Here is a 114,296-nt window from a genome sequence, read left to right on the forward strand (position 1 = left end):
CACGGCGGTCGACCCGATGTGGTCGATCCGCAGGTCGGCGGGGGCGATCGCGTGCCGGATCCGGGCCGCCAGCCGGCCGTACTGCTGGGGCCAGGTGGGGTCGGGCCCGGTCAGCCTCACCCGCTCCGGGCGCACCGCGCGCCGGTCACGCACGTTCGCCTCGTACGGCAGCAGCCGGTCCCGCCACAGCCGGTCCACCGCGGCGTGCAACTCGTCGAGGGTGCCATCGTTGGGCAGCACCACGTCGGCCGCCGCCCGGCGACGGGCATCGTCGGCCTGTGCGGCGATCCGCCGCTCGGCGTCGGCCCGGTCCATGCCCCGGTCGCGCGCGAGCCGGGCCAGTCGGGTCGAGACCTCCGCCTGCACGACGACGACCAGATGGTACGTCGGAGCGAGCCCGACCTCGACCAGCAGCGGCACGTCGTTGACGACGACCGCGTCCGGGGCCGCCGCCGCGACGAGTTCGGCGCTCCGGGCCCGGACCCGGGGATGCGTGATCGCCTCCAGCCGGCGGCGGGCCGACTCGTCGGCGAAGACGACCGCGCCCAGCGCGGCCCGGTCCAGTGCGCCGTCGGGGCCGAGCACCCGGTCGGAGAAGGCGGCGACGATCTCCGCCAGCCCTTCGCTGCCCGGGGCGACCACCTCCCGGGCGATCCGGTCGGAGTCGATCAACACCGCGCCGAGCGCGGCCAGCCGCGCCGCGACAGCACTCTTGCCGGACGCGATTCCGCCGGTCAGTCCCATCATCAACACCGGACCAGTCAACCGGATCCCGTGCCCCGAGCCAAACCGGCCCGACGGTCGGTCCCGACGCCGCGGCCGGGACCGGCACCCCGCGCGGCCGGGGACACGGCGAGGGCCCCGCCCCCGGCGACCCGGTGAAACCGGATCGCGGGGACGGGGCCCGTCGTCGTCAGCGGGTCACTTGCCGCCGGCGAGCTTCTCCCGCAGAGCGGCGAGCGCCTCGTCGGTGGCCAGGGTGCCTGCCGGCTCCTCGGCCTGCCGGCTCGGGGCCGAACTGGTCGAGGTGGTGGTGCCACCAGTGGACACGGCCGGAGCCGGGTTGGCAGCGGCCTCGGCGTCGGCCGCCCGGGAGGTCTGCACCTGCTTGGTGTGGGCCTCCCAGCGGGTACGAGCCTCGGCGTACTGGTTCTCCCAGGTCTCGCGCTGCTTGTCGTACCCCTCGAGCCACTCGCCCGTCTCGGGGTCGAAGCCGTCCGGGTAGATGTAGTTGCCCTCGGTGTCGTACGTCGCGGCCATGCCGTAGAGGGTGGGGTCGAAGTGCTCCTCGCCCTCGACGAAGCCCTCGTTGGCCTGCTTGAGCGACAGCGAGATCCGGCGGCGCTCCAGGTCGATGTCGATGACCTTGACCATGACCTCGGAACCGACCTGGACGACCTGCTCCGGGATCTCCACGTGGCGCTCGGCCAGCTCGGAGATGTGGACCAGGCCCTCGATGCCGTCGTCCACCCGGACGAAGGCGCCGAACGGGACCAGCTTGGTGACCTTACCCGGCACGATCTGCTGGATCGCGTGGGTGCGGGCGAACTGACGCCACGGGTCTTCCTGGGTCGCCTTCAGCGACAGCGAGACGCGTTCGCGGTCCAGGTCGACGTCCAGGACCTCGACCTCGACCTCCTGGCCCACCTCGACGACCTCGGACGGGTGGTCGATGTGCTTCCAGGACAGCTCGGAGACGTGCACCAGGCCGTCCACGCCGCCAAGGTCGACGAACGCGCCGAAGTTGACGATCGAGGACACGACGCCCTTGCGGACCTGGCCCTTCTGCAGCTTGTTGAGGAACTCGGTGCGCACCTCGGACTGCGTCTGCTCCAGCCAGGCCCGGCGGGAGAGGACCACGTTGTTGCGGTTCTTGTCCAGCTCGATGATCTTGGCTTCGAGCTCACGGCCGACGTACGGCTGCAGGTCGCGCACCCGCCGCATCTCGACCAGGGACGCGGGCAGGAAGCCGCGGAGCCCGATGTCGAGGATGAGACCACCCTTGACGACCTCGATGACCGAGCCGCGGACGACACCGTCCTCGTCCTTGATCTTCTCGATCGTGCCCCAGGCCCGCTCGTACTGCGCCCGCTTCTTGGAGAGGATCAGACGACCCTCCTTGTCCTCCTTCTGGAGGACCAGGGCCTCGATGTGGTCACCGACCGAAACGACCTCGGCCGGGTCCACGTCGTGCTTGATCGACAACTCACGAGAGGGGATGACACCCTCGGTCTTGTAGCCGATGTCGAGCAGGACCTCGTCCCGATCGACCTTGACGACGGTGCCTTCGACAATGTCGCCGTCGTTGAAGTACTTGATGGTCTCGTCGATCGCGGCGAGGAAAGCCTCCTCGGAACCGAGATCGTCGTGGGTGACCCGGGTGGCGCTCGAGGGGGCCTCGATGCTGCTCGTCATGTGGGCGGTTGCTCCGGTCGGATGGGTTTTGGGTTGTCACAGCAGGCTGGTGTCGCGGTGACCTGTTCGCGCCAACGGATCCGTCGCCGGGCACACCGAACGATCGCTGAATGAGATCCTGATGTGGCTCCGTCGACCGCGCACCTGCTCCCTGCCGAGGCACACGATCCGCGAGCGCATCATCCAGCCTACCGTGTGCATTACCACAGCGTGCAAGCCCCGGGGATAAGTGATCCAGCCCGCTTTCGCGATGCGCCGTCTCTTACGTCCCGACCGGCGATGCTTTGCCCCATCCGGGGGGGGGCGCCGCGCCGCGAAGCACCGCGCCGGGCGACGCCCTGGCGGCGCGGAACCGGGGAGCCGGCCGGGTGGCCCCATAGACTGCCGCGATGACCGACGACCGGGCGGGTGCCGTGACCCACGCCGACCACGCCGACCCGCCGGGCGTGCTGCGGCGCCCGGTCACCGACGCGGAGAGCCGCCGGGCGAACCGTGGCTGGTGGGACGGCGACGCCGACGACTACCAGGCCGAGCACGGCGCGTTCCTCGGCGACGTGGAGTTCGTCTGGTGCCCCGAGGGGCTGCTGGAGGCCGAGGCCCGGCTGCTCGGCGACGTCGCCGGGCGGCGGGTGCTGGAGGTGGGCGCCGGGGCGGCGGCCGCCGCCCGCTGGCTGGCCACGGCGGGGGCGAGACCGGTCGCGCTGGACCTGTCCATCGGCATGCTGCGGCACGCCGCGGCGGCCGCCGACCGCACGGGTGTACGGGTGCCACTGGTGCAGGCCGACGCGCTCGCGTTGCCCTTCGCGGACGCGGCGTTCGACACCGCGTGCACGGCGTTCGGGGCGATCCCGTTCGTGGCCGACTCGGCGGCGGTGATGCGCGAGGTGTTCCGGGTGCTGCGGCCCGGCGGCCGGTGGGTGTTCTCGGTGACCCACCCGATGCGCTGGGTCTTCCTCGACGACCCGGGCCAGGGCGGCCTGACGGCCGTGCACTCGTACTTCGACCGCTCCCCGTACGTGGAGCAGGACGAGTCGGGCGCGGCCACGTACGTCGAGCAGCACCGCACCCTCGGCGACCGGGTCCGTGAGCTGGTCGACGCCGGGTTCCGGCTGGTCGACCTGGTGGAGCCGGAGTGGCCGGAGGGACACGAGGGGATCTGGGGGCAGTGGAGCCCGCTGCGCGGCCGGCTCTTCCCCGGCACCGCCATCTTCGTCGCGGAGAAGCCCACCGACTGAGCGGTGTCGCACAGCGGGTGCGACGTCCCGGGCGAGGACCGGGGTTACGCTGACCGGGTGAGCGCCGAGCCGATCGCGACACCACCTGGCCCCTGGTGTCCGGACCCGATCCGGCAGCAGCGTGCCGACTACACGCTGGAAGACCTGCCCAACCTGCCGGACGACGCCCCGCGCGTCGAACTCGTCGACGGAGTCATCCAGGTGACACCCTCCCCCACCCTGGGCCATCAGGACACCGCCAGCCTGCTCTGGCTGTGGCTGCGGTCCCACGCGCCCGAACACCTCCGCGCCACGCAGGCCGTCGGGGTGGCGCTCAACGCGAACACCAGCCGACAGCCGGACGTGCTGCTGCGCCGCGCCGAGGTGCGGCCCGACCGTTCCCTGCTCCTGGCGGAGGACGTCGTCCTCGCGGTGGAGGTGGTGTCCCCCGGCACCCGGCGGGTCGACCGCTTCGCCAAGCCGGGCGAGTACGCCGCCGCCGGCATCCCGTTCTACTGGCGCATCGAGCAGGACCCGGTGCACGTGTACGCGTACCGGCTCAGCGGCCAGCTCAGTCTGAGCGGTGAGCGGCAGTACGAGCTGGTCGCCGACAGCGCGGAGCTGATCGAGCTGGCCGAGCCGTTCGAGATCAAGCTGCCGGTCGCCGAGCTCGCCGCGTAGCCGCCGCCCGTTTGGCCGGGGGCGCCCCGGGTAGCCAGCCTCATGGCCGAGAAGAAGTTCCGCAGGGGTGACCACGTCTCCTGGGCCAGCCACAGCGGTCGGGCCCACGGCACGGTGCGGGAGGAACTGACCGAACGGACACACGTACGCGGGCACGCCGTGAACGCGTCGCAGGACGAGCCGCAGTACCGCATCCGCGTCGACGACTCGGGACGGGACGTCGCCCACCGGCCGGAGGTGCTGCGCCGTGAGCAGGGCTGAGCGGGGACGCGACACGTACCGGGAGTTCGCCGAGGCGGTGAACATGAAGCCGGGCGAGCTGTCGACGTGGCTGGAGACCGACGAGTCGAAGCGGGTCGGCTGGCACAAGGGCGGCCGGGCGGGCGGCGGCGAGTCGGTCGGGCACGAGTCCGGCCGGAAGATCGTCAATCTGCTGCGGCGCGGACGGGCCGGGCTCTCCGAGGCCGACCACCAGCACATGCGCAAGGTCGTCGGCTACGTCCGCCGGCATATGGCGCAGCGGCCGTCCGGGAACGTGCGCGACACGAAGTGGCGGTGGTCGCTGATGAACTGGGGCCACGACCCGCTCAAGTGAGCGGGCCGCGGCCCCGGTGCGCGTCGCCGGGCCGGTGACCTGGTCGTCGAGCGGGCGGCCGGAGCCCGGCAACGGGCCGGCACGGCGACCGGGCGGCACGGCGACCGGGCGGAGCGTCAGTGGTCGGCGCTGTTCCAGTCGCGGCCCTCGCCGACGGAGACCTCCAGCGGGACCGACAGCGGGTACGCCCCGCCCATCTCCTTGCGGACCAGCGCCTCCAGGGACTCCCGCTCGCCCGGGGCCACCTCGAAGACCAACTCGTCGTGCACCTGGAGCAGCACCCGCGACCGCAGTTCGGCGGCGCGCAGCGCCGCGTCGACGTGCAGCATGGCGACCTTGATGATGTCCGCCGCCGAGCCCTGGATCGGGGCGTTCAACGCCATCCGCTCGGCCATCTCCCGGCGCTGCCGGTTGTCGCTGACCAGGTCGGGAAGGTATCGCCGGCGGCCCAGGACGGTGGAGGTGTAGCCGTCGTGCCGCGCTCGGGCGACGACCTCGTTGAGGTAGTCACGGACCCCGCCGAAGCCGGCAAAGTAGTTCTCCATCAGCCCGCGCGCCTCCTCGGCGGTGATCCCGAGCTGCTGGGACAGGCCGAACGCGCTCAGCCCGTACGCCAGGCCGTAGTTCATCGCCTTGATCTTGCGGCGCTGGTCGGCCGTGACCGCCTCCACCGGCACCCCGAACACCGACGACGCGGTGGCGGCGTGGAAGTCCCGACCGGAGTTGAACGCCTCGATCAGCGCTTCGTCCGACGACAGGTGCGCCATGATCCGCATCTCGATCTGGCTGTAGTCGGCGGTGAGCAGGCAGTCGTACCCCTGCCCCACCACGAAGGCCCGGCGGATCCGCCGGCCCTCCTCGGTGCGGATCGGGATGTTCTGCAGGTTGGGGTCGGTGGAGGAGAGCCGGCCGGTGGCCGCCACCGTCTGCTTGAACGTGGTGTGGATGCGGCCGTCGTCGGAGACCGACTTGAGCAGGCCGTCGACGGTCGACTTGAGCTTGGCCACGTCCCGGTGGCGCAGCAGGTGTTCCAGCACCGGCAGGGGGTTCTGCGCGTAGAGCCACTGGAGGGCGTCGGCGTCGGTGGTGTAGCCGGTCTTGATCTTCTTGGTCTTGGGCAGCTCCAGCTCGCCGAAGAGCAACTCCTGGAGCTGCTTCGGCGAGCCGAGGTTGAACTCCCGCCCCACCGCGGCGTACGCGCCCTGGGCGGCGGCCTTGACCTCGCCCGCGAAGTGCGCCTCCAACTCCTGGAGGTAGTCCAGGTCTGCGGCGATGCCGACCTGCTGGATCGTGGCGAGCACCTCCGACAGCGGCAGCTCGACCCCCGCCATCAGCCGGGCGGACTGCTCGCCGTCGCGGGACAGCTCGGCGTCGATCGCGTCGGCCAGGTCGAGGGTGGCCCGGGCCTGGAGCATCAGGTTCTGCTCGGCCTCGCCGTCGTCGCCGAGGCCGTCGAGGGTGAGCTGACCGGTCTCCGGGGCGTCGACCCGCAGCTCCCGGTGCAGGTAGCGCAGCGCCAGGTCGGTCAGGTCGTAGGAGCGCTGGTCGGGGCGGGCCAGGTAGGCGGCCAGCTCGGTGTCGCGGGCCACGCCCGCCAGGGCCCAGCCGCGGGCGGCGAACGCCAGCCGGGCGTGCTTGCTGTCGTGCACCACCTTGGGCCGCTGCGGGTCGGCCAGCCAGCCGGCCAGGGCCCGCTCGTCGGCCTCGACCAGCTCCGCCGGGTCGAACCAGGCCGCCGGGCCGGAAGCCAGCGCGAGGGCCACGCCGTCGAGCTGCGGCTCGTACCGCTCCCGGGGGGTCGTCGGCTTCGTCGGCGTCTTCACCGCCACGCCGACCTGGACGCCGGCCGGGGCGTGCGCGTCGAGCCAGCCGGCCAGCGCGCCGGGCTCGGTCAGCTTCTCGCCGGTCAGGTCGAACCCGGCCTCCGCCTCCGGCTCCACGGCCTCCAGGTACTGGTAGAGCCGGTCGCGCAGAATGCGGAACTCCAGGGTGTCGAAGACCTGGTGCACCGCCTCCCGGTCCCAGCCGGCCCAGCGGGCGTCCTCGGGACGGACCGGCAGCTCCAGGTCGGAGACCAGCCGGTTGAGCTCGTAGTTGCGGATCACGTCGGCGAGCCGCTCGCGCAGGCTGTCGCCGGCCTTGCCCTTGATCTCGTCGGCCCGCGCGATGACCCCGTCGACCCCGCCGTACAGGTTGATCCACTTGGCGGCGGTCTTCGGCCCCACCCCGGGCACACCCGGCAGGTTGTCGCTGGTCTCGCCGACCAGGGCGGCCAGGTCGCGGTAGCGCTGCGGGCCGACGCCGTACTTCGCCTCGATCGCGGCGGCGTCCATCCGGGCCAGGTCGGAGACGCCCTTGCGCGGGTAGAGCACCGTGATGTTGTCGTCGATGAGCTGGAAGGCGTCCCGGTCGCCGCTGGAGATCAGCACCGTCATGCCCTGGTCGCGGGCCTGGCAGGCGAGGGTGGCGATGACGTCGTCGGCCTCGTAGCCCTCCATCTCCACCACCGGGATCTGGAGCGCCTCCAGCACCTCCTTGACCAGGCTGACCTGGCCCTTGAAGTCCGCCGGGGTCTCGCTGCGGCCCGCCTTGTACTCCGCGTACTTCTCGGTGCGGAAGGAGCGGCGGGACACGTCGAAGGCAACGACGATGTGGGTCGGCTGCTCGTCGCGCAGCACGTTGATCAGCATCGAGGTGAAGCCGTAGACGGCGTTTGTCGGCTGCCCGGTCGTGGTCGAGAAGTTCTCCACCGGCAGGGCGAAGAATGCCCGGTATGCCAAGGAATGTCCGTCGACGAGGAGCAGGCGCGGCGTCGTAGCTGTCACGCAGGCGACTCTAGTCCGTACGCCCGACATCGCCGCTCGGTGGCACGGCCGGCGGAGGCGGGAATCGCCCCGGCGGCCGGTCGCCCCGACGTCGGGGACGCAGACGTCGGCGGCCGGTCGCCCCCGGGTGGGGACGGCCGGCCGCCGACGGTACGACCTCAGGCCACGCCGAGGTACGCCTCCTTGACCGCCGGGTCGTGCAGCAGGTCCTGGCCGGTGCCCTCCTTGACGATCCGGCCGGTCTCCAGCACGTACCCCCGGTGGGCGCGGGACAGCGCCTGCTGGGCGTTCTGCTCCACCAGCAGGATCGTGGTGCCCTGCTCGTTGATCCGGGTGATGATTTCGAAGATCTGCTGGATCAGCTTCGGCGCCAGGCCCATCGACGGCTCGTCGAGCAGCAGCAGCCGCGGCCGGGCCATCAGCGCCCGACCCACGGCGAGCATCTGCTGCTCACCGCCGGAGAGGGTGCCGCCGGCCTGCTTGCGCCGCTCCGCCAGCCGGGGGAACAGGTCCAGCACCATCGCCATGTCCTTGGCGATCTCCGCTTTGTCCCGGCGGGTGTACGCCCCCATCTCCAGGTTCTCCATCACCGTCATGCCGGGGAACACGCCCCGGCCCTCGGGCGCCTGCCCGATCCCGCGGGTCACCCGCAGGTCGGCCCGCATCCGGGTGACGTCCGTGCCGTCGAAGACGATCGAGCCCTGGGCCACCGGGCGCAGCCCGGAGATCGCCCGCATGGTGGTGGTCTTGCCCGCGCCGTTGGCGCCGATGAGCGCGACCACCTCGCCCTCGTTGACCACCAGGCTGATCCCGTGCAGCGCCTGGATGCGCCCGTACAGCAGGGTCAGGTCCTTGATCTCAAGCAGCATCGGTCGGCACCCCCAGGTACGCGGCGATCACCTTCGGGTCGTCCCGGACCTCGGCCGGCAGCCCCTCGGCGATCTTCTTGCCGAACTCCAACACGACGATCCGGTCGGTCACGCCCATCACCAGCCGCATGTCGTGCTCGATCAACAGCACGGTCGTGCCCTGGTCGCGGATCAACCGGATCAGGCCGAGCAGTTCCTCCTTCTCCGCCGGGGTGAAGCCGGCGGCCGGCTCGTCCAGGCAGAGCAGGGCGGGGTCCGTCGCGAGAGCCCGGGCGATCTCCAGCCGGCGCTGCTCGCCGTACGACAGGTTGCGGGACAGGTCGTTCGCGCGCCGCTCGATGCCGACGAACCGCAGCAGCTCGTACGCCTTCTCCCGGCCCTCCCGCTCCTCCCGCCAGTGCCGCGGCAGGCGCAGCATGGCCGAGATGACGCTGGTCTTGTGGTGGACGTCCGCGCCCACCATCACGTTCTCCAGCGCCGTCATCTCGGGGAACAGCCGGATGTTCTGGAACGTCCGGGCGATGCCGGCCTTGGTGATCCACGACCGCCGCTTGCCGTTGGTGCGCTGCCCCTTGAACCGGATCTCGCCCTCGGTGGGCCGGTAGACGCCGGTCATCGCGTTGAAGCAGGTCGTCTTGCCGGCGCCGTTCGGGCCGATCAGGCCGAGGATCTCCCCCTTGTAGAGGGTGAAGTTGACCTTGTCGAGGGCAACCACGCCGCCGAAGCGCAGCGTGACGTCGTCGACCTCCAGCAGCGGCTCCCGACCCGCGGTGTCCCGCGCCGCCGGGGCGGTGGCCGTGGGCCCGTCGGGGCCCTTCTCCGGCGGAACGCCGACCGTGCTGCGGCCGTCGGCGGTGACGTCGCGGTCGCTGCTGGCGTCGCGCTCACTCTTCATCTGCGGGTCACTCACTGGACACCTTCTCCTGCGGAACCGCCTCCTGGCGCCGGTCGGCGAACTCCGCCGCCCGCCGCCGGTTGGGCACGATACCCTGCGGACGGAAGATCATCATCACGATGACGACCAGGCCGAAGATCAGGATCCGGTACTCCGCCGCGTCGAACTCCACCCCCAGCAGTTCGCCGACGCCACGCAGCCACTCCGGCAGGTACCAGGTGATCGCGCCGCCGACGATGGCGCCCTTGATGTTGCCGACACCGCCCAGGATGACCGCCGCGAGCACCAGGATGGAGCTCTCCAGCACGAACTGGTCCGAGTTGATGAACGTCTGCTTGCCGGCGAAGACCGCACCGGTCAGGCCGGCCACCGCCGCCCCGATCGCGAACGCCCAGAGCTTGTACTTGAACGTCGGCACGCCCATGACCTCGGCGGCGTCCTCGTCCTCGCGGGTGGCGACCCAGGCCCGGCCGACCCGGCTGTTGGCCAGGTTCCGGACCAGCACGATCACCAGGAGGATCAACGTCAGCAGGAGCCAGTAGTACGGCCGGGCGTCCACCACCCCGAACAGCGGCTTGCCGTCCGATCCGGAGCCCGGCGGGTGCGGGATTCCCGGGATGCCCCGCTGACCCTGGGCGATACCCTCGCTGCGGGCGGCGTAGAGCCGGATCATCTCGGCGAAGCCGAGGGTCACGATGGCCAGATAGTCGCCGCGCAGCCGCAGCGTCGGGCCACCGAGGATGACGCCGGAGATCATCGCGACCATGACCGCGATCGGCACCGCCGCCAGCCACGGCCACTCCGTCCCCAGCCGGCTCTCCGGCGAGGTCAGCAACGCGACCGTGTACGCGCCGAGCGCGTAGAAGCCGAAATAGCCCAGGTCGAGCAGGCCGGCGAAGCCGACCACCACGTTGAGCCCCACGGCCAGCAGGACGAAGACCGCGGTGTCGAACAGCACGCCCGCGAAGTCCGACCGGGTGGTGTAGAGGGCGAAGTACTCGCTGCCGATCGGGAAGCCCAGGTACTCGTAGAACCACTTGTTGGGCAGGATGTAGAGCAGGACGATCAGCGCCGCTAGGGCGGCCCAGCGGACCTGCTTGGGCATGGCGGCCCAGCGGGCCTTGAAGCCGGCGGGCCGACCCTTGTCCACGGTGGCGGTCATGCGCGCGCCCTCCCGAGAGATTCGCCGAGCAGGCCGGTGGGCCGGAACATCAGCAGCACGATCAGCAGCACGAAGCCGGTGAAGTCCTTCCACTCCCCGCCGAACAGGCCGGCGGCGTAGTTCTCCACCACGCCGAGCAGCAGGCCGCCGAGCAGCGCGCCGCGCAGGTTGCCGATGCCGCCGAGCACCGCCGCCGCGAACGCCTTCAGCCCGATCAGGAATCCCACGTTGAACTTCGTGAATTCGTAGCGAACGTTCCACAGCAGCGCCGCGACGCCGGCCATCAGGCCGCCGAGCACGAACACCAGCAGGATCACCCGGTTCTTGTTGACGCCCATCAGGGCGGCGGTGTCCGGGTCCTGGGCCACCGCCCGGATGCCGCGGCCGAGCCGGCTGCGGTTCACGAACTGGTCCAGGCCGACCATCATCACCAGCGTCACGCCGAGGATCAGCAGCTGGATGTTGGTGACGGCCGCGCCGAAGACGGTGAACAGCGTCTCGGAGGGGAGCAGCGTCGGCATGCCGAACGGCGCCCGGGAGGTGCCGATCCCGAAGGACTCGGCGAGCACGAACGAAGCGCCGATCGCGGTGATGAGGAAGGCCAGCGGCGGCGCGTTGCGCCGCCGCAGCGGCCGGTAGGCGACCAGCTCCACGGTCACCGCCGTCGCCGCGGAGGCGACCCCCGCCACGATCAGGCCGGCCGCCAGCGCGAGGATCAGCGGGCCGAGGGCCGGCGCGGCGGAGTTCTGGTCGTAGCCGAGGGCCTCCCAGGTCCAGAAGGCGGTGAAGGTACCGACCATGAAGACCTCGGAGTGGGCAAAGTTGATCAGGCGGAGAACGCCGTAGACCAGGGTGTAGCCGAGGGCGACGAGGGCGTAGATCGCGCCCTGTTCCAGCCCGGTGATGGTCAGGGCCGGGAAATTCCCGAGCAACTCATCGAAGTTCAAGTGGGGGCTCCAACTGTGCGGCCAAACGATGCGGCCGGGAGCATGACTCCCGGCCGCATCGTATGGATATCCCTTGGCGGGACCGGAGTACCGGTCAGGCCTTCGGGATCTCGATGTCGGGAACGACCTTGCCCGCGTTGACCTTGAACGCCCAGACCACCACCTGGGCCGGGTCCAGCTCGCCGGAGGCCTCGAACTTGTAGGTCACACCGGTGGCGGTGCCGGCCTTGTTGTAGGCCTTCACGAAGGCGAGGAGGTCGGCGCGGGTGGTCTTGCCGGCCTTGATGCCCTCAAGGTAGATCTTCGCGATGTCGTACGACACGTCGGCATAGGTGCCCGGCTCGGCGTTCTCGAAGGCCGCCTTGTAGTCGGTCACGAAGGTGCCCTTGGCCGCGGTGGCCGGGGCGCAGGGGCAGGTCAGGATGGTGCCCTCGGCGACCGCCTGGCCGGCGACCTTGATGAAGAGGGCGTCGTTGACGCCGTCACCGGCGACCATGGTGCCCTTCCAGCCGGCGCCCTTGAGCTGCTTGAGCAGCAGGCCCGCCTCGGTGTAGTACCCACCGAAGAAGAGGGCGGTCGCGCCACTGCCGACGATCTTGGTGACGACCGCGGAGAAGTTGGTCTGCTTGACCTGGACCTTGTCCTCGCCGGTGACCGAGCCGAGGACCTTCTTGACCTCGGCCACCAGGCCCGTGCCGTACGCCGACTGGTCGTCCACGACGTAGACCTTCTCGGCCTTCAGCACGTTCTTGATGTAGCGACCGGCAGCCGGGCCCTGCGAGGTGTCGTTGCCGACGCCCCGGTGGAAGACCTTCCAGCCCTTGGTGGTCAGAGTCGGGTTGGTCGCCGACGGGGTGATGGCCGGCAGACCGGCCGCGTCGAAGATCGGGCCGCCCACCTCGGACTCGCCGGAGAACGCCGGGCCGACGAGGCCGACGACCTTGGCGTCGCCCACCGCCTGCTGCGCCAGCGGCGGGGCCTTGGCCGGGTCGCCCTGCGAGTCGTACTGCTCGAGGTTGACCTTGCAGTCCGCGTTGTCCTTGTTGTACTGGTCGATCGCCAGCTTGGTGCCGTTGCGCATGTGGATACCAAGACCCGCGGCGTCGCCGGTGAGCGGGCCGAAGAAGCCGATCTTGAGGCCACAGGCGGCGGAGTTGCCGCCCTCCTCGGTGCCACTGTCGGCCTTACACGCGGCCGCGCTACTGAAAACGAGCGCGCTGATGGCCACGCCACCCAGCACCCGTGCGAGCTTCTGCCTCACGGCTCGTACCCCTCCTCCGTCCGAAGGCCCGAATCACCCGCCGCAATGTGGAAATTGGCTCTTGCTGGAGGGGATCGAACCGACCGCGTACCCGGTCTGGGGCGGGACGTTATCCCACCGGCAGGGCACGCCGTAAGACCTAGGAAGCGGGGTTGACCTAACCGTTACGTTGAGTGGCCAGATTCACCGAAGTGCTGTAACACACACCCACGACAAAGGGCGAAAGCGGACATCCGACACTGTCCGGAAACAAACCGCAGGCACGCTCACCCGGGCCCGCCCGGCATTCGCGCCGACCAGACCCCGGCGCCCCCCGCTCCATCCACCAGCAGCAGCACCCGGTCCCCCGCCCCGGCCACCGCGACCGACCGGTCCGCCCCCACCGGCAACGGGGCCGGCGCCAGCACCGGCGACCAGCCGCCACCATCCGTCGAGAACCAGGCCGCCCCGCCCGCCCCGGACAGGACCACCGCGACCAACCCGCCGTCCACCGCGGCCAGGCCCGCCACCTGCGCCGACGCGCCCCCGGCCCGCTCCAGCACCCCGCCCGGCCGCCACCCGGCCCGGGCCGCTCCCGCCGCACCGGGCCCCTCGATCCAGGCCCCCACGCCGTCACCGCGTCTGCCCACCGCGACCAGCCGCTCCCCCGCCCGGACCACCCGCTGGAGATCACCCGGCGCGCCCGCGCCCGACAGCGGCTCCCGCCGCCAGCCCAGGCCGTCCGGCGACGTCCACACCGCCGGGTCACCGTCCAGCCGCCCCGGCGCCCGCGACGAACCCACCAGCACCCAACCCGACGCTCCGGCGGCCACGTCCGCCGCCCAGGTCCGCCCCGCCGCGTCCGACGCGAGCGGTGGCACGCCGCTGACCAGCCGGAACTCCCCCGCGTCCACTGAGGACCAGGCCGCCGCACCGGTGCCCCGGTTACCGGCGATCACCCAGCCCTGCGGGCCGCCCGCGATCCGCCCCACGTTCACCGCGTCCGGGCCGCCGAACACCTCGAACTCCGCCGGCACCTCCACCACCGAGCCGTCGGCGAGCTGCCGCCACGTGCTCACCCGGGGATTGCCGTGCACCCCGCCGCTCTTCGCGCCCACCGCCGCCAGCCGGCCGTCCCGGCAGCCCACCGCCCTCAGCACGTTCTCCGCGCCGTACCCGCTGCGCGCCGACAGCCGCAGCGGGGTCCACGCCGCCGCGTCCGGGCTGGACCACGCCGCCGGCCGGGTCACGCCCGCCGCGTCCGCGACCGCGCCCACCACGAACCAGCGCCCACCACAGGCCGCCGCGTCACGCAGCAGCAGCCGCCCCGGAGCGCCCGGCGGCGTCGGCAGGGTCACCGCCCGCCAGTCGGGGCGCAGCGGGGCCGGCTCCGGCGCGGGACGCGGCGCCGACCAGCACCCGGCCAACAGCACCGCACACGCGGCCACCACGCCGGGCATCGCCCGCAGACGCCGAGAAGGCATGGACGCGATCGTATCGACCAACCGCACCACCGGGGACCCCCCACCCGCGCCGCGCCCCTCCCTCCCCGCGCCCCTCCCTCCCCGCGCACTTTCACGGAATGAGTGGCCATTCCGCGCGGGATGGCCACTCATTCCGTGAAAGTGCGACTCGGGGTTGGGGGGTGGGGGTGGGGGTCAGGGGGTGGGTTGGGGCGGGGCGCCGTCGGCGGTCTCGGCGAGGATCCGCTCGGCGACCTCCTTCATGGTCAGCCGGTGGTCCATCGCCGTGCGCTGGATCCACTTGAACGCCTGCGGCTCCGTCATCCCGTACGTGGTCATCAACGCGCCCTTGGCGCGCTCCACGGTCTTGCGGATCTCCAGCCGGTCGGTCAGGCCGGCGACCTCGGCCTCCAGCGCGGCGACCTCCGAGTACCGGGACAGCGCGATCTCCACCGCCGGCACCAGGTCGCTCTTCTGGAACGGCTTCACCAGGTACGCCATCGCGCCGGCCGCCCGGGCCCGCTCCACCAGGTCACGCTGACTGAACGCGGTCAGGATGATCACCGGGGCGATCCGGGCGCCGGCGATCCGCTCGGCGGCGGCCAACCCGTCCATGATCGGCATTTTGATGTCGAGGATGACCAGGTCGGGCTTCAACTCCTCGGCGAGCCGGACGGCCGTCTCGCCGTCGCCGGCCTCGCCGACGACGTCGTAGCCCTCCTCGACCAGCATCTCGGCCAGGTCCAGCCGGATGAGCGCCTCGTCCTCGGCGATCAACACCCGCCTGCGCTCAGCATCCGTCTGCGTCTCGGCCACGAGCCACTCCCACCAGTCTGTGCCCGACACCGCCGTGCCGGGTGTCGCCGTCCCTAGCGTAGTGGGTAGGCTGTCGGGGCCGAACCGTGGAAGCCCCTGTACTCCAATCGGAAGAGAGACGGAGCTCAAACCTCCGACAGTGTGGGTTCGAGTCCCACCGGGGGCACAGAAGTTGTCATACAGGCGTTCGAAGATGGGTGGGTGCATCCACCCGACGTGCGGGCCCGGGCCCGCGAACTTCGCGCGAAGGGCCACAACATGCGGTCGGTGGCCCGCTCCCTCTCGCTGCCCTACATGACCGTGTGGCACTGGTGCGTCGACCGCCCCGAACGGGCCGTCGTCGGCACGGCGAAGCGCTGCTTCCGCTGCTCACCCGAGGTCAACCAGCTGACGGACCCGACGTCCTACGCCTATCTGCTCGGCCTGTACCTGGGCGACGGGCACCTGGTCACGTCCGCGAAGGCGCCAGTTCTCCGGATCGCCTGCACCACCGTCTATCCCGGTCTGATCGACTCGTGCGAGCAGGCGATGCTCGCCGTGCTCGCCGCGAAGGTGCAGAGGATCCCCAAGCGTGGCTGTGTCTCGGTGGAGAGCAGCGGTGCCCACTGGCCCTGCCTGCTTCCGCAGCACGGGCCGGGAAAGAAGCACGAGCGGCCCATCGTCCTCGCCGACTGGCAGCGCGAGGTCGTCACCGCCCACCCCGGCGACTTCGTTCGCGGCCTCTTCCACTCCGACGGCTGCCGGTTCGCCAACCGGGTGACCGCGCACGGCCGGGCCTACGTCTATCCCCGCTACATGTTCACGAACGAGTCCGCCGACATCATGGGGCTCTGCCAGTGGGCGCTGTGCCTGCTCGGCGTCGCCTTTCGGATGAACCGCCGCAACTCACTGTCGGTGGCCCGGCGCGAGGCGGTCGCCGCGCTGGACCGGCACGTCGGCCCGAAGTCCTGAACGGGCGGGCTCGCCGGTCAGCCGGAACGTGGCACCCGCCGGTCAGGCGAGCGCGGCGAGCGCCTGCTCCAGGTCCGCCCGCAGGTCCTCCGGGTCCTCCAGGCCGACGGAGATCCGCAGCAGGCCGCCGACCGGCTTGGCGTCGCCTTCGACCGGCCGGTGGGTGAGCGAGGCGGGGTGCTGGATCAGGGTGTCCACGCCGCCGAGGGAGACGGCGTGGGTGATCAGCCGGCAGGCCCCGGCGACGGCCGCCGCGGCGGGCGCGCCGCCGAATACCTCGAAGGCGAGCAGGCTGCCGGTGCCGGCCATCTGCCGGCCGACGAGCCCGGCGGGGTCGTCGACGCCGGGGTGGTGCACGCGGGCGACGGCGGGGTGGCGGGCGAGCCAGCCGGCGAGCTTCTCGGCACCGGCGGACTGGGCGCGGACCCGCACGGGCAGCGTCTGGAGGCCGCGGTGCAGCAGGTACGCGCCGAGGGGGTGCAGGATCGCGCCGGTGAGGGCGCGGACCTGGCGCAGCCGGGCGGCCCACTGGTCGTCGCAGGCGACGATCCCGGCGAGGACGTCGCCGTGGCCGCCGATGCTCTTGGTGGCGCTGTGCAGGACGAGCGCGGCGCCGTGCCGGGCGGGTTGCTGGAGGACGGGGGTGGCGACGGTGTTGTCGACGAGCAGGGGCACGTCGCCCGCGGCGGTGGCGAGGGCGGCGATGTCGACGAGGTCGAGCGTGGGGTTGGCGGGGGTCTCGACGATGACGAGGGCGGTGTCGGGGCGGATGGCGGCGGCGACGCCGTCGGGGTGGGCCCAGGTGACCTCGGTGCCGAGCAGGCCGGTGGCGAGGACGTGGTCGGTGCCGCCGTAGAGGGGCCGGACGGCGACGATGTGGCGCTTCCCGTCCCGGGTGGCGGCGAGGAGGGTGGCGGTGAGGGCGGCCATGCCGCTGGCGAAGGCGACGGCGGCGGCGGTGCCTTCGAGCTCGGCGAGGGCGGTCTCGAAGCGGGCCACCGTGGGGTTCCAGAGGCGCTGGTAGACGGCGCTGCCGCCGGGCGGGAGGGTGCCCCCGGTGGCGAGGAGCTCGTACGCGTCACCGCCGTCGGTGACCGACGGCAGGGGGTTCGTGGTGGACAGGTCGATGGGTGGGACGTGGACGCCGAGGGCGGCCAGGTCGGCGCGGCCGGCGTGCACTGCTCGGGTGTCCACGGTCGTCATGCGGGAAGGGTCGAACATCAGGGCGGCAATCGGCAATAGAATCGCAGAAGATTCTGTTTGTCGGTCTTTGACAACGCGATGATTCGGAGCAGGATAGGTGAATGCCCCTCGCACCGAATGATGTGCGGCCCTTCGCCGCCCTGGACGACGTCGACCGCGCGATCCTTTCCGAGCTGGCCGCGGACGGCCGGCTGCCGAACAACGCCCTGGCGGACCGGGTGGGGGTGGCGCCGTCGACCTGCCTGACCCGGACCCGGTCGCTGCGGGAGTGCGGCGCGATCCGGGGGTTCCACGCCGAGGTTGACCCGGCGGCGGTGGGGCTGCCGTTGCAGGCGCTGGTGTCGGTGCGGCTGACGGCGCACGAGCGGGCGGCGGTGGACGCGTTCCGGGCCCGGTCGGTGCGGCTGCCCGGGGTGGTGTCGGTGTTCCACGTGGCGGGCGCGGAGGACTACGTGCTGCACGTGCGGGCGGCCTCGGGGGACGCGTTGCGGGACTTCGTGCTGGATCATCTCGCGGTGGACCCGGCGGTGCAGCACACCCAGACCAGCCTGATCTTCGAGCAGGCGCGCGGGATGGGTTGAGCACACGTACCCGGCGAGGGGAACAATTCCGGCACGGGGCGGGTTGGACGATCGCGTGATCAACGTACCGATGTCTGTTCTTGATCTTGCCCCGGTCGCGGCCGGCGCCACCGCCGGCGCGGCCCTGCGGCACACCACCGAGCTGGCCCGGCGCACGGAGGAACTGGGCTACCGCCGGTTCTGGGTGGCCGAGCACCACAACATGCCGGCGATCGCGAGTTCCGCGCCGGCGGTGCTGCTCGCGCACCTGGCGGCGAACACCTCGACGATCCGACTGGGCTCGGGCGGGGTGATGCTGCCCAACCACGCCCCGCTGGTGGTGGCCGAGCAGTTCGGCACCCTGGAGGCGCTGCACCCGGGCCGGATCGACCTGGGGATCGGCCGGGCCCCCGGGACCGACCAGGTCACCGCGCTGGCGTTGCGCCGGACGATGGAGGGGCTGTCGGCCGAGGGGTTCCCCCGGGAGCTGGCGGACCTGATGAACTACTTCTCCGGGGAGCGGCCGGGGCCGATCACGGCCACGCCGGGGCGGGGCCTGCAACCCGCGATCTGGCTGCTGGGGTCCAGCGGGTTCAGCGCGCAGCTCGCCGGGCTGCTGGGGCTGCCGTTCTCGTTCGCGCACCACTTCAGCGCGCAGAACACGGTGCCGGCGCTGGCGCTGTACCGGCAGCACTTCCGGCCGTCGCGGTTCCTGGACAAGCCGTACGCGATGGTGGCGGTGAACGCGGTCTGCGCGGACACCGACGAGCGGGCCGAGTGGCTGGCGGGACCGAGCGCGCTGTCGTTCCTGAGGCTGCGCTCGGGGCGGCCGGAGCCCCTCGCCACGCCGGACGAGGCGGCGGCGTACCCGTACACGGAGGCGGAGCGGGAGTTCGCGCTCGCCCGGCGGGAGGGGCAGGCGCTCGGGTCGCCGGAGACGGTACGCCGGCAGCTCACCGAACTGCTGGCGCGCACCGGCGCGGACGAGCTGATGCTGACCACGCTGGTGTACGACGTCGCCGACCGGGTGCGCTCGTACGAGCTGATCGCGGACGAGGTGGTGGGCGGGCTGCGCCGGGACGGGTGAACCTGTGGGAAACGCCCGAAACACGGTCTTCATAACAGCGTCACCCCCGCGACGCGGACTCCGCGTAACTTTGGTTCCGGTGGTGGTACGGCACTCCCCGGTCGGGACGGGTCGGGGGTGCCGCGGTGTGGTGCACCGGGCCGGAGCTGTGCGGATTCCGCGGCTGCGGCCCGGTGCCTGCCACCCTGCTGCCGATGAGCGCTCAGCGCAGGTAGATGTTCGGCACGGGCGGGGTTCCCATGCCGTCCCCGATGAAGAATCCCGGGTGCGGCGGCTGGTTGTAGGCCGTGTTCTGCCAGGCGATGGCGGCCCGGTACTGCGGGTCGTGCATCAGCGTGTGGATCCGGGTGCCGGTCGGGGTCGGGGTGCTGTAGATGCGCAGGGCGGTGCTGTCGCTGGTGCGCCAGACGACCTCCTCGCGCCAGTCGCCGAGGAGGTCGCCGGAGAGCGCCGGGGTCGACTTGGTGCCGTTGTTGGACGCGACGCCGCTGCCGGTGAGCAGCCGGGTCTCGCCGCCGGTGCCATACTTTTCGATCTTCGTGCCGTCGAGCAGCTCGCGCACCGGGTCGCCGTCCCACCAGGCGAGGAAGTTCGCCGAGGACGGCTTGCGGCCGACGTTCTGCCCCCGGGTGTTGGCGAGGCCGTCGACGGCGGAGGACCAGGACTCGGCGCCGGGGCTGCCGGCCCAGATGTCGGCGGAGACGCCCCGGCCGTTGTCGCCGGAGGCGGTGGTCGACCAGATGATCTGCCCGGTGCGGGCGTCGGCGAACCAGGAGCTGGGCTTGCTGGCGTCCTCGTCGACCTTGAAGACCTCCAGGCCCGCGCGGGCCGGGTCGAGGTCGCCGACGTGCAGGGCGTCGCCGTGGCCGTTGCCGGTGGAGTAGAGCAGTCGGCCGTTGTCGTCGATGGTGGCGGCGCCGTAGACGATCTCCTGTCGGCCGTCGGCGTCGACGTCGGCGACCGAGAGTTGGTGGTTGCCCTGGCCGGCTGCGGCGGAGTTGCCGGAGGTGTTGGAGTCGAACGTCCACCGCCTGGTGAGGGTGCCGTTGCGGAAGTCCCAGGCGGCGATGACGGCGCGGGTGTAGTAGCCCCGGGCCATGATCAGTGAGGGGCGCTGGCCGTCGAGGTACGCGGTGCCGGCGAGGAACCGGTCGACCCGGTTGCCGTAGCTGTCGCCCCAGGAGGAGACGGTGCCGCGCGGCGGGTCGTAGTCGACGGTGGACAGGATCGCGCCGGTCTGGCCGTTGAACACGGTCAGGTACTCGGGGCCGGACAGGACGTACCCGCTGGAGTTGCGGTGGTCCGCCGAGGAGGAGCCGACGAGCTGGCCGGTGCCGGAGCGGGTGCCGTCGGCGGTCTTCATCGCCACCTCGGCGCGGCCGTCGCCGTCGTAGTCGTACACCTGGAACTGGGTGTAGTGGGCGCCGGCCCGGATGTTGCGCCCGAGGTCGATCCGCCACAGCCGGGTGCCGGTGAGGGTGTACGCGTCGACGAAGACGTTGCCGGTGTAGCCGGACTGGGAGTTGTCCTTGGCGTTGGACGGGTCCCACTTGAGCACGATCTCGTACCGGCCGTCGCCGTCGAGGTCGCCGACGCTGGCGTCGTTGGCGGCGTAGGTGTACGCCTCCCCGGTCGGGGTGGTGCCCCCGGCCGGCGGCTGGATCGGCACGTCGAGGTAGCCGCCCGCGAACTGGAGCGCGGGGGCGGACGCCGCCTGCTCGACGCCGTTCACCACGGCCCGCACCGTGTACGCCGATCCGGCTGCGGCCCCGCTGTCGAGGTGGTTGGTGGCACCGGCGATCGGGCTGCCGTTGACCCTGGTGGAGCCCCGGTAGAGGTTGAACGACACCCCGGAGGTCTCGGTGCCGAGCAGCCGCCAGGAGACGAGGTTCCCGCTGCCGGAACGGACGCTGATCAGGCCCCGGTCAAGGTCCTCCACCTGCTTTGCCCCGGCGGGCGGGGTCGTCGGGGGCGGGGTGGTGGGCGGGGGTGGGGTGGTGGTCGGGGGTGGGGTGGTGGGGGTGGTGCCGCCGGCGCAGGCCGTGCCGTTGAGCGCGAAGCTCGCCGGAACGGGGTTGCTGGCGTCGTTCCACGAGGCGTTGAAGCCGAAGTTCGCGGTGCCGCCGGTGCCGATGACGGCGTTGTAGCCGGCGTCGCGGGCGGTGACCTGGGCGCCGGACTGGGTGACGGTGGCGTTCCACGCCTGGGAGACCTGCTGGCCGGCGGTGTAGGACCAGGTGAGGGTCCACCCGTTGACCGGGTCGCCGAGGTTGGTGACGGTGACGTCGGCGCCGAAGCCGCCGCCCCACTGGTTGGTGATCTTGTAGTCGACGCGGCAGCCGGCGGCGGACGAGGCTGCCACGGCGCCGAGGGTGCCGGCGGTCAGGGTGGTGGCGGTGAGTGCGGTGGCCGCCGCCGCGGCGGCGAGCAGGGCGGCGCGGCGACGGGATCTGCTGGGGTGCACGGGCGTGCCTCCGGGGAGGTCGGACGCGCGGCGACGCAATGCCCGTCGGCCTGCCCTGGGCCGGCGGTGGCGGTGCGCCGCGCTGGGGCGGTGGGGGACGAATTGACGTCCGTAGTTCGACTCCGCGCTGCACGAATGCTAGGACAACGCTTTCCGGCAGGCAACAGCCGCGCCGACCGCGCCCGTCGGAAGCACCCCCGGACGGGACCTTGCCCTCGGCGGCTGGATTTGATCAACTCGGCGGGTGGCTGAGCACATGGACCCCGAGGAGTTCCGCCGGGCCGGGCACGCGGCGGTGGACTGGATCGCCGACTACTGGGCGACGCTCGGGCAGCTCCCGGTCACCTCGCACGCCCCGCCGGGGACGCTGGCAGCCGCGCTGCCGGCCGGCCCGACCACGCACGGCGAGCCGGTCGAGGCCCTGCTCGCCGACCTGGACGACCTGGTCACCCCGCACCTGACCCACTGGCAGCACCCGAGCTTCTTCGGCTACTTTCCGGCGAACACCTCCGGCCCGAGTGTGCTGGGCGACCTGATCAGCTCCGGGCTCGGCGTGCAGGGCATGCTGTGGGCGACCAGCCCGGCCTGCACCGAGCTGGAGACGGTGGTGCTGGACTGGCTGGCCGGGCTGCTCGACCTGCCGCAGCGGTTCCGCTCCACCGGCAGCGGCGGCGGTGTGATCCAGGACTCCGCCTCCTCGGCCGCCCTGGTGGCCACCCTCGCCGCGCTGCACCGGGCTGGCGGAGGCCGGTGGCGGGCCGTCGGGATCGACCGCCGCTACCGCGCCTACACCTCCAGCCAGGGCCACTCGTCCATCGAGAAGGCGGCCCGGATCGCCGGGCTGGGCCTCGACGGGGTACGGGTGGTCGACGTCGACCCGGAAACCCTGGCCATGCGCCCGGACGCGCTGCGCGAGGCGATCCGGGCGGACCTGGCGGCCGGCGACGTGCCCGCGATCGTGGTGGCCACGATCGGCACGACCTCCACCACCGCCATCGACCCACTGCCGGAGATCGGCGCGATCTGCGCGGAGCTCGGCGTCTGGCTGCACGTCGACGCCGCGTACGCCGGGGCGGCGGCGGTCTGCCCGGAGCTGCGCTGGTCGCACGTCGGCCTGGAGTACGCGGACTCGTACTGCTTCGACCCGCACAAGTGGCTGCTCACCGGCTTCGACTGCGACGCGTTCTGGGTGGCCGACCGGAGTGAGCTGATCGAGGCGCTGACGGTGCTGCCGGAATACCTGCACAACGCGGCGACCGAGACCGGCGCGGTGCTCGACTACCGGGACTGGCAGGTGCCGCTGGGGCGTCGGTTCCGCGCCCTGAAGCTGTGGTTCGTGCTGCGCTGGTACGGGGTGGAGGGTCTGCGGGCGCACATCCGCTCCGGGGTGGCCCTCGCCGATCGGTTCGCCGACCAGGTCCGCGCCGACGACCGGTTCGCGCTCGCCGCGCCGCACCCGTTCTCGCTGGTCTGCTTCCGGCTCACCGCCGGCGACGGGGCCAGCGCCGAGCTGCTGTCCCGGGTCAACGCCACGGGCCGGGTGTTCCTCACCCACACCCGGGTCGCCGGCCGCTACACGCTTCGCCTGGCGGTCGGCTCGCCACTCACCACGCAGGCGCACGTGGACGAGGCATGGGAGCTGCTGTCCACCATCGCGGGGGCGGTGCTGGAGGAGCCCGGAGCTGGCGGCTGAAGATCCGCGACAGCCTGACGGCACGCGCGGGGGCGATACGCCTTCCGGCCCCTACGGAGCTGCCCGCAACGCCCTGAGCCCTGAACCCCGTCAGCCCTCGGCGGTGGCAGCCACCGGGACGGGCCGCGACGCGGCGTCGTCCGCCAGCGGGGCAGCCGAGGCAACGGCGGCTGCCTCGACCGTGGCGCGGGCGTGGCGGACGCGGCGCAACGCGCGGACGGCCAGCACGATCGCTACGAGCCAACCGGCGGCGAGGAGCCCGTAGACCAGCCACTGGGCCCCGCCGGGGAGGCCGCCGACGCGGATCAGGGTGCGGGCGTTGGTCAGCACGATCACGCCGCCGATGGTGGCGCCGAGGAGTTGGGCGGGGACGATCCGGACCAGCCAGGCGGCGATCGGGGCGGCGATCAGGCCGCCGATCAGCAGGGCGGCGACGGTCGGCAGCAGGAAACCCTCGGTGCCGAGGCCGATCAGGAAGCCGGCGCTGGCCGCACCCGCCACCACGAACTCGGCGGTGTCGACCGAGCCGATGACCTTGCGGGGCTCCATCCGGCCGGAGACCAGCAGCGCCGGGGTGGCGACCGGACCCCATCCCCCGCCGCCGGTCGCGTCGACGAAGCCGGCGACCAGGCCGAGCGGGCCGAGGAACCGGTTGCGCAGCCCACCGGCGGCGCGGTTGGCGCGCAGCGGCCGGGAGAAGCGCACCAGCAGGTACGCGCCGAGGGTGAACAGGATCGCGGCCATCCACGGCGCGGCTGCCTCGGTGGAGATGGCGCTGAGGAAGCTGGCGCCGGCGAACGCGCCGAGCGCGCCGGGGACGGCGATGCGGGCGACCACCCGCCAGTCGACGTTGCCGAACCGCCAGTGGGCCACCCCGGCGGCGAGCGTGGTGCCGATCTCTGCCAGGTGCACCGAGGCCGACGCGGCGGCCGGGGCGACCCCGGCGACGAGCAGCAGGGTGGACGAGGTCAGCCCGTAGGCCATGCCGAGCGAGCCGTCGATCAGTTGCGCGACGAGCCCGACCAGGGCGAGGACCAGCAGCTTGCGCACGAGCGCCCCTTACTTTTCGGCATCTCCTATCGACTTGGTCGACAATGCGGCACGGGCCGACCCGGGTCAAGTCCCCGATCGGTTGATGGGACGCGCCGGACGGCCGCACCCGTGGCGCGGCCAGCGATCCGTGGCGGGTGGCGGGTGGCGGGTAACGAGTGGCGGGTGGCGGGTGGCGCCGGTCAGCTCCAGGCGCGCGGGTCGGCGGCCAGCTCGTTGACCCGCGCGGGAAGGTTGCCGCTGGCCACGTCCGCGACGGTGACCAGTTCGAGGATCTCCCGCTCGCTCGCCCGCAGGGCGATCCACACGTCCTGCAACGCCCGGGCGGCGCCGAGGTAGCCGAGCTGCTCCGGGCGCTGCCCCCGGACGTGCGCCAGCGGCCCGTCGATCACCCGGATCACCTCCGCCAGGGAGATGTCGGCGGCCGGCCGGGCCAGCCAGTACCCGCCCTCGGGGCCGCGCTGGGCGTGGACGATCCCGCCGCGGCGCAGTTGCAGCAGGATGCTCTCCAGGAACTTCGGCGGGATCTCCTGCGTCTTGGCGATCTGCTCGGCGGTCACCGGGCGGGCCCGGCCGGCGCCGGCACCGTCGGCGACCGCCGCGAGTTCGGCGGCCGCGCGGAGGGCGTAGTCGACCCGAGCGGAGAGACGCATGTCGGCCAGGCTAGTCGGCGATCCGACCGGCCAGGCTGCCACCCCTGGCCGAACGGTCGAACCGCCATCGTCCGCCCGCCCGGCCGGGCAGCTCCCGTCGGTGGCGCGGTCGTGGCACCATACCGGTGTCGTCGCGCGACGGGGATCCGACGACGTATCAGCGCGCAGAGCGGAAGACAGCCAGGCCGATAGGGGCAGCGACAGCGATGCCGGAAATGACACCGCTGGGTCCGCGGGATCCGGACCGGGCGGGCCCCTACGAGCTGCTCGGCCGCCTCGGCGCGGGCGGCCAGGGCGTGGTCTACCTGGGCCGCGAACAGCAGGCCGGGTTCGTCGCCGTCAAGATGATCAACCTTGACCTGCACCACAACCCGCGCGCCAAGGCCCAGTTCGCCAAGGAGATCGCCGCCGCCCGGCGGGTGGCGCCGTTCTGCACCGCGCAGATCCTCTTCGCGGACGTGGACAGCGACCCGCCGTACGTGGTGAGCGAGTACATCGAGGGCCCGACCCTGCAACGACACGTCCGCGAGTACGGCCCGGTCACCGGCAACGCCCTGCACCGGCTGGCCGTGGGCACCGCCACCGCGCTCGCCGCGATCCACCAGTCCGACGTGGTGCACTGCGACCTCAAGCCGGACAACGTCGTCCTCGGCGCGGACGGCGCCCGGGTCATCGACTTCGGCATCGCCCGGGCACTCGACGTCACCGAGACGATGACCAGCAGGATCATGGGCACCGCGCCGTACATGGCCCCGGAACGGTTTCGCGACGACGAGGTCGGCCCGGCCAGCGACGTGTTCGCCTGGGCGGCGACCATCGCGTTCGCCGCGGCGGGCCGGCCGCCGTTCGGCACCGGGACGGTCGTGGCGGTGATGAACCGGGTGCTGCACGACCCGCCGGACCTGGCCGGCCTCTCCGGCCCGCTGAGCGAGCTGGTCGGGCAGTGCCTGGACAAGGACCATCGGGCCCGGCCGCCGGCCGAACAGGTCCTGCTGCGCCTGCTGGGGCACACCCCGCACGCCGGTGCGCCGGTGCCGATCCAGACGGCGCTACGGGCGGGCACCGACGCGGCGGCCACCCAACTGGTTCCCCGCCAGCCGACCGCATACCAGCCGACGACGCACGAGCCGACGGGACAGCCGCCGACGGCGTACCAGGCGACCGGACAGCCGCCGACTGCGTACCAGCCGGCCTCGTACCAGGCGACGGCGCCCTCGCCGACCACGTACCGGCCGGCGGCACAGGGGCCGGCACGGGACACGTGGTCGCGGCGGCTGCGCCGGCAGTACGCCGACGCCTGGGGGATCTCGGCCGCCATCTTCCTGGGCGCGGCCGGCGGGGCCGCCGGGTACGTGGCGACCACCGCCGCGACCACCGCCGCCGCCGTGGGGGCGATGACCTTCGTCGTGGTCTACGGTGTCCGTCTACTCGTCGCCACAGCGCTGCCCGGTGCCGCCGCACCGGCCGCCCCCGCACCGGACGGGTCAGGGGCGGCGCCCACGCCCGACCGGGGCGGCCCCACGGCCCACCCCGGCGCCTGAACCCGCGAACCCCTGGAGGATCCGATGGCCACCGGTCAGACTTCCACCCGGCCATGGTTGCCGTTGACGGTGGCCGTCGTCGCCGGGCTCGCGGTCATCACCGCGGCGTACGTGATCGTCCGACCGGGCGCGGACCGCTCCTCGTGCGTGGCGCTGGAGGTGAACTCGTCGACGGAGAAGGACGAGTTGCTCGGCCAGCTCGCCGCGAAGTACAACGACAGCGACCGGCGCTTCGGCGAGCGCTGCGCCCAGGTGACCGTGCACGGGCTCAACTCGGGCAAGGCGATGGAGGCGCTGGCGGGCGGCTGGGCCAGACAGCAGCCCGCGATCCCGGCACCGCAGGTGTGGCTGCCGACGTCGTCGCTGTGGACCGGTCGGCTGCGGCTGCTTGACGAGAAGGCCGGCCGGCCCGCGCAGACCCCCGACCAGTACCCGTCGATCGCGAACAGCCCGCTGGTCATCGCCATGCCCAAGGAGAAGGGCGAGCTGGTGCAGCAGCGCGGGCCCCTCGGCTGGGCGGACGTCCTCGGGCTGTCCGGGGATCAGGGCTGGGCGGCCTTCGGTCGGCCCGAGTGGGGCCGGTTCACCTTCGGCAAGGACAACCCCAACCTGTCCACCTCGGGGCTGGCGGCCACCATCGCGACCTACTACGCGGCGGTGCAGCGCTCCAGCGACCTGACCGAGCCCGACCTGGTGCAGCCGCAGGTGACCCGGTTCGTCCGCGAGATCGAGGCGAACGTCTCGCACTACAGCGACGACTCGGTGGACCTGCTGCGTGACCTCGCCGAGGCGGACCTGGGCGCGGGCGGCGACGCGCGGACACGGGACATGAGCGCGATCGTGGTGCAGGAGGAACTGGTCTACCAGTACAACCAGGGGCAGCTCAGCCCCACGCCGGGCAAGAAGCCGCGGGTCCCGCTGGTGGCGGTGCACCCGAAGGAGGGCACCTTCAACCTCGACCATCCGTACGTGGTGCTGCCCTCGGCCGACGAGGCACAGCGCGCGGCGGCGCACGACTTCCTGCTCTTCCTCCAGGGCGGTCCGCAGCAGCGCAGCTTCGCCGAGCTCGGCTTCCGCGACCACGAAGGCCGGCCCTCGGACGAGTTGGTCGCCGCCGTGCGGGGCGGGCCCGCCGGGAACCTGAACTACTTCGATCCGCCGGAGCCGGAGGTGGTGGACGCGATCCTGCGCGGGTGGACCACGCTGCGCAAGAAGGCGAACATCCTGTTCGCCGTGGATGTCTCCGGCTCGATGACCAAGAAGGTCGGCGGCCTGTCCCGGCTCCAGGTCGCCACCGGCGCCGCCGGAAAGGCGGTGGGCCTGCTCAACTCGGCCGACCAGGTCGCCCTCTGGTCGTTCTCCTCGGAGACGTCGCAGCGCCCGAAGCCGCACCGCGAGGAGCTTCGGCTCTCGCCGTTCAACGAGGCCGGCTTCACCAGAAAACTCGGCGGCCTGAAGGCCGACGGCGGCACCGCGCTGTACACGACGGTCCGCGCGGCGCACCGCCAGCTCCTCGCGAGTTACGACCCGGACCGGATCAACGCGGTGGTGGTCCTCACCGACGGCAAGAACGAGTACCAGAAGGACAGCGACCTCGCCCGGCTGCTGAAGGACATCGCGCTGGACCCGAGGCGGCCGGTGAAGGTCTTCTGCGTCGCCTTCGACCAGGATTCCGACTTCGTCACCCTCGACAAGATCGCCAAGGCCAGCGCCGGCAAGGCGTTCGACGCCAGAGACCCGGCGACGATCGACGAGGCATTCGTGAAGCTGGTCAGCAGCTTCTGATCAGTCGCCGACCCGGCGCAGCAGGCCCTCCTGCACGGCGCTGGCGACGTGCCGGCCGTCGATGGTGAGGAACCGGCCGGTGGCCAGCCCGCGCGCGCCGGACGCGGACGGGCTCCAGCAGTCGTACAGGAACCACTCGTCGGCCCGGAACGGCCGGTGGAACCACAGGGCGTGGTCGAGGCTGGCGCCGATCACGCCGCCGGGCCCCCACACCTCGCCGTGCACCGACAGGACCGAGTCCAGCAGGGTCAGGTCGGAGGCGTACGTCACGGCGCAGGCGTGCAGCAGCGGGTCGTCGGGCAGCTTGCCGTCGAAGCGCATCCAGACCCGCTGGTGCGGGTCGGCGGGCCGGTCGCCGGGGCGGACCCAGCCGGGCTCGCCGACGTAGCGCACGTCGATGGGGCGCGGGATCTGCCCCCAGATGCCCAGCCGTTCCGGGTAGCGGGACAGCCGGTCGGTCATCGTGGGCACGTCGTCCGGCGCGGGCACGTCCAGCGGGGCGGGGGCCTGGTGGTCCAGGCCCGCCGCGGTCCGCTGGAACGACGCCGACATGAAGAAGATCGGCCGGTCGTGCTGGAGCGCCACCGAGCGGCGCACGGAGAACGACCGGCCGTCGCGGACGTTCTCCACCTGGTACTCGATGGGCTCGGACGGGTCTCCGGGCCGGACGAAGTAGCCGTGCAGCGAGTGCACGAACCGCTCCGGGTCGACGGTGCGGCCGGCGGCGACCAGGGCCTGGCCGGCGACCTGGCCGCCGTACACCCGCTGCGGACCGACCTGAGGGCTCACCCCCCGGAAGGTCATCTCGTCGATCTGCTCCAGGTCGAGGACCATGAGGAGCTGGTCGACGGCAGCCTGGCCGACGGCGGCCGGGTCGGTCACTGCAACGCCCGCGCTGACGCCGCATCGACCAGCGAGCCGAGCTGGTGCACCCGCAGGGTGTTGGTGGAGCCGGGGGTGCCGGGCGGGCTGCCGGCGACGATCACCACGTAGTCGCCGGGGTTCGCCTGGTTGAGCCCGAGCAGCGCCTGGTCGACCTGGCGGAACATCTCGTCGGTGTGCTCGACGAACGGCATCAGGAAGGTCTCCACGCCCCAGCAGAGCGCGAGCTGGCTGCGCACCTCGGGCACCGGGGTGAAGGCCAGCAGCGGCAGGTCGCAGTGCAGCCGGCTGAGCCGCTTGACGGTGTCGCCGGTCTGCGAGAAGGCCACCAGGGCCTTCGCGCCGATGGCCCGGGCGATCGAGGACGCGGCGACGGTGAGCGCCCCGCCGTGGGTGCGCGGGTCGTGCTGGAGCCGGGGCACCGGGATCGAGCCGGCCTCGGTGGTGGTGATGATCTTGGCCATGGTGCTGACCGTGAGCACCGGGTACTTGCCGACGCTGGTCTCGCCGGACAGCATCACCGCGTCGGCGCCGTCGAGGACCGCGTTCGCCACGTCGGAGGCCTCGGCGCGGGTCGGCCGCGAGCTCTCGATCATCGAGTCGAGCATCTGGGTGGCCACGATGACCGGCTTGGCGTTCTCCCGGCAGAGCTGCACGGCGCGCTTCTGCACCAGGGGGACCTGGTCCAGCGGCATCTCGACGCCGAGGTCGCCGCGGGCGACCATGACGCCGTCGAAGGCCAGCACGATCGCCTCGAGGTGGTCGACCGCCTCGGGCTTCTCGACCTTGGCCAGCACCGGCCGGTACACGCCCTCCTCGGCCATGATGTTGTGCACGAGCTTGATGTCCTCCGCCGAGCGGACGAAGGAGAGCGCGATCATGTCGACGCCCAGCCCGAGGGCGAAGCGCAGGTCCTCGGCGTCCTTGTCGGACAGGGCCGGGACGCTGACGGCCACGTTGGGCAGCGAGACGCCCTTGTTGTTCGAAACCGGGCCACCCTCGGTGACCAGGCAGCGGATGTCGTTGTCCACCACGTCGCTGACCTCGACGGCCACCCGGCCGTCGTCGATCAGCAACCGGTCGCCGGCCTTCACCTCCTGCGGGAGCTTGCGGTAGGTGCAGGAGACCCGCTCCTTCGTGCCGAGGATCTCGTCCCCGGTGATCACCACGGAGTCACCGGTGCGCCACTCGTGCGGGCCGTCGGCGAACCGGCCGAGCCGGATCTTCGGGCCCTGGAGGTCGGCGAGCAGGGCCACCGGCCGGCCAGCGGCCTCGGATGCCTCGCGGACGAGTCGGTAGACCGCCTCGTGGTCCGCGTGGCTGCCGTGGCTGAAGTTGAGTCTCGCCACGTTCATGCCCGCCTCGACGAGCCCCCGGATGCGCTCCGGGGACGAGGTGGCGGGGCCAAGAGTGCAGACGATCTTCGCGCGGCGTGTCACGCCCATCAGGCTAGTCTCTCCTCCGGGTCGGTCTACGGGCCGACCCCTTTCGGAATGCGGAACAGTTCTGCGACGACGCGCCACACCCGCGCACCCGGCGGGCGGAACCACACCCGGAGCAATCGTCCGGAATCGTCGTGTCGGCGGGCATCGGCGACCGCGCGCCGGGAATCGTACCGCCCGGCGTCACCTCCCTCGGGCGCGCTCCCCACCACGGGGCGACGGTATCAGCGGACGGGCTGCGACCGCCGTCACGATGCCGACACCCCGTCGGGCGGTCAGCTCTCCGTTTTGGCCAGCGGAAACTCCACCGCGCCGGCCGGGCAGAGGAACGTCATCACGTCCACCCGGTAGAGCCCGGCCTGCACCGCCGGGTCGGCCTCCATGACGCCGCGCACGTCGTCCACGGAGCCGGTGCGGGCCAGCCCGAAGCCGATCGGCGGGTCGGGCTCGCGGGCGGGGCCGTCGATCGAGCCGGCGACCAGCACGATGCCCCGCCGTTGCAGCGCCCGCATGTGCTCGGTGTGCTCGGCCTGCAACCGCTGGACCGTCTCGTCGGGCAGGGCCCGCCCGGAGGGACCCGGGTAGAGCACGATGCACTCGTAGGTGTCGAGCGCGAAGTCGACCTGCGGCATCCCCGTCATGGCGCTCCTCCCCCCGGCCCGGCGTCACACGGGCGGGCCGGCGGCGGGACCGCCCGGCGCGATCCGCCACGTGGGGTTACCCGCCGGACGCGCGGGGCAACCCTCTCTTTCCCCTCGGTGATCGAGCAACTACCTTCTGAGTGGTTCTCGTATCCGTCGAAGCAGGGGGACCACGTGCAGGAGTACGACTACGTCGTGGTGGGCGCGGGGGCCGCCGGGTGCGTGCTGGCGAACCGACTCAGCGAGGACCCGACGACCCGGGTGCTGCTCGTCGAGGCGGGCGGCTGGGACCGCAGCCCCTTCGTGCGGATGCCGAAGGGGTTCAGCAAGCTGATGGACGACCGGCACACCGCCTGGCACTACCCGGCCGAGGCGGCGCCCGCGCGGCGCGAGGTGTGGCAGCGCGGCCGGCTGGTCGGCGGGTCCAGCTCGATCAACGGCATGGTGTACGGCCGGGGCGACCGGGTCGACTGGGACGGGCTGGAGCGGCTGGGCAACCCGGGCTGGGGCTGGGACACCCTGCTGCCGATCTTCAAGCGGCTGGAGGACCACCCGCTGGGCGCCTCCGAGGTGCGCGGCGCGGGCGGGCCGCTGCGGCTGTCCTCGGCGACCGACACCGACGAGCTGTGCGAGGCGACGATCGCCGCCGGGGAGGCGCTGGGCTGGCGGCGGGTGGACGACCTGAACGCCGAGGACGGCGAGCGGATCGGCTACGTCACCGCGACGATCCGCGACGGACGCCGGGTCAGCGCCGCCGACGCGTTCCTGCACCCGGTCCGGGACCGGCCCAACCTGACCGTGGCCGTGGAGACGGAGGTGCTGCGGGTCCTCGTCCACGCCGGCCGGGCCATCGGGGTGCGGGCCCGCCGCGGGGGACGGACGGTCGACTACGCCGCCTCGGCCGAGGTGATCCTCGCCGCCGGGGCGATCGCCAGCCCGCAGCTGTTGCAGGTCTCCGGGGTCGGGCCGGCGGACACGCTGCGCCGGGCCGGGGTGGCCGTGCTGCTGGACCGGCCCCGGGTGGGGCGCGGGCTGCGCGAGCACCGGTCGACGCCGGTGCAGTTCCGGCTGACCGGCAACGGCGGCTACAACCACATGCTGGGCAGCCTGGTCGGGCAGGGGCTGGCCGCGCTGCGGTACGCGCTGACCCGGCGCGGGCCGCTGAGCCTGCCCGTACAGGACATCGGGGCGCACTTCCGCTCCACCCCCGACGTCGATCATCCGGACGCGCAGTTGCTGGTCGCGCCCTTCTCGGCGGCCCCACGCCGCCCCGGTCACGCCCTGGAGCTGGAGACCGAGCCGGGAATGATGGGGCTGTGCACGGTCACCCGGCCGGACAGCGAGGGCAGCCTCGCCATCACCTCGGCCGACCCGTCGACCGCGCCCCGGATCGTCGCCAACTACCTCGCCACCCCGCACGACCGCCGGGTCGCCGTGAACGCCTTCCGGCGGATGCGGGAGCTGTTCGCGACCGACCCGGTCGCCGGGCACATCGCGGTGGAGACCGTGCCCGGCCCGGAGGTGCGCGACGACCGGGAGATCGTCGAGGCGACGCTGGCGCTGGGCTACTGCGGCTACCACGCGGTGGGCACCTGCGCGATGGGGCCGGGCGACGAGCACGTCGTCGACCCCGAGCTGCGGGTGCGCGGGATCGACGGGCTGCGGGTGGTGGACGCCTCCGTGCTGCCGGTGCTGGTGTCGGGCTACCTCAACGCCCCGGTGATGGCGCTGGCCTGGCGGGCGGCCGACCTGATCCTGGGCGCGGTGCCGCAGCCGACGGGCGTCGGACCGGCGTCGTAGCGTCCCTGGGCGTGGGGTGGCGACGGCTGCGGACGTAGACGACGTCGGGTTTGTCGTCGCCGGGTCGGCCCCGTCGGGCGAGCCCGGTCGATATTGGCGTGCGCGGCCGAGGTGCGGGCTGCCGGGTCGGGCCTCGGCGGGAGGCGGGAGGCGGGAGGCGGGAGGCAATCGTCCGGTCGCCACCCGACTGCCCGATGCACGGGAAGGCATGGCCCGAACTCGTTCTACCCTGAGGAGCATCGACCATGAGCGACCTGCCGCCCGTGTGGCTTCTCGACGTGGACGGCGTCATCAACGCCAACAGACCCGGCTGGGGCGGCCCACCCCTCAAAGGCCGCTGCTGGTCGAACGCCGACAACTACGAATACACGCTGCGGTGGGCGCCCTCGCTGATCACCCGCATCCGCGATCTTCACCGGGCCGGCGCCGTGGAGGTCCATTGGTGCAGCACCTGGTGCGCCGACGCCGCCGCACTGGAATACCTGTGGGCGTTTCCGCCCCTGGCCCGCGCCTTCACCGAGCCCTTGCGCGGTGAGGAGGCGTCCGCGGCGAAACTCGCCGCCGCCCGGAAGGTGCTCGCCGACGGCCGCCGGCTGATCTGGACCGACGACACCGAGGTTCCCCTGTACGGCGACGTCTACGACGAGCTGATGTCGACGGGGCGGGCCCTGCTGATCCGGCCGAAGATGTCCACCGGCTTGCAGCCTGAGCACATGGAGGTCATCGAGGCAGTCGCGCGGGGTGAGGCACTCTGAGCACTGACGTCGAGCGTCCGGTGCCCCCTTGCGGGATCACCCGGTGCCGCCGGACACACCCGCGATCGGCTTGCGGGCCGCGATCCGGGGAACTGCCACCGGTACGGCGTCGGGGTCCGGCGGCGACGGCACACAGGGATTGGGGTTCTCATGGGCAACGACGCCGGCAGGCAGCCCGCGAAGGCGTCCGGCACGTACCGGATCGGCGGTGACCTCCAGGTCGACCGGCTCGGCTACGGGGCGATGCAGCTCACCGGCCCGGGCGTCTGGGGCGACCCGAAGGACCCGGCCGAGGCGGTGCGGGTGCTGCGCCGGGCGTACGAGCTGGGCGTGACGTTCATCGACACCGCGGACTCGTACGGCCCGTTCGTCTCGGAAATGCTGATCAGGGAGGCGTTGCACCCGTACGCCGACGACCTGGTCATCGCGACCAAGGCCGGGCTGACCCGCGCCGGCCCGGACGACTGGCGGCCGGTGGGCCGGCCGGAGTATCTGCGCCAGCAGTGCGAGCTGAGCCTGCGCCACCTCGGCCTGGAATCCATCGGGCTGTACCAGCTGCACCGGATCGACGCCCAGGTGCCGCTGGCCGATCAGCTCGGCGAGCTGGCGCTGCTCAGGCAGGAGGGCAAGATCCGGCACATCGGGCTCTCCGAGGTGACCGTGGAGGAGATCGAGGCGGCCCGGGAGATCACCCCGATCGTGTCGGTGCAGAACCTCTACAACCTGGCCGACCGCAGCGCCGAGGGCGTCCTCGACCACTGCGAACGCCACGACCTGGCGTTCGTTCCGTGGTTCCCGATGGCCACCGGCAACCTGGCGAAACCGGGCGGCCCGCTGGACGCGATCTCCACCGGGCACGGGGCGACGCCCGCGCAGCTCGCGCTCGCCTGGCTGCTGCGCCGCTCGCCGGTCGTGCTGCCCATCCCGGGCACGTCGTCGGTGGCGCACCTGGAGGAGAACGTGGCCGCCGCCGAGGTGCGGCTCACCGACGACGAGTACGAGGCCCTGGCGAAGGCCGCCTGAGCCACCGGGCGCGACCGACCCGCCCCCGCCCGTGCGGTACGCGCCGCGCGGGCGGGGCGGGGCGGTCAGGCCGGCGGCTCGGCGTCCGCCGCCGGCAGCGCCCGGTCGGGCCGGTCGGCGTCCTGTGCCGCCTGCCGGAGCGCCCGGGTGGCCTGGTCGATCAGCTTCGTGGCGTCCGTGCGGCCGTTGACCTGGATCTCCACCTCGGACTCCCCCGCCCGCACCCGCACGGTGACCTCGGTGCGCTGCTGGTCGACCCAGCTCTGCAACAGGCCGAACAGCCCCGGCAGCAGCGCCTGGGCCACCACCGCGATGATCACCGCGTCACTGAACCCGGGTCGGCCGCCGGTCCGGCCGCCGTCCCGCACCCCGGCGCGGAACTCGGGGCGCTGGTGCAGCCACTCCAGCAGCGGCACCCGGGGCGGCCGGGCGGTGCGCGGCACGAGCACCAGCCGCACCGGCTGCCGGGCCCCGGTCGGGGTCTCGGTCACGTGGTCCCTCTCCTTCACTCGCCTGGCTGGAACGTCAGCTTGCCGTCCACCACCGACAGGACGCCGGTGACGCCGAACGTGTCGTCCTCGGTGAACGGGCTGGTTCCGTAGAAGCCCTGGGTGGTGCCGGTGGCCCGGGCCGCCCCCTGGGCCTCGTACGGCGTCGAGACCTGGGCCGTGGTGGGGCCGGTCAGGGTCAGCTCCACCTTCGGGTACTCGGTGATCTTCCAGGCGATCTTCTTGACCGTCTCCCCGTTGTAGTAGCGGAACGGGCAGTTCTCCGGCGCCGCCACCTGCTGCGCGGCGCAGGCGTCCAGGTACTTTCGTACCTCCTGATCGGCCGTCGACTGGGCGGTCGAGGTCAGGGTCGGTGTCAGCCGCACGTCGCCGACGTTGCCCTGTCCGGGCACGGCCAGGACGACCTGCGGCGGGGTCTCGGCGAGCGGGTTGGACTGGCCGCCCACCGTGTAGGCGCCGGGCAGCACGGGGATGCTGCTCCCCTCCGGCCCGACCGGCACCGGCACCCCGTTGATCGTCAGGCCCGCCTGCCCGGCCGGCAGGTCGAGCCATGGGGAACTCTCGCTGATCGCCCAGCCGTGGAAGAACCCCAGGGTGGCGGACTCCTCCCGCTCCAGGTGCAGCTTCGCGGTCGTCTTCTGGCCGGCGAGGGTGAAGTCGACCGTGGCGACCGCCTCGTCGCCGTCCCGCTCGATCGACGTCACGTCGACGTCCTCGGGCGGCTGGTAGCCCTTCGCCTCGACCAGCGCGGCGAGCATCTCCAGGTCGCCGCCGGACGGCCGTACGTTGGGGGCCAGCGACTCCAGGGCCGCGCGGGCGTCGTGGTCGGCCAGCCCCGAGAAGTACCCGTCGACCACCGTCGCCGGCCGGAAGAACGCCCACTGCGCCGCCCCGAGCAGGGTGCCGCCGAGGCCGCAGGCCAGCGCCAGCAGGCCGGCCACCAGCACGGTCCGCGGGGACGCGATCGCCCCCGGCCGCCCGAACAGGTCCTCGGCGGTGACCGGGGCACCCACCGTCCGGTCGGCGGCACCGGCCGGCGGGGCGAGCCGCTCCAACCGGTCCAGCCGCAGCTCGGACGGGGGGTGGGTGGCACAGACCGCCTCGTCCCAGCCGCTGCGCCCGCTCTCGAAGGACTTGCGCCGCTCCAGCATGTCCCGCATGCCCCGGGCGTGGCCGGCGAGCACGGCACCGGCGTCGGCGCGGTACTCGGCGGCCCGGACGTCCCGGGAGTGCGGCGGCAGCACCACGTACTTCATGGTGAGCAGCACGGGCCAGAAGAAGACGAACACCACGAGGTTGGTGGCCGGGTGCGGGAAGGTCCGCATCAGCCACGCCGGCACCGCGTGCACCAGCACCAGCGGCAGCGCCACCCCCCGGACGAACGCGCCGGTCACCTCGTCGCCGGTGTGCCAGTGCACCAGCTCGTGGCTGAGCAGCGCCGCGATGTCCTCGTCGGACTCGTCGAGCAGACTGCTGGTGACGACCACGTGCCGGGCGTACGCGCGGGCGTTGGTGAGCACCGGGTCGTCCTCGATGAGCAGCCGGGGCACGTTGGGCAGGCCGAGGGCGCTCGCGCAGTCGTACAGGATGGGTCGGAGCCGTGCGGCCTCGCGGCGGCTGAGCTGACGCGCCCCCGACACGGTCAGCAGCCAGGGTTCCCACAGCACCCGGTAGAGGGTGTAGAGCACGCCGACCAGCGCGGCGGCGGCCACCATCCCGGCCAGGCCGGTGAACAGGTTCGCCGGCTCGTCGAACGCGTCGCGCCACGGCAGCACCAGCACCACGAGGAAGCCGGCCAGGAAGCCGATCGCGAAGCCGGCGAAGCCGCCGAGCACCCCGCCGGACCGGTTGAGGAACGCGTCGAGCAGGGCACCCACCAGGGGCGCGTCGCGCAACACCGACGGCACGGCGTCGGCGACCCCACTGCCCCCGGCGACCAGGCCGTAGACGGCGAGGCCGACTCCGCCCCAGACCGCGAGGAGCAGGGCGACGGGTACGTAGAACCAGGTGGCCAGGAACGCGCCCAGCACGCCGCGCCAGTCGCGCAGGATGCCGGCGCGCAGCCAGACCAGGGCGTTGGGGTAGCCGAGGGGACGGTTGGCGAAGCTCTTGCCGAGCCGGGAGCCGTCGGCCGGCTCGGTGGCCGGCTCGGGGTCGGTGGGTGTCTCTACGGTGGCGGGCCTGACCTGCCGGTCGGTTTCCGGGTCGCGCATGGCGGCTCCTCGACTCGGCCGCCACCCGGGGCGGGCGGCGAACGGGGACGGTTCACGGGCACTGCGTATCGGACGGGCGGCTCGGCCGACCGTCGGAGGAATTGCGCAGGTGCGGAGAATGGCGTCGTCCCGCTGATGGGACTCGACGTCGGCACATTACCCGTCCCGAATGGATCTCGCTACCGGTATTCGAGCATTGCTTCGTGACAGACGTAAGGTTGACAAAGCGCGGCCGTGGTAGTTCCACGAAAGTGAAACCGCCTCGCCATTCCCCAGCGCGAACGCCGATGCCGCTCGATCCTGAAGGAGCTATGAACCGGCGAGCGGTGCGGACCGCCGAGGGGCCGGCTGTCGCGGCCGGCGCGCTCGGCGGTCGCCCGGGGCCGAGGCCAGCGAGGAGGGGGCCAGCACCCGGAGCCCGGCCTTCTGGACGAAGATCGACCGTCGCGCCACCGCGTCGCCCCTGTCGTCGAGTTGGTAGCCGTCGAGCCAGATCCAGGCATCGTAGGTGATCCAGTCCGCGTGCACGCGGATCAATCGGAAGAAGATCGGCTGTACGAACTGAGGGCTCGCCGCCCGAGTCACGTGGAAGAGCATCCCGGCCCGGAGGGCGGTCACCGCACCCAGCCGAGGAAGCGTCGGTGGAGCGTGCCGGCCGGGGCCCAGGTGATGTCCTGGCTGGCAGAGACGTAGTACGAGCCCATCAGGAGCGCGAGGGAGATCGGCGCGGTCGCGTACTCCTGGAGCAGTTCGGTTCGGCGGGTGGCGCAGGGCCAGGGGGCGGAGCAGCCGGCGCAGAGCCAGAGGGGCAGGACGGGGCCGTGTGCGGTCACTGGTCCTCCTCCCCCGGCCAGTTGTTCCGGCTGATGGGGATCCGGTGTCTGTGCCGGCAGGGCAGCTCGTTGCCGCACTTGCAGACGTACCGCCACCTGATCCACGACCAGACCGGCCGGTGCCGGCGGGCCAGGGTCATGGCCGTAGCGAGCAGATACTCCTTGAAGGACACTCGTCGCCGCATACGGCCACGATCCCGGTAGGACAACGAGTCAAATGGCAATAGCCGATCGGACAGTAATCACCTAACTACTTTCGGCCCCCATGGAGCGTGGCCCGGGGAGCCTGATGGGGCCCTACGAGATCGCCGAACGCCTGGGCGTCTCGCGGCAGCGGTTCCAGCAGCTCGCCCGGTACCCCACCTTCCCGAAGCCCTACCAGGAGCTACGCGGCATGAAGGTGTGGTTGGCCGAGGACGTCGAAGAGTGGATCAAGCAGTACCGCCAGCCGAGGCCGACCGAGGACGACACTCCGGGCTGACCGGACAGCCGGGGCAGAACCGACGCGCGACCGGACCGGCCTGGTGGCGTCAATGCCAAGGCGTCACCACAACATGATGTGCTTCGTCTCGGCCGTCACGAATCAAGCCGAAGGAACTTCACGATGCCGACCGAGTTCGAAGCCAAAGTGCTGGACATCGATCCGGTGAAAACCGCCGAGACCATTGTCGCGAGGGGCGGCCGTCAGTCGGCCGAGACCGTGCTCCTGCGCCGCTACGTCTACGACATCGCCCCCGGCGACGAGAGCAGGTGGATTCGGTTGCGCGACACCGGCACCGGTTCGACGTTGACCGTCAAGGAGATCCGCCACGACGGCATCGACGGCACCGACGAGATCGAGGTCGGCGTGGACCGGTTCGAGGCCACGAACGAACTGCTCGGCAAGCTCGGGTTCACGCCACGCGGCTACCAGGAGAATCGCCGCACGAGCTTCGTGCTCGACGACGCCCGCCTGGAGATCGACGAATGGCCGCTGATCCCGCCGTACCTGGAGATCGAGGCCGACTCGCGTGACGAGGTGCTGCGGGTGGCAGCCCTGCTCGGCTACGACGAGACCGACCTGACCGGAGAGAACACCGTCAACGTCTACGCCCGCCACGGGATCGACTTGAAGGCTCTCGACCGGGTGAGTTTCGACGACCGTTGACCACAGCGCGCCACCGGGGCGACGCTGAGGACGAAAGGGCACTACTGGCGCGGCCAGCAGCGACCACACTGGCGAGCAGCTCCTGCTTGCCGGCCTCGACAGGGGCGCTGGAGCGGCCTCAGCGATACGGGAACGGCCCAGCCGGAGTGCGCCTCAGGAGGGAAAGCCGATCACGGGCAGGTCGGCACCGTCTCCGTACACCTTTACCTCGCTGGTCAGCACGCAGGCATCGTGCTCCAGCACCGCCATCACCACGGCTGCGAGGTCGGCCCGGCCCGTGAATCTCCGCCAGTACGCCAATTCCTGCCAGTCCTCCCCCCAGGTCGACAGCACCGCGCAGGCCGAACGCCCCAGCAGCCGGTGCAGCAAAGCTCGCTCCGCCGGATCATCCACAATCGCCACGCCCGGCTCGACCAGCCGGAACGCCTCGCCGTCGCCGATGAGGCCGGTGACGTCACCCTCCCGGAACTCAGTGGGCCGCCACCGCGCGGCGTCCCGCTCGTGATAGCCGGCGAGGAAGTCGCGCAGCTCGTCGAGGGTGCCCAGCCCGCCGCCGCGTAGGACGTGCACCCGCAGGTCGACCCGGTAGCCCTCCTCGACCTGCCGCCGAATCATGGACACCTATCGTCCACAGCAGACGCAAGATGTCCAAGGTCCGCGAATGCCGAGAGCGAATGCGGCAACTCGTGGCCGCGGCGCGGCGCGGCGGCGTGGCATTCGGCATCGCGAGTCGGGCATGGCCGGCCCCCCGGTAGTCGATCGCGGGAACGGGCCTGGGTCGGTCAGGCGTCGTCGAGTAGGGCTAGGAGGTGGTGGACGGCCGGGTTCGTGGTGTCTCGGGGCCAGGCCAGGCGCACGTCCACGGTGGGCGTCGGGGCGGTGAACCGGCGCAGCCGTACCCCCGGCACCTTCAGCGCGCGGGCGCGACCCGCCGGCACCGCCGCGACCACGTCTCCCCCGGCGACCGCGCGGAGCAGTTGCTCGTCGTCCGGCTCCTGCCGGACGAGACGGAAGCCGCCCTGCGGCCACACCTGGGCAATGGTCCGGTCGAACATGCCGGGGCCGTTGTCGCGCGGCCACATCACCGCAGGCAGATCGACCACCTCGGCCCGGCTGATCCGGCGACGGCCGACGGCCAGCGGGTGCCCGGTCGGCAGGGCGAGCAGCAGTTCCTCGGCCTCGACGAACCGGCACCTCAGGCCCGGCTCCTCGACCGGCGTGCGGACGAACGCCGCGTCGAGCCGGCCGGCGAGCAGGCCGGCGACGTTAGGGGCGGTCCAGGCGGTCTCGGCGACCACCTCCACGTCGGGGTGCGCGGCCCGGAACCGGGTCACCAGGGCGTCCACCCGGCCGCCCCGGGCCGAGCGGGTGTACGCCAGCCGGAGCCGACCCTCCCGGCCCTGCACCAGGTCGCGGATGCGGTCGGTGCCGGCGTCGACCTCGGCGAGCAGCCGGCCGGCCTCGGCGGCGACCCGCTGCCCCACCTCGGTCAGGACGCAGCCCCGACTGGTGCGGTGCACGAGCAGGACGCCGAGCTGGCGTTCCAGGGCCCGGATCTGCTGGCTGAGCGCCGGCTGGGCGATGTGCAGGCGGGCGGCGGCCCGAGTGAAGTGCAGCTCCTCGGCGAGCACCGCGAAGTATCGCAGCCGGCGCAGGTCCCACCAGGGGTCCCGGGACGAGGAGTCGGGCATGGCCGCCATTATAAGCGCCGCTTATCGTCAACTGTGGTTTCCGTCTTGGACGGCGCACCGCCCGCCCGGGCACGATCCGAAGCCACGGCAGGACAAGTCGCGGCACGACAGCACTGCGTGACAGCCGCAGCGCGACGGCCGTGGACGAGAGGCAGCGGACGACAGCCACGGCACCGACGCCGTGGACGAGAGGCAGCGGACGACAGCCACGGCACCGACGCCGTGGACGACCGGAGGGAGCGGGCGATGACGGAGAAGACGACGGACGTGGTGGTGGTCGGCGGCGGGGTGATCGGGCTGACGGCCGCCCTGGCGCTTCAGGAGCGGGGCGCGCGGGTGACGGTCTGGTCCGCGGACGATCCGGCCGACATCGTGTCGACGGTGGCCGCCGCGGTCTGGTACCCGACCCACACCGACGAGGACCCCCGGGTGCTGCGCTGGGCCCGGGAGACCCACTCGGAACTGAGCCGCCAGGCGGCCGACGGGGTGCCGGGGGTGGTGGCCCGGGCGACCCGGATGCTGCTGCGCCACCCCTACGCGGGCCCGCCGTGGTGGGCCGAGGCGACCGGGGACCTGACGGCCGAGCCGGCCGCCTCGCCGTACACGACGCTGCTGCGGTTCACCGCGCCCACGGTGGAGATGACGCCGTACCTGGCGTGGCTGACCGAGCGGGTCGAGGCGGGCGGCGGACGGGTGCTGCGCCGCCGGGTGCAGCGGCTGGACGAGGCCTTCGAGGCGGCCCCCGCCGTGGTCAACGCGACCGGGCTGGCGGCCGGCTGGCTCGCCGCCGACCCGGCGGTGCATCCGGTGCGCGGACACATCGTGCTGGTGGCGAACCCGGGCCTGACCACCTCGGTACGCGACGAGGACAACCCGGCCGGGATGACCTACATCCACCCGCGCCGGCACGATGTGGTGCTCGGCGGCACGTTCCAGCCGGGGGTGGGGGACACCGGGCCGGACCCGGAGACGGCGGCGGCGATCCGGCGCCGCTGCGTGGCGCTGGTGCCGGAGCTGGCCGACGCGCCGGTGCTCGGTGAGCGGATCGGGCTCCGCCCGGCCCGGCACGGCGGTCCCCGGGTGGAGGCGCAGCCGGCCGGACCGGGCGGCGGCCGGCTCGTGCACGCGTACGGGCACGGCGGCGCGGGGGTCACCCTGTCCTGGGGCTGCGCCGCCGAGGTCGCCCGCCTGGCCCTCGGAGACTGACTGCCCGGTGGCCGGCGGTCAGCCCACGAGGCGGAACAGCACCAGGTAGCCGCAGTATGCGAGCGGCACGAGCAGCACGCAGGTGACGAAGCCGAGGGGGACGAACCGGGGTGGCTGCTCCGAGCCCAGCGCCGGCCGTCCCCAACGGCCCAGCACCAGGTACCCGGCGACGAAGGAGAGCACCGGCAGCCCGGCGCAGGTGGCGGCGTAGAGGGTGCCGAGGCCCATCACCGCAAGGTCGGCGGCCACCACCATGATCAGCATCAGCACCACCCCGGCCGCCGCGCAGCCGGCGTACACGGCCAGGGCCCGGGCCAGCGGCGACCAGGTCGGCAGCAGCGGCGGTTGCCGGGCGACGGCCTCGGTGACCTGGACCAGCCGGTCGGTCTCGTCGGCGAGCCGCCGGGCCTCGGCCAGCTCCGCGGCCGGGTCGGCGACCCCGGCGCGGGGCGGGGGCACCCCGGCCGCCGCCGGCAGCGCCACCACCGCCCCGCCCGGGGCACCCGACGGGTACGCCCCAGGAACGGCCGGCCCAGGAACGGCCGCCCCGAAGACGCCCGGCCCGGAGACGCCCGGCCCGGGATCGGTCACGCCGGGGGCGCTGCTGCCAGGGGCGGTCGCCCCGGAGCGGTCTCCCCCGGTGGCGGGTGCCGGGTCGGCGGGCAGGCCGACGGCGTGGCCGAGCTGGCCGAGGCGGTGGGACTGGGCGGCGAGGCGCCGGGTGAGCTGGTCGAGCGTGGTGTGCAGGGCGCGGCGGCGGCCGGCCACGGCGGCGGCGTCCTGATCGGTCTCGCGGCGCTGGTCGGCGAGCTGCCGGGCCAGGGCGGCGTACTCGGAGAAGGTGGACACCGTCAGCTCTCCTCGTCCCGCTCGTGCCCGGCCCACGCGAACGGCACGATCAGTCGGTTGCGCTGGTCGTGCCGGTCCACCAGCAGCGCCCGGTCGGCGCGCGGGGTGTGGGCGAGGTCGTGCTCGCCCAGGTGCAGCGCCAGCTCCGCACCCGGGACGTTCAGCGCGACGAGGCAGGCGGCGTCGTCGCGGTGGTGCGACCCGCCGAGGTCGTCGGCGAGCCGGCGCAGCCCGCGCCACCAACCGAGCAGGTGCACCCCGCTGGCCGGGCCCTCGCGCAGCAGGGCGCGCAGGTCGTCGTGGCCGGAGCGGAAGGTGACCGGGTCGGTGCCGGCAAGGGTGGCCGACGCCGCGTCCGCGCCGAACAGCACCAGATAGGTCCGGCCGGCGGGCGGGGTGGCGGCGAGGGCTGCGAGCCGGTCCCGCAGGGTGGCCTGGTCGAGCCGCTCGACCGGGTGGCCGGCGGCGGCGAGCGCGGCGGCGATGTCGTCGGCCGCTGGGCCCCCGGCGGCGACCAGCGGGGCGAGCAGGAACCGGGCCTCGCCGGGCGCGTGCTGCCGGGCGAGGCTGAGGGCGGCGGCCCGCAGCACGTCCGCGCCGGCGGTCGAGGTGCCGACCACGGCCAGGTGCCGGCCCGGGGTCGCGTCCAGGGTGAACGACGCCGTGCTGCCGGCCACGTCGACCGTGCGGCCGATCAGGGCGACCGGGGGCCCGACACCGGGGCGCAGGCCGGCGAAGGTGGGATCGTCCTCCAGCCGCGCGGGCTCGTACCCCCGGAAGACGGCCGGGGGTCCGTCGCCGGCCGGCCGGTCCCGCCACAGCTCGTGGCGCAGCCGGGCCAGGTCGGCGCGGGCGGCGTACGCGTCGGGGAAGCGGACCACGGTGTCGGCGCCGGCCGCCCCGGCGGCGGTGTTCAACACGGCCGCGCCGATCGGCAGCGCGTTGGCTGCGCCGTTGAGCGGGTCGAGCGCCCCCGCGCCGCCAGGCAGCGCCACCCGCAGCGGGAACTGCCCGAAGATCGCCTCGGCACGCCCGTACAGCGACTCGATGCCGGCGGTGGCCTGGCTGGCCAGCACCAGGTGCACCCCGTACGAGCGGCCCTTGCGGGCCAACTCCTCCAGCAGGTCGACGGCCTCCCGGGCCACGGCGTCGGTGCCGGCGAGCAGCACCTGGAACTCGTCGACGACCGCCACGATCCGGGGCACCGTCGCGTCGCCGGGCAGGTCGGCGAGCTTGGTGACGCCGTGCCGCTTCAGCACGCCCGCCCGCCGGTTCAGTTCCCGGCGCAGCTCGCGCAGCACGGCCAGGCCGTACTCCCGGTCGGATTCGATGCCGACGGCGCGGGCGTGCGGCAGCCAGGACGGATCCCGCTCGGTGGGCACGAACTCGGTGAAGCTGACGCCCTCCTTGAAGTCGAGCAGCCAGAGCTGGAGCTGCGCCGGGGAGTAGCGGGCGGCCAGCCCGTAGAGGACGTCGAGCAGGAAGACGGTCTTGCCGGCGCCGGTGCGCCCGGCGACCAGCCAGTGCGGGGTGGCGTCGTCGAAGGCGACGGTGACCGGCTGTCGCCCGGCCCGGCCGACCACGGTGGACAGCCCGGCGGCGCTCGATGCGGCCCACCGTCGGGCGGGCAGCAGGTCGGCGAAGGTGGGCGGGGCGTCGCGGCGCACAGCCGGGCCGAGGTGCCCGGCGAGGGCGGCCACGGTGGCCGGCGGCAGGTCGCCGTCGAGCACGACGGGGGCGGCCAGCCCGGAGCCGTCGCCGCTGAACGGGTGCCCGGGCGGGTCGCCGACGTGGGCGTACCGCTGCATCAGCCGCAGCGCGGTGGCCGCGCCCAGCCGCGGCGGGTCGGCCGCGCCGGCCGGCGGGTGGCCGGCGAGCAGCACGCAGACCGCGGCGGACGGGCCGGCGTGGGTGAGCGCGGCGAGCCGGGCCAGCTCCGGGGGCGAGGGCGCTGCGGCGGCGACCAGCACCAGCAGCTCCCGGGCGGCCGGGGCCGCGTGCTGCGCCGCCCGGGCGTGCCGCTCGGCCTCGTCGAGCAGCGCGGCGACCTCGGCAGCGGTGGTGGCGGGCGGGGCGAGCACCCCGGCGTCGAGCAGCGGGCGCAGCGGCAGGAAGGTGGCCCCGAAGGCCACCGTGTCGATCCCGGCGACCCGGACCGTGCCGGCCGGGGCGGTGGCGAGCAGTCGCAGCACCAGCGCGCGCAGCAGCTCGCCGACGCGGGGATCGCGGGCGTCGGCGTCGACGGTGAGGTGGCAGCCGCCGCCGAGCGGTACGAGCACCGGGAAGCCACCGTCCAGGGTGGTCGCCTCGCCGACCCGGACTCCGGCGGGCGCCTCGGTCAGCGGGGTCGCGCCGGGGGTGGGAGCGGCGAGGCGTCCGCCGAGGCGGGCCAGCCGGGCGACGACCTCGGCGGCGCCGTTCACGGCCGCCGGTGGCGCGCCGAGGGACAGCCGGGCCCGTTCCAACCGGTCACGGGCCTGCCGGTGGGCGGTGACCGCCTGGCCGTACGCCGCCGCGAGCCTGCCCACCCTTGTTCCCCCCACGCGATGGCCGGTCCGATCCAGCGAACCCTAACGGACGCGTGGCGGCGACGGACAGTCCCGCAGTCAGGACGGCGGCGGGCGTTCCGCCCGTGGGGCCGGCCGGGCGACCCCGACGGGCCCGGATCAGCCGATGACGGCGGTCAGCGCCGGCAGGTAGCCGTGGCGGTAGCCGTCGGCGTTCGGGTGGTACGCCTCGATGACGCCGCTGATGTCGCGGATCCACGGCGCGGCGGCGCAGACGCCGTGCCCGGCGAAGTACGGGCGGGTGTCGGCGAAGGTGGCCCCGGCTGCGGCGGCCCGGCCGGCGGTGACCGAGGCGAGCAGGTCGGCGGCCTCGTTGAGGATGGTGCGCTTGTAGGTGCTCATCGCGAGCAGCCCGCACGAGCCGGTCTCGAACAGTCGCGGGTAGCCGAGCACGATCAGCCGGGCGTTCGGGGCCCGGTCGCGGATCGCGGCGTAGGTGCGGTCGAGCCGGCCGGGCAGCTCGCCGGTGGCGAAGGCCTTCGCCTCGTTCACCGCGTCCGTGCATTTGCTGGTGCTGCCGAACCGGCAGCTGGTGATGACGTCGGCGAAGCCGGCGTCGTTGCCGCCGATGGTGATGGTGACCAGGGTGGTGCCGGTGCTCAGCGTGCTCACCTGGCTGTCGATGACGTCGGCGGTGACCGCGCCGCCACAGGCCGGGAACTTGAAGCTGGTCACCTGGTGGGCGGCGGCCCAGAGCGGGGCGTACGACTTCTCGCTGCGCAGGCAGGTGGACAGGTCGTACGGGCCGGCGCCGACGCCGGAGGAGTACGAGTCGCCGAGGGCCACGTAGTTGACGGCTGCGGCAGCGTGGGCGGCGCCGGGGACGGCCGCCGCCCCGACGGCGGCGGTGAGGACGGCGACCAGCGCGGTCAGGGCGCGGGCCAGCGGGCGTTGGGGCATGGAGAACCTCCACGGGACAGGGGTGGTGGATCCTCGGAACCGCGCGCGTGGCCAAGGCTGGTGGTTGTTACTGGACGGTAATGCTATCGAAACATCTGGATAGAAGGAATAGATCGGGGAACTCGCCTGCGGGACACACATGTTCACAACCGTCGATTAAATTGATCGTGCGTACACCCCCGACGGAGGGAGTCCACCTCGTGCGACGAGTTCTCGCGGCGGCCATCGCCGCCCTGACCGTCACCACCGCCGGCACGGCCATGACCGTCGCCCCCGGCCAGGCCGCCGCCCGATCGGGCTGGGGCCGGCCGGCCCTCGCCCCCGCCGCGCCGACCCCCGGCAGCCCAGGCCTGGGCGACAGCTACTTCCCCGACTACGGCAACGGCGGCTACGACGTCGACCACTACGACATCCGGCTGCGCTACGAGCCGGCCACCGACCAGCTCAGCGGCACCACCACGATCCTGGCCCGGGCCACCCAGGACCTGTCCCGGTTCAACCTGGACTTCGTGCTCGGCGTCGAGTCGGTGCGGGTCAACGGCTGGTCGGCCACCTTCGCCCGGGAGGGCGTCCACGAGTTGGCGATCACCGCGCCCCGGCCGATCGTCAAGGGCCAGTCCCTGACCATCGTGGTGAAGTACGCCGGGGTGCCGTCGACGACCCGGGTCAACGGCTACAGCGGCTGGACCCGCACGTCCGACGGCGGGATGGCCGTGAACGAGCCCGAGTCGGCCTGGTGGTGGTACCCGAGCAACGACCACCCCCTCGACAAGGCGAACTGGGACGTCTCGGTGTCGGTGCCGGCCGGCGTCGAGGTCATCAGCAACGGCGTGCAGCCGCGCCCGCCACTGGCCGAGGCGGGCAACCGGATGCGGTGGAGCTGGCGCAGCACCAGCCCCGGCGCGGCGTACGAGTCGTTCCTGGCCGTCGGGCAGTACGACATCGTCACCGACACCGCCCCGAACGGGCAGCCGGTGGTCAACGCGTACAGCACCACGCTGGGGCCGCTCGCGCCCGCGGCGCGGGCCAGCATCGAGCGGACCGCCGAGATCGTCGACTGGGAGAGCACGGTCTTCGGGCCGTACCCGTTCGAGGCGCAGGGCGGCGTGGCCGGGCCGGTCGACGGCATCGGCTTCGCCCTGGAGACGCAGTCCCGCCCGGTGTACGGGCCGGGTTTCTGGCGGCGCGGGTCCAACACCTACGTGGTCGTCCACGAGAACGCCCACCAGTGGTTCGGCGCCTCGGTCTCGGTGGCGGACTGGCGGCACATCTGGCTCAACGAGGGCTTCGCCTCGTACGCCGAGTGGCTGTGGTCGGAGGAGCAGGGCGAGGGAACCGCGCAGGAGCTGTTCGACTTCACCTACGCGACCTACCCGGCCGACGACGGCTTCTGGCAGGTCCGGCCGGGTGACCCGGGCGCGGACAACGTCTTCGACGGCGCGGTCTACGACCGGGGCGCGATGGCCCTGCACCAGATCCGGCTGGCCGTCGGCGACGACGCGTTCTTCCGGATCCTGCCGCAGTGGACCGCCGCCCACCGGCACGGCACCGGCACCGTCGAGCAGTTCCAGGCCCTCGCCGAGCAGGTCTCCGGCCAGGACCTGGACGCGGTGTTCACCACCTGGCTGTTCACCAGGGGACGCCCGGAGCTGTCCGGTGGGGCCGCCGCCCGCACCGCCGCCGCGCCGGCCGAGCCGAAGTCGTGGGCCACGCTCCGCGAGTCCCACCGCCTGCTCGCCCACTGACCCCAGCACCCCGGGCACGGGCGCAGGCACCGGCACCGCAGTGGTTCGAGGGCCTCGGCAACGGGCGTGCCCGGCTACGCGCGCAGTCTTTCGTGGACGGTCTCGACAGCCGTGACGCGTGGCTCGCCAGCGGCATGGGGATCGGGGTCAACGAGGGAGGGGAGGAAGCCAAGCTGCTGGCTTCCTCCCCTCCACTCGACGTATGCGGCAGCGGCTGCTCGACGCGGTTGGCACCGCTTCCGTGGCCCATGGGTGCGGGTGTCGTTAATCGCTTGTCGGCCGTCCCGCGCAGCACCGATGATTGCGGCCATGGCCGCGATCGTGCTGTTCGCGACCCCCAGGTGATCGCGGAGGCGTGGGACGCGTGGGGTGCTGACCGGGGGAACCATGATGGATGTCGCCAACCGCCGTGAGCTTGCCCGCAGGGCGCTCGCTGGCTACGTGAGTGGCCCCGCCGCCCCGACCCAGGCGACGGCCCGCGCCCTGGCGAAGGTCGACAACGCCGTGGCAGTGGTGCTCGTCGAGGGCATCAGCGACCAGATCGCCCTGGAGACGGCCGCCGTGGGGCGCGGCCGGGATCTCGATGCGGAGCGAGTCGTGATCCTGCCGATCGGCGGGGCGCATGCGATCGGCCGCTTCCTGACGAGGCTGGGCCCGCTGGGTGCCCAGGTGCGACTTGCCGGCCTGTGTGACCTGCACGAGGAGGAGATTTTCCGGCGCGGACTGGACGCGGCCCATGCCGGCCCACCCCACACGCGCACCGACATGGAGCACCTCGGGTTCTACGTCTGCGTCGACGATCTGGAGGACGAGCTGATCCGCGCCGTGGGCAGCGCCGACGTCGAGGCGCTCTTCGACTCGCAGGGCGACCTCGGGTCGTTCCGCTCGTTGCAGAGCCAACCCGCCTGGCGCGGCAGGGAACCCGAAGCGCAGATGCGGCGGTTCCTGAGCAGCGGCTCGCGCCGCAAGCTGCGCTACGCCCGGCTGCTCGTCGAGGCGGCGATTGGCCGGGATGCCCTGCCTCGGCCGCTCGACGCGCTGCTCACCGCCGTTCGGCCCATCGACGGTGAGGCCCTCGACCATCGGCCCGAAAGGCAGCCCACTGCGCAGCCCACTCATGCCGGGGCCGCCGGCCGGGAACGCACATGATCTGCCACGGCAGCTGCGGATTCGGCTCAAGACGCGGCCCGTGACCGTAGCGGCTTCCGTTGACCGTTGACCGTTGACCGTCGGCCGACCGTCGATTCCGGCGATTGCGCCTGTGCCGGTCACGCCCGCTGCCGGGGCAGGCCGGCCTGGAGCCGACTCGCCGGGCTCAACCGGCAGGTCGTCGATGATCGACCACTACTGGCCCGGCGGGACAGGCCCGAGACGGACGACCCGACGCGGAGCCCTTTGGAGCTGCCCCGTCCACGCTACCGGTGAGAGGGACGGTTGACGGAGGCCCCACCACGACGGGACCGCCGTCAGGAGGCCCCACCACGACGGGACGGCCGGCGGAGACCCCACCACGGCGGAACGGCCGTCCCTGCGCCAGCCCCGTCCCGGGCCGGATGCCGGTCTGCGGTCTACTCGGCCCGCAGGCCGCATCGGACCGCCACGGCGGCCCTGGGCGCACAAACGGGGCAGCTCCATAGGCACTACGCGGCCAGCAGCCCGTGAAGAGCCAGCACCACACGAACCGCCCCGAGTAGCCGCCAACGGTCGCCCCAGACCGGGCCGGCCGAGGACACGGCCGGCGGGCCCGGAACACAAGGACACGGCCGGCGGGCCCGGAACACGAGGACACGGCCGGCGGGCCCGGGACACGAGGACACGGCCCGCCGGCCGTCAGAGGGCTCCGCAGGTCAGCGGGCGGCCAAGGGCTGCCGCGCGGGGTCGACCGGGGCGGGCAGCTCGCCCACCCCGCCCAGGTACGCGTGGATCGCGGCAGCCGCCGCGCGCCCCTCGGCGATCGCCCAGACGATCAGCGAGGCACCCCGGTGCATGTCCCCGGCGACGAAGACGCCGTCGGCGTCGGTCTGCCAGTCCGGCCGGGCGTCGATCGCGCCCCGGGCGTTGCGGCTGACCCCGAACTGCTCCAGCAGTGGCTGCCGCTCGGTGCCCTCGAAGCCGATCGCCAGCAGCACCAGGTCCGCCGGGAGTTCCCGCTCCGAGCCGGGCAACGGGGTGACGATCCGACGGCCGTCGCGCTTCTCGACGCTCACCTCGGCGATCCGGACGGACTTCACCTGCCCGGTGCCGTCGTCGACGAACTCCTGCACGGCCGCGGCGAACACCCGGTCGCCGCCCTCCTCGTGCGCCGGGTAGTTGCGCAGCAGCCACGGCCAGGTCGGCCACGGGTCCCGGTCGGCGTCGCGGGAGTGCGGCGGCTCCGGGTACAGGTCGAGCTGGTGCACCCCGGCCGTGCCCTGGCGGTGGGCCACGCCGAGGCAGTCCGCGGCGGTGTCGCCGCCGCCGATGATCACCACGTGCTTGCCGGCCGCGTCGATCGGGGTGCCGTCGGGCAGCACGGCGAGCGCCGGCCTGCCCTCGCCGGCCGCAGCGACCACCCGGTTCGCCGCGACCAGGTGCGTCATCGCCTGGTGCACGCCGCGCAGTTCCCGCCCCGGGGTCTCGGGGGTGTCCCGGCCCTGGAGCGCGCCGCAGGCGAGCAGCACCGCGTCGTGCGCCTCGCGCAGCTGCTCGGCGGTCACGTCGACGCCGACGTTCACCCCGGTGCGGAACCGCACGCCCTCGGCCGCCAACTGGGCCAGCCGCCGGTCGATGTGCTGCTTCTCCAGCTTGAAGTCGGGGATGCCGTACCGGAGCAGGCCGCCGATCGCGTCGTCGCGCTCGTACACCGTCACGGCGTGGCCGGCGCGGGCCAGCTGCTGGGCGGCGGCCAGGCCGGCCGGGCCGGAGCCGACCACGGCGACCGAGCGGCCGGTCGGGGCCGCCACCGGGCGGGGTTCCAGCCCGCCCCGGGTCACCGCCGCGTCGGCGATCTCCACCTCGACCTGCTTGATGGTGACCGGGTCGCCGCCACCGATGCCGAGGACGCAGGCGGCCTCGCACGGGGCCGGACAGAGCCGGCCGGTGAACTCGGGGAAGTTGTTGGTGGCGTGCAGCGACTCCACCGCCGCATCCCAGCTACCGGTCCGTACCAGGTCGTTCCAGTCCGGGATGCGGTTGCCCAGCGGGCAGCCGTCGTGGCAGAACGGGATGCCGCAGTCCATGCACCGGGTGGCCTGCTCGCGGACGAGGTCCTCGCCGGCCGGCGGGTACACCTCCCGCCAGTCGCTGATCCGCACCGGCACCGGGCGGCGCGCGGGCAGCCGCCGGTGGTAACGCAGGAAACCGTTCGGGTCAGGCACGAGCCACCTCCTGGACGACTGCCCGCGGGGCGGGCGGCATGGACGCATCGGTTGGCGCCGACGGCGCCGCTGGGGCGGCTGTCGCCGCCAGCGCGCTCATCACCGCGTCGTCGACGTCACGGCCGGCGGCTTCGGCGGCTCGCATGATCTCCAACACCCGGCGGTAGTCCCGGGGCACCACGGCGCTGAACTCCTCCACCGCCTCCGGCCAGCGCTTCAGCAGCGCCTCGGCGACCGCCGAGCCGGTCTCGGCGAAGTGCCGGTGCACCAGCTCGTGCAGCCGGTCCCGCTCCTCGTCGCGCAGCGGCGACAGGTCGACCAGCTCCGTGTTGATCCGGCGCCGGTCGAGGTTCCAGACGAACGCGGTGCCGCCGGACATCCCGGCCGCGAAGTTGCGCCCGGTCTCGCCGAGCACCACCACCGTACCGCCGGTCATGTACTCGCAGCCGTGGTCGCCGACGCCCTCGACGACCGCCACCGCACCGGAGTTGCGCACCGCGAACCGCTCGCCGACCCGGCCGCGCAGGAAGACCTCGCCTGCGGTGGCCCCGTACAGGATGGTGTTGCCGGCGATGATCTGGTCCTCGGCGCGCTCGCCCGGCATGGCCTCGCCCTCGACGAACGGCGCGGCGGCGTCCGGGCGGACGACGATCCGGCCGCCGGACAGGCCCTTGGCGACGTAGTCGTTGGCGTCGCCGTGCAGGCGCAGGGTGACGCCGCTGGGCAGGAACGCGCCGAACGACTGCCCGGCGGTGCCGCGCAGCAGGAACTCGATGGTGTCGGCGGGCAGGCCGGCCCCGCCGAAGCGGCGGGTGACCTCGCCGCCGAGCATCGCGCCGACGCTGCGGTGCTCGTTGCGCACCGCCACCTCGACCCGCACCGGCGTGCCGTCGGTGAGCGCCGGCCCGGCGAGGGCGATCAGCTCGTTGTCCAGCGCCAGCTCCAGCCCGTGGTCCTGGGCCCGCACGCCACGCCGGGCGGCGCCGGCCGGCAGCTCCGGCAGGTGCAGTACGCGGCCGAGGTCGAGGCCCTGGGCCTTCCAGTGGTCGATGGCGCCGACGACGTCGAGCAGCTCGACGCGGCCGATGGCCTCCTCGATGGTGCGGAAACCCAGCTCGGCAAGGTACCCCCGGACCTCCTCGGCGAGGAAGAGGAAGAAGTTCTCCACGAACTCCGGCTTGCCGGTGAACCGCTCGCGCAGCACCGGATTCTGGGTGGCGATGCCGACGGGGCAGGTGTCCAGGTGGCAGACCCGCATCATCACGCAACCCTCGACGATCAGCGGGGCGGTGGCGAAGCCGAACTCCTCGGCGCCGAGCAGCGCCGCGACCAGCACATCCCGGCCGGTCTTGAGCTGACCGTCGACCTGCACGGTGACCCGGTCGCGGAGTTTGTTGAGCAGCAGGGTCTGCTGCGCCTCGGCCAGCCCCAGCTCCCACGGGGTGCCGGCGTGCTTGAGCGAGTTCAGCGGGGACGCGCCGGTGCCGCCGTCGTGGCCGGAGATCAGGATGACGTCGGCCTTGAGCTTCGCCACGCCGGCCGCGACCGTGCCGACGCCGACCTCGCTGACCAGCTTGACGTGCACCCGGGCTGCCGGGTTGACGCACTTGAGGTCGTGGACGAGCTGGGCCAGGTCCTCGATCGAGTAGATGTCGTGGTGCGGCGGCGGGGAGATCAGGCCGACGCCCGGGGTGGCGTGCCGGGTCCGGGCGATCCACGGCCAGACCTTGTTGCCGGGGAGCTGTCCACCCTCGCCGGGCTTCGCGCCCTGGGCCATCTTGATCTGGAGATCGTCGGCGTTGACCAGGTATTCGCTGGTCACACCGAACCGGCCGCTGGCGATCTGCTTCACCGCGGAGCGGCGCTGCGGGTCGTGCAGGCGCTCGGCGTCCTCGCCGCCCTCGCCGGTGTTGGACTTGCCGCCGAGGCGGTTCATCGCGATGGCGAGGGTCTCGTGCGCCTCGGCCGAGATCGACCCGTACGACATGGCGCCGGTGGCGAACCGCTTGACGATCTCGGTGGCCGGCTCGACCTCGTCCAGCGGCACCGGCGGCTGGACCCCGGTGCGCAGGGTGAACAGGCCGCGCAGCGAGCCGGCCTTCGCGGCCAGCTCGTCGACCTTCGCCGTGTACTGGCGGAACACGTCGTACTGGCGGCTGCGGGTGGCGTGCTGGAGCAGGAAGACCGTCTCCGGGTTGAACAGGTGCAGCTCGCCCTCGCGGCGCCACTGGTACTCGCCGCCGACCTCCAGCCGGTCGGACGCCACGGCGCCCGGCGCCGGCCAGGCCAGCGAGTGCCGGGCGGCCACCTCGGCGTGGATGCCGTCCAGCCCGATGCCGCCGATGGTGCTCGGGGTGCCCCGGAAGTACCGCTGGACGAGGCGGGTGTCCAGGCCGACGGCCTCGAACACCTGCGCCCCGCAGTACGACGAGACGGTGGAGATGCCCATCTTCGACATGATCTTCAGGACGCCCTTGCCGAGCCCCTTGACGTAGTTGCGCACCGCCTTGACCGGCTCCACGCCGGCCAGGGCACCGGTGGCGATCATGTCCTCCACCGACTCGAACGCCAGGTAGGGGTTGACGGCCGCGGCGCCGTACCCGATCAGCACGGCCGCGTGGTGCACCTCGCGGCAGTCGCCGGACTCGACGATCAGCGCCACCTGGGTACGGGTCTGCTCGCGCACCAGGTGCTGATGCACGGCGGCGGTGAGCAGCAGCGACGGGATCGGGGCGAGGTCGGCGTTGGAGTCCCGGTCGGAGAGCACCAGGATGCGCACGCCGTCCTCGATCGCCTCGGAGACGTGCCGGCAGATCTCGGTGAGCCGGGCCTTGATCCCGGCCCCGCCGTCGCGGACCCGGTACAGCCCGGAGACCCGCACGGCCTTGAAGCCGGGCAGGTCGCCGTCCTCGTCGATGGAGAGGATCTTGGCCAGCTCGTCGTTGTCGATCACCGGGTACGGCACCACGATCTGCCGGCAGCTCGCCGGGCCCGGGTCGAGCAGGTTGCCCTCCGCGCCGATGGTGTGCTGGAGGCTGGTCACCAGCTCCTCCCGGATGGCGTCCAGCGGCGGGTTCGTGACCTGGGCGAAGAGCTGGTGGAAGTAGTCGTAGAGCAGCCGGGGCCGGGTCGAGAGCGGGGCGATCGGCGTGTCGGTGCCCATCGAGCCGAGCGGCTCGGCGCCGGTGCGGGCCATCGGCCCGAGGAGGATCTTCAGTTCCTCCTCGGAGTACCCGAACGTCTGCTGCCGGCGGCGCACCGAGTCGTGGGTGTAGACGGTGTGCTCGCGCGGCGGCAGGTCGGCCAGGTCGATCAGCCCGGCGTGCAGCCAATCCTGGTACGGCCGCGCGGCGGCCAGCTCCGTCTTGATCTCGTCGTCGGAGACGATCCGGCCGGCGACCGTGTCGACCAGGAACATCTTGCCCGGCTGGAGTCGCCCCTTGGCGACCACGGTGGCCGGGTCGAGGTCGAGCACGCCCGCCTCGCTGCCGAGCACCACCAGCCCGTCGGCGGTGCGCCACCAGCGGCCCGGGCGCAGGCCGTTGCGGTCCAGCACCGCCCCGACAACCTCACCGTCGGTGAACGCGACCGACGCCGGCCCGTCCCACGGCTCCATCAGGCTGGCGTGGAACCGGTAGAAGGCGCGCTTGTCGGCGCGCATGTCCGGGTCGTTCTCCCACGCCTCGGGAATCATCATCAGCACCGCGTGCGGCAGGCTGCGCCCGGCCAGGTGCAGCAGCTCCAGGACCTCGTCGAAGTTCGCCGAGTCGGAGGCGGCGGGGGTGCAGACCGGGAAGACCCGGCGGATGTTGCCGGGCAGGTTGGGGCTGCGCAGCAGCGCCTCGCGGGCCTGCATCCAGTTCCGGTTGCCGCGGATCGTGTTGATCTCGCCGTTGTGGGCGATGAGCCGGTACGGGTGGGCCAGCGGCCAGGACGGGAACGTGTTGGTGGAGAACCGGGAGTGCACCAGCGCGATGGCGCTGTCGACCCGCTCGTCGGTCAGGTCGGGGAAGAACTCGGGAAGCTGGTCGGGGGTGAGCATCCCCTTGAAAACCATGGTCCGCCCGGACAGCGACGGGAAGTACGCGGGCACGCCCCGCTCGACGGTCTCCCGCTCGGACTGCTTGCGCACGCAGAACGCCACCCGGTCCAGGTCGAGGCCGGACAGCGGGGAGCCGGCCGGGCCGGCCGGGGTGTCGGTGAGCCGGCGCGCGGCGAGGAAGACCTGCCGGACCCGGGGCAGCGCCGCGAGCGCGGTCTCACCGAGGCCGCTCGGGTCGGTCGGCACGTCCCGCCAGCCCAGGATCTCCGCGCCCTCGACCAGGGCGTACTTCTCCAGCACCCGGCGGGCGCGGGCCTCGCCGGCGTCGTCGGTCGGCAGGAAGACCAGGCCGGTGGCGTACTCGCCGGCGGGCGGCAGCGGGAAGTCGACCACCGCGCGCAGGTACGCGTCCGGCACCTGGATCATGATGCCGGCGCCGTCGCCGGTGTTGTGCTCCGCGCCTCGGGCGCCCCGATGATCCAACCGGAGCAGGGCGCCGAGACCGTTGGCCACGACCGCGTGGGAGCGCCGGCCGTAGAGGTCCGCCACGAAGGCCACCCCGCACGCGTCGTGCTCGTGCGCGGGGTCGTAGAGCCCGGTCGCGCGCGGGGCCGACTGCTGGCTGGGAGGGTACGGAAAGGCCACCGGGCCTCCTGTCGTCACTCAGGTTGGATCATGGTCGGGACGACGTCGGCCCTTATGGGTCTATTGAGTCTACGTTAGGGGTTGCGACGCAAGGCCAGTTCAGATTGATCACACTTCCAGATGCTGGGAACGGTAGTCTCGCGCGGTGGATCACGTACGCGCTGAGACGACTGCGACGTTCGACCGGCTGGAGCACTTCTACGACGGGGTGCCCCGGGACTCCGCCCGGGCGGAGGAATTCGGCCCCCTGGTGCTGTTCGTCCGCGAAGGGGCGGGCTGGCCGTTCTACGCCCGGCCCCGCCTGGACGCCACCGAGCCGCCCTCGCTGGCCGACGTGACCGCCGTACGGGAGCGGCAGCGTGAGCTGGGCCTGCCGGAGGCGTTCGAGTGGGTGCACGAGCGCAGCCCGGACCTGCTGGCGGTGGCCCGCTCGGCGGGGCTGGCCGTGCTGGAGGCCCCGCTGATGGTGCTCGACCCGGCCGCGCTGGCCGTCCCCGAGGAGTTCACCGACGTACCGGTGTGGCTGCTGGACCCCGACACGCCCGGCTTCGCCGCCGACGTGGCCGCCCGCCGGGCGGTCGCCGCGGTCGGGTTCTCCGCCGCCGGCACCGCCCGGGGCGAGGCCGGCCCGGCGCACCGGGACGCCGCGGTCACCGAGCTGGACATGGCGGCGCTGGAGGAGGAGCGGGCCCACGTCGCCGACGGCCGCCGGCTGTCCGCGCTCGCCGGGACGCCCGCCGAGGGTCCGCTGGCCAGCGGGATGGCGATGCGGGTCGGGGAGGTGGCCGAGATCGCCGGGGTCGCCACCCTGCCGGCGGCCCGCCGCCGGGGCCTCGGCGCGGCGGTCACCGCCGCCCTCGCCCAGGCGTTGCGCGCCGCCGGCACCGACCTGGTGTTCCTCTCCGCCGGCAGCGAGGAGATCGCCCGGGTCTACGTCCGGGTCGGCTTCCGCCGGGTCGGCACCGCCTGCATCGCGGAGCCCGCCGCCCTCATCTGAGCACACCGCGTCGCCCGGTTCCCCGGTGCCCGCAGCCTGACCGGAACGGGCCGGCCCGCCCGGTCAGGCGGGCCGGACGGTCAGGCGGGCCGGCGGGCCCGGTCAGGTGAGCCGGTCAGGACGGGGGGCGCCACTGGGCGGCGACGGAGGCCGCGGTGGAGAGCAGGCGGGGGCTGATGGTGCCCAGGGCGGCGTCCCGGGCCCGCAGGGCGAGCCGGCCACGGGCCTGGAGCACCGCCGACATCCGTCGGGTCTGCCGGACCACGGTCGCCGCCCGGGGCCGGCGCAGCCGGTCGTACGTGGCCACCGCGTCCGGGAGGCGGGCCTCGCGCAGCAGCGAGGCGAGCGTGGCGGCGTCCTCGAAGGCCAGGCAGGCGCCCTGCCCCAGGTGCGGGGGCATGGCGTGGGCGGCGTCGCCCAGCAGCACCACCCCGCCCGGCCCGGCCGGGAAGCCGTAGGCGCGGGGCAGCGGGCGCAGCTCGCGGATCTCCTGCTGGACCACGTCGGCCGGGTCGGTGGCGTCGAGCAGCTCGCCGATCGGGGCGGGCCAGCCGGCGTACCAGCGGCGGAGCAGCGCGAGCTGGGTCTCCGGGGACTCCGGCCGGGGCGCTCCGGCCGCGGTGGCCACCCAGTAGATGCCGCCCCGGCTCGACCCGCCGGACGAGCCGCGTTCGCCCAGCGAGGCGGCCACGAACCGGTACCCGGCGCCCAGGGTCTCCCCGCCGACCGGCTGGTCCGCCGGGAGCCGGGGCGCCCGGTACCAGGGAATGACCGCCCGCCACGCGGCGCAGCCGGAGCTGACCACCCCGGCCTCGGGGGCCAACTGCCGGCGGATCTCGCTGTCGGTGCCGTCCGCCCCGATCACCAGGTCGGCCTCGAAGCGCTGCCGGCCGTCGCCGACCGACGGCCGTTCACCGGGCTCGGCCCGGACCGTGCGCACCGTCACGCCGGTGCGCAGCTCCACCCGCTCGCCGAGGCCGGCGATCAGCGCGTCGTGCAGGTCCTCCTGGTGCACCACCACCGGCATCCGGTCGGCCGGGGTGGGGCGGGGCTGCACCAGCCAGTGCCCGTCCGGCCGGCGTATCCCGCCGTCGGGCAGCGGGGTGGCGATCGCGTCCAGGCCCGCGCCGAGGCCGAGGGCGCGCAGCGCGCGTACCCCGTTGGGCCAGAGCACGACGGCCGTCGGGTCCGGGCGGACCCGGTCGGCGCGCTCCAGGAGGGTGACCTGCCACCCGGACCTGGCGAGCGCGCCGGCGACCGCGAGGCCGCCGATCCCAGCCCCGACCACCACCGCGGTACGCATGCCGCCCCTCCCCCGCTCAGCTCTCCCGGTCGGTGGCGCGCGGGCCGGTCGTGCCGGCCCGCTCGTCGCCCGCCGGCACATCGCCCGCCGGCACTTCGCCCGCCGGCACTTCGCCCGCCTCGCGGTCGTCCGGCGCGTCGTCCCCGGTCGCCCCAGGGCCCGGAGTGTCGTCGTCCACGGCCGGGGCGGGCCCGCCGGGGCCCGGCATGTCGTCGTCGACGACGGCCGCGTCGGGGGCCACGCCCGTGTCCCGGTACGCGCGGAACTGCTCCTCGCTGACCACCCGGTACCCCTCCGGGGCGGTCGCCTGCGCGCCGGCCCCCCGCTGGGACAGGTCGACCTGGGAGACGTCGCCGCCGGTGGCGGCCGGGGCGGAGGCGGGCCCGCCGATCGGGACCAGGTATTCCCGGGGACCACGGACCCGCAGGAAGTAGATCAGCGCGCCGACGAAGACCAGGGCGGCCGTGAAGACGTTGAGCCGGACGCCCAGGATGTGGGTGGCCTCGTCGGTACGCATCAGCTCGATCCAGAACCGGCCGGCGGTGTAGCCCATCACGTAGAGCGCGAACGCCCGCCCCTTGCCGAGGCGCAGCTTCCGGTCGAGGAAGAGGACCAGGGCGGCGACGCCGACGTTCCACAGCGCCTCGTAGAGGAACGTCGGGTGGTACAGCCCGGGCAGCAGCACCGGCTCGCCGTCGATGGTCTTCGCGTGGCCGGGGTTGCTCGGGTCCATGTCGTGCACCCGCAGCCCCCAGGGCAGGGTCGTCAGGCCGCCGTAGAGCTCGTTGTTGAACCAGTTGCCGAGCCGACCGACGGCCTGGGCCAGCGGCAACCCCGGGGCGAGCGCGTCGGCCACCACGGTGAACGGGATGCCGAGCTGACGGGCGGCGAACCAGGCGCCGAGCGCCCCGCCGGCCACCGCGCCCCAGATGCCCAGGCCGCCCTCCCAGATGGCGAACGCCTTGAGCGGCTCGCCGCCGGCGCCGAAGTATTTCTCCGGGGAGGTGATCACGTGGTAGATCCGGGCGCCGATGATGCCGGTGGGCACCGCCCAGACGGCGATGTCGAGGACCGCACCGGGGGCGACGCCGCGCTGGCGCAGCCGGCGCTCGGTGACCACGCAGGCCACCACGATGCCGGCGATGATGCAGAGCGCGTACGCCCGCAGCGGCAGCGGGCCGAGCTGCCAGACGGCCGTGCTGGGGCTCGGCAGGGCCGCCTGGGGAATCGTCGAGGCGAGGGTCACGGGTGCACACGCTACCGCTGTGCACCGCCGCAGCGGCACCCCGGTCGGGTGACCGGGGCGTCAGCGACGCGGGTTTCGCACCCCGTCGGCGAGTTCGGCGCTCAGGGCGCGCAGGGCGGCCAGGCCGGCGGCCGGGTCGGGCGCGTCGAGCAGGCAACGGACCAGCGCGCTGCCGACGATCACCCCGTCGGCGTAACCGGCGACCGTGCCGGCCTGCGCACCGGTGCCGACGCCGAGCCCCACGCCGACCGGCAGTTCGGTGACCTCACGCAGCCGGGAGACCAGGACGGGGGCCGCGTCGGAGGTCTGCGCCCGGGCGCCGGTGACGCCCATGATCGCGGTGGCGTAGACGAAGCCGCGGCAGTGCTCCACGGTCATCTTGAGCCGCGCGTCGGTGGACGACGGGGAGACCAGGAAGGTGCGGTCCAGCCCGTGCGCGTCCGAGGCGGCCAGCCACTCGTCGGCCTCGTCGGGGATCAGGTCGGGGGTGATCAGGCCGGTGCCGCCGGCCGCGGCCATGTCCCGGGCGAACGCGTCGACGCCGTACTGCTCGATCGGGTTCCAGTAGGTCATGGTGACCACCGGGGCGCCGGTGGCCGCGACCGCCTCGACGATGCGCAGCGCGTCGGCGACCCGGACGCCGCCGGCCAGGGCGATGTCGCTGGCCTTCTGGATCACCGGGCCGTCCATCACCGGGTCGGAGTACGGGATCTCCACCTCGATGACGTCCACCCCGGCGTCGACCATCGCGGTCATCGCGGCGATGCTGCCCTCGACCGTCGGGAACCCGGCCGGCATGCAGCCCACCAGCACGGCCCGCCCGTCGGCCCGGGCCTTGTCGAACGCCACCCCGATCCGGCTCACGCTCTCACTGCTCCTTGTCGAGGATGCCGAAGTACTCGCCAGCGGTGTGCACGTCCTTGTCGCCCCGGCCGGAGAGGTTGACCACGATGAGCGGCTCCCGGCCCAGCTCGGCGGCGAGCCCCGGGGCGATCTTCAACGCGCCGGCGAGCGCGTGCGCGCTCTCGATCGCCGGGATGATCCCCTCGGTGCGGCAGAGCAGCTCGAACGCGGCCATCGCCTCGCGGTCGGTCACCGGCGTGTACGTCGCCCGGCCGCTGTCGTGCAGCCACGCGTGCTCCGGGCCGACGCCCGGGTAGTCCAGGCCGGCCGAGATCGAGTGCGACTCGATGGTCTGCCCGTCGGAGTCCTGGAGCACGTACGTGCGGGTGCCGTGCAGCACCCCCGAGGAGCCGCCGGTGATGCTGGCCGCGTGCCGCCCGGTCTCCATGCCCTCGCCGCCGGCCTCGAAGCCGTACAGCCGCACGCCGGGGTCGCCGACGAAGGCGTGGAAGATGCCCAGCGCGTTGGAGCCGCCGCCGACGCAGGCCGCGACCGCGTCCGGCAGCGCGCCGGTCAGGTCGAGACACTGCTGGCGGGCCTCCTCGCCGATGCCCCGGACGAAGTCCCGGACCATCTCGGGGAACGGGTGCGGGCCGGCGGCGGTGCCGATCAGGTAGTGGGTGTCGTCGACGTTGGCGACCCAGTCCCGCATCGCCTCGTTCATCGCGTCCTTGAGGGTGCGCGAGCCGGCGGTGACCGGGACGACGGTGGCGCCGAGCATCCGCATCCGGGCCACGTTGAGCGCCTGCCGCCGCGTGTCGACCTCGCCCATGTAGACCACGCAGTCGAGGTCGAACAGGGCGGCGGCGGTCGCGGTGGCCACGCCGTGCTGGCCGGCGCCGGTCTCGGCGATCACCCGCCGCTTGCCCATCCGCTTGGTCAGCAGCGCCTGGCCGAGCACGTTGCGCACCTTGTGCGCCCCGGTGTGGTTGAGGTCCTCCCGCTTGAGCAGCACCCGCGCGCCGATCTTCGCGGAGAACCGCTCGGCCGGGTAGAGCAGCGAGGGGGTGCCGGCGTAGCCGCGCAGCAGCCCGTCGAACTCGGCGAGGAACGACTCGTCGCCCATCGCCTTGCGGTACGCCGCGTCCAGCTCGTCGAGCGCCGCGACGAGCGCCTCCGGGACGAACCGGCCGCCGAACCGGCCGAAGTGACCGGCGGCGTCGGGGAGCTGGCCGGTCGGGGCCGGGGCGTTGGCGCTCATCGCGGTGTCCTCTCGCTGCTGCTTGTCGCCCCGACGCGGGTCAGCGCGCCGGGCGGGGCGTGGCCGGGTGGTTGCCGGCGTTGACCAGTCCGGCCACCGCGTCGCGGGGGCTGGACTGGGTGACCAGGCCCTCGCCGACCAGCACGGCGTCGGCGCCGGCCGAGGCGTACCGGATCAGGTCGTGCGGGCCGCGCACGCCGGACTCGGCGATCTTGACGACGCTGCTGGGCAGGCCGGGGGCGATCCGCTCGAACACCGAGCGATCGACCTCCAGCGTACGCAGGTCACGGGCGTTGACCCCGATCACCTGGGCGCCGGCCTCCATGGCCCGGTCGGCCTCCTCCTCGGTGTGCACCTCGACCAGCGCGGTCATCCCGAGGGACTCGATCCGCTCCAGCAACCCGACCAGGGCGTTCTGCTCCAGCGCGGCGACGATCAGCAGGACCAGGTCGGCGCCGTGCGCGCGGGCCTCGTGCACCTGGTAGCTGGAGACCACGAAGTCCTTACGCAGCACGGGGACCTTCACCGCGGCCCGGACGGCGGCCAGGTCGTCCAGCGACCCGCCGAACCAGCGCCCCTCGGTGAGCACACTGATCGCCCGGGCGCCACCGGCCGCGTACTCCGCGGCCAGCTCGGCCGGGTTGGCGATCTCGGCCAGCTGCCCCCTGGACGGCGACGAGCGCTTCACCTCGGCGATCACGGCCACGCCGGGCCGACGCAGGGCCGCGTACGCGTCCAGCGGCGGGGGCGCGGCGGCGGCCAGCTCGCGGATCCGCTCCAGCGGAATCTGCTCCTGCCGCCGGGCGACGTCCTCGCGGACACCGGCCAGGATCTCGTCGAGCACGCTTCCGGACGCCGCCTGACCGGCCCCGTCCCCCTCCGCGTGCGCATGGTCAGCAGTCACCAACGGACTCCCCTCTCCGGGTGTCATGGGCCGATGCTAGGTGGCGCCACCTGGGACCGGATGCCGGGGGTATGGCGCTCCTCACGAAATGGGCTGCGGCATAATGCCCGACTTCCGGTGAACACCGCATCACGCAGCGCCACCGCGCCCGTCGATCGCGGTGACCCCGCAGCCGGCGCGTGCGCCGGTCGGCCCATCGACGGACACCCATTCCCATTCGACCATTGTCGGCCCGCGCCCACCCCCCGCGCATCTCGGTGGGTGCTGTGACGAAGGTCAAGGCGGAACGGCCCTGTCCAGGTCGCCGGCTCCGGGGGAGAGTTGACGTGCCGGTGACCGGGGCGAAACGTGAGCCGGGCATCGTCCTTCTCGGGCAGACTCGATTACGCGCCTGCTCGGGGCGTCGGGTGGCGCGGCGACGCGCAGCCCGGAACCGTCGGAACGATCTTCGTGCGGGGTGACCATGAGCAACACCGAGCCCAACCCGGCCATCGGGCTGACCACCATCTCCCGTACCGTCGCGTCGCTCGCCGCCGGGGTGGTGCACACCCTGGAGCGCGCCGTGGTGGGGGACGGCCGGATCCGTACCGCGCGCGGCAACGCCTGGGAGGCGGTCTGCGCCGACCGGGCCCGCGCCGACCAGCGCGCCGAGCTGGACCGGCTGGTGGCCGAGCTGGTCGCCACCCGGGCCGCCGCCCGCGAGCGCCAACAGGTCGGCTGACCGCCCGTCAGCCGGCCGTCGGGTCCTCGCCGCGATCCAGCGCGTCCCACGCCTCGGTGGTGCGCCGCCCGGTCACCGGCCCGGCCGCCGCCGGCCCCGGCTCGGTGGCGGCCCGCCGGGCCGGCCGCTCGTAGCGGGCCCCCATCGCCGGCCAGCCCGCGCCGCGCAGTGCGGTGAGCGCCCCGCCCGCACCGACGAGCAGCCCGCCGACCAGGCACAGCGCCGGCCACTGCCGGCTGACCTCACCGTCGAACGCGGCGACCAGGCCGTACCCGCCGCCGGCCGCCACGACCGCGCCGAGCGCCAGCAGCAGCGCGCCGATCAGCCGGCGCAACGACCCCCGGGTGGCCAGCACCGCGCCGCCGCCGGCCAGCCCGACCACGGCCAGCGCCGACAGCCAGGGCAGCAGCCCCGCCCCGGTGCGCGCCTCGCGCACCGGCGGCAGCGGCGTGGGCCGGACGGTCAGCTCGACCGACCAGGTCCGGGTCGACGCCCACAGCGCCAGGCCCGCCCCGGCCAGGCAGAGCAGCACCGCGTACGTCATCTCGCGCCGCCGCCGCGCGGCCGGGACGCCCGCCCCGCCGGCCCCCGCCGCAGTCTCCGGGCCGTTCGCCGGGCCGTTCGCCGGGCCGGTCACCGGGCCGGCCGGAGGGTCTCGGCGGCGGCGATGGCGGCCAGCACGGCGGCGGCCTTGTTCCGGGTCTCCTGGTCCTCGGCGGCCGGGTCGGAGTCGGCCACCACCCCGGCGCCTGCCTGCACGTACGCCCGGCCGTCGCGGATCAGCGCGGTGCGGATGGCGATCGCCATGTCCAGGTCCCCGCCGAAGTCGAAGTACCCGACGGTGCCGCCGTACAGGCCGCGCCGGACCGGCTCCAGCTCCTCGATGATCTCCATGGCCCGGACCTTCGGCGCACCGGACAGGGTGCCGGCGGGGAAGGTCGCCGCGAGCGCGTCGAAGGCCGTCCGGTCCTCCCGCAGGGTGCCGACCACGGTCGAGACGATGTGCATGACGTGGCTGTACCGCTCGATGGTGGCGAACTCGGACACCTCGACGGTGCCCGGCCGGCAGACCCGGCCCAGGTCGTTGCGGCCCAGGTCGACCAGCATCACGTGCTCGGAGCGTTCCTTCGGGTCGGCGAGCAGCTCGGCGGCGAGCCGGGCGTCCTCCTCCGGATCGTCGCCGCGCGGGCGGGTGCCGGCGATCGGGTGCAGCAGCGCCCGGCGCTGCCCGTCCGGGCCGGCGCTCACCTTCAGGTGCGCCTCCGGCGACGAGCCGACGACGTCGAAGCCGTCGAAGCGCAGCAGGTACATGTAGGGGCTGGGGTTGGTGGTGCGCAGCACCCGGTACACGTCCAGCGGGTCGGCGTGGGTCTGCCGCTCGAAGCGCTGGGCGAGCACGATCTGGAAGCACTCGCCGGCCCGGATCGCCTCCTTGGCCGCGTCGACGGCCTTCGGGTAGCCGCCCTCCTCGGTGCGGCTGACCACCTCGCCGACCGCCGGCCTGTCGACCGTGGAGATCATCGGCGGGATGGGCCGGGACAGCGCGGTGGTCATCGCGTCCAGCCGCCCCACCGCGTGGTGGTACGCGGCGGAGACCAGGGCGTCGCGGTCCGGCTCGTCCGGCGGCGGGAGCACCGCGTTGGCGATCAGGATCGCCGAGCCGTCGTAGTGGTCGAGGACAACCATGTCGGTGGCGAGCATCATGCCCAGCTCGGGCACGCCGAGGTCGTCCTCGGTCAGCTCGGGCAGCCGCTCGAAGCGGCGGATCAGGTCGTACCCCAGGTAGCCGACCATGCCGCCGGTGAGCGGCGGCATGCCGCTGGCCGGGTCCCAGGCCGGGCCGGCCAGGGCGTCGACCGTCTCGCGCAGCACCCGGACCGGGTCGCCCCCGGTGGGCAGCCCGGCGGGCGGCTGGCCGGTCCAGTACGCGGCCCCGTCCCGCTCGGTGAGCGTCGCGCCGCTGCGCACCCCGATGAACGAGTACCGCGACCAGGCCGACCCGGCCGGGCCGGCGCCCTGCTCGGCGGACTCCAGCAGGAACGTGCCCGGCCCGCCGGCCAGCTTCCGGTACACCCCGACCGGGGTCTCCGCGTCGGCGAGCAGCCGGCGGGTGACCGGGACGACCCGCCAGCGGGCCGCCAGGTCGGCGAAGGTGACCCGGTCCGGGCTGACGGAGCCGTCGGTCATGAGGGGTCTCCCGGGGTGGAGGTGACCGGAAGCTCCGTGAAGAAGCAGGTCCGCTCGCCGGTGTGGCAGGCCGCGCCCACCTGCTCGACGCTTACCAGCAGCGCGTCGCCGTCACAGTCGAGGGCGACCGAGCGGACGTGCTGGTGGTGGCCGGAGGTGGCGCCCTTGACCCAGTACTCCTGCCGGCTGCGCGACCAGTAGGTGGCCCGGCCGGTGGTGAGGGTGCGGTGCAGCGCCTCGTCGTCCATCCAGGCGACCATCAGCACCTCGCCCGTGTCGTGCTGGCGGACCACGGCGGCCACGAGGCCGTCGGGGTTGCGGCGCAGCCGGGCGGCGACGGCCGGGTCGAGCCGGGACGGGCCGGTCGGCGCACCGGCCGCCGACGGGTTCGCAGGGGCGTTGGCGCCGGTCGACGGCGCGTCAGGTACGGGCACAGTGACCCATTGTCCCGCACGCGGCGCGGGCACCGGCGACGGCTCCCGCCGTGGCCGTGGTACGGCCGTCGCGACGCCGGTGAGCTGGGCGAGGTAGCGGTCCAGCCGCCCGTCGACGAGGGCGTCGGCCAGGTCCGCGCCGGCCACCGCGGCGATCTCGTCGGCGTACGGGCGGACCAGCGGGACGGTGCCGGTGACCAGCCGCCCGGCGGCGGCCCAGAGCTGCCCGGTGGAGCCGGGCCGCGCGCCGAGGCAGAGCAGCATGTCGTCGCGGTACCCGGGCGGGGCGACCGGCAGGTCGAGGGCGGCGGTGAACGCGGCCCGCCGGGACACCACCCGCACCGACGGGTTGGCCAGCCGGAGCACGGACGGGCAGAGCCGGGCCAGGTCGGCGGCGGCGAGCCGGACGCCGAGGTGGTCCTCCCGGGCCCGGGCCCCGGCGACCTTACCGAGAGTGGCGATCAGTTCCTCCAGCCGCGGCTCGTCGGCGGGCTGGCAGAGCACCGTCAGGTCGATCCGGTCGCGCCAGTGCTCGTCGGCCCACAGCAGCCGGGTGGGCGTGGTGACCGGCAACCCGAACGCCCAGTCGGCCGGCTCGGCCAGCCGGACCAGCCAGGAGCGGACGTCCCGGACCGCCACCGAGACGTGGGTCAGCCGACCGCCGGATTCGGCGAGATAGGCGCGGCGGGCGGCGTACGGGGCGTTGATCGGTGGGCCGGCCGACCGGGATGGCCGCCCGTCGGTGACGAGCACGTCGAGGTCGACGTCGCTGTGCGTCGTGGCGGCCCGCCGGGCGTGGCTGCCGCGCAGCAGGATGCCGACGACGGGCCGCTCGGCCGCCTGCCGCAGCCGCGCGGCCCAGTCGTCGAGGAACCCACCTTCAGGTGACGCAGCGTGACCCACCGCGCCATCGTGCCGTACGCCCGTTCGGGGCGCAATGCCCGATGCCGGACCGGCTGTCCGGGTCCGGAGGCTAGTGCCCGGTCCGGAGGCTAGTGCCCGGTCGTTCTCATTCCTGCCTCGGGGTACCTTTCGCCGGCCACGGCACCCTGCGGCACCGCCTCGCCCAGCCGGGTCAGTTGCTCGGCGCTGAGTCGCAGGTCGGCCGCGGCGGCGTTCTCCTCCAGGTAGCGAACCCGCTTGGTGCCGGGAATGGGCAGGACGTCATCGCCCTGGGCCAGCAACCAGGCCAGCGCGGCCTGGGCCGGGGTGCGGCCGACCTCGGCGGCCACCGCCCTGACCTCGTCGACGAGCTTCAGGTTGGCGTCGAGGTTACCCTCGGCGAACCGGGGTGCCCCGGCTCGCCAGTCGCCGGCGGCGAGCTGGTCGCGGTGGGTGATCGCCCCGGTGAGCAGGCCCCGACCCACCGGCGAGTACGCCACCAGCGCCACCCCCAGTTCCCGGCAGGTGGCCAGCATCTCGCCCTCGACGTCCCGGGTGAACAGCGAGTACTCCATCTGCACGGCGGCCACCGGGTGCACGGCGTACGCCGCCCGCAGGGTCGCCGGGCTCACCTCGGACAGCCCGAGCAACCGGACCTTGCCGGCCGCCACCAGCTCGGCCAGCGCCCCGACGGTCTCCTCGATCGGGGTGGCCGGGTCGCGCCGGTGCAGGTAGTACAGGTCGATGGTGTCCACCCCGAGCCGGGCCAGCGACGCGTCGCAGGCCTGGCGGGCCCAGGCGGCGCTGCTGTCGACGTACGCCCCGGGGGTGCCGGTGCCGCCGAAGGACCCGCCGCTGGTGCGGTTGCCGAACTTGGTGGCCAGGAAGACCTCGTCGCGGCGCTGCCGGACCACGGGGGCGAGCAGCCGCTCGTTGGCGCCCTGGCCGTACATGTCGGCGGTGTCGAGGTGGTTGACCCCGAGGTCCAGGGCCCGGTGCAGGGTCCGGGTCGACTCGGCGTCGTCGGCGCCGCCGTACGCGAAGCTCATCCCCATGCAGCCGAGGCCGAGCGCCGAGACCTCCGGCCCGTGCGCCCCCATCCGTCGACGCCTCATCCGCAGCCCTCCGCCCGCTGATACATGTCGATTTTGCGGTTGAGCACCTTGAGGTCCTCCTCCAGTTCGCCGATCTGCCTGCGCACCCGGTCCCGGTGCGCCTCGAACAGCGCCCGACGGGCGGCCAGCGTCCGGTCGCCCTGCCGGGCCAGTTCCGCGTAGCGGCGCATGTCCCGCACCGGCATCCCGGTGCGCCTCAGCCGGGTGAGCAGGCGCAGCCACTCCACGTCGGCGGCGGTGTACCGACGGCGGCCCGCCGAGTCCCGGCCGACGGGGGCGACGAGGCCCTCCTGCTCGTACCAGCGCAGCGTGTAGGTGGTGAGGCCGACCATCTCGGCCGCCCCGCCGACGGAGAGGCTGGTCTCCGGCGGGCCGATCTCGTGCGTGCTGACGTCCACGCGACCCAGGCTGCCAGTTGGAGCGCACTCGAAGTCAACCCCGTTGTGCACGGGGAGAAATTCATCTAGCGTTGATTTCATTGGGTGATGAAATCCGGAGGTGACGATGGACCACGCGATTGCGGTCCGCGACCTGGTCGTGGAGCGGGGCCGGCGGCGGGTGCTGCACGGCGTGAGCTGCGCGGTGCCGCGCGGCTCGGTGACCGGGCTGCTCGGGCCGAGCGGCAGCGGCAAGACCACCCTGATGCGGGCCGTCGTCGGCGTGCAGACCGTCCGCTCCGGCTCGGTGACCGTGCTCGCCCACCCGGCCGGCTCGGCACCGCTGCGCAGCCGGGTCGGCTACCTGACCCAGGCGCCCAGCGTGTACGCCGACCTCACCGTCCGGGAGAACGCCCGCTACTTCGCCGTCCTGCAGGGCCGGGGCCGGGCCGAGGCGGACCGGGCGGTGGCCGACGTCGGGCTGGCGGAGGCGGCCGGCCAGCTCGTCGGCACCCTCTCCGGCGGCCAGCGCAGCCGGGCGTCGCTGGCCTGCGCCCTGGTCGGCGAGCCGGAGCTGATCGTCCTCGACGAGCCGACCGTCGGGCAGGACCCGGTGCTGCGCGCCGACCTGTGGGCCCGGTTCCACGCCCTCGCCGCGACCGGGACGACCCTGCTGGTGTCCAGCCACGTGATGGACGAGGCGGCCCGCTGCGACCGGCTGCTGCTGATCCGCGAGGGCCGGCTGATCGCCGACGACACCCCGGACGCGGTCCGCGCCGCCGCCGGGGTCGACGACCTCGACGAGGCGTTCCTGCGCCTGATCCGGGCCGGCGGCACGACCGGGGTCACGGCCGAGGCCACGGCCGACGACACGGGCCGCTCGACCGGCCCGGACGGGGGCGTGTCGTGAGCCCGCGCATCCTGGCCGCCACCACCGGGCGCATCCTGCGCCAGCTCCGGCACGACCGGCGCACCGTCGCCCTGCTCGTGGTGGTGCCGGCGCTGCTGCTCACCCTCGTCTACTTCATGTACGCCGACCAGCCCACCCCACCCGGGCGGCCGAGCATGTTCGACCGGGTGGCGCTGGTGCTGCTCGGCGTCTTCCCGTTCGTGATCATGTTCCTGGTGACCAGCATCGCGATGCTGCGCGAGCGCACCTCCGGCACCCTGGAGCGGCTGCTCACCACCCCGCTCGGCCGGCTCGACCTGCTGTTCGGCTACGGCATCGCGTTCGGCGTCGCCGCCGCCGGGCAGGCCGCGATCGCCGCGGCCCTGGCGTACGGGGTGTTCGGGCTGACCACCGCCGGCAGCAGCGCCCTGGTGATCGGGATCGCGGTGGTCAACGCGGTGCTCGGGGTGGCCCTCGGGCTGTTCTGCAGCGCGTTCGCCCGCACCGAGTTCCAGGCCGTACAGTTCATGCCGGTCGTGGTGATCCCCCAGTTGCTGCTCTGCGGGCTCTTCGTCGCCCGCGACGAGATGGCCGGCTGGCTCCAGGCGATCAGCTACGCCCTTCCGCTGTCGTACGCGGTCGAGGCGTTGCAGGAGGTCGGCGCGCACGCCGACCCGACCGGCACGATGTGGCGGGACCTCGGGGTGGTGGCCGGCGCGGTGGTGCTGGCGCTGGTGCTCGCCGCGGCCACCCTGCGCCGGCGCAGCGGCTGAGCCGCCGGCACGACGACGGACGAGCGAAGGGCGGCGATGGCGCGGCGGACCGGTCGACGACCCGGCAACCCCGACACCCGGGAGGCGATCCTCGACGCGGCCCGCACGGCGTTCGCGGAGCGGGGCTTCGACGCGACCTCGATCCGGTCGATCGCCGGGACGGCGGGGGTGGACCCGGCGCTGGTGCACCACTACTTCGGCGGCAAGGACCGGCTCTTCCTGGCCGCGATGGACGCCCCGCTCGACCCCGGCGAGCTGCTCCCCCGGATGCTCGGCGGGGAGGCCGACGGCGTCGGCGAGCGGCTCGTCCGCACGTTCCTGGAGGTCTGGGACTCCCCTGCGGGCGCCGGCGCCGTGGCCCTGCTCCGATCCGGGGTGAGCAACGAGTGGACCGCCCGGCTGCTGCGCGAGTTCCTGGTCACCCAGGTGCTGCGCCGAGTCCTGGACCACCTCGACGTCGACCCGGCCGAACGGCCGCTGCGGGGGTCGCTGGTCGCCGCCCAGATGATCGGGCTGGCCATGATGCGGCACGTGATCCGGTTGGAGCCGGTCGCCTCCGCACCGGCGGAGACCCTGGTCGCCGCGATCGCCCCCACGGTCCAGCGGTACCTGCGCGGCGACCTCTCGTAGGGCCCCGGTCAACGCCTCCGGCGGAGCCGGCGGGCGGGGACGCCTGCGGCGAGCGCAGTCCGGGCAGAGCGGGCCGGCAAGGCGGGCCGGTCAGAGCGGGCCGGGCAGGCGGGGTGACTCGGCGTGCCGGCAGTACACGGGGTGCAGGAGTCGGGTCAGTTCGCCGTGGTCGGCCACCGGGCTCGGGAAGGCCAGCCGGGCCCGCCGCCGCGCGCCGCCGGAACCGAAGGAGACCACGAGGCCGTACCGGTCGACCCGCACCACCCGGGGCGGGTCGGCCCGGGCCGCGTCGACCAGGCCGAGCTGCCGCCGGACGTACGCCGTCATCTCCCGGCCGTGGTGCACGGCGAACTCGGCCAGCAGCTCCGCCTCCACCGGGTGCAGCGGATCCGGCTCGGCCTCCGCGTACGCCAGCGGGTCGATCCGGAGCAGCCCGTCGGGGCGCTCCAGGCGGGCCTCGGCCACCTCGAAGCGGTACAGCCGGAACCGGGTGCCGACGTCGAGCAGGTCGCCCGTCGGGTCCACCTCGGCGTAGTCCAGCGTGGCGTGGCGGGCGGCGTCGCCGTGCAGCGCTGCCGCCCAGCCGGAGACCCAGGCCCGGCCCAGCGACGGGGCGCCGGCCGCCGGCGGCAGGTCCAGCACGTCGAGCGCCACGGCGACGTCGTCGCCCGGCGGCAACGCCGCCGCGAGGTCGCTGTGCACCGGCACGAGCAGCAGCACCCGGCCCTCGGCGTCGGTGACGTGCCGGACGTGGAACGGGCCGGGCCGCTGGGCGAGGTAGGCCAGGCCCGGCAGCCGGCCGGCGGCCAGGGTCCGGACGATCTCGGCGGGACTGGGCCGCAGGGCGGTGCTGGGGCGCATGACCCACCTCCGAAGGTTAGGCTTACCTAAGTGGCACCGTAGACCACCCGCGCCCCCCACGTCCACCGCCCTGCCGATTCCGGCGGTCCGCCCGGTCAGCGGGTCTGCTCCAGCCAGGAGGCGTAGAGCAGCCCGTAGACCGAGTCCGGCTCGCGGACCAGCTCGTCGTGCGGGCCGCGCTGCACGATCCGGCCCCGATCCACCACGATCACCTCGTCCGCGGCCTGCGCCGTGGAGAGCCGGTGCGCGATCGCGAGGGTGGTCCGGCCCCGGGTCACCGCGTCCAGGGCGCGCTGCAGGCGGACCTCGGTGGCCGGGTCGACCGCGCTGGTCGCCTCGTCCAGCACCAGCAGGTCCGGGTCGGCGACGTACGCCCGCGCCAGCGCCACGAGCTGCCGCTCACCCACGCTCAACGCCTCGCCGCGCTCGCCGACCGGGGTGTCCAGCCCGGCGGGCAGCCCGTCCAGCCAGTCCGCCAGCCCCAGCTCGGTGAAGGCCGCCGTCAGCTCGCCGTCGGTCAGCTCCGGACGGGCGAACCGGACGTTCTCCCCGACGGTGGCGTCGAAGAGGAAGCCGTCCTGCGGGACCATCACCACCCGCGTGCGCAACGAGGCGAACCGGACCTGTGACAGCGGCACCCCGGACAGCAGCACCTCCCCGCCGGTCGGGTCCATCAGGCGGGTGAGCAGCTTGGCGAAGGTGGTCTTGCCGCTGCCCGTCTCGCCCACCACGGCCACCCGGCTCTTGGCCGGGATCTCCAGGCTGACGTCGTGCAGCACCGGCGGGCCACCCGGGTAGGCGAAACCCACCCCGGCGAAGCGGATGTCCAGCGGGCCGGACGGCAGCTCCCGCCCCCGCTCGGCCGGATCGGCCACGTCCGGAACGGCGTCCAGCACGTCGAGCACCCGCCGCCAGCCGGCGATCGCGTTCTGCGCCTCGTTGAGCACCTCGGTGGCGATCTGCACCGGCTGGATGAACAACGTCACCAGGAACAGGAACGCGGTGAGCTGGCCGACCGACAGGGTGCCGTCCACCCCGAGGGTGACCCCGAGGACGACGACGCCGGCCAGCGCCAGCCCGGCCGCCAGCTCTCCCACCGAGCTGCCCAGGATGCTGATCCGGATCGCCCGCTGCTGGGCCTGCCGCTGCCCCTCGATCGCCACGTCCAGCCGGCGGGCCGTCCGCCCCGCGATCCCGTACGCCCGGATGACCGGCGCCCCCACCACGCTCTCGGCGATCGTCCCGAGCAGCGTCCCCATCCGCTGCCGGACCACCCCGTACGCCCCGGCGAGGCGGCGCTGGAGCAGCCGGATCACCAGCACCGCCGGCGCGAACGCGGCGAGCACCACCAGGGTGAGCTGCCACGAGTACGCCAGCATCACCACCGTGGTCACCGCGAGCTGACCGAGGTTGACGATCAGGATCACCCCGCCCCACTGGAGGAACTGGGTGATCTGGTCGACGTCGCTGGTCACCCGGGAGACCAGGGAGCCGCGCCGCTCGGACTGCTGGTGCAGCATCGACAGGTCGTGCACGTGCCGGAACGCCCGGGTGCGCACGTTGGCCAGGGCGGTCTCGCTGACCGTGAACAGCCGCCGCATCATCAGGTACCCGCAGGTGGTGGTCACCACCAGCACGGCGACGGCGACGGCGACCACCGTCCACACCACGTCCAGGTCGAGCCCACCGACGATGCCCTTGTCGATGCCCTGCTGCACGGCCACCGGCACGGCCACCCGGCCGACCATGTAGATCAACGCCAGGGCGAGCGTGCCGGCCAGGCCGGCGCGCAGCTCCGGGGAGAGGGCCAGCCCCCGCCGCAGGGTCTGCCAGGTGCTCTCGGCCGGCTCCGTCGCCTGCCGCTCCGCCTCCTCCACGCTCACCGGTCCCACCCTCCGTTCACGACTGCGGGGCTCGCAGGCTCACTCCTCGCGCTCACCGGTCCACCTCGATCTCCAGGCCCGAGGCCAACGGCGTGGCCTCGTCGGGCGTGCGCTGCTGCTTGGGGTCGGTCTCGGCCTGCTCGTAGGCGGTGACCAGGTCGGCATAGCCGGCAACGGTGGCGAGCAGCTCGGTGTGGGTGCCCCGGGCGAGCACCCGGCCGTGCTCCAGGTAGATCACCTCGTCGGCGAGCGCGATGGTGGCCCGCCGGTACGCCACCACCAGGATCGAGGCGGCCGGCCCCCCGGCGGTCGGGGCGCGCAGCCCGGCCAGGATGGCCGCCTCCACCCGGGGGTCCACCGCGCTGGTGGCATCGTCGAGGACCAGCAGCCGGGGTCGCCCGGCCAGCGCCCGGGCCAGGGTGAGCCGCTGCCGCTGCCCGCCGGAGAGCGAGGTGCCCCGCTCGCCGACCATCGTGTCCAGCCCGTCGGGCAGCGCGGCGACGAAGCCGTCCGCCTCGGCCAGCCGCAGCGCCACCCAGACGTCCTCGTCGGCGATGCCGGGCCGGTCCAGGGTGACGTTGGCCCGGACCGTGTCGTCGAAGACGAACGGCACCTGGGCCACCAGCGCGGCGGCGCCCGCCAGCGACCCGGCGGTGAGCCGGCGGACGTCCACCCCGTCGAGGCGGACCACGCCCGTGTGCGGGTCGACCAGCCGCACCGCCAGCGCGGCGATCGTCGACTTCCCGGAGCCGGTCGGCCCGACCAGGGCCACGGTCTTCCCGGCCGGCACGGTGAAGGAGACCTCGCCGAGCACCTCGACGCCGGGCAGGTGCGCCTCGGCCGGCTCGTACGCGAAGCCGACGTCGGCGAAGGTCAGGGTGGCCGGGGCGGGATCGGCCGGGTCGAGCGCGACGTCCCCGTACCGCATCTCGCCGGTGGCGTCGAGCACCCGGCGCACCCGGTCCCAGCCGGCGACGCTGCGCGGCAGCTCGGCCAGGACCCAGCCGATGGCCCGCACCGGGAACGCCAGGACGGTGAACAGGAAGGCCACGCTGACCAGCTCGGTGACCGTGATGGCGCCCTGCCGGAGCCGGAACGCGCCGACCACGAGCACGGCGAGGGTGCCGAGACTGGGCAGGGTCTCCAGCATCGGGTCGAACACGCCGCGCAGCCGGCCGACGGCGATCAGCGCGTCGCGCAGCTCGCCGGCCCGGGCGGAGAACCGGGCGGTCTCCTGGGCCTCGCGGCCCATCGTCTTGACCACCAGGGCGCCGTCGAAGCTCTCGTGGGCGATGCCGCTGACCTCGGCGCGCAGCCGCTGGGCGCGGGCCTGGCGGGGGGCCATCCAGCGGGAGTAGAGCACGTTGAGGGCGAACAGCGCCGGGAACACGGCCAGCCCGACCAGGGCCAGCGCCCAGTCGGTGGCGAAGAGCGAGGCGACCGCGCCGACGAGCATCACCAGCGTGCCCACCGCGAACGGCAGCGGGGCGATCGGGTACCAGGCCGCCTCGACGTCGGAGTTGGCGTTGGACAGCAGGGTGCCGGTGGCGTTGCGCTGGTGCCAGGACAGCGGCAGGTCCAGGTAGCGGCGGGTGACCCGGCGACGGTACGCGGCCTGGAGCCGGAACTGCATGTAGCCGGCGCCGAGCCGGCGGCCGAAGATGCCGACCACCCGCAGCACGCTGATGCCGAACAGGGCCCCGGCGGCGAGGGCGACGGCCGCCACGCCCACCGACCCGCGCTCGACCGCCGGCACCACCACGTCGCCGACCACCGCGCCGACAATGTACGCGCTGGCGATGACCAGCCCGCCGAACAGCACGCTGCCGGTCACCGCGACCGCGAAGATCCGGGGCTGTTCCCGGATCGCCCGGCCGAGCACGGACAGCCCTCTGCCGAGCACATCCCGACTTGTCCTGCTGGTCACGCTCTCCCCCGCCGTAAGCCGCAATTATCCCCCCTCATCCTTACCGGTCCGGTCCACCGCACCGTCCCGCATCGGTATGTCGGTGATCACGTCCCGACCGTCGACGCCGCCGCCGCGCCGACTTCGCCGGCCCGGCCTACGATCGAGCGATGACGCGGTACGCCCGGTCGGAGCGCGACGCGCTCGCCGACCTCATGCTGAGCCTGGGTCCGGACGCACCGACGATCAACGAGGGCTGGTCGGTCCGCGACCTCGCCGCCCACCTGGTCGTCCGGGAACGCCGGCCGGACGCCGCCGGCGGGATCATGCTGCCGCCGCTGCGCAGGTACGCCGAGGGGGTGCGGGCCCGGATCGCGGCCCGGCCGTTCGCCGAGCTGGTCGATCAGGTCCGCCGCCCGCCGGTGTGGAGCCCGGTGAGCAACCCGCTCACCGACGAGCTGGTCAACACCATGGAGTTCTTCATCCACCACGAGGACGTCCGCCGGGCCCGGCCCGGGTGGCAGCCGAGGGACCTGCCGGCCGGGCTGCACGCCGTGCTGTGGCGCCGGGCCACGCTGCTGGGCCGGCTGGCGCTGCGCCGCTTCCCGGCCGACCTGCTGGTGCAGGCGCCCGGGCACGGCGAGCAGTCGGCGGGGCGGGGCGGGCAGCGGGCCCGGCTCGTCGGCCCGCCGGGCGAGCTGGTGCTGTTCCTCAGCGGCCGGCAGCGGGTGGCCCGGGTGCAGGTGGACGGGCCCGCGGAGCTGGCCGAGCGGCTGAGGTCCGCCAAGCTGGGCATCTGATCTGCGTTCACACCCGGCGGCGCAGCCGGTGCCCTCTGGGAGTCATCAGGGCTAGCCGACGCGCGGTACAGGCAATACCCTTCGGTAACCGCAGAACGACGTGACCCCCATCACGCCTCCAGCCCCGAAGGCGGCTACAGCGATGACTCTCGATGTACCGTACCGTTCCATCCCCGACATGTTCCTCAAGCGCGTCGCGGCGTCCCCCGAGCGGCACGCCTTCGCCCACCCCGCCCCCGACGACTCCGGGCCGATCTGGCTGACCTGGGAGCAGGTCGGCCACCGGGCCAAGGCGGTCGCGGCCGGGCTGCACGGGCTCGGTGTCGGCCAGGAGGACCCGGTGGCGATCCTGGCGAACACCCGGCTCGACTGGGTCATCGCCGACTTCGGCATCATGTGCGCCGGTGGCGCCACCACCACCGTGTACCCGACCACCGAGCCCGAGGAGGCGGCGTACATCATCGCCGACTCCGGCTCCCGGGTGCTGTTCGCCGAGAACCCGGCCCAGGCCGCGAAGCTCGCCGGCGCGGAGCTGCCGGCGCTGACCCACGTGGTGCTCTTCGACGGCGCGGCCGATCCCGCCGCCGCCGTGCCCCAGCTCACCCTGGCCGAGCTGGAGGAGCAGGGCACCCGGGCGCTCGCCGCCGAGCCTGGGCTGATCGAGCGGCTGGTGGCCGGGATCGGGCCGGAGCACCTGGCCACCCTGATCTACACCTCGGGCACCACCGGGCGGCCCAAGGGCGTCGAACTGCTGCACGGCGGCTGGTGCTGGGAGGGGGTGGCGCAGGACGCTGTCGGGCTGCTGCGCGACGACGACCTGCAATACCTGTGGCTCCCGCTGTCCCACTCGTTCGGCAAGACCCTGCTCTGCGGGTCCACCCACGTCGGCCTGCCGACCTACGTCGACGGCCGGGTGGAGAAGCTGGTCGACCTGCTCGGGGTCATCCGGCCGACGCTGATGTGCGGGGCGCCCCGGGTGTTCGAGAAGATCTACAACAAGGTGGTCACCACCGCCCGGGACGGCGGCGGCGCCAAGGCGAAGATCTTCGCCTGGGGGGTCGGGGTCGGCCAGGCGAAGGTGGCCATCGAGCAGGCCGGCCGGCCGGTGCCGGCCGGGCTGAGGCTGAAGTACGCGCTGGCCGAGAAGCTGGTGTTCAGCAAGCTTCAGGCCCGCCTCGGCGGGCGGATCCGGGTGCTGGTCTCCGGCGCCGCGCCGCTGAGCAAGGAGATCGCCAGCTTCTTCGCCGCCGCCAACCTGCCCATCTCGGAGGGGTACGGCCTCACCGAGACCAGCGCCGGCAACTTCGTCAACCCGCCGGACGGGCTGCGGATCGGCACCGTGGGCCGGGCGATGGGCGACCTGGAGTGCCGGATCGACACCGACGGGGAGATCCTGGTCCGGGGCCGCCCGGTGATGCGCGGCTACCACAACCTGCCCGACGAGACCGCCGCCGCGTTCACCGACGACGGGTTCTTCCGCACCGGGGACATCGGCAGCCTCGACGAGGACGGCTACCTGCGCATCACCGACCGGAAGAAGGACCTGGTCAAGACCTCCGGCGGGAAGTACATCGCGCCGTCGCACATCGAGGGCATGTTCAAGGCGCTCTGCCCGTACACCTCGCAGGCGATCGTGATCGGCCAGGCCCGCAACTTCTGCACCATGCTGGTCAGCCTCGACCCGGACGCGATCACCGGCTGGGCGGCCGGCGGTCCCCTGGAGGGCCGCGGGTACGCCGAGATCGTCGCCTCCGACGAGGCCCGGCTCATGGTCGAGGAGTACGTCGCCCAGCTCAACGCCAAGCTGAACCGCTGGGAGACGATCAAGAAGGTCGCCGTCCTCCCCCGGGACCTGACCATCGAGCACGGCGAGATGACCCCGTCCCTGAAGATCAAGCGTCGGGGCGTGGAGGGCAACTTCGCGGCCGAGATCGAGAAGATGTACGCCGGCACGCTCGCCGAGCTCTGACCGCGGTCCCGCCGGCGGCCGTGTCCCCCCGTCCCGGGGCACGGCCGCCGCCGTCATCTCACAGGTGCTCGCCCCGCCACCGACTCTCCTCGATCTCGGCCGCCCGCTGCTCCTCCAGCGCGAGCTGCCGGACCCGATTCCGGCGGCGCCGCCCGCCCAGCGCCTCCCCGGTGGTGAGCGTGACGCAGACCAGGCCCAGCACCACCAGCGCCTTCAGCTCCGGCAACCGGGCGGCCGGCGGGGCCAACAGGGCCAGCAGCACCACCTCGACCAGCAGCGGCCAGCGGAGCACCCGCAGCGCCACCATCCCGCACGCGACGAGGCTGAGCAGGTAGAGGGCGACCCCGCCGTAGAGGACGAGGGCCCAGAACGCACCCAGCGGATCCCCCCAGGGCGGGGTCTCGGGGTCCGCCGCCTCGGCGAGCACGTCCTTGATCCCGAGGGCGAAGAAGATCACCCCGGCGATGATCGGCAGGTGCAGGTAGGTGTACGCGTCGCGGGCCAGCCGGGCCCGGGCCGCCGGGTCGCGGGCCCGGTGCAGCGCCTGCTCGACGGCGAGGGCCAGGGTGTCGAAGTACGCCCACCACAGCGCCGACGCCACCGCGATGCCGGTCACGGCGGCGACCACCGCCGGCCAGGTCAGCGGCAGCCCGTTGACGAACTTTGAGCCGATCCCCAGCGCGAGGACCGACTCGCCGAGCGCGATCAGGACCATGAGGGCGTGCCGCTCCGCCCAGTGCCCGGCGGACACCACCGCCCAGTACGTGCCGCCGAGCGCCACCCCCGCGCCGTACTCGACGAGGAGCGCGACGGTCCACAGCACCAGTTGCACGGTCGCGCCGTGCTCGACGGTCCGCCGCACGAAGGCGGAGCCGACGAGCAGGGCGGTCGCGACCAGCGGCAGCAGGACGAGCAGCCGCCACCGCCGCAGCCGGTCCCGGTCCCCCCGGGCCATCCAGCCGAAGACGGCGAGCTGCGACGCGCGGACGAGGAAGTAGCAGACGGCGAAGAGCAGCGGGCCGTTCAGCCCACCCGGCTGATTCACGAACGCCCCCGGCAGGCTCAGCACGAGCAGGAAGGTGGCGGCGACGGTGACGAACCCGACCAGCGGCAGGACGCCCTGGTCGGCGCGGGTGTAGTTGGCCAGCCCGGCGAACCCGCTCCAGCACCACCAGAGCAGCCCCAGCACCAGCAGGCAGCGGTACAGGTTGGTGGCGGAGGGTGGGTTCGAGGCCAGCGCGGTCACGTTGAGGAAGGCGAAGACGAAGACGAGGTCGTAGAAGAGTTCCAGCCGGGTGGTCCGGGAGCCGGGCGCACCGGGGCGGATCCACGGCGACCAGCCCTCGTTGCCCACTCCGGCAGTCTGCCAAGGCACGGCCCCGCCCCGCCCCGCGATCACCGACATCGCCGCGTCGGGCCCGGCCCGGCCGGGGCGACGTTTGGGCCCGGCCCGGCCGGGGCGACGTTTGGGCCCGGCCCGGCCGGGGCGACGTTTGGGCGGCGGCGCGCCGCTCAGGCGATGACGGCCGGCTCCCGCCACCGCGGCCGGCCGCCGCGGTCCAGGTCGTACCGGACCGCGGCGAGCCGCCCCACGGCCTCGACGAGGTCCGCGGCGGGCAGGGTGAACGGCAGCCGCAGGAACCGCTCCAGCGTCCCGTCCAGGCCGAACCGTGGGCCGGGGGCCAGCCGTACGCCGACCTCCTCGGCGGCCCGGGCGAGCGCGCTGGAGATCGGCCCGTCCAGCTCGGCCCAGAGCGTCACCCCGCCGCGCGGGACGGTGACCCGCCAGTCGGGCAGCCGCTGCGCGAGCGCGGCGGTCAGCGCGTCGCGCTGGGCGGCGAGCTGCACCCGCCGGGCGGCCACGATGGTCGACGCGTCGGCCAGCAGGTGGACCGCGACCAGTTGGTCCAGCACCGGGCCGGCCATGTCCACCCCGACCCGGGCGGCGGCCAGCCGCTGCACCTGGGGGGCGGAGGCGCGCACCCAGCCGATGCGCAGGCCGCCCCAGTACGGCTTGCTCATCCCGCCGATGGAGATCACCCGGGAGTGCCGGTCGAAGGTGGCGACCGGCGGCGGCAGCTCGGTGCCGTCCAGCGGCAGGTCCACGAACGACTCGTCGATGACCAGGTCGGTGCCGGCGGCGTGGGCCGCGCCGACCACCCGCTCGCGCAGGTCGGTGGGCATCAGGTGCCCGGTCGGGTTCTGGAACTCCGGGATCAGGTACGCCAGCTTCGGCCGCCCCTGGCGCAGGCTGCCCAGCAGCAGGTCGGCGTCCCACCCGGCGCCGTCGGTGGCCAGCCCGTGGGTGGTGATCCGGGCCCGCCGGGCGGCCAGCGCGGCGAGGGCGTTCGGGTAGGTCGGCGACTCGACCAGCACGCTGCCGCCCGGGGCCAGGGCCAGCCGCAGCACCAGGTCCAGCGCGTGCTGGGTGCCGCTGGTGACCATGATCTGGTCGGGCGAGGTGGGCAGGCCCCGGTCGGTGTACCCGGCGGCCACGGCCTCGCGCAGCTCGATGATGCCGGTCGGGTGGTAGCCGGCGCCGCCCAGGTAGCGGGGCAGATCCTCGGCGGCGGCGCGGGCGGCTGGCATCAGCTGCGCCGGGGCGGCCAGCGCGGCCACCCCGAGGTCGATCATGTCCCGGTCGTCCTGCGGGGTCCATAGCCCGGTGCTGGCGACCCGGTGGGTGCCCGGGAGCATGGTCCAGCTCCCCGCGCCCCGCCGGCTGGCCAGGTGGCCGGTCTCCCGCAGCAGCCGGTACGCGGCGGTGACCGTGGTCCGGCTGATCCGCAGCGCCTCGGCCAGCTCCCGCTCTGCGGGCAGGCGCACCCCCAGGGGCAGGCGGCCGTCGGCGAGCAGTCCCCGGACGGCGGCGGCGAGCGCCGCGTAGTCCGGGCTGCGGCGGCGACCCGGCAGGGCGTGCCACTGCCCGAGCAGTCGGGCCAATTGGGTGCCACGCACCTGACTCGTCATGGCCACCCTCCCGATATTGGCTCCTTATGCCGCGCCAATTGGACCCTAGGGTGGCATGCATGGCACCGATTGGCAATCTCCGGCAGCGGCCGGCCCGGCGGCTGACCCAGCTCTACGCGGGCCTGGTCCTCTACGGCGTCAGCATGGCGCTGATGATCCGCTCCGGGCTCGGCCTCGATCCCTGGGACGTGTTCCACCAGGGGCTCTCCCGGCACACCGGGCTGTCGTTCGGCACCGTCACCATCGCGGTCGGTGCGCTGGTGCTGCTGCTGTGGATCCCGCTGCGGCAGCGTCCCGGCCTGGGCACGGTGAGCAACGTGCTGGTGATCGGGCTGGTGGTGGACGCCACCCTGGCCCTGCTGCCCGGCGGCGGCCCGCTCGCGGCGCGGGCGGCGCTGCTGGTCGCCGGGATCGTCGCCAACGGCGCCGCCACCGCCCTCTACCTCGGTGCGCGGCTCGGCCCCGGCCCCCGCGACGGCCTGATGACCGGGTACGTGGCCCGCCGGCCCGGGCGGTCCGTCCGGCTGGTGCGCACCGTCATCGAGATCACCGTGCTGATCCTGGGCTGGCTGCTCGGCGGCACCGTCGGCGTCGGCACGGTCGCCTACGCGCTCACCATCGGGCCGCTGGCCCAGTTCTTCCTGCCCGTGTTCATGGTCGACCTGCCGCCCCGGGAGCCCGCCGGCCCGGAGCCGGGCGGCCATAATGTGGTCGAAGCACCGGCGACGGACTGTGGTCAACCGCGCTGAGCTGCGGAAATGTCACACCGGGAAAAGTGGGTGTTTCCTTGCTCGGCGGCACACGGCATCATTCCTGCATGGGGGAGACCGGATGGCACTGGGCCGACGCGTGGATCTTCGTTTCACTGGTGATCGCGAACGGCGCGGGACGACACCGCCGGGCGGCATCCACCCGACGGCCGGAAGGCGTCCGGCTCGCTGACGTGCTCTCCACAGCCGACCACCTCAACCACGCCATCCCCGAACGGGACGAGGTGGAGACGGCGGTCCGACGGCTCGTCGGCGCCGGCCTGGTCAGCGTCTCGGACGGCTGGTTCCGGCTCACCGCCGACGGGGAGCGGCTCTGGCGCACCCGGCCGAGCGCCGGCCTGTCCACCGCCGTGGACACCGTGCAGGGCGTGCTGAGCCGGCGACACGCCCCCGGCAGCGCCGACTGGACGCTGGAGAAGGAGGAGCACGCCGCCGCCGTGCAGGAGTACGTGGTCGGCTCGATCCCGGCCCCCCGCCGCTCCCCCGAGGGCCGCTCCGGGCGGGGCTGAGCCCCGGCCCCGGCACGGGCCCCGGGAGGGCGGCGTCAGCGGACGGGGTGACCCGAGCCGCGCAGCACGCCCTTGACCTCGCCGACGGTCAGCTCGCCGAAGTGGAAGACGCTGGCCGCGAGCACCGCGTCCGCCCCGGCGGCGATCGCCGGCGGGAAGTGGGCGATCTCCCCCGCGCCGCCGCTGGCCACCACGGGCACGTCGACGACCCGGCGGACCTCGCCGATCAGCTCCAGGTCGAAGCCGGCCTTCGTGCCGTCGGCGTCCATCGAGTTGAGCAGGATCTCCCCCGCGCCCAGCTCGGCCCCGCGCCGCGCCCACTGGACGGCGTCGATCCCGGTGCCCCGGCGACCACCGTGGGTGGTCACCTCGAAGCCGCTCGGGGTGACCCCGGCCTGCGCCCGGCGCACATCGAGGGAGAGCACCAGCACCTGCCGGCCGAACCGTTCGGCGATCTCCGCGATCAGCTCCGGGCGGGCGATGGCGGCGGTGTTCACCCCGACCTTGTCGGCGCCGGCACGCAGCAGGGTGTCGACGTCGGCGACCTGCCGGACGCCGCCGCCCACGGTGAGCGGGATGAAGACCGACTCGGCGGTGCGCCGCACCACGTCGAGCATGGTGCCCCGCTCGCCGGAGGAGGCGGTCACGTCCAGGAAGGTCAGCTCGTCCGCGCCCGCCCGGTCGTACGCCGCCGCCAGCTCCACCGGATCGCCGGCGTCGCGCAGGTCGAGGAAGTTGACCCCCTTGACCACCCGCCCGGCGTCCACGTCCAGACACGGGATGACCCGCACCGCCACCGTCATGCGGCAAAGCCTATCCTCCCCCACCCGGCCCACCCGTGACCGCCCGCGCCCCCGCCTCACCTGCGCGCACTTTCACGGAATCCGTGGCCATGGCGCGCGCCGGTGCCACTCTTTCCGTGAAAGTGCGCACACCGGGGCGTGGGGCGGGGCGGCGGGGGGCGGGGAGGGGGCGGGGTTACAGGCGGACGAGCATCTTGCCGAGGTTCTTGCCGCGGAGCAGGCCGAGGAAGGCCTCCGGGGCGTGGGCGATGCCGTCGACGACCGTCTCGTCGTACGAGAGCTTCCCCTCGCGCAGCCAGCCGGCGACCTCCTGGACGAACTGGTCGCGCAGGTGGCCGTGGTCGCCGACCAGGAAGCCGCGCAGGGTGAGCCGCTTGCCGATGACCAGCGCCAGGTTGCGCGGGGCCGCCGGCGGCTCGCTGTCGTTGTACTGGGCGATCATCCCGCAGATCGCGGCCCGGCCGTGCAGCCGCATCGCACCGATGGCCGCCTCCAGGTGGTCCCCGCCGACGTTGTCGAAGTAGACGTCGATCCCGTCCGGCGCGGCGGCCCTGAGCGAGTCGCGCACCGGGCCGTCGTGGTAGTCGAACGCGGCGTCGAAGCCCAGTTCCTCCAGCCGTTCGACCTTGGCCGCCGAGCCGGCGCTGCCGACCACCCGGCCGGCGCCCTTGAGCTTGGCGATCTGGCCGACCATGCTGCCCACCGCGCCGGCCGCGCCGGAGACGAAGACGGTCTCGCCCGGCTTCATCGCGGCCACGTCGAGCAGCCCCGCGTACGCGGTCAGCCCGGTCATGCCGAGCACGCTGAGGTACGCGCTCACCGGGGCCAGGTCCGGGTCCACCTTGCGGGCGCCCCGGGCGTCGACCAGGGCGTACTCCCGCCAGCCGAGGCCGTGCAGGACCGTGTCGCCCGGGGCGATCCCGTCGGCCTCACCGGCCACCACCTCGCCGAGCGCGCCGCCCTCGAGCGGGGCGTCGAGGGCGAACGGCGGCACGTACGACTTGACGTCGTCCATCCGCCCCCGCATGTACGGGTCGACGGACATGAGCTGGTTGCGCACCACGAGCTGGCCGGGGCCAGGGGTGGGCACCTCGGTCTCCACGAGGCGGAAGTTGTCTGCGGTCGGCCAGCCCTGCGGGCGGGAGGCCAGGTGGATCTCACGGTTGACGGTCACGGCGTCGTCCCTTCGGTCGCTGGTCGGGCTGCGCTGCGCGAGGTGTCAGGCGGCCAGGGCCTCGCGGACGGTGAGCGCGACCTCGACGTTGCCACGGGTCGCGTTCGAGTAGGGGCAGACCTGGTGAGCCTGGGCGACGAGCTGCTCGGCGGCCTCCCGGTGCACGGCCGGCAGGTCCACCACGAGGGCCACGGTCAGCCCGAAGCCGCCGTTGCCGTTCGGGCCGATGCCCACCTCGGCGTCGACCACGGAGCCGGTGACGTCGGCCTTCGCCCCGCGGGCGACCAGGCGCAGCGCCGAGTGGAAGCAGGCGGCGTACCCGGCGGCGAAGAGCTGCTCCGGGTTCGCGGCGCCGCCGGCCCCGCCCATCTCCTTCGGGACCGCCAGGTCCAGCTCGAACGTGCCGTCGGAGGTGCCGACGCGGCCGTCACGGCCGTCGCCGGTGGCGCGGGCGCTGGCGGTGTAGAGGACCTTCATGTCACTGCTCCTTCTGTCGGTGGATCGTCTCGGTGACCCGGGTCAGGGTGTCGCGCAGCGCGACCAGCTCGGCCTCGCTGAGACCGGTGGCGAGGGCCACCCGCAGCGGGACGTCGCACATCCGCCCGCGCAGCGCCGCGCCGTCGCCGGTCAGGCGCACCTGGACCCGGCGCTCGTCGCGCGCCGAGCGGGACCGGACCAGCAGGCCCGCCGCCTCCAGCCGCTTGAGCAGCGGGGAGAGGGTGCCGGAGTCCAGCCGCAACGCGGCGCCCAGCTCGGAGACCGTGGGGGCGTCGTCGTCGCGCTCCCAGAGCACCAGCAGCACCAGGTACTGCGGGTAGGTCAGCCCGAACTCGTCGAGGATCGGCCGGTAGACGTCGGTCAGGGCGCGCGACGCCGCGTACAGCGCGAAGCACACCTGCCGGCGCAACACCAGATCATCGGTCACCCCAGAAAGGTAGCGGACAATTGAGTTGCGCACAACCGATCTGGCCGGACGGCGGCCCGCCTCACCCCGACCTCGCCGGGGCGGGGCGGTCAGCGGTCGCCGAGGTACGCCTCCAGCTCCACCTCGACCAGGTGGTCCGGGTCCAGCAGGGCCGCCACCACGACCAGGGTCGCCGCCGGGCGGACCGCGCCGAACACCGCGCCGTGGGCCCGGCCCACCTCGTCGGCGTACGCGCGGTCGGTCACGTACATCCGGGTGCGCACCACGTCACCGGGCCCCGCGCCGACCTCGGCGAGGGCCGCCAGGCCGATCCGCAGCGCCTGGGCGGTCTGCGCCGCGGCATCCCCCACGTGCACGACACGCCCGTCGACCGTGGCGGTGCAGCCGGCCGTGACGGCCCGGTCGCCGGCCCGGACCACCCGGGAGTAGCCGTAGAGCTGCTCCCAGGGGCCGCCCGAGCCGAGCCGGGTGACGGTCATGCGGCGGCCAGCACGTCGAGCGCCTGCCGCACGGTGAACGCGCCCGCGTACAGCGCCTTGCCGGCGATCACGCCCTCCACGCCCACCGGCTCCAGGGCGGCCAGGGCCCGCAGGTCGTCCAGCGTCGAGACGCCCCCGGAGGCGACCACCGGGGCGGCGGTGCGGGAGCACACCTCGCGCAGCAGGTCCAGGTTCGGCCCGCGCATCGTGCCGTCCTTGGTGATGTCGGTCACCACGTATCGGGCGGCGCCTGCCTTGTCGAGCCGCTCCAGCACCTCGAACAGGTCGCCGCCGTCGCGGGTCCAGCCGCGCGCCGAGAGGGTACGACCCCGCACGTCCAGCCCGATGGCGACCCGGTCGCCGTACTCGCCGCAGATCCGGTCGCACCACTGCGGGTCCTCCAGCGCGGCCGTGCCGATGTTGACCCGGGCCGCGCCGGTGCCCAGGGCGGCCCGCAGCGACTCGTCGTCCCGGATGCCGCCCGACAGTTCCACCTTGACGTCGAGCCGGCGGACCACCTCGGCCAGCAGGGGCGCGTTGGATCCCCGGCCGAAAGCGGCGTCCAGGTCCACCAGGTGGATCCAGTCCGCGCCGTCGTGCTGCCAGGCCAGCGCCGCCTCCAACGGGTCGCCGTAGGTGGTCTCGCTGCCGGCGGCGCCCTGCACGAGCCGGACGGCCTGGCCGTCGGCGACGTCCACGGCGGGCAACAGGGTGAGGCTCAACGCTCTTCTCCTCGGATCGGAAACACGATGGATCAGGACCGGCGGCCCAGGGCGATCACCACGAACGCCGGCAGGACCAGCAGCAACAACACGACCAGCACCAACCGCAGCGCCAGGTCGTCGACGAAACTCCAGATGCTGAACAGTGCCACCCCGGTCAGCCCCACGATCGCGGCCCGCTCGCCCCGGGTGTGCCGGGCCAGCCGGCCCGAACTGCGGCGCGACCGGCGGGGCAGCAACCGGCGTACCACCGCGCGGCGGCGCTCCCGGCGGCCCACCCGGCGCCGGCGGACGGCCCGCTCCCGCTCCAACTGGGCCTCGCGGGCCTCCCGGCGGCGGGCCCGCTCCTTGCTCAACGGACGCCCCGGCCCGGCGTCGCCGGGCCGACGGGCGGCCGGCCCGCGGCGGCGCGGCCCGGCCCGGTGGCCCGCTCAGCCACCGACGGTCACCGCGGCCAGCCAGTTGCGCAGCAGCGCAGCGCCGGTGTCGGCCGACTTCTCCGGATGGAACTGGGCGGCCGACAGCGCCCCGCGCTCGACCGCGGCCACGAAGTCCGTCTCGTGGTGCGCGGTGGTCACCGTCGCCCCGGCCGCGGCCAGCGCCGCCGGGTCGGTCACCCCGTAGGAGTGGACGAAGTAGAAGCGGCTGTCCGCCGGCAGGCCGGCGAAGAGGGTCGACGACGCCGGGGCGTGCACGGTGTTCCAGCCCATGTGCGGCAGCCGGGCGGCGGCCAGCCGCGTCACCGCGCCGGGCAGCAGCCCGAGCCCCTTGGTGACCACCCCGTGCTCGTCCCCGTGCTCGAAGAGCACCTGCATGCCGACGCAGATGCCCAGCACCGGACGGCCGGCGGCGACCCGTTCGGCGATCACCGGACCCGCGCCGATCGCCTCGATCCCGGCCATGCAGGCGGCGAACGCGCCGACGCCCGGGACGACCAGGCCCTCGGCCTCGGCGGCGGCGGTCAGGTCGTCGGTCACCGTGACGTGCGCGCCGGCCCGTTCCAGGGCCCGCTCGGCCGAGCGCAGGTTGCCCGAGCCGTAGTCGAGCACCACGATCCGCTCGCTCATGCCGGCACTCCGCTGCGCTCCGTGCCGCCATGAGGCACCACGGCACTGAGCCTGACGATTCGCTCGCTACGCTCGCTCATGCCGGCACTCCGCTGCGCTCCGTGCCGCCATGAGGCACCACAGCACTGAGCCTGACGATTCGCTCGCTACGCTCGCTCATGAGCCCTCCCCGGGCAGCAGCCAGAGCACCCCGCCGATGGTGGCCAGCACCGCGAGCAGCGCGGTGATCACCACCGCGCTACGCGGCGCGCCCTGGCGGTGCAGCGACCACACGCCGCCGACCAGCACCCCGGCGAGGATCAACAGCAGCGACGGCAACACGGACCCCATCAGGATCGTCCCTTCCGCGCGCCCGGCCTCACAGCGCGCCCTTCGTGCTGGGGATCGCGCCGGCCGAGCGCGGATCGATGGCGGTGGCCTCGCGCAGGGCGCGGGAGACCGCCTTGAACTGGGCCTCCACCACGTGGTGGGCGTCCGGGTGGCCGCCGGGGCGGGCCGCCCGCAACACGTCCACGTGCAGGGTGATCCGGGCCGCCTGGCCGAAGGACTCCCAGATGTGCCGGGTCATGCTCGTCGGGTAGACCGGCCCGATGTACGGCGCGAGCGGCGGCTCGTCGTGCACCACGTACGGGCGGCCGGACAGGTCGACGGCGGCCCGGACCAGGACCTCGTCCATCGGGACCGTGGCCGAGCCGTACCGCCGGATGCCGGCCTTGTCCCCCAGCGCCTCGTCGAACGCGGCGCCCAGGGCCAGCGCCGTGTCCTCCATCGTGTGGTGGGCGTCGATCTCCAGGTCGCCGACGGTGCGCACGGTCAGGTCGAAGCCGCCGTGCCGGGCGATCTGGTGCAGCATGTGGTCGTAGAAGCCGACCCCGGTGCCGATCTCGGCCGCTCCGGTGCCGTCGAGGTCGATCTCGACGAACACCTTGGTCTCCTTGGTGATCCGCTCCACCCGGGCGGTCCGGCTCATTGAAGTCTCTCCATCGCGGTGAGGAAGGCGTCGGTCTCGGCGGGGGTGCCGGCGGTGACCCGCAGCCAGCCGGGCAGCCCGACGTCGCGGACCAGCACGCCGGCGTCGAGCAGGGTGCGCCAGGCCACCGCCTGGTCGCCACCCACGGCGAACAGCACGAAGTTGGCGTCGCTGTCGGCCACCCGGTGACCCCGGGCGCGCAGCTCGGCGACGATCCGGTCCCGCTGCCCCATGATCGCCTCGACCGTGCCGAGCAGGGCGTCGCGGTGCGCCAGCGCCGCGCGGGCGGCGGCCTGGGTGAGCGCGGAGAGGTGGTATGGCAGCCGGACGAGCTGCACCGCGGCCACCACGGCCGGGTCGGCCGCCAGGTAGCCCAGCCGGCCGCCCGCGAAGCCGAACGCCTTGCTCATCGTCCGGGTCACCACCAGCCTCGGGTGGCCGGGCAGCACCGCGAGGGCGCTGACCGTGCCGGGGCGGGCGAACTCGGCGTACGCCTCGTCGACCACCACCATGCCGGGGGCCTCCGCCAGCACCGCGGCGACCACCGCCGGGTCCAGCGCGGTGCCGGTGGGGTTGTTCGGCGAGCAGAGGAAGACCACGTCGGGGCGGTGCTCGCGGACCTGGGCCACCGCCTCGTCGGCGGTCAGCCCGAAGTCCGCCCCACGCCGGGCCGGCACCCAGCGGGTGCCGGTGCCCAGGGCCAGCAGCGGATGCATCGAGTACGCCGGGGCGAAGCCGAGCGCACTGCGCCCCGGGCCGCCGAACGCCTGGAGCAGCTGCTGCTGGATCTCGTTGGAGCCGTTGGCCGCCCACACCTGCTCGACGGTGAGCCCGTGACCCAGGTACGCCGCCAGGTCGGCGCGCAGCGCCACGGCGTCGCGGTCCGGGTACCGGTTGAGGTCGCGCAGCTCCGCCGCGAGGGCCTGGCCGATCGCGTCGACCACCGGCTCGGGCACCGGGTAGGAGTTCTCGTTGGTGTTCAGCCGCACGGGCACGTCGAGCTGCGGCGCCCCGTACGGGGACAGCCCGCGCAGGTCGGCGCGGATCGGCAGATCGTCGATGGCACTCGCGCCGTCACCCCCGCCTCGCCCGCTCACGGGGCGTCCCCGGGGAAGCGCACGCTGACCGCCTGGCCGTGGGCCGGCAGGTTCTCCACCCCGGCCAGGGTGACCACGTGCGGGGCCACCTCCCGCAGCGCCTGCTCGGTGTACTCGATGAGATGGACGCCGCGCAGGAAGGACTGCACCGACAGGCCCGAGGAGTGCCGGGCGCAGCCGCCGGTGGGCAGCACGTGGTTGGAGCCGGCGCAGTAGTCGCCCAGCGACACCGGCGACCAGGCGCCGACGAAGATCGCCCCGGCGTTGCGCACCCGCAGCGCCCACTCGCGGGCGTTCTCGGTCTGGATCTCCAGGTGCTCGGCGGCGTACGCGTCGACCACCCGCAGGCCGGCCTCCAGGTCGTCGACGAGGACCACGCCGCTCTGCTCACCGGTGAGCGCGGTGGTGACCCGCTCGGCGTGCTTGGTCGCGGGCACCTGTCGGGCCAGCTCCCGCTCGACCGCCTCGACCAGCGCGGGCGACGGGGTGACCAGCACGCTGGCCGCGAGGGGGTCGTGCTCGGCCTGGCTGACCAGGTCGGCGGCGACGTGCGCCGGGTCGGCCGTGTCGTCGGCGAGGATGGCGATCTCAGTCGGGCCGGCCTCGGCGTCGATGCCGACCACCCCGCGCAGCAGCCGCTTCGCGGCGGTCACCCAGATGTTGCCCGGGCCGGTGATCATGTCGACCGGGTCGCAGCGCTCCGCGCCGGCCGGGTCGACAGCCGAGCCGTACGCGAGCATGGCCACCGCCTGGGCGCCGCCTACGGCGTACACCTCGTCGACGCCGAGCAGCGCGCAGGCCGCGAGGACCCGGGCGTCGGGCAGGCCGCCGTTGTCCCGCTGCGGAGGGCTGGCCACCACCAGGGAACGGACCCCGGCGGCCTGGGCAGGGACCACGTTCATCACCACGGTCGACGGGTACATCGCCAGGCCGCCGGGAACGTACAGGCCGACCCGGTCCACCGGCACCCAGCGTTCGGTGACCGTGCCGCCGGGCACCACCTGCGTGGTGTGGTCGGTGCGCCGCTGGTCGGCGTGCACCTTCCGGGCGCGGCTGATCGACTCCGACAGCGCCGCACGGACCTGCGGGTCGAGCGTTCCCTCGGCCTCGGCGATCGCCTCGGCGGGGACGCGCAGCCGCTCCGGCGAGACGCCGTCGAACCGCTCGCTCGCCTCCCGGATCGCCGGGTACCCATGCTCCCGGACCGCCTCCACGAGCGGGCGGATCCGTTCGACGGCCACGGACACGTCGAGCTGGGCACGGGGCAGGAGGCGGCGGGGGTCCCGGACGCCGCCGCGCAGGTCGATCCGATTCAACACCCCTGCGAGTCTAGGCGGACCGCCCGGCGCCGGCCCGCGCCGCCCGCAGGCCGGGACGGTGAGCCGAGCCACGCCGGCGCGACGGGGCGCGGCGCGGGCGGGCTAGGCTCGACCCCGTGACTGCACGGTTGCCGATCTTCCCCCTCGGGACGGTGCTCTTCCCCGGCCTGGTGCTGCCGCTGCACATCTTCGAGGAACGCTACCGGGCCCTGGTGCGCCACCTGGTGAGCCTGCCCGAGGGCGCCCCCCGCGAGTTCGGGGTGGTGGCGATCCGGGCCGGCTGGGAGGTGGCCCCCGGCGCCACGGAGCGGCCCGTCCCCGGCGTCGGGGACGTCACGCTGCACGAGGTGGGCTGCACCGCCGAGCTGCGTCAGGTGACCGAGCTGGCCGACGGCGGGTTCGACATCGTCACGGTGGGACGGCGGCGGTTCCGCATCACCGACGTCGACGAGCGTGCCGAGCCGTACCTGACCGCCGAGGTGGAGTGGCTGCCGGAGCCGGGCGGCCCGGACGAGGACGCCGACCTGCTGGCGGCCCGGGTGATCTCGGTGTTCCGGCAGTATCTCGGGCTGATCCGACCCGCCCCGGAGGAGATCTCCGAGCAGCTCCCGGAGGACCCCACCGTCCTGTCCCACCTGGTCGCCGCGACGGCCATGCTGACCGTGGACGACCGGCAGCGACTGCTCGCCATCGACGACACGACCGCCCGGCTCCGCGCCGAGCTGCGGCTGCTCAACCGCGAGGCGGCTCTGCTGCGCCAGGTGCGGGCGGTTCCGGTGCCGCTGTCGGAGCTGGCGATCCCTCCGGCCCCGAACTGACCCCCGGCGCCCCGAAGTGCGGGCCAGCCGGATAGCCGCCGGGCGGGCCAGCCGGGTAGCCGCCGGGCGGGCCAGCCGGATAGCCGCCGGGCGGGCCGTCCAGCGGCCAGGTCGGGTCGGGCGTCGGCTCCGGGCGCAGCGACGGCCAGCGGGACCAGCCGGCCAGCAGGGTGTACGTCACGGCAGCGGCGAACGCCGGCAGCAGCAGGTTGCCGTACGGCACCGGAAGCACGTCGAGGAACCAGTGCACGCCCCCGGCGCGCAGGTCGGCGGGCTTGGTGAACGCCTGCCCCACCGGGGCATCGGCCAGCAGGCGGTCGTACGTCGACAGGCCGACCCGGCGGCCGACCTGCCAGGCCACCGGCGCCGCCGCGAGCCCGCCGAGCACGCCGGCGAGCAGCTCGACGGGGCCGCGGCGGCGACGCAGCAGCACCCACAGGGCCAGCGCGGCGAGCACGCCGAACCCGAGCCCGAGCATGCTGAACCAGCCGTCCGCGGCGATCGGCTGCTCCGGCTGCGGCTGGGCGTAGACGGCGCCGGCGGCGGTCTTGACCACCGGGGTGTCGGGCGCGACGGCCGCCCAGAGCAGCCCCAGCGGAACGCCCAGCGCGGCCAGCGCCGCCGTCGCGCCGAGCGCCACCGCGATCGCCCGGCCCGGCCGACGCACGGGCCGGGCGGCGGCGGGGAGCGGGACGCTGCCGGCGTCGGGAGCCGCCGGACCGGACGCCCCGGGGTCGGGGGCCGGCCAGGCGCGCGGGTCCGCGCCGGGCGCGGCGGCGGGGGTGCCCGCCGGCACCGGCAGGCCGGCGGACCAGCCGGGGGCCTCCGCGCCCGCCACCGGCCAGGGCTGCGCCCCGGGCTCGGGCCCGCCCGGCGCAGCGGGTGGGGGCACGGGTCGGTCGGAATCGGAGGTGTCCGGGCTCACCGGTTGATCCTTCCAGACCGGACCCGCCCCCGGGGCGTCGGTGCCGCCGGACGGTCCTCAGCCGGCGAAGGGTTCGAGCATGGTCGACGCGGCGCGCAGCCAGGCCTGGCGGGTCTCCGGCTGGAGCTGCTCGTACTCGATCGAGGACCCGGTCTCCAGCGCCGGGTCGTACGGCACCACGGCCACGGCCCTCGTCCGGGTGGCGAAGTGCCGCTCCAGGTCGTCCTGCAGGGGCGAGCGGCCGGGCGTCGGGCAGGAGATCAGGGTGATTGCGTTGTCGGCCAGCTCACCCATGCCCACCTCGTGCAGCAGGTCGAGCATCCAGTCCGCGCTGAACGCGGCATCCTCCCGGGGCACGGTGGTGACCACCAGTTGGTCGGCGGCCTGCATCACCGTGCGCCAGTTCGGGCTCTCCACGTTGTTGCCGGTGTCCACGCAGACCACGTCGTGCGTACGGCGCAGCAGCTCCAGCACCCGCTTGACGGTGAACTGGTCCAGCCGCTGGGCGAACCGGGGACTCTCCTCCCCGGCCAGCACGTCGTACGAGCCGTCGGAGGCGTGCCGCAGGTAGTCGTCCAGGCTCGCCAACAGTTCGGCGCCCTCGCGGATCTCGATCTGGGCGAGGTCGCCGATCAGGTGCCGGATGGTCCGGGCGTGCCGGGCGCTGCCGGCGCGCAGCCCGAGGGTGCCCCGCAGCTCGTTGTCGTCCCATGCGAGCACGCCCCGGCCCCGCACGCTGCCGACGGTGGCGGCGGCCAGCACCGTGGCGGTGGTCTTGTGCACCCCGCCCTTGGGGTTGGCGAAGGCGAGCACCCGGGAGGTGCCCAGCTCGCGGCGGAGCACCCCGGCGGACCGCTCCAACTCGATCTCCGGGCTCTGCGGTCGCCACTCGATCCGGGCCGGGTAGCCCCGGTCCACCACGGCCGGCGGCCCGGGCTGGTAGACCGGCTCGACCGGCGACTGGTAGACCGGCTCGACCGGGGACTGGTACGTCGGCTCGACCGAGGGCTGATAGACCGGCTCACCCGGCGACTGGTAGACCGGCTCGACCGGCGACTGGTAGACCGGCGACTGGTGGACCGGCTCGACCGGGGACTGGTACGTCGGCTCGGGCCGATACCCGCCGCTGTCCAGCAGGGCGTACCGCGACTCGACCGGTGGCGGCTCGCGTCGGTAGCCGGTGTCCAGCATCGCGTACCGGGACTGGCCGGGCGGGGCGAGGTCGGCGCGGCGCACCGGCTCCGGCTCGGGGCGGGCCGGCTCGGCCCGCCACGCCGGCTCGACCGGGTACGCCGACTCGGCCGGATAGGCCGACTCGGGCTGGTACGCGGGCCCTGGCTGGTAGGCCGACTCGGGCTGGTACGCAGGCCCTGGCTGATACGTCGGCTCGGGCTGGTAGGACGGCTCGATCCGGTAGGCCGGGTCCACCCGGTAACTCGCCCCGGCCCGGTAGCCCCCGTGGGGCGGCTCGGCCGGGTGACCGGGCTCCGCGCCGTACGACGGCTCGGCGGAATGGCCGATCGCCTGCGCCCGCCCGGCATAGCCGTTGCCCGACGTACGCCGGGGCAACGGCTCGGGGGCCGCCCGGGACGCCTCCTCGGCACGATGGTCGGCCTCGGCCTGCTCCGCGGTGCGACCGCCGTGGCGGGCCCGGTCGAGCAGCGCCCGCCACCGCGGTGCTGGCTCGGCCGGTCGACCCCAGCCGGTCTCCGTGCCGTCCAAGCCTCGCCCTCCCAGCGCCATCGATCTCCGCCTGACAGGCTACGAACGAAACCCTATTCGGACCACACCGGTCTGCGCACATTCTGATCCGTCTTTGTCACCGGGGCACCGCCTCCGGGTCGCCGCCGGCCGCGTACGGCGAGGTCGCGGCGCTCGGCGCGATCTCCCGGACCGACGCCGGGCCGACGGGCGGTGACGACACCACGACCTTCGGTGCCGCTTCCGACGTTTCGCCCACCCCCGGCGCCGGCCCGGTGTCGGCCGGTGGGCGGGCCACGTCGCGTTGTTCGGGAAGCGGCGGGGTGACCACCGTACGGTCCAACCGGCGCAGCTCCGGGGCCGGTTCGACGGCCCGGACCCGCGGCCGACCGGCCAGCGCGCGCAGTTCCTCCGGCACGCCGCGCACCACCGCCGCGTACACGCAGGCGCACCCAGCCCGGTACGCCGCAGCCTCGCCCGCCGCGACCTGCGCCCCGGTCTCGTACCCCCGGCGCAGTTGGGGGTCGACGGCGCTGGCGGCCCGGGCCCGCTGGTCGGCGGCCTCGCGGTCCTTGCGGTCGGCCACCCCGGCCATCCCGGCGGTCACGTCCTGCGGCAGCCATCCGACCGGCAGCCGGACGATCTCGGTCTGCCGGCCGGGCAGCGGCGCCCGGGCCACCACCTCCGCGACGGACACGCCGTCGAGCAGCGCCGGCAGCCCGCCCGGGGCGACGTACGCCGAGAACGACACCAGCGCGTACGTTCCGGCCGACGACCCGGCGGCCGGCAGGGCCGCCAGCTCGGCCGCGGCGGCGCTCAGGTACCCGGGGATCGGGTCGCCGGAGGCGATTCCGACCCGGGTCACCTCGCCCACCGTGCGGTCCCCCGCCGGCCGGTCCCGGCGGCTCGCCCACCCGGCGGTGAGCAGCACCGCCGCCACCGCCAGCAGCGCGGCCCAGGTGATCAGGCCTGGCCGGCGGGCCACTCCGGCCGGGGCGCGACCGGCGGCGGGGCCGGTCGCGGCGGCCGGCCCGGGATCCGGGCCCGACGGCGGCCGGTCGGACCACGGTGGTTCGGTAGCGCGCACCGCGCGGCCCCCTCGTCGGAAGAGTCTCGGTGGGACGTCGGGTCAGTCGCGGAGGATCTCCAGCGCCCGTTCCAGGTCGGCCGGGTAGTCGCTGACGAAGGTCACCTCGTCGCCCGTGCGCGGGTGCTGGAAGCTCAGCGACCGGGCGTGCAGCCACTGCCGGTCCAGGCCCAACCGGGCGGACAGCGTCGGGTCCGCGCCGTAGGTGAGGTCGCCCACACAGGGGTGGCGCAGGGCGGAGAAGTGCACCCGGATCTGGTGGGTCCGGCCGGTCTCCAGCCGAACGTCCAGCAGGCTCGCCGCCGGGAACGCCTCCAGCGTGTCGTAGTGGGTGACGCTGGGCTTGCCGTCGGAGACCACGGCCCACCGGTAGTCGTGGGTCGGATGCCGGTCGATCGGGGCGTCGATGGTGCCGCGCAGCGGGTCCGGGTGGCCCTGCACCACGGCGTGGTAACGCTTCTCCACCTCGCGGTACTTGAAGGCCCGCTTCAGCGCGGTGTACGCCTGCTCGCTCTTGGCCACCGCCATGATCCCGGTGGTCCCGACATCGAGGCGGTGCACCACGCCCTGCCGCTCGGCGGCGCCGCTGGTGGAGATCCGGTGCCCGACGCCGGCCAGCCCGCCGATCACGGTCGGGCCGGTCCAGCCGGGGCTGGGGTGGGCCGCCACGCCCACCGGCTTGTCCACGACCACGATGTCGTCGTCGGCGTACACCACCCGCAGGCCGGGAACCGTCTGCGGCACCACGGCCGGCGGGGCGGGCGGGGCCGGCAGCGTCACCTCCAGCCACGAGCCGGCCTTGACCTTGTGCGAGTTGGGCCGGGCCGCGCCGTCGACCAGCGCGTCACCGGCGTCGACCAGGGCTGCGGCGGCGGTGCGGGAGAGCCCGAAGAGCCGGGACACGGCCTGGTCGAGCCGCATACCGTCCAGGCCGTCCGGCACCGGCAGGGAACGCTGGTCGCCGCCCGCGGCGAACGCCGCGGTCACGCCCGCTCCCGCTGTCCGGCCGGGACCGCGTCGGCGGCCTTGTTTTTGCCGAGCCGGGAGCCGTCACGCTGGCGCCCGGTGAGTTCCAGCACCACGGCCAGCACCACCCCACATAGCAACGAACTATCGGCCAGATTGAACACCGGCCACACCTGGCCGTACGGGTCGAAGAGGCTGATCATGTCGACCACGTGGCCGACGAAGTGACCGGGGGCCCGGAAGATCCGGTCGCCCAGGTTACCCAGCGCCCCGCCGAGCACCAGGCCGAGCGAGACCGCCCAGGGCAGCGAACGCAGCCGCACGGCCATCCACCCGATCCAGCCGATCACCCCGATGGTGATCAGCGGGAAGACCCAGGTGTGGTCGCCGCCGATGCCCCACGCCGCGCCGCTGTTGCGGGTGAGGCTGAGGTAGATCGCGCCGCCGAGCAGCTTCACCGGCCCCCCGTCGCTGAGCTCGAGCAGGGCGAAGTGCTTGGTGAGCAGGTCGGCCAGGAACGCCGCCAAAGCGACCGCGGCGAGGACCATGATCGCCCGGCGCCGAGCCGGGGGCGGGGCCCCGCCCGGCTCGGCGGTGCCGGTCTCGGACCCGGCGGGCGGTGTAGCCGTCATCTGCTCCCCATCGACGCTCTCGGCGGTGATCGCTCACCGTCCTGATCGGCCGGGGAGCGAGTTTCAGCGCCGCTCCTCCAGCTGCTTGCACTTCACGCACAGGGTCGCCGACGGGAAGGCGGCGAGCCGCTCCACCGGGATCGGGTCGCCGCACCGCTCGCACCAGCCGTAGCCGCCCTCGTCGAGCCGCTCCAGCGCCCGCTCGACCTGCGTGATCCGTTCGCGGATGCTGTTGGCGAGTGAGATCTCCTGCTCCCGCTCGAGCGTCTTGGTGCCGGTGTCGGCCTGGTCGTCCCCGGCCGAGTCCGTCAGCCGATCGCGCTGCAGCTCGGTGATCTCGCTCAGGGTCTGATCGTACTCGGCACGCAACTCGTCCCGCCGCGCCGCCAGGGCCGCCCGGATCTTCTCGGTTTCCGCAGCGCTGCGGGTGGCCTTGGCCACCGGCTTGCGGCCGGCGGTCCTGGTCTCGGCTGGCTTCGCCATCGTCGCTCCCTAGCGCCGCGGCGCCGCGGCGCTGCCGCGACCCCTGGACAGGGGTCGCCGGCCTGGCGCCCCCAGGTAAAAAACGGGCGCACGGCAACGATCGCCGCGCACTCCGGAGGTTGGCAAGAATACGGAACGTACAGGCGTCCGACAACGTGCCGCACCGCCGCCCCGCCATTCCGCCTCGAAAAGGCCTCAAATGGGCAAAAGGAACGCTAGCAGATCAACCATCGCGATCCTCGCCGTACTCGCCAAACCACCGGGCCAGGCGTCCCCGGCGGCTGACCGCGCGCAACCGCCGCTCGGTGGCGTCCCGCACCCCCGCCGTCGCCACGATCAGCAGGCTGTCGCCGGCCTTCAGCCGGGTGTCCAGGCCGGGCACGAAGCCCGCCCCGTCGCGCAGCACCAGGGTCACCGAGGCGCCCACCGGCAGCCGCAACTCGTCCACGTGGACCCCGGCCAGGCGCGACTGCGGGGGCACCTCCAGCTGGAGCAGGTCCGCCCGCATCCGCTCCAGCGGGGCGATCTCCACCCGGATCTCCGCCAGCTCGGCCGGCGCGGTCACCCCCAGCCAGCGGGCGGCCGGGGCGAGGGTGCCCGCCTGGAGCAGGGTGAAGATGACCACCAGCACGAAGACCGCGTCGAAGAGCCGTTCCGCGCCCGGCACCCGCTCCGACAGCGGGATGGTCGCCAGCACGATCGGCACCGCCCCACGCAGCCCGGCCCAGGACAGGAACGCCTGGTCGCGCAGGCCGAACCGGAAGGGCCAGGCGGACACCGCCACCGACAGCGGCCGGGCGGCCAGCACCAGCGCCAACCCGGCGACGATCGCCGGCAGCAGCGCCGCGTCCAGCCGACCCGGCGAGGCCAGCAGCCCGAGCAGGACGAACAGGCCGATCTGGGCCAGCCAGGCCAACCCGTCGGCGAAGCCGAGGATGGCCTGCCGATGCGGCAGCCGGGCATTGCCCAGCAGCACCCCCGCGACGTACACGGCCAGGAAGCCGGAGGCGTGCAGCACCGCGCCCGCCGCGTACGCGAGCACGGTGAAGCCGACCGCCGCGATCGGGTAGAGCCCCGCCGAGGGCAGCGCCGCCTTGCGCAACGCCGCCCGGCCGGCGAGCCCGACGCCCAGCCCGACCGCGACGCCCACGCCCAGCTCGTAGCCGAGCAGCAGGCCCTCGTACCACCAGGGGTGGGCGGCCTCGGTTGCGGCCCGGGACAGCAGCACCACCAGCAGCACCACCGGGGCGTCGTTCATCCCCGACTCGGCCTCCAGGGTGGCGACCAGCCGGGGCGGCAGGCGCAGCCGGCGCAGGGTGGCGAAGACGGCGGCGGCGTCGGTCGAGGAGAGCACCGCGCCGTAGAGCATGGCCAGCCGCCAGTCCAGCCCGAGCAGCAGGTGCACCGCCAGGCCGACCACCAGGATGCTCACCACCACCCCGACGGTGGACAGCACCGCGGCCAGCCCGAGCACCGGTCGCAGGGTGCTCCACCGGGCGGTCAACCCGCCCTCGGCGATGATCACGATCAGGGCGCAGAAGCCGAGGGTGCGGGTCAGCTCGACATCGTCGAACCGGATGCCCAACCCGGACTCGCCGATCGCGATGCCGAGCGCGAGGTAGACCAGGAGGCTCGGCACGCCCAGCCGGGTGGAGAACCGGACCGCGCCGACGGCCACCAGCAGCACCGCGGCGCCGAGCAGCAGCGTGAGGTCGAACCCGGGCGTCATGCCGGCCCGGGACGGGCCGCCGTCACCGGTCGGCCCCGTCGCGCAGCCGGCGCAGCGCCTGCGCCAGCTCCGGCGGCGGGCGCTCGACGAGGAAGAGCTTGTCCCGGCTGGCCGAGCCGGCCCGCAGCGACACGGCCGCCGGCCGGACGCCGAGCGCCTCGGCCAGCGCCCGACGGGCCGCCTCGGTGGCCCGGCCGTCGACCGGCGGGGCGTTCACGGCGATCACCAGGGCCGGCCCGTGCGGGCCGTCGTGCCGGCCGCCGACCCTGGCCCTGGCCGCCCCCGGCTTCACCCGTACGGCGACGGTGAGCGTGTCGTCCATGGGGCCTCAGAGTGGCCTGGCGTCGGCGAGCAGGACGGTGTCCGGCGCGCAGCCGGCACACGGGGTGAAGCCCAGCCGGACGGCCTCGGCCGCCGGCAGCGGCTCGGCGACGCGGCCGAACAGGTGCGGGCAGTCGGCCAGGTGGTAGCGGGGCCGCCCGTCGACGACCTGGACCTCGGTGTCGAGCTGGGCGACCAGCGCGGCGTCCGACGGGGACACCAGCAGCGCGGGCGGCTCGTCCGGCGGCACCGCGGCCAGGTCCGGGTCGACCGGACCGACGTACGGGTCTCCGTCGGCGTACGGCTGCCCGTCGTGCGGGTCCTCGGCCGGGTACGGCTGCCCGTCGGCGTACGGGTCGTGCGGGTCCTCAACGACGACGGCCGGCGACCCGGGTGGTTGCCGCCACCCGGTGTCGTCGGCACCGATCGTCGGGGGAACATGTTGGGCCGGGATGTCCGGCCCGGCCGGGGAGTGGGCCCCAGCCTCCGGGTCGGACCGCTCGGCTGCCGCCCGGGTGGCGGCCGCCTGACGGGCACCGACCACCAACGCGACGGCGGCCAGCAGGCTGGCCGCCATGGAGGTGGTCAGTAGCAGGCTGGAACCACCGGTGAGGCCGACCACCAGGAGCACGACGGCGACGAGGATGAGCAACAGGCTTACGACTAGCACGGCTCACCCCCGCCGCGTCGGATTCAGGTGGGCGTGGTCGGCGGTCGTCCCCACGACGACCGCCGTACCGAAATCAGCGACCCGACTCCAGAGTGCCGGAGCGACCGCCGCCGTACGAGCCGGCGAGGCCGGCCGCCGCGAGGCCGTTGCTGCCGCCCACGGCCCGGCTGCCCTCGCGAGTCATCTCGACCTCCAGGCCCTGGCCGCGACCGTCGAGGTCGCGCAGCTGGCTCTCCAGGTACGCCTTGAGCCGGGTGCGGTACTCCCGCTCGAACTGCTTGAGCTCCTCGATGTGCTTCTGCAGCGCGGTGCGCTTGGTCTCCAGGCCACCCATGGCCTCCTGGTGCCGCTGGCGGGCATCGCGCTCCAGGGCGTCAGCCTTGGAGCGAGCCTCGTGGGTGACCTCCTCGGCCTTCGAACGGGCCTCGGAGAGCAGTTGGTCGGCCTCCCGACGGGCGTCGGAGACGTGGTCGTCGGCGGTGCGCTGGGCCATCATCAGCACCCGCAGCGCCTGCTGCTCGCCGTCGCCGGCCGCGGCCGGGCCGCCCTGAATGCGGACCTGCTCCAGCTCGGCCTGCATCGCGCGGGCGGCCTGCTCGGCCGCCGCCTTGTCGCGCTGCACCCGGTCGAGCTGGGCCTTGACGTCGTTCAACTCGGCGGCGAGCCGGGCGTCACCGCCGGGGCCGGCGGGGGCACCGCCACGGCCACCGCGCTCCACCTGGGCGCGCAGCTCGTTGTTCTCCTCGATCAGACGGGCAAGCTCACGCTCGACCTCGTCCAGGAAGGCGTCGACCTCCTCCTCGTCGTACCCCCGCTTGCCGATCGGCGGCTTTTTGAAGGCGACGTTGTGGACGTCGGCCGGGGTCAGCGGCATCGAAACTCCTCGGGTCAGTTGCGGCCGCGTAGCGGGCTGGGCCTGCGGGTGTTCACCACCCGCGGATCAGCCGCTTCAACACGAACTCCATCAGCACGAACAGGATAACCAGGAGCACAAGGGAGGCCAGGTCGATGCTCACGGTACCAATTCGCAGCGGAGGGATCACACGCCTCAACGCCTTGAGAGGCGGATCAGTGACGCTCCACACGGATTCAAGTCCCGCCGTCGCCCCCCGCCCCGGCTGCCAGCGGCGGCCGTAGGCAAGGACTGCGCTGAGGACAAACCGGGCCAGAAGAATGATCAGGAAGACATACAGAATCAGGTACAGGACTTGCAGCAGGATCGACAACACAGCAGGCGACGTCCCTCGGTCGGCCGGGGCTAACTCAGGCTGAAGAACCCGCCCTCGGCAATCTTGGCCTTGTCCTCTGCGGTGACCTGGACGTTGGCCGGTGAGAGCAGGAACACCCGATTGGTCACGCGCTCGATCGTACCGCGCAGGCCGAACGCCAGCCCGGCGGCGAAGTCGACCAGTCGGCGGGCATCCGCCTCGTCCATCTCGGTGAGGTTGATGATCACCGGGACGCCGTCGCGGAAGTGCTCCCCGATCGTGCGGGCCTCACGGTACGTGGTCGGGTGCAGCGTGGTGATCTGGTACCGCTGCTCCTCCTCGGCCGGCGCCACCCGCTCCCGGGCCTGCCCCTGCGGGGCCAGGGCCAGGTTGTCCCGGGTGTGGTAGCTCAACGCACCCGAGCCGTCGCCGCCCGAGTTGCGGGTGATCGACCGGACGCTGGACCGGTCGGCGCGCTCGCGCTCGACCCGCTCCGGCCGGTCGGACTCGGCCCGGTCGGTGTCCAGCGGGCGGCTCGCGGAGCGCTCGGTCAGCCGGCCCCGCTCCCCGGCCCGTGGTCGGGGAGCCGGCGGCTCGTCGGCCTCGTCGTCATCGTCGTCGGCGAACTCCTCCGCGTACCGGCCCTGCCGGTAACGCGACTCGCGGTAGCCACTCTTCTCGTAGCCACCGTCGTCGTAGGCCCGCTCGTCGTCCTCCTCGACCAGACCGAGCCAGACCCCCGCCTTGCGCAGTGCACCCATCCCGCGCCCTTCCGTCCGCCGTGCGGCACGCGCCCCCGTGCCGTGTCGCTTCTCGCGGGTGGACAACTGCCCACCGGACCGGAGCGGCAATCCCCGGCCCGCGATTCGCGGTCACGGGCCTGCCCCCTGACAACGGGACGCCGCTCCTGAAACAACACTGATGTAATTTGCTTCTCTCGCGGTCAGGCTACCGCAGCGTGGAACGCATTCCGAGCAACGCGCTGCCGACGCGGACATGTGTCGCGCCGTACCCGATCGCGGTCTCCAGGTCCCCGCTCATTCCGGCGGAGAGCGCGACCGCCTCCGGATGGGCGGCCCGGAACTCCCGCGCCACCTCGGCCAGCCGGGCGAACGCCCGCTCCGGCTCCCAGCCGAGCGGGGCCACCGCCATCAATCCGGCCAGCCGCAGCCCGTCCGCGCGGGCCACCGTCTCGGCCACCGGGTCCAGGCCGGTGTCCGGGTCGGCGGAACCCGGCAGCGCGCCGCCGCGGGCCGGGTCGCCGTCGATGCTGACCTGGATCAGCACGTCGAGGGGCCGATCCCGGACGGCCACCGCCGCGGCGGCCAGCGCCCGGGCCAGCCGGGCGCTGCCGACCGACTGGACGACGTCGGCGTACCCGACCACCGAGCGGCACTTGTTGCGCTGCAGCTGCCCGATGAAGTGCCACCGCGGGGCCGCCCCGGCGGCCGCCACCTCGGCGGCCTTGCCGGCCGCCTCCTGGTCCCGGTTCTCCCCCACCTCGGTCACCCCGAGCCCGGCCAGGGCCAGCACGTCGGAGGCCGGGTACGTCTTGGTGACCGCGACCATGGTCACCTCGGACCGGGCCCGTCCGGCGACCGCGCAGGCGTCGGCGATCCGGGCCTGGACCTGAGCCAGCCCGGCCGCCAGCTCGGCCTGGCGGTCCGGGAGCACGGTCGGCTTCGCATCGGTCATGGCCGCTGGTCAGGATCCGTTCTTGAGGAAGTCCGGCACGTCCACGTCGTCGAAGAGCACGCGACGCGGTGACTGGGTCGGCGCCGGCATGGTGGTCTGCGGCGTGACCGGCGGGGTGGGCTGGTTCGGCTGGTTCTGGTTGGTCTTGCGGCCCGGCTCGACCGCCTTGTACGCCGGGGTGCCGCCGTCGAAGCCTGCGGCGATCACGGTGACCCGCACCTCGTCGCCGAGCGCGTCGTCGATGACCGCGCCGAAGATGATGTTGGCGTCCGGGTGGGCCGCGTCGGTGACCAGCTGGGCCGCGTCGTTGATCTCGAACAGGCCCAGGTCGGAGCCGCCGGCGATGGAGAGCAGCACGCCGCGCGCGCCGTCCATGCTCTGCTCCAGCAGCGGGCTGGAGATGGCCGCCTCGGCCGCCTCGACCGCGCGGTTCTCCCCACGCGCGCTGCCGATGCCCATCAGGGCGCTGCCCGCGCCGCTCATCACGCTCTTGACGTCGGCGAAGTCCAGGTTGATCAGACCCGGGGTGGTGATCAGGTCGGTGATGCCCTGGACGCCGGAGAGGAGCACCTGGTCGGCGGTGCGGAACGCGTCCATCATGCTGATGTTGCGGTCGCCGAGCGCCAGCAGCCGGTCGTTCGGGATGACGATCAGCGTGTCGCACTGGTTGCGAAGTTCGTCTATCCCCGCCTCGGCCTGCACCTGGCGGCGCTTGCCCTCGAACGAGAAGGGCCGGGTGACCACGCCGATGGTCAGCGCGCCGAGCTTGCGGGCGATGTTCGCCACCACCGGCGCTCCGCCGGTGCCGGTGCCGCCGCCCTCGCCGCAGGTCACGAAGACCATGTCGGCACCCTTGAGCACCTCCTCGATCTCGTCGCGGTGGTCCTCGGCGGCGTTCTTGCCCACGTCCGGGTTGGCGCCCGCGCCGAGCCCGCGGGTCAGCTCGCGGCCGACGTCAAGCTTGACGTCGGCGTCGCTCATCAGCAGCGCCTGCGCGTCGGTGTTGATCGCGATGAACTCGACGCCCTTGAGCCCAACCTCGATCATCCGGTTGACGGCGTTGACGCCGCCGCCCCCGATGCCGACGACCTTGATGACCGCCAGGTAGTTGTGCGGAGGTGTCATCTCCGGTCCTTTCCCTTCGAGATTGGCATGGGCCGACCCCACACGGCTTGGCCAGACCAGCGTCGACGTCAGCTCGTCCCCTGCGAGGCCGAGCTGAACACTCACCCTCTACTAGAGGCTTACAGTTATGTCAACTACTGATCCTCTTCGGGGCAACGTAAGCGGCCCCACGCCCGGAGCCAAGGACCCGCCCGGCGTGTCGCCGCCCGGAGAGGGCCACGCCTCACTTCCACCGCCCATCGGCCGCCCCGGACGGACCGCTGACCGGCGGGTCACTTGAAGGTGACCACGTCCGGGGCGCTGACGTCGATGGTGTCGGCCTCACGACCGAGCAGGGACGTGGCCACCCGGGCCTTGTCCGGGCCCCGGGTGGCGTCCCCCCAGACCACGGTTCGGTCGTTGCGCAGTCGCAGGCTGATCCGGGCCAGCCCTTCCACGGTCACCTCCACCAGTTGCCCGCGAAGCTGGGGAGTGAGCACGGCCAGCACCTCCAACCCGGCCCGGGTGCCGGGGTCCTCCGGGCCCGGCCGGCCGACCCGCACCACCGGCAGGCCGTCCGGCTGCCGCGGCAGGGACCGGAAGACCACCCCGGAGCGGTCGACCACCGCGAACGCTCCGTCCTGCGGCACCGCCGCCACGGGCGTCCGCTCCACCACCCGCACCACCAGCGTGCCCGGCCAGTCCCGGGTGACCGTCGCCCGCTCCACCGGGGCCAGCGTGCCGATCCGCCGGGCGGTGCCGGCCAGGTCCACCCGGGCCAGCGGGAAGTCGTCCGGCACCGCCGCGGCCTCGCGGACCTGCACGGTGCTGACCAGCTCCGCGCCCTCCACCTGGACCTCGCGCACCCCGAACAGGCCGGTGCCGAAGACCGTCCAGCCCACCAGCGCGGCCAGGGCGAGCACCCCGGCGGCCACCGCCCAGGGCAGCGCCGCGCGCATCCGGCGCTGCCGGGCCCGGGCCATGAACCGCCGGGTGGACGGCGGCACCGCGTCGGTGCCGGCCCGGACCAGCTGCCAGCGGCGCACCGGCCCACGCCGGCCGCCGCCCGGGTCCACGCCGGCGGTACGGCCGCGCGCCGGACCGGGGCTCATCCGCCGGTGGCCGCCGAGCCGCCCGGGTCGACGACGGGGGCGGCGGGAGCGGAGACGTCACCGGCGCGGGCCGACAGGGCGTCCAGGAGTTGGTCGCCCATCAGCGAGATGGGCGGCGCACCCATGGTCACCACCACGTCGCCGGGGCGCGCCCGGCGGGCCACCTCCACCGGCGCGTCGTCCCAGGAGTCCACGAAGACCTTCCGGTCGGCCGGCAGCGGCACTGCCTCGACCAGCGCGGCCGAGCCCTCGCCGGGCTGGCGCAGCTCGCCCGGCCCGAAGACCTCCAGCAACACCAGCTCGTCCGCGATGCCCAGCGCCGCGGCGATCTCCGCCTGGAGGTCCCGGGTGCGGTAGAGCCGGTACGGCTGGAACACCACGATCAGCCGCCCGTCGCCGGCCACCTCACGCAGCGTCTGCGACGCCAGGGTCATCGACGTCGGGTGGTAGGCGTACTCGTCGTAGACCAGCACACCGTCGGCCACACCCTTGCGCTCGAAGCGCCGCCGCACCCCCGGGAACGCGCCGAGCGCGACCTCCGCCGCCTCGACCGGCAACCCCAGCAGGTACGCGGTCAGCACCGCCGAGGCGCTGTTGAGCCCCATGTGCCGCCCCGGCACCGGCAGCCGGATCTCGCCCAGCGAGCGGCCGTCCACCTCGGCCAGGTAGCGCACCCCGCGGGCGGACGAGACGATCCCGCTCAGCCGCAGGTCGGCGTCGGGCGCCTCGCCGTACGTGTGCACCCGGCGGCCCTCGGCCCGCAGCGTCTCGGCCAGCCGCCGCCCGCCCGGGTCGTCGGCGCAGGTGATGATGAACCCGTCGGGGTCGGTGAGCCGGGCGAACTCGGCGAACGCCGCCTCCAGGGTGGCCAGGTCGCCGTAGGTGTTGAGGTGGTCCGCCTCGATGTTCGTGATGACCGAGACGTACGGGCGGTAGATCAGGAACGAGCGGTCGCTCTCGTCCGCCTCGACCACGAAGTGCTCGCCGGTGCCGTGGTGCGCCCCGGAGCCGACCTCGGAGATCTCCCCGCCGATGACGAAGGACGGGTCGACGCCGGCCTGCTGGAGCACCATCGTCACCATCGAGGTGGTGGTGGTCTTGCCGTGGGTGCCGGCCACCGCCACGGTCCGCCGGCCGGTCATCGCCGCGGCCAGGGCCTCGGAGCGGTGCAGCACCCGCAGCCCGCGCCGACGCGCCTCCACCATCTCCAGGTGGTCCTGCGGGATCGCCGAGGAGTAGACCACGGTGTCGACGCCGTCGAGGTTGGACGCCTCGTGGCGGGAGTGGATGGTCCCGCCGAGGGCGCGCATCCCGGCCAGCGACGGCCAGTCCCGCAGCTCGCTGCCGGAGACCGGCAGGCCCCGGGTGAGGAAGAGCCGGGCCAGGCCGCTCATCCCGACCCCGCCGACCCCGATCAGGTGGATCCGGCCCAGGTCCTCGGCGGTCAGTGTGCCGGCCGGGGTGAACTGCGCGGTGTTCATGACGGGTGCCTTCCGGTCTCGACGGTCGGCCCGGTCACGGCGCCTCCCCTGTTCTCGACGGTCGTCCCGGTCAACGGGCCACCGCCTCGTAGACGAAGTTCAGCAGCGCCTCGTCGCCGTCGCGCCGCCCGTAGCCCGACGCGGCGGCGCCCATCGCGGCGAGCCGGTGCGGGTCGCGGATCAGCGGGATGATGGTGCGCTCCACCCAGGCCGGGGTCAGCTCGGCGTCGTCGACGAGCAGCCCGCCGCCGGCGTCCACCACGGGCAGCGCGTTGCGCTTCTGCTCCTGGTTGCTGTGCGGGTACGGCACGTAGACGGTGGGCAGGCCGATCGCGGCGACCTCGGCGCAGGTCATCGCCCCGCCCCGGCCGAGCATCAGGTCGGCGGCGGCGTAGCCGATCTCCATCTGGGACAGGTACGGCAGGGTCACGTACGGCACCGGCAGGTCGGTGGGGATCGGCACGGGCTCGTTGCGGGCGCCCATCACGTGCAGCACCTGCACCCCGTGCCGGGCCAGTTCCTTGGCCGCCCCGGCCACCGCGAGGTTGATGGAACGGGCGCCCTGCGAGCCGCCGGCGACGAAGAGCACCGGCAGGTCGGGGCGGAGCCCGAAGTGGGCGCGGGCGGCGGCGGCGTTGGCGGCCCGGTCCAGCCCGGCGATGCCCCGGCGCAGTGGCACGCCGACGACCCGGGCGTCGCGCAGCGCCTCGGCCTGCGCCGGCTGGTGCGGGAAGCCCACGGCCACGTTGTCGGTGAACTTCATGCCGAGCCGGTTGGCCACCCCTGGCGGCACGTTGACCTCGTGGATGACGATCGGCAGCTCGCGCCGCCAGGCGGCGAGGTAGCCGGGCACCGAGACGTACCCGCCGAAGCCCACGACCACGTCGGCCCGGACCTCGTCGATCACCTTGCCCGCCGCGCGGGCCGCCTTCCACATCCGGTCCGGGGTACGGACCAGGCTCATGTTGACCGACCGGGGGAGTTGGTACGCCGGGATCTGCCGCAGGTCGTAGCCGGCCGGCGGGATCAGCTCGTTCTCCAGGCCCTTCGGCGTGCCGAGGCAGGTGATCCGGACGCCCGGGTCGTGTCGGCGCAGGCAGTCGGCGAAGGCGAGCAGCGGGTAGATGTGGCCACCCGTGCCCCCTCCGCAGAGCACCACCGAACGCAGCGGACCCATCAGCGTCTCCTCTCGCTCGCCGTCCCGCCCCGGGCCCGGTCGGGCCGGGCGCCGCGGGATGCGGCCTGGTCGTCCTCGCGCCGCGCCCGGGACCGGGGTACGGACCCACGGTCCGGCGGTGGCGGCGCCGGTCGGCGGCGCCGGCCAGGAAGCGGCGGCAACGGGGCCCAGAGTAGTCGGACCCATCGGGCGGGCGGACGGGCATGCAGGGCTCGGGCCGCGTCGGGTTCCGCGCGGGCGAACGAGGCCAGCATCCCGATCGCCGCCAGGGTCACCACCAGGGCGCTTCCGCCGTCGGAGATGAACGGCAGCGGCACGCCGGTCATCGGCATCAGGCCGATGACCCCGCCGATGTTGATGATCGCCTGGCCGATCAGCCAGGTGGTCGCCCCGGCCGCGGCGAGCCGGCGGAACGGGTCCTCCACCCGCCGGGCGATCCGCAGACCGGTGTAGCCGAGCACCGCGAACAGGGTGATCAGCACCACGCAGCCGACCACGCCCAACTCCTCGGCGAGCACGGCGAAGATGAAGTCGTTGTGCGCCTCGGGCAGCCAGCCGAACTTGAGGCTGCTCTTGCCCAGCCCGACGCCGAACCAGCCTCCGTGCTCGATGGCGTTGCGGGCCTGAATCGGCTGGTAGCACCAGCCCTCGAAGCACTTCGCCGGGTCGGGCGGGTTGATGAAGACGGTCAGCCGGGCCAACCGGTAGTTCTCCTGTCCCTTCGCCCCCGATCCGGCGCCGAGCGAGGCTGCGGCGATCAGCAGGCCGATGCCGGCCAGCCCGATCACCGACAGGACCGCGAAGACCTTCGCCCGCACCCCGGCCGCCCAGAGCAGCCCGACGACCAGGGCGAGCAGGCAGAGCATGGTGCCGACGTCGTTGTAGCCGACCAGCACGAACAGCAGCCCGACCACCGGGAACAGCGGGGTGGCCAGCTCCTTCCACCAGCCGAGCCGGACGCCCTTGCGGGCCAGCACGTCGGCCCCCCAGAGCACCAGCGCGAACTTCGCCAGCTCGGACGGCTGGAGCTGGATGCCGCCGACGAACAGCCACAGCAGGTCGGCCTTCAGCGGCCCGACCTGCTCTACCCCGAAGAACGACTGCAGGGCGAGCAGCAGGTTGAGCACCAGCAGCAACCCCACCGCGGTCCCGAGCGCGACCCGGGCGACCGAGCGGTAGGTGCTCGCCGGCAGCCGCTGGCAGACCCAGAACGCCACCACGCCGATCACCGCGAAGATGGCCTGCTGGGTCAGGTCGGCGAAGGCGTTGCCCTGCTCGGCGTAGTTCATCACGCTGGTGGCCGAGAAGACCATGGTCAGGCCGATCACCAGCAGCAGGCTGGCGCTGGAGATCAGCAGGTAGTACGAGGCCAGCGGCCGGGCCAGCAGGCCGCGCAGCGCCGCCAGCCCGCCTGCGGCGCCCAGGCCGAACCCCGGTGCCGGGGCCGGCGGGTCGGCGGTGCGCCCACCCCCCGCCGCCCGCCTCGGAGACGTGTCGGTTGTCGTCGTGCCGGTACCTCGGTCCTCCCCCACCCGCCCATCATGGCGAATGCGACCGGCCCGTTCCCGCCGAACGCCGTGGTCGGCGTGTCGGACCGGCGAAAAGGAGGGCCCCCTGCTATCGCAGGGGGCCCTCCGGACGCCGTGGAGCCACGGTCCGCCGCGCGCGACGGCGGGGCGGCTGCGGGGCTCGCTCAGCCCATCGCGGCCAGGAAGTCGCTGTAGAACAGCCCCAGCGCGATGGCCACGCCGATCCCGGCGATGATCCAGAACCGGACCACGATGTTGACCTCGCTCCAGCCGGCGAGCTCGAAGTGGTGCTGCAGGGGCGACATCCGGAACACCCGCTTGCCGGTGGTGCGGAACGAGATGATCTGGATGACCACCGACATCGTGATGATCACGAACAGCCCGCCGATGATCGGCAGCAGCATGATGGTCCGGGTGGACATCGCCATGCCGGCGATCAGGCCGCCCAGCCCGAGCGCACCGGTGTCACCCATGAAGATCCGGGCCGGCGAGGTGTTCCACCACAGGAAGCCGACGCAGGCCCCGGCCGCCGCCCCGGCGATCAGCGCGATCTCCAGCGGATCCCGGACGGTGTAGCAGTAGTTGTTCGGGTTCGCCGTGTACGCCGGGTCGGCGCACCAGTGCCGGTACTGCCAGAACGCGATCAGCGCGTACGCCGCGAGGACCATCACCGACGCGCCGGTGGCCAGGCCGTCGAGGCCGTCGGTGAGGTTCACGCCGTTGGTCGCCGCCATCACCACGAAGATGAAGATGACCACCGCGCCGATCTTGCTGACCTCCAGGACAGGGATGTCCCGGATGAAGCTCAGCGTGCTGGCGCCCACCGTCTCGGTGTTGGTGGCCGCGCCGGTGGCGTCGGTCATGCTGCTCGGGAAGTACAGCGCGACGACGCCGAAGATCGCGCCGACGACGATCTGCCCGGCCAGCTTGCCCCGCTTGTTGAGCCCGCCGCTGTGCCGCTTGCGGACCTTGAGGAAGTCGTCGATGAAGCCGACCGCGCCGGAGAAGACCATGAGGCCCAGCAGGAACAGGGCGGTGATCGTCGGCTCGACCTGGGCGATCTGCACGTCCGGCAGGGTGGTCAGGGCCAGGTGCCCCGCGACGTACGCGATGACCGTGGCCAGGATGAAGACCACGCCGCCCATCGTCGGCGTGCCCTTCTTGGTCTGGTGCATGGCCGGGCCCTCGGCCCGGATGGGCTGGCCGGCCTTGAGCCGGGTGAACACCTTGATCGCGATCGGGGTGCAGAACAGCGAGACGAGGAACGCCACGCCCATGGCGATGATCACCGCCCTCATGCGGCGGCCCCCTCGCCCGTGGCGTCGACGCGCAGCGCGTCGGCCACCTCCCAGGTGCGGTACCGGGAGCCCTTCACCAGGACGACGTCACCCGGTCGTAGTTCGCCCCGCAGCACCTCGACGGCCGCCGCCTGATCGGTGAGCAGCACCGACTCTCCTCCCCAGTCCTCTACCGCTGTCGCGCCCTCATGGATCGGCGCCGCCGGCTCGCCCACCACGAGCAGCCGGTCCACCCCCAGCCCGGCCGTGAGCCGGCCGACCTCCAGATGCCCGTCCCGTTCGTACGGCCCCAGCTCGGCCATGTAGCCGAGCACCGCGAGCGTGCGCCCCCCGCCGCGCATGCCGGCCAGCGCCCGCAGCGCCACCGCCATCGACGCCGGGTTCGCGTTGTACGAATCGTCAATCACCGTCACACCGTCGGGGCGCTCGAAGACGTCCATCCGACGGGTGGAGACCAGACCCAGCTCACCCAGCGCGGCGGCCAGCTCGGTCAACGACATGCCCAGCTCCCGGGCCACCGCGGCGGCGGCCAGCGAGTTGGAGACCTGGTGCCGGCCGGTCAGCCCGAGCCGCACCGGCGCGCTCCCCTCCGGCGTCACCAGGGTGTACGACGCCCGGCCCCGCCCGTCCAGGGTCACGTCCTCGGCGCGCACGTCGGCGTGCGCGGCCTCGCCGTAGCGGACCACCCGGGCCCGGGTGCGCCCGGCCATCGCCTCGACGAGCGGGTCGTCGGCGTTGAGCACGGCCAGCCCGTCGGCGGGCAGCGCCTCGACCAGCTCCCCCTTGGCCAGCGCGATGTTCTCCACCGAGCCGAACTCGCCGAGGTGCGCCACGCCGACGTTGAGCACCACGGAGATCCGGGGCGGCACCACCTCGCACAGGTAGCGCACATGTCCCACCCCCCGGGCACCCTTCTCCAGCACCAGGAACCGGGTGTCCGGGTCGGCCCGCAACGCCGTCCACGGGTGCCCCAGCTCGTTGTTGAACGACCCGGGCGGGGCCACCGTGGGGCCGAGCCGGACGGTCAGCTGGGCGATCAGGTCCTTCGTGGTGGTCTTGCCGGACGAGCCGGTCAACCCGATCACGGTCAGCTCGGGCAGCCGGTCCACCACCGCCCGGGCCAGCCGGCCCATCGCGTCCAGGGCGTCGGCGACCAGCACCATCGGCACCCCGGGCACCTCCCGGGTGCCGAGCACCGCGACCGCGCCGGCCTCGACGGCCGCGGCGGCGTAGTCGTGGCCGTCCACCTGCTCCCCGGGGAACGCCACGAACAGCGTCCCGGCGGACACCTTGCGCGAGTCGAACTCGACCGGGCCGGTCACCCGGGCGGCCGGGTCGGCGGCGAGCAGTCGGCCGTCGACCGCTCCGGCCACCTCGGCCAGCGTCAGCGGGATCACCGCTGACCCGCCAGGTCGCCGAAGCGGGCGCGCAGCGCGTCGGCCAGCTCGGTCCGGTCGTCGAACGGCAGCACCTCGCCGCCGATCTCCTGTCCGCGCTCGTGGCCCTTGCCGAGCACGGCCACCACGTCGCCCGGGGCGGCCAGCCGGACCGCCTCGTCGATCGCCGCCCGGCGGCCGGCCACCTCGACGATCCGGGTCGGTGCGCCGGCACCGTACGCCCCGGCCAGCACCTCCGCCCGGATCGCGCCCGGGTCCTCGGTGCGCGGGTTGTCGTCGGTCACCAGCACCACGTCGGCCCCCCGCGCGGCGGCGGCGCCCATCGCCGGCCGCTTGCCCCGGTCCCGGTCGCCGCCTGCGCCGATGACGCAGATCAGCCGCCCGGCGCTCAGCTCGCGCAGCGCGGCCAGGGCGGCCACGATCGCGTCGGTCTTGTGCGCGTAGTCGACCACGCCGCGCACCGGGCCGGCCGTGGAGACCAGCTCCAGCCGGCCGGGGACCCCGCCGCAGGCGGCCACCCCGGCGGCGGCGGTCTCCGCGTCCACCCCGGCGGCGACCAGCGCGGCGATGGCCAGCAGGGCGTTGGCCACGTTGTGCCGGCCGGGCAGCGCCACCCCGGCCGGCACGGTCAGCCCGTCGGGGCCGTGCGCGGTGAACCGCTGGGCGTAGCCCTCGCCGTCGACGTCGCCGGCGTACCAGGTGGCGGTCGGGTCGCCGGCGGCCGAGTAGCTGACCGTGGCGGGCTTGAACAGCGGGCGCAGGGCCGGGTCGTCGTGGTTGAGCACCTCGACCGCGCAGCGCCCGTCGAACAGCTGGGCCTTCGCGGCGAAGTAGTCCGCCGAGTCGGCGTGGAAGTCCAGGTGGTCGGAGCCGAAGTTGGTGTACCCGCCGACGGTGAACCGCACCCCGCCGACCCGGCCCATCGCCAGGGCGTGGCTGGAGACCTCCATGACCAGCGCGGTCACCCCGCGCTCCCGGGCGGCGGCGAGCATCGCGTGCAGGTCGGTGGCCTCCGGGGTGGTCCGCACGCTGTCGACCACCAGGTCGCCCAGCCGGGTCTCCACCGTGCCGATCAGCCCGGTCACGTGGCCGGCGGCGCGCAGCCCCGACTCGACGAGGTAGGCGGTGGAGGTCTTGCCGGCCGTGCCGGTGATCCCGATGACGGTCAGCCCGGCGGTGGGGTCGCCGTAGACGGCGGAGGCGAGGGCGCCGAGCACCGCGCGGGGGTCGGGCACGATCAGCGCGGGCAGGCCCGCCGCGGCCACCGCCGGGGCGCCGGCCGGGTCGGTCAGGGCGGCCACCGCGCCCGCCGCCGCCGCGCCTTCGGCGAACTCCGCGCCGTGGCGGCGGGCGCCGGGCAGCGCGGCGTACAGGTCGCCGGGGCGGACCTCCTGGCTGGCGTGGGTCACCCCGGTCACGGCGGCGTCGGCGGCGGCTGACGGCGGCTCGACGGCGAGCCGGTCGGCGAGATCGCCGAGCCGGAGTCCGGTCACGGTACGGGGGCGTGGATTGCCGGGCACGGCGTCAGACCCTACCCGGTCGTCCGGTCCCGACCGCACAGCCGCCCCGGCGGTTCGTCCCCACTCACCGATGATGTCCCCCCGCGCCTGGTCAGCGCGGAAAGACCTCGAACTTGGGCGGCTTGGCCGCCGACGGGGGAACCCGGTACCGGCTGAGCGTGAAGCCCATGATCTCGCGGAAGGCCGGCGCGGCGACCGCCCCGCCGCCGCCCTCCGGGCTCCACACGAAGACCGCCACCACGAACCGCGGATTGTCCGCCGGGGCCATCCCGATGAACGAGCCGACCTCGCCGGGCTGCTGC

Annotated in this window: 105 protein-coding genes, 1 tRNA gene and 2 pseudogenes (2 of these 108 running past the window's edge); 29 read left to right on the top strand and 79 right to left on the bottom strand. The window is 73.9% G+C overall.

Annotated elements, in window-relative coordinates:
• Positions 1–753 carry the 5' portion of a dephospho-CoA kinase gene (gene coaE / locus GVV04_RS22365; RefSeq protein ID WP_161690068.1) on the bottom strand. The gene continues 429 nt to the left of window position 1, outside the view, so the window shows 753 of its 1,182 coding nt (coding positions 1–753); the start codon lies at positions 751–753; the stop codon falls past the left edge of the window.
• A gap of 168 nt (positions 754–921) precedes the next feature.
• Entirely contained in the window at positions 922–2,415 is a 1,494-nt protein-coding gene (rpsA, locus tag GVV04_RS22370) for a 30S ribosomal protein S1 (RefSeq protein ID WP_161690069.1), read from the bottom strand.
• Positions 2,416–2,804: 389 nt separating this feature from the next.
• Between rpsA and GVV04_RS22375 the strand changes: the two genes are divergently transcribed.
• The 4 genes and pseudogenes from GVV04_RS22375 to GVV04_RS22390 all read left to right on the top strand — a co-directional run.
• Complete coding sequence (locus tag GVV04_RS22375; protein ID WP_161690070.1) at positions 2,805–3,650, top strand: class I SAM-dependent methyltransferase; 846 nt, start codon at positions 2,805–2,807, stop codon at positions 3,648–3,650.
• Positions 3,651–3,707: 57 nt separating this feature from the next.
• The gene (locus GVV04_RS22380; protein WP_328822517.1) at positions 3,708–4,310 is read left to right on the top strand and encodes a Uma2 family endonuclease; all 603 of its coding nucleotides are present in this window, start codon (positions 3,708–3,710) and stop codon (positions 4,308–4,310) included.
• Positions 4,311–4,352: 42 nt separating this feature from the next.
• On the top strand, positions 4,353–4,571 hold the full coding sequence (locus tag GVV04_RS22385; protein ID WP_161690071.1) for a hypervirulence associated TUDOR domain-containing protein: 219 nt from the start codon (positions 4,353–4,355) through the stop codon (positions 4,569–4,571).
• Positions 4,558–4,902, top strand: a pseudogene (locus tag GVV04_RS22390) (DUF3140 domain-containing protein); the annotation flags it as partial. The gene GVV04_RS22385 and the pseudogene GVV04_RS22390, both read left to right, overlap by 14 nt.
• 119 nt (positions 4,903–5,021) lie before the next feature.
• On the opposite strand, the gene polA reads toward GVV04_RS22390, so the two are convergent.
• The 8 genes from polA to GVV04_RS22430 all read right to left on the bottom strand — a co-directional run bounded on the left by polA (position 5,022) and on the right by GVV04_RS22430 (position 15,122).
• Positions 5,022–7,730, bottom strand: a complete 2,709-nt coding sequence (polA, locus tag GVV04_RS22395) for a DNA polymerase I (protein WP_161690073.1) — start codon at positions 7,728–7,730, stop codon at positions 5,022–5,024.
• A gap of 158 nt (positions 7,731–7,888) precedes the next feature.
• The gene (locus GVV04_RS22400; protein WP_161690074.1) at positions 7,889–8,599 is read right to left on the bottom strand and encodes an ABC transporter ATP-binding protein; all 711 of its coding nucleotides are present in this window, start codon (positions 8,597–8,599) and stop codon (positions 7,889–7,891) included.
• Positions 8,589–9,494, bottom strand: a complete 906-nt coding sequence (locus GVV04_RS22405; RefSeq protein ID WP_235966738.1) for an ABC transporter ATP-binding protein — start codon at positions 9,492–9,494, stop codon at positions 8,589–8,591. Before GVV04_RS22405 ends, GVV04_RS22400 begins: the two co-directional genes overlap by 11 nt.
• A gap of 7 nt (positions 9,495–9,501) precedes the next feature.
• On the bottom strand, positions 9,502–10,656 hold the full coding sequence (locus GVV04_RS22410) for a branched-chain amino acid ABC transporter permease (RefSeq protein WP_161690075.1): 1,155 nt from the start codon (positions 10,654–10,656) through the stop codon (positions 9,502–9,504).
• Positions 10,653–11,603 (bottom strand): branched-chain amino acid ABC transporter permease, encoded by a 951-nt coding sequence (locus GVV04_RS22415; RefSeq protein ID WP_161690076.1) that lies wholly within the window; start codon positions 11,601–11,603, stop codon positions 10,653–10,655. Before GVV04_RS22415 ends, GVV04_RS22410 begins: the two co-directional genes overlap by 4 nt.
• 94 nt (positions 11,604–11,697) lie before the next feature.
• Entirely contained in the window at positions 11,698–12,864 is a 1,167-nt protein-coding gene (locus GVV04_RS22420) for a branched-chain amino acid ABC transporter substrate-binding protein (protein ID WP_161690077.1), read from the bottom strand.
• Positions 12,865–13,130: 266 nt separating this feature from the next.
• On the bottom strand, positions 13,131–14,327 hold the full coding sequence (locus GVV04_RS22425; protein WP_161690078.1) for a hypothetical protein: 1,197 nt from the start codon (positions 14,325–14,327) through the stop codon (positions 13,131–13,133).
• A 174-nt stretch (positions 14,328–14,501) separates the two neighbouring features.
• Positions 14,502–15,122, bottom strand: coding sequence for an ANTAR domain-containing response regulator (locus GVV04_RS22430; RefSeq protein WP_161690079.1), 621 nt, complete (start codon positions 15,120–15,122; stop codon positions 14,502–14,504).
• Positions 15,123–15,214: 92 nt separating this feature from the next.
• Here GVV04_RS22430 and GVV04_RS22435 point away from each other — a divergent pair.
• Both GVV04_RS22435 and GVV04_RS22440 read left to right on the top strand, forming a co-directional pair.
• Positions 15,215–15,288: transfer RNA gene (locus GVV04_RS22435), tRNA-Leu, on the top strand.
• 35 nt (positions 15,289–15,323) lie between these two features.
• Entirely contained in the window at positions 15,324–16,073 is a 750-nt protein-coding gene (locus GVV04_RS22440) for a transcriptional regulator (RefSeq protein ID WP_161690080.1), read from the top strand.
• Positions 16,074–16,115: 42 nt separating this feature from the next.
• On the opposite strand, the gene GVV04_RS22445 is transcribed toward GVV04_RS22440, so the two are convergent.
• Positions 16,116–17,294: a trans-sulfuration enzyme family protein gene (locus GVV04_RS22445; RefSeq protein WP_161690081.1), complete on the bottom strand. Its 1,179-nt coding sequence runs from the start codon at positions 17,292–17,294 to the stop codon at positions 16,116–16,118.
• An 83-nt stretch (positions 17,295–17,377) separates the two neighbouring features.
• Between GVV04_RS22445 and GVV04_RS22450 the strand changes: the two genes are divergently transcribed.
• Together GVV04_RS22450 and GVV04_RS22455 are read left to right on the top strand one after the other, a co-directional pair.
• On the top strand, positions 17,378–17,857 hold the full coding sequence (locus GVV04_RS22450) for an Lrp/AsnC family transcriptional regulator (protein ID WP_161690082.1): 480 nt from the start codon (positions 17,378–17,380) through the stop codon (positions 17,855–17,857).
• Positions 17,858–17,927: 70 nt separating this feature from the next.
• Complete coding sequence (locus GVV04_RS22455) at positions 17,928–18,923, top strand: LLM class flavin-dependent oxidoreductase (RefSeq protein WP_201753944.1); 996 nt, start codon at positions 17,928–17,930, stop codon at positions 18,921–18,923.
• A gap of 202 nt (positions 18,924–19,125) precedes the next feature.
• Here the strand turns inward: GVV04_RS22455 and GVV04_RS22460 are convergent, their stop codons facing one another.
• Positions 19,126–21,387, bottom strand: coding sequence for a rhamnogalacturonan lyase family protein (locus GVV04_RS22460; protein WP_161690084.1), 2,262 nt, complete (start codon positions 21,385–21,387; stop codon positions 19,126–19,128).
• Between the two features lie 244 nt (positions 21,388–21,631).
• On the opposite strand from GVV04_RS22460, the gene GVV04_RS22465 reads away from it, so the two are divergent.
• Entirely contained in the window at positions 21,632–23,080 is a 1,449-nt protein-coding gene (locus tag GVV04_RS22465) for a pyridoxal-dependent decarboxylase (protein ID WP_328822519.1), read from the top strand.
• Positions 23,081–23,170: 90 nt separating this feature from the next.
• Here GVV04_RS22465 and GVV04_RS22470 read toward each other — a convergent pair whose 3' ends face one another.
• Together GVV04_RS22470 and GVV04_RS22475 are read right to left on the bottom strand one after the other, a co-directional pair.
• A complete protein-coding gene (locus GVV04_RS22470; RefSeq protein WP_161690085.1) occupies positions 23,171–24,130 on the bottom strand; it encodes a sulfite exporter TauE/SafE family protein in 960 nt (319 codons plus the stop codon).
• A 182-nt stretch (positions 24,131–24,312) separates the two neighbouring features.
• Entirely contained in the window at positions 24,313–24,783 is a 471-nt protein-coding gene (locus tag GVV04_RS22475; protein WP_161690086.1) for an RrF2 family transcriptional regulator, read from the bottom strand.
• A gap of 215 nt (positions 24,784–24,998) precedes the next feature.
• Here GVV04_RS22475 and GVV04_RS22480 point away from each other — a divergent pair, with 215 nt between their 5' ends.
• Entirely contained in the window at positions 24,999–26,324 is a 1,326-nt protein-coding gene (locus GVV04_RS22480) for a serine/threonine-protein kinase (protein ID WP_161690087.1), read from the top strand.
• 24 nt (positions 26,325–26,348) lie between these two features.
• Positions 26,349–28,109, top strand: a complete 1,761-nt coding sequence (locus GVV04_RS22485; RefSeq protein ID WP_161690088.1) for a vWA domain-containing protein — start codon at positions 26,349–26,351, stop codon at positions 28,107–28,109.
• Here the strand turns inward: GVV04_RS22485 and GVV04_RS22490 are convergent, their stop codons facing one another.
• From GVV04_RS22490 to GVV04_RS22500, 3 genes are all read right to left on the bottom strand, one after another.
• Entirely contained in the window at positions 28,110–28,943 is an 834-nt protein-coding gene (locus GVV04_RS22490) for an acyl-CoA thioesterase (protein WP_161690567.1), read from the bottom strand.
• Positions 28,944–28,987: 44 nt separating this feature from the next.
• The gene (pyk, locus tag GVV04_RS22495; protein WP_161690090.1) at positions 28,988–30,436 is read right to left on the bottom strand and encodes a pyruvate kinase; all 1,449 of its coding nucleotides are present in this window, start codon (positions 30,434–30,436) and stop codon (positions 28,988–28,990) included.
• Positions 30,437–30,708: 272 nt separating this feature from the next.
• On the bottom strand, positions 30,709–31,074 hold the full coding sequence (locus GVV04_RS22500; RefSeq protein WP_161690092.1) for a YciI family protein: 366 nt from the start codon (positions 31,072–31,074) through the stop codon (positions 30,709–30,711).
• Between the two features lie 174 nt (positions 31,075–31,248).
• Here GVV04_RS22500 and GVV04_RS22505 point away from each other — a divergent pair, with 174 nt between their 5' ends.
• The 3 genes from GVV04_RS22505 to GVV04_RS22515 all read left to right on the top strand — a co-directional run bounded on the left by GVV04_RS22505 (position 31,249) and on the right by GVV04_RS22515 (position 34,652).
• Positions 31,249–32,874: a GMC family oxidoreductase gene (locus GVV04_RS22505; RefSeq protein WP_161690094.1), complete on the top strand. Its 1,626-nt coding sequence runs from the start codon at positions 31,249–31,251 to the stop codon at positions 32,872–32,874.
• Between the two features lie 245 nt (positions 32,875–33,119).
• Positions 33,120–33,629, top strand: a complete 510-nt coding sequence (locus GVV04_RS22510; RefSeq protein WP_161690096.1) for a hypothetical protein — start codon at positions 33,120–33,122, stop codon at positions 33,627–33,629.
• A gap of 150 nt (positions 33,630–33,779) precedes the next feature.
• On the top strand, positions 33,780–34,652 hold the full coding sequence (locus GVV04_RS22515) for an aldo/keto reductase (protein WP_161690098.1): 873 nt from the start codon (positions 33,780–33,782) through the stop codon (positions 34,650–34,652).
• A gap of 65 nt (positions 34,653–34,717) precedes the next feature.
• Here the strand turns inward: GVV04_RS22515 and GVV04_RS22520 are convergent, their stop codons facing one another.
• The 5 genes from GVV04_RS22520 to GVV04_RS22540 form a co-directional block, all read right to left on the bottom strand.
• Positions 34,718–35,143, bottom strand: coding sequence for an effector-associated constant component EACC1 (locus tag GVV04_RS22520; RefSeq protein WP_161690100.1), 426 nt, complete (start codon positions 35,141–35,143; stop codon positions 34,718–34,720).
• Between the two features lie 14 nt (positions 35,144–35,157).
• Positions 35,158–37,374, bottom strand: coding sequence for a M48 family metalloprotease (locus GVV04_RS22525; RefSeq protein ID WP_161690102.1), 2,217 nt, complete (start codon positions 37,372–37,374; stop codon positions 35,158–35,160).
• A gap of 309 nt (positions 37,375–37,683) precedes the next feature.
• Positions 37,684–37,971 (bottom strand): hypothetical protein, encoded by a 288-nt coding sequence (locus GVV04_RS22530; RefSeq protein ID WP_161690569.1) that lies wholly within the window; start codon positions 37,969–37,971, stop codon positions 37,684–37,686.
• A 17-nt stretch (positions 37,972–37,988) separates the two neighbouring features.
• Complete coding sequence (locus GVV04_RS22535; RefSeq protein WP_161690104.1) at positions 37,989–38,207, bottom strand: hypothetical protein; 219 nt, start codon at positions 38,205–38,207, stop codon at positions 37,989–37,991.
• A complete protein-coding gene (locus GVV04_RS22540; RefSeq protein WP_161690106.1) occupies positions 38,204–38,392 on the bottom strand; it encodes a hypothetical protein in 189 nt (62 codons plus the stop codon). The genes GVV04_RS22535 and GVV04_RS22540 overlap by 4 nt, the downstream gene beginning before the upstream one ends.
• 104 nt (positions 38,393–38,496) lie before the next feature.
• Between GVV04_RS22540 and GVV04_RS22545 the strand changes: the two genes are divergently transcribed.
• Both GVV04_RS22545 and GVV04_RS22550 read left to right on the top strand, forming a co-directional pair.
• Positions 38,497–38,688 (top strand): helix-turn-helix transcriptional regulator, encoded by a 192-nt coding sequence (locus GVV04_RS22545; RefSeq protein ID WP_161690108.1) that lies wholly within the window; start codon positions 38,497–38,499, stop codon positions 38,686–38,688.
• A 123-nt stretch (positions 38,689–38,811) separates the two neighbouring features.
• A complete protein-coding gene (locus tag GVV04_RS22550) occupies positions 38,812–39,354 on the top strand; it encodes a class IV adenylate cyclase (protein WP_161690110.1) in 543 nt (180 codons plus the stop codon).
• A gap of 153 nt (positions 39,355–39,507) precedes the next feature.
• On the opposite strand, the gene GVV04_RS32295 is transcribed toward GVV04_RS22550, so the two are convergent.
• The gene (locus GVV04_RS32295) at positions 39,508–39,969 is read right to left on the bottom strand and encodes a hypothetical protein (RefSeq protein ID WP_201753947.1); all 462 of its coding nucleotides are present in this window, start codon (positions 39,967–39,969) and stop codon (positions 39,508–39,510) included.
• Positions 39,970–40,136: 167 nt separating this feature from the next.
• Positions 40,137–41,045 (bottom strand): LysR family transcriptional regulator, encoded by a 909-nt coding sequence (locus GVV04_RS22560; protein WP_201753948.1) that lies wholly within the window; start codon positions 41,043–41,045, stop codon positions 40,137–40,139.
• A 246-nt stretch (positions 41,046–41,291) separates the two neighbouring features.
• On the opposite strand from GVV04_RS22560, the gene GVV04_RS22565 reads away from it, so the two are divergent.
• Positions 41,292–42,251: an FAD-dependent oxidoreductase gene (locus tag GVV04_RS22565; protein ID WP_161690112.1), complete on the top strand. Its 960-nt coding sequence runs from the start codon at positions 41,292–41,294 to the stop codon at positions 42,249–42,251.
• 18 nt (positions 42,252–42,269) lie between these two features.
• Here the strand turns inward: GVV04_RS22565 and GVV04_RS22570 are convergent, their stop codons facing one another.
• The 3 genes from GVV04_RS22570 to GVV04_RS22580 form a co-directional block, all read right to left on the bottom strand.
• Complete coding sequence (locus GVV04_RS22570) at positions 42,270–43,100, bottom strand: hypothetical protein (RefSeq protein WP_161690114.1); 831 nt, start codon at positions 43,098–43,100, stop codon at positions 42,270–42,272.
• A 2-nt stretch (positions 43,101–43,102) separates the two neighbouring features.
• Positions 43,103–45,628 (bottom strand): FtsK/SpoIIIE domain-containing protein, encoded by a 2,526-nt coding sequence (locus GVV04_RS22575; RefSeq protein ID WP_161690115.1) that lies wholly within the window; start codon positions 45,626–45,628, stop codon positions 43,103–43,105.
• A 138-nt stretch (positions 45,629–45,766) separates the two neighbouring features.
• Complete coding sequence (locus GVV04_RS22580; RefSeq protein ID WP_161690117.1) at positions 45,767–46,567, bottom strand: SGNH/GDSL hydrolase family protein; 801 nt, start codon at positions 46,565–46,567, stop codon at positions 45,767–45,769.
• Between the two features lie 200 nt (positions 46,568–46,767).
• Between GVV04_RS22580 and GVV04_RS22585 the strand changes: the two genes are divergently transcribed.
• On the top strand, positions 46,768–48,312 hold the full coding sequence (locus GVV04_RS22585; RefSeq protein WP_161690119.1) for a M1 family metallopeptidase: 1,545 nt from the start codon (positions 46,768–46,770) through the stop codon (positions 48,310–48,312).
• Between the two features lie 387 nt (positions 48,313–48,699).
• Positions 48,700–49,461, top strand: coding sequence for a TOPRIM nucleotidyl transferase/hydrolase domain-containing protein (locus tag GVV04_RS22590; RefSeq protein WP_201753949.1), 762 nt, complete (start codon positions 48,700–48,702; stop codon positions 49,459–49,461).
• A gap of 698 nt (positions 49,462–50,159) precedes the next feature.
• Here the strand turns inward: GVV04_RS22590 and GVV04_RS22595 are convergent.
• Both GVV04_RS22595 and gltB read right to left on the bottom strand, forming a co-directional pair.
• Complete coding sequence (locus GVV04_RS22595) at positions 50,160–51,668, bottom strand: glutamate synthase subunit beta (RefSeq protein WP_161690121.1); 1,509 nt, start codon at positions 51,666–51,668, stop codon at positions 50,160–50,162.
• Positions 51,661–56,355 carry a glutamate synthase large subunit gene (gene gltB / locus GVV04_RS22600; RefSeq protein ID WP_161690123.1) on the bottom strand — a complete coding sequence of 1,565 codons (4,695 nt, stop codon included), beginning with the start codon at positions 56,353–56,355 and terminating at the stop codon, positions 51,661–51,663. The genes GVV04_RS22595 and gltB overlap by 8 nt, the downstream gene beginning before the upstream one ends.
• A 145-nt stretch (positions 56,356–56,500) precedes the next feature.
• Between gltB and GVV04_RS22605 the strand changes: the two genes are divergently transcribed.
• Positions 56,501–57,352: a GNAT family N-acetyltransferase gene (locus GVV04_RS22605; protein ID WP_161690125.1), complete on the top strand. Its 852-nt coding sequence runs from the start codon at positions 56,501–56,503 to the stop codon at positions 57,350–57,352.
• A gap of 115 nt (positions 57,353–57,467) precedes the next feature.
• Here GVV04_RS22605 and GVV04_RS22610 read toward each other — a convergent pair whose 3' ends face one another.
• The 5 genes from GVV04_RS22610 to trpC are packed head-to-tail and all read right to left on the bottom strand — an operon-like array spanning position 57,468 to position 62,849.
• Complete coding sequence (locus tag GVV04_RS22610) at positions 57,468–58,655, bottom strand: FAD-dependent oxidoreductase (protein ID WP_161690127.1); 1,188 nt, start codon at positions 58,653–58,655, stop codon at positions 57,468–57,470.
• 16 nt (positions 58,656–58,671) lie between these two features.
• The gene (gene lgt, locus GVV04_RS22615; protein ID WP_161690129.1) at positions 58,672–59,901 is read right to left on the bottom strand and encodes a prolipoprotein diacylglyceryl transferase; all 1,230 of its coding nucleotides are present in this window, start codon (positions 59,899–59,901) and stop codon (positions 58,672–58,674) included.
• A gap of 60 nt (positions 59,902–59,961) precedes the next feature.
• Positions 59,962–60,765, bottom strand: coding sequence for a tryptophan synthase subunit alpha (trpA, locus tag GVV04_RS22620; RefSeq protein ID WP_161690131.1), 804 nt, complete (start codon positions 60,763–60,765; stop codon positions 59,962–59,964).
• A gap of 4 nt (positions 60,766–60,769) precedes the next feature.
• Entirely contained in the window at positions 60,770–62,005 is a 1,236-nt protein-coding gene (trpB, locus tag GVV04_RS22625) for a tryptophan synthase subunit beta (RefSeq protein WP_161690133.1), read from the bottom strand.
• Between the two features lie 40 nt (positions 62,006–62,045).
• Positions 62,046–62,849: an indole-3-glycerol phosphate synthase TrpC gene (trpC, locus tag GVV04_RS22630; RefSeq protein ID WP_328822538.1), complete on the bottom strand. Its 804-nt coding sequence runs from the start codon at positions 62,847–62,849 to the stop codon at positions 62,046–62,048.
• 523 nt (positions 62,850–63,372) lie between these two features.
• Here trpC and GVV04_RS22635 point away from each other — a divergent pair.
• On the top strand, positions 63,373–63,630 hold the full coding sequence (locus GVV04_RS22635; RefSeq protein WP_161690137.1) for a hypothetical protein: 258 nt from the start codon (positions 63,373–63,375) through the stop codon (positions 63,628–63,630).
• A 7-nt stretch (positions 63,631–63,637) separates the two neighbouring features.
• Here GVV04_RS22635 and GVV04_RS22640 read toward each other — a convergent pair whose 3' ends face one another.
• From GVV04_RS22640 to GVV04_RS22660, 6 genes and pseudogenes are all read right to left on the bottom strand, one after another.
• Positions 63,638–64,174 (bottom strand): Trp biosynthesis-associated membrane protein, encoded by a 537-nt coding sequence (locus GVV04_RS22640; RefSeq protein ID WP_161690573.1) that lies wholly within the window; start codon positions 64,172–64,174, stop codon positions 63,638–63,640.
• Between the two features lie 89 nt (positions 64,175–64,263).
• Positions 64,264–65,817, bottom strand: a complete 1,554-nt coding sequence (locus tag GVV04_RS22645) for an anthranilate synthase component I (protein WP_161690139.1) — start codon at positions 65,815–65,817, stop codon at positions 64,264–64,266.
• Positions 65,814–66,251 carry a phosphoribosyl-AMP cyclohydrolase gene (hisI, locus tag GVV04_RS33340; RefSeq protein WP_328822539.1) on the bottom strand — a complete coding sequence of 146 codons (438 nt, stop codon included), beginning with the start codon at positions 66,249–66,251 and terminating at the stop codon, positions 65,814–65,816. Before hisI ends, GVV04_RS22645 begins: the two co-directional genes overlap by 4 nt.
• 180 nt (positions 66,252–66,431) lie before the next feature.
• Positions 66,432–67,154: pseudogene (locus tag GVV04_RS34475) on the bottom strand (phosphoribosyl-AMP cyclohydrolase); the annotation flags it as partial.
• A gap of 89 nt (positions 67,155–67,243) precedes the next feature.
• Positions 67,244–68,248, bottom strand: a complete 1,005-nt coding sequence (locus tag GVV04_RS22655; RefSeq protein ID WP_161690143.1) for an aldo/keto reductase — start codon at positions 68,246–68,248, stop codon at positions 67,244–67,246.
• Positions 68,245–68,646 (bottom strand): MerR family transcriptional regulator, encoded by a 402-nt coding sequence (locus GVV04_RS22660; RefSeq protein ID WP_161690145.1) that lies wholly within the window; start codon positions 68,644–68,646, stop codon positions 68,245–68,247. The genes GVV04_RS22655 and GVV04_RS22660 overlap by 4 nt, the downstream gene beginning before the upstream one ends.
• Before the next feature lie 106 nt (positions 68,647–68,752).
• Between GVV04_RS22660 and GVV04_RS22665 the strand changes: the two genes are divergently transcribed.
• Genes GVV04_RS22665 through GVV04_RS22675 form a run of 3 tightly spaced genes read left to right on the top strand, consistent with a single transcriptional unit; the run spans position 68,753 to position 70,917 of the window.
• On the top strand, positions 68,753–69,535 hold the full coding sequence (locus tag GVV04_RS22665) for an ABC transporter ATP-binding protein (protein WP_235966713.1): 783 nt from the start codon (positions 68,753–68,755) through the stop codon (positions 69,533–69,535).
• Positions 69,532–70,287 (top strand): ABC transporter permease, encoded by a 756-nt coding sequence (locus GVV04_RS22670; protein ID WP_161690147.1) that lies wholly within the window; start codon positions 69,532–69,534, stop codon positions 70,285–70,287. The genes GVV04_RS22665 and GVV04_RS22670 overlap by 4 nt, the downstream gene beginning before the upstream one ends.
• A 36-nt stretch (positions 70,288–70,323) precedes the next feature.
• Positions 70,324–70,917: a TetR/AcrR family transcriptional regulator gene (locus GVV04_RS22675; protein WP_161690149.1), complete on the top strand. Its 594-nt coding sequence runs from the start codon at positions 70,324–70,326 to the stop codon at positions 70,915–70,917.
• Positions 70,918–71,007: 90 nt separating this feature from the next.
• Here GVV04_RS22675 and GVV04_RS22680 read toward each other — a convergent pair whose 3' ends face one another.
• The 3 genes from GVV04_RS22680 to GVV04_RS22690 all read right to left on the bottom strand — a co-directional run bounded on the left by GVV04_RS22680 (position 71,008) and on the right by GVV04_RS22690 (position 75,588).
• Entirely contained in the window at positions 71,008–71,760 is a 753-nt protein-coding gene (locus tag GVV04_RS22680; RefSeq protein WP_161690575.1) for a DUF2470 domain-containing protein, read from the bottom strand.
• A gap of 113 nt (positions 71,761–71,873) precedes the next feature.
• Positions 71,874–73,655: an ABC transporter ATP-binding protein gene (locus GVV04_RS22685; RefSeq protein ID WP_161690576.1), complete on the bottom strand. Its 1,782-nt coding sequence runs from the start codon at positions 73,653–73,655 to the stop codon at positions 71,874–71,876.
• Positions 73,656–73,713: 58 nt separating this feature from the next.
• Complete coding sequence (locus GVV04_RS22690; RefSeq protein WP_328822520.1) at positions 73,714–75,588, bottom strand: ABC transporter ATP-binding protein; 1,875 nt, start codon at positions 75,586–75,588, stop codon at positions 73,714–73,716.
• Positions 75,589–75,737: 149 nt separating this feature from the next.
• Between GVV04_RS22690 and GVV04_RS22695 the strand changes: the two genes are divergently transcribed.
• Both GVV04_RS22695 and GVV04_RS22700 read left to right on the top strand, forming a co-directional pair.
• Complete coding sequence (locus tag GVV04_RS22695) at positions 75,738–76,367, top strand: TIGR03085 family metal-binding protein (protein WP_161690151.1); 630 nt, start codon at positions 75,738–75,740, stop codon at positions 76,365–76,367.
• Positions 76,368–76,509: 142 nt separating this feature from the next.
• Positions 76,510–78,336, top strand: coding sequence for an AMP-dependent synthetase/ligase (locus GVV04_RS22700; RefSeq protein WP_161690153.1), 1,827 nt, complete (start codon positions 76,510–76,512; stop codon positions 78,334–78,336).
• Between the two features lie 58 nt (positions 78,337–78,394).
• Here GVV04_RS22700 and GVV04_RS22705 read toward each other — a convergent pair whose 3' ends face one another.
• Positions 78,395–79,741 (bottom strand): low temperature requirement protein A, encoded by a 1,347-nt coding sequence (locus GVV04_RS22705; RefSeq protein WP_201753954.1) that lies wholly within the window; start codon positions 79,739–79,741, stop codon positions 78,395–78,397.
• Between the two features lie 107 nt (positions 79,742–79,848).
• The gene (gene yczR / locus GVV04_RS22710; RefSeq protein ID WP_161690155.1) at positions 79,849–81,306 is read right to left on the bottom strand and encodes a MocR-like transcription factor YczR; all 1,458 of its coding nucleotides are present in this window, start codon (positions 81,304–81,306) and stop codon (positions 79,849–79,851) included.
• A 59-nt stretch (positions 81,307–81,365) separates the two neighbouring features.
• Between yczR and yczE the strand changes: the two genes are divergently transcribed.
• Both yczE and GVV04_RS22720 read left to right on the top strand, forming a co-directional pair.
• The gene (yczE, locus tag GVV04_RS22715) at positions 81,366–82,055 is read left to right on the top strand and encodes a membrane protein YczE (RefSeq protein WP_235966714.1); all 690 of its coding nucleotides are present in this window, start codon (positions 81,366–81,368) and stop codon (positions 82,053–82,055) included.
• A gap of 68 nt (positions 82,056–82,123) precedes the next feature.
• Positions 82,124–82,585, top strand: coding sequence for a hypothetical protein (locus GVV04_RS22720; protein ID WP_161690157.1), 462 nt, complete (start codon positions 82,124–82,126; stop codon positions 82,583–82,585).
• Positions 82,586–82,620: 35 nt separating this feature from the next.
• Here the strand turns inward: GVV04_RS22720 and hisF are convergent, their stop codons facing one another.
• From hisF to hisD, 12 genes are all read right to left on the bottom strand, one after another.
• Positions 82,621–83,388 carry an imidazole glycerol phosphate synthase subunit HisF gene (gene hisF, locus GVV04_RS22725; protein ID WP_161690159.1) on the bottom strand — a complete coding sequence of 256 codons (768 nt, stop codon included), beginning with the start codon at positions 83,386–83,388 and terminating at the stop codon, positions 82,621–82,623.
• Between the two features lie 175 nt (positions 83,389–83,563).
• Complete coding sequence (locus tag GVV04_RS22730; protein WP_161690161.1) at positions 83,564–84,562, bottom strand: NADP-dependent oxidoreductase; 999 nt, start codon at positions 84,560–84,562, stop codon at positions 83,564–83,566.
• Between the two features lie 45 nt (positions 84,563–84,607).
• Positions 84,608–85,039, bottom strand: a complete 432-nt coding sequence (locus tag GVV04_RS22735; RefSeq protein WP_161690163.1) for an organic hydroperoxide resistance protein — start codon at positions 85,037–85,039, stop codon at positions 84,608–84,610.
• Between the two features lies 1 nt (position 85,040).
• Entirely contained in the window at positions 85,041–85,487 is a 447-nt protein-coding gene (locus tag GVV04_RS22740; RefSeq protein ID WP_161690165.1) for a MarR family winged helix-turn-helix transcriptional regulator, read from the bottom strand.
• Between the two features lie 89 nt (positions 85,488–85,576).
• Complete coding sequence (locus tag GVV04_RS22745; protein ID WP_161690166.1) at positions 85,577–85,966, bottom strand: RidA family protein; 390 nt, start codon at positions 85,964–85,966, stop codon at positions 85,577–85,579.
• A complete protein-coding gene (gene priA / locus GVV04_RS22750; RefSeq protein WP_161690168.1) occupies positions 85,963–86,688 on the bottom strand; it encodes a bifunctional 1-(5-phosphoribosyl)-5-((5-phosphoribosylamino)methylideneamino)imidazole-4-carboxamide isomerase/phosphoribosylanthranilate isomerase PriA in 726 nt (241 codons plus the stop codon). Before priA ends, GVV04_RS22745 begins: the two co-directional genes overlap by 4 nt.
• Before the next feature lie 32 nt (positions 86,689–86,720).
• Complete coding sequence (locus GVV04_RS22755) at positions 86,721–87,044, bottom strand: hypothetical protein (protein WP_161690170.1); 324 nt, start codon at positions 87,042–87,044, stop codon at positions 86,721–86,723.
• A 75-nt stretch (positions 87,045–87,119) separates the two neighbouring features.
• On the bottom strand, positions 87,120–87,755 hold the full coding sequence (gene hisH, locus GVV04_RS22760) for an imidazole glycerol phosphate synthase subunit HisH (RefSeq protein ID WP_161690172.1): 636 nt from the start codon (positions 87,753–87,755) through the stop codon (positions 87,120–87,122).
• Between the two features lie 156 nt (positions 87,756–87,911).
• Positions 87,912–88,085: a hypothetical protein gene (locus GVV04_RS32300; protein ID WP_201753955.1), complete on the bottom strand. Its 174-nt coding sequence runs from the start codon at positions 88,083–88,085 to the stop codon at positions 87,912–87,914.
• A 28-nt stretch (positions 88,086–88,113) separates the two neighbouring features.
• Positions 88,114–88,725: an imidazoleglycerol-phosphate dehydratase HisB gene (gene hisB / locus GVV04_RS22765; RefSeq protein WP_161690174.1), complete on the bottom strand. Its 612-nt coding sequence runs from the start codon at positions 88,723–88,725 to the stop codon at positions 88,114–88,116.
• The gene (locus GVV04_RS22770; protein ID WP_161690176.1) at positions 88,722–89,822 is read right to left on the bottom strand and encodes a histidinol-phosphate transaminase; all 1,101 of its coding nucleotides are present in this window, start codon (positions 89,820–89,822) and stop codon (positions 88,722–88,724) included. The genes hisB and GVV04_RS22770 overlap by 4 nt, the downstream gene beginning before the upstream one ends.
• Entirely contained in the window at positions 89,819–91,141 is a 1,323-nt protein-coding gene (hisD, locus tag GVV04_RS22775; RefSeq protein ID WP_161690178.1) for a histidinol dehydrogenase, read from the bottom strand. The genes GVV04_RS22770 and hisD overlap by 4 nt, the downstream gene beginning before the upstream one ends.
• Positions 91,142–91,257: 116 nt before the next feature.
• Here hisD and GVV04_RS22780 point away from each other — a divergent pair, with 116 nt between their 5' ends.
• Positions 91,258–91,959 carry an LON peptidase substrate-binding domain-containing protein gene (locus GVV04_RS22780; RefSeq protein WP_161690180.1) on the top strand — a complete coding sequence of 234 codons (702 nt, stop codon included), beginning with the start codon at positions 91,258–91,260 and terminating at the stop codon, positions 91,957–91,959.
• Here the strand turns inward: GVV04_RS22780 and GVV04_RS22785 are convergent.
• The 22 genes from GVV04_RS22785 to GVV04_RS22890 form a co-directional block, all read right to left on the bottom strand.
• Positions 91,874–92,884, bottom strand: coding sequence for a DUF2567 domain-containing protein (locus GVV04_RS22785; protein WP_328822521.1), 1,011 nt, complete (start codon positions 92,882–92,884; stop codon positions 91,874–91,876). The two genes, GVV04_RS22780 and GVV04_RS22785, sit on opposite strands and share 86 nt — an antisense overlap.
• 57 nt (positions 92,885–92,941) lie before the next feature.
• A complete protein-coding gene (locus GVV04_RS22790) occupies positions 92,942–94,606 on the bottom strand; it encodes a MinD/ParA family ATP-binding protein (protein ID WP_407938827.1) in 1,665 nt (554 codons plus the stop codon).
• Positions 94,607–94,703: 97 nt separating this feature from the next.
• Positions 94,704–95,672: a hypothetical protein gene (locus tag GVV04_RS22795; RefSeq protein WP_201753956.1), complete on the bottom strand. Its 969-nt coding sequence runs from the start codon at positions 95,670–95,672 to the stop codon at positions 94,704–94,706.
• 42 nt (positions 95,673–95,714) lie between these two features.
• Positions 95,715–96,659 carry an RluA family pseudouridine synthase gene (locus tag GVV04_RS22800; protein ID WP_161690184.1) on the bottom strand — a complete coding sequence of 315 codons (945 nt, stop codon included), beginning with the start codon at positions 96,657–96,659 and terminating at the stop codon, positions 95,715–95,717.
• Positions 96,656–97,270 (bottom strand): signal peptidase II, encoded by a 615-nt coding sequence (lspA, locus tag GVV04_RS22805; protein ID WP_161690186.1) that lies wholly within the window; start codon positions 97,268–97,270, stop codon positions 96,656–96,658. Before lspA ends, GVV04_RS22800 begins: the two co-directional genes overlap by 4 nt.
• A gap of 63 nt (positions 97,271–97,333) precedes the next feature.
• Entirely contained in the window at positions 97,334–97,753 is a 420-nt protein-coding gene (locus GVV04_RS22810; RefSeq protein WP_161690188.1) for a TraR/DksA family transcriptional regulator, read from the bottom strand.
• Positions 97,754–97,976: 223 nt separating this feature from the next.
• Positions 97,977–99,482, bottom strand: coding sequence for a potassium/proton antiporter (locus tag GVV04_RS22815; RefSeq protein WP_161690190.1), 1,506 nt, complete (start codon positions 99,480–99,482; stop codon positions 97,977–97,979).
• Between the two features lie 22 nt (positions 99,483–99,504).
• Positions 99,505–99,804, bottom strand: a complete 300-nt coding sequence (locus tag GVV04_RS22820) for a DUF167 domain-containing protein (protein ID WP_161690192.1) — start codon at positions 99,802–99,804, stop codon at positions 99,505–99,507.
• 6 nt (positions 99,805–99,810) lie between these two features.
• On the bottom strand, positions 99,811–100,473 hold the full coding sequence (locus GVV04_RS22825) for a hypothetical protein (protein ID WP_161690194.1): 663 nt from the start codon (positions 100,471–100,473) through the stop codon (positions 99,811–99,813).
• A 73-nt stretch (positions 100,474–100,546) separates the two neighbouring features.
• Positions 100,547–101,347, bottom strand: a complete 801-nt coding sequence (locus GVV04_RS22830) for a DivIVA domain-containing protein (protein ID WP_161690196.1) — start codon at positions 101,345–101,347, stop codon at positions 100,547–100,549.
• A 52-nt stretch (positions 101,348–101,399) separates the two neighbouring features.
• Entirely contained in the window at positions 101,400–101,702 is a 303-nt protein-coding gene (locus GVV04_RS22835) for a YggT family protein (RefSeq protein ID WP_161690198.1), read from the bottom strand.
• A gap of 29 nt (positions 101,703–101,731) precedes the next feature.
• Positions 101,732–102,442, bottom strand: a complete 711-nt coding sequence (locus GVV04_RS22840) for a cell division protein SepF (RefSeq protein WP_161690200.1) — start codon at positions 102,440–102,442, stop codon at positions 101,732–101,734.
• A gap of 187 nt (positions 102,443–102,629) precedes the next feature.
• On the bottom strand, positions 102,630–103,376 hold the full coding sequence (locus GVV04_RS22845; RefSeq protein ID WP_161690202.1) for a YggS family pyridoxal phosphate-dependent enzyme: 747 nt from the start codon (positions 103,374–103,376) through the stop codon (positions 102,630–102,632).
• A 9-nt stretch (positions 103,377–103,385) separates the two neighbouring features.
• A complete protein-coding gene (ftsZ, locus tag GVV04_RS22850; RefSeq protein ID WP_161690203.1) occupies positions 103,386–104,501 on the bottom strand; it encodes a cell division protein FtsZ in 1,116 nt (371 codons plus the stop codon).
• A gap of 272 nt (positions 104,502–104,773) precedes the next feature.
• Positions 104,774–105,556 (bottom strand): cell division protein FtsQ/DivIB, encoded by a 783-nt coding sequence (locus GVV04_RS22855; RefSeq protein WP_328822540.1) that lies wholly within the window; start codon positions 105,554–105,556, stop codon positions 104,774–104,776.
• 32 nt (positions 105,557–105,588) lie between these two features.
• Positions 105,589–107,073: a UDP-N-acetylmuramate--L-alanine ligase gene (gene murC / locus GVV04_RS22860; protein WP_161690207.1), complete on the bottom strand. Its 1,485-nt coding sequence runs from the start codon at positions 107,071–107,073 to the stop codon at positions 105,589–105,591.
• Between the two features lie 70 nt (positions 107,074–107,143).
• Positions 107,144–108,250, bottom strand: coding sequence for an undecaprenyldiphospho-muramoylpentapeptide beta-N-acetylglucosaminyltransferase (gene murG / locus GVV04_RS22865; protein ID WP_161690209.1), 1,107 nt, complete (start codon positions 108,248–108,250; stop codon positions 107,144–107,146).
• Positions 108,250–109,656 carry an FtsW/RodA/SpoVE family cell cycle protein gene (locus tag GVV04_RS22870; protein WP_235966782.1) on the bottom strand — a complete coding sequence of 469 codons (1,407 nt, stop codon included), beginning with the start codon at positions 109,654–109,656 and terminating at the stop codon, positions 108,250–108,252. The genes murG and GVV04_RS22870 overlap by 1 nt, the downstream gene beginning before the upstream one ends.
• Positions 109,657–109,943: 287 nt before the next feature.
• Positions 109,944–111,077, bottom strand: a complete 1,134-nt coding sequence (gene mraY, locus GVV04_RS22875) for a phospho-N-acetylmuramoyl-pentapeptide-transferase (RefSeq protein ID WP_161690211.1) — start codon at positions 111,075–111,077, stop codon at positions 109,944–109,946.
• A complete protein-coding gene (locus tag GVV04_RS22880; protein ID WP_161690213.1) occupies positions 111,074–112,474 on the bottom strand; it encodes a UDP-N-acetylmuramoyl-tripeptide--D-alanyl-D-alanine ligase in 1,401 nt (466 codons plus the stop codon). The genes mraY and GVV04_RS22880 overlap by 4 nt, the downstream gene beginning before the upstream one ends.
• Complete coding sequence (locus tag GVV04_RS22885) at positions 112,471–114,033, bottom strand: UDP-N-acetylmuramoyl-L-alanyl-D-glutamate--2,6-diaminopimelate ligase (RefSeq protein ID WP_161690215.1); 1,563 nt, start codon at positions 114,031–114,033, stop codon at positions 112,471–112,473. The genes GVV04_RS22880 and GVV04_RS22885 overlap by 4 nt, the downstream gene beginning before the upstream one ends.
• Before the next feature lie 52 nt (positions 114,034–114,085).
• A protein-coding gene (locus GVV04_RS22890) for a peptidoglycan D,D-transpeptidase FtsI family protein (RefSeq protein ID WP_161690217.1) crosses the window boundary here: on the bottom strand, positions 114,086–114,296 show its 3' end. 2,015 nt of this gene lie beyond the right edge of the window; 211 of the gene's 2,226 nt are visible here — the last part of the coding sequence; its start codon lies beyond the right edge, outside the window; the stop codon is at positions 114,086–114,088.

This window comes from Micromonospora rubida, assembly GCF_009908295.1.
In the GTDB taxonomy this organism is placed as follows: Bacteria; Actinomycetota; Actinomycetes; order Mycobacteriales; family Micromonosporaceae; genus Micromonospora; species Micromonospora rubida.

Excerpts from the sequence above, each read along its gene's own strand:
- rpsA (WP_161690069.1), bottom strand. The coding sequence starts at position 2,415 with ATGACGAGCAGCATCGAGGCCCCCTCGAGCGCCACCCGGGTCACCCAC.
- GVV04_RS22375 (WP_161690070.1), top strand. The coding sequence starts at position 2,805 with ATGACCGACGACCGGGCGGGTGCCGTGACCCACGCCGACCACGCCGAC.
- GVV04_RS22385 (WP_161690071.1), top strand. The coding sequence starts at position 4,353 with ATGGCCGAGAAGAAGTTCCGCAGGGGTGACCACGTCTCCTGGGCCAGC.
- GVV04_RS22400 (WP_161690074.1), bottom strand. The coding sequence starts at position 8,599 with ATGCTGCTTGAGATCAAGGACCTGACCCTGCTGTACGGGCGCATCCAG.
- GVV04_RS22405 (WP_235966738.1), bottom strand. The coding sequence starts at position 9,494 with ATGAAGAGTGAGCGCGACGCCAGCAGCGACCGCGACGTCACCGCCGAC.
- GVV04_RS22410 (WP_161690075.1), bottom strand. The coding sequence starts at position 10,656 with ATGACCGCCACCGTGGACAAGGGTCGGCCCGCCGGCTTCAAGGCCCGC.
- GVV04_RS22425 (WP_161690078.1), bottom strand. The coding sequence starts at position 14,327 with ATGCCTTCTCGGCGTCTGCGGGCGATGCCCGGCGTGGTGGCCGCGTGT.
- GVV04_RS22445 (WP_161690081.1), bottom strand. The coding sequence starts at position 17,294 with ATGTTCGACCCTTCCCGCATGACGACCGTGGACACCCGAGCAGTGCAC.
- GVV04_RS22450 (WP_161690082.1), top strand. The coding sequence starts at position 17,378 with ATGCCCCTCGCACCGAATGATGTGCGGCCCTTCGCCGCCCTGGACGAC.
- GVV04_RS22455 (WP_201753944.1), top strand. The coding sequence starts at position 17,928 with ATGTCTGTTCTTGATCTTGCCCCGGTCGCGGCCGGCGCCACCGCCGGC.
- GVV04_RS22475 (WP_161690086.1), bottom strand. The coding sequence starts at position 24,783 with ATGCGTCTCTCCGCTCGGGTCGACTACGCCCTCCGCGCGGCCGCCGAA.
- GVV04_RS22480 (WP_161690087.1), top strand. The coding sequence starts at position 24,999 with ATGACACCGCTGGGTCCGCGGGATCCGGACCGGGCGGGCCCCTACGAG.
- GVV04_RS22485 (WP_161690088.1), top strand. The coding sequence starts at position 26,349 with ATGGCCACCGGTCAGACTTCCACCCGGCCATGGTTGCCGTTGACGGTG.
- GVV04_RS22490 (WP_161690567.1), bottom strand. The coding sequence starts at position 28,943 with ATGGTCCTCGACCTGGAGCAGATCGACGAGATGACCTTCCGGGGGGTG.
- pyk (WP_161690090.1), bottom strand. The coding sequence starts at position 30,436 with ATGGGCGTGACACGCCGCGCGAAGATCGTCTGCACTCTTGGCCCCGCC.
- GVV04_RS22500 (WP_161690092.1), bottom strand. The coding sequence starts at position 31,074 with ATGACGGGGATGCCGCAGGTCGACTTCGCGCTCGACACCTACGAGTGC.
- GVV04_RS22510 (WP_161690096.1), top strand. The coding sequence starts at position 33,120 with ATGAGCGACCTGCCGCCCGTGTGGCTTCTCGACGTGGACGGCGTCATC.
- GVV04_RS22515 (WP_161690098.1), top strand. The coding sequence starts at position 33,780 with ATGGGCAACGACGCCGGCAGGCAGCCCGCGAAGGCGTCCGGCACGTAC.
- GVV04_RS22525 (WP_161690102.1), bottom strand. The coding sequence starts at position 37,374 with ATGCGCGACCCGGAAACCGACCGGCAGGTCAGGCCCGCCACCGTAGAG.
- GVV04_RS22530 (WP_161690569.1), bottom strand. The coding sequence starts at position 37,971 with ATGCTCTTCCACGTGACTCGGGCGGCGAGCCCTCAGTTCGTACAGCCG.
- GVV04_RS22540 (WP_161690106.1), bottom strand. The coding sequence starts at position 38,392 with ATGCGGCGACGAGTGTCCTTCAAGGAGTATCTGCTCGCTACGGCCATG.
- GVV04_RS22545 (WP_161690108.1), top strand. The coding sequence starts at position 38,497 with ATGGGGCCCTACGAGATCGCCGAACGCCTGGGCGTCTCGCGGCAGCGG.
- GVV04_RS22550 (WP_161690110.1), top strand. The coding sequence starts at position 38,812 with ATGCCGACCGAGTTCGAAGCCAAAGTGCTGGACATCGATCCGGTGAAA.
- GVV04_RS32295 (WP_201753947.1), bottom strand. The coding sequence starts at position 39,969 with ATGATTCGGCGGCAGGTCGAGGAGGGCTACCGGGTCGACCTGCGGGTG.
- GVV04_RS22560 (WP_201753948.1), bottom strand. The coding sequence starts at position 41,045 with ATGCCCGACTCCTCGTCCCGGGACCCCTGGTGGGACCTGCGCCGGCTG.
- GVV04_RS22565 (WP_161690112.1), top strand. The coding sequence starts at position 41,292 with ATGACGGAGAAGACGACGGACGTGGTGGTGGTCGGCGGCGGGGTGATC.
- GVV04_RS22580 (WP_161690117.1), bottom strand. The coding sequence starts at position 46,567 with ATGCCCCAACGCCCGCTGGCCCGCGCCCTGACCGCGCTGGTCGCCGTC.
- GVV04_RS22590 (WP_201753949.1), top strand. The coding sequence starts at position 48,700 with ATGATGGATGTCGCCAACCGCCGTGAGCTTGCCCGCAGGGCGCTCGCT.
- GVV04_RS22610 (WP_161690127.1), bottom strand. The coding sequence starts at position 58,655 with ATGCGTACCGCGGTGGTGGTCGGGGCTGGGATCGGCGGCCTCGCGGTC.
- trpB (WP_161690133.1), bottom strand. The coding sequence starts at position 62,005 with ATGAGCGCCAACGCCCCGGCCCCGACCGGCCAGCTCCCCGACGCCGCC.
- GVV04_RS22635 (WP_161690137.1), top strand. The coding sequence starts at position 63,373 with ATGAGCAACACCGAGCCCAACCCGGCCATCGGGCTGACCACCATCTCC.
- GVV04_RS22640 (WP_161690573.1), bottom strand. The coding sequence starts at position 64,174 with ATGACGTACGCGGTGCTGCTCTGCCTGGCCGGGGCGGGCCTGGCGCTG.
- GVV04_RS22645 (WP_161690139.1), bottom strand. The coding sequence starts at position 65,817 with ATGACCGACGGCTCCGTCAGCCCGGACCGGGTCACCTTCGCCGACCTG.
- GVV04_RS22655 (WP_161690143.1), bottom strand. The coding sequence starts at position 68,248 with ATGAGGCGTCGACGGATGGGGGCGCACGGGCCGGAGGTCTCGGCGCTC.
- GVV04_RS22665 (WP_235966713.1), top strand. The coding sequence starts at position 68,753 with ATGGACCACGCGATTGCGGTCCGCGACCTGGTCGTGGAGCGGGGCCGG.
- GVV04_RS22675 (WP_161690149.1), top strand. The coding sequence starts at position 70,324 with ATGGCGCGGCGGACCGGTCGACGACCCGGCAACCCCGACACCCGGGAG.
- GVV04_RS22695 (WP_161690151.1), top strand. The coding sequence starts at position 75,738 with ATGACGCGGTACGCCCGGTCGGAGCGCGACGCGCTCGCCGACCTCATG.
- GVV04_RS22700 (WP_161690153.1), top strand. The coding sequence starts at position 76,510 with ATGACTCTCGATGTACCGTACCGTTCCATCCCCGACATGTTCCTCAAG.
- GVV04_RS22705 (WP_201753954.1), bottom strand. The coding sequence starts at position 79,741 with ATGTCGGTGATCGCGGGGCGGGGCGGGGCCGTGCCTTGGCAGACTGCC.
- yczR (WP_161690155.1), bottom strand. The coding sequence starts at position 81,306 with ATGACGAGTCAGGTGCGTGGCACCCAATTGGCCCGACTGCTCGGGCAG.
- yczE (WP_235966714.1), top strand. The coding sequence starts at position 81,366 with ATGGCACCGATTGGCAATCTCCGGCAGCGGCCGGCCCGGCGGCTGACC.
- GVV04_RS22720 (WP_161690157.1), top strand. The coding sequence starts at position 82,124 with ATGGGGGAGACCGGATGGCACTGGGCCGACGCGTGGATCTTCGTTTCA.
- hisF (WP_161690159.1), bottom strand. The coding sequence starts at position 83,388 with ATGACGGTGGCGGTGCGGGTCATCCCGTGTCTGGACGTGGACGCCGGG.
- GVV04_RS22735 (WP_161690163.1), bottom strand. The coding sequence starts at position 85,039 with ATGAAGGTCCTCTACACCGCCAGCGCCCGCGCCACCGGCGACGGCCGT.
- GVV04_RS22745 (WP_161690166.1), bottom strand. The coding sequence starts at position 85,966 with ATGACCGTCACCCGGCTCGGCTCGGGCGGCCCCTGGGAGCAGCTCTAC.
- hisH (WP_161690172.1), bottom strand. The coding sequence starts at position 87,755 with ATGAGCGAGCGGATCGTGGTGCTCGACTACGGCTCGGGCAACCTGCGC.
- GVV04_RS32300 (WP_201753955.1), bottom strand. The coding sequence starts at position 88,085 with ATGGGGTCCGTGTTGCCGTCGCTGCTGTTGATCCTCGCCGGGGTGCTG.
- hisB (WP_161690174.1), bottom strand. The coding sequence starts at position 88,725 with ATGAGCCGGACCGCCCGGGTGGAGCGGATCACCAAGGAGACCAAGGTG.
- lspA (WP_161690186.1), bottom strand. The coding sequence starts at position 97,270 with ATGACGGCTACACCGCCCGCCGGGTCCGAGACCGGCACCGCCGAGCCG.
- GVV04_RS22810 (WP_161690188.1), bottom strand. The coding sequence starts at position 97,753 with ATGGCGAAGCCAGCCGAGACCAGGACCGCCGGCCGCAAGCCGGTGGCC.
- GVV04_RS22815 (WP_161690190.1), bottom strand. The coding sequence starts at position 99,482 with ATGACGCCCGGGTTCGACCTCACGCTGCTGCTCGGCGCCGCGGTGCTG.
- GVV04_RS22820 (WP_161690192.1), bottom strand. The coding sequence starts at position 99,804 with ATGGACGACACGCTCACCGTCGCCGTACGGGTGAAGCCGGGGGCGGCC.
- GVV04_RS22830 (WP_161690196.1), bottom strand. The coding sequence starts at position 101,347 with ATGCCGCTGACCCCGGCCGACGTCCACAACGTCGCCTTCAAAAAGCCG.
- GVV04_RS22840 (WP_161690200.1), bottom strand. The coding sequence starts at position 102,442 with ATGGGTGCACTGCGCAAGGCGGGGGTCTGGCTCGGTCTGGTCGAGGAG.
- GVV04_RS22845 (WP_161690202.1), bottom strand. The coding sequence starts at position 103,376 with ATGACCGATGCGAAGCCGACCGTGCTCCCGGACCGCCAGGCCGAGCTG.
- ftsZ (WP_161690203.1), bottom strand. The coding sequence starts at position 104,501 with ATGACACCTCCGCACAACTACCTGGCGGTCATCAAGGTCGTCGGCATC.
- murC (WP_161690207.1), bottom strand. The coding sequence starts at position 107,073 with ATGAACACCGCGCAGTTCACCCCGGCCGGCACACTGACCGCCGAGGAC.
- murG (WP_161690209.1), bottom strand. The coding sequence starts at position 108,250 with ATGGGTCCGCTGCGTTCGGTGGTGCTCTGCGGAGGGGGCACGGGTGGC.
- mraY (WP_161690211.1), bottom strand. The coding sequence starts at position 111,077 with ATGAGGGCGGTGATCATCGCCATGGGCGTGGCGTTCCTCGTCTCGCTG.